Source organism: Rossellomorea sp. ABR4_004, assembly GCF_056159585.1.
This window is the reverse complement of record NZ_JBSWVM010000001.1, coordinates 2,244,778-2,360,120: the sequence shown is the minus strand read 5'-3', so window position 1 is coordinate 2,360,120 and position 115,343 is coordinate 2,244,778. Positions and strand designations below refer to the sequence as shown.

Genomic DNA, 115,343 nt, shown 5'->3' with positions numbered 1-115,343 from the left:
CACCGCGGCATGCTGATCCGCGATTACTAGCGATTCCAGCTTCATGTAGGCGAGTTGCAGCCTACAATCCGAACTGAGAACGGTTTTATGGGATTGGCTAAACCTCGCGGTCTTGCTGCCCTTTGTACCGTCCATTGTAGCACGTGTGTAGCCCAGGTCATAAGGGGCATGATGATTTGACGTCATCCCCACCTTCCTCCGGTTTGTCACCGGCAGTCATCTTAGAGTGCCCAACTGAATGCTGGCAACTAAGATCAAGGGTTGCGCTCGTTGCGGGACTTAACCCAACATCTCACGACACGAGCTGACGACAACCATGCACCACCTGTCACTCTGTCCCCCGAAGGGGAAAGCCCTATCTCTAGGGTTGTCAGAGGATGTCAAGACCTGGTAAGGTTCTTCGCGTTGCTTCGAATTAAACCACATGCTCCACCGCTTGTGCGGGCCCCCGTCAATTCCTTTGAGTTTCAGTCTTGCGACCGTACTCCCCAGGCGGAGTGCTTAATGCGTTAGCTGCAGCACTAAGGGGCGGAAACCCCCTAACACTTAGCACTCATCGTTTACGGCGTGGACTACCAGGGTATCTAATCCTGTTTGCTCCCCACGCTTTCGCGCCTCAGTGTCAGTTACAGACCAGAAAGTCGCCTTCGCCACTGGTGTTCCTCCAAATATCTACGCATTTCACCGCTACACTTGGAATTCCACTTTCCTCTTCTGCACTCAAGTCCCCCAGTTTCCAATGACCCTCCACGGTTGAGCCGTGGGCTTTCACATCAGACTTAAGGAACCACCTGCGCGCGCTTTACGCCCAATAATTCCGGACAACGCTTGCCACCTACGTATTACCGCGGCTGCTGGCACGTAGTTAGCCGTGGCTTTCTGGTTAGGTACCGTCAAGGTACCGCCCTATTCGAACGGTACTTGTTCTTCCCTAACAACAGAGTTTTACGATCCGAAAACCTTCATCACTCACGCGGCGTTGCTCCGTCAGACTTTCGTCCATTGCGGAAGATTCCCTACTGCTGCCTCCCGTAGGAGTCTGGGCCGTGTCTCAGTCCCAGTGTGGCCGATCACCCTCTCAGGTCGGCTACGCATCGTCGCCTTGGTGAGCCGTTACCTCACCAACTAGCTAATGCGCCGCGGGTCCATCTGTAAGTGATAGCTAAAAGCCACCTTTCAACATTTCCTCATGCGAGGAAATGAGTTATCCGGTATTAGCCCCGGTTTCCCGGAGTTATCCCAGTCTTACAGGCAGGTTACCCACGTGTTACTCACCCGTCCGCCGCTGACTGATGGGAGCAAGCTCCCATCAGTCCGCTCGACTTGCATGTATTAGGCACGCCGCCAGCGTTCGTCCTGAGCCAGGATCAAACTCTCCGATAAAAGTTTGAATAGCTCTTTTAAAAATAAATCTAGAATTAACGTTGACGTATTGTCTTGTTTTGTTCAGTTTTCAAGGTTCAATGTGTAAGTGCTTCTGTTTGAAGCGACCTTTATAATATATCATTTACTGCCGTTACCGTCAAGGTATTTTTATTATTTTAGAAAAGTTTTTTTCTGAAACAGTATGTAATGCCTTTCGGACAACAAATAATATTATACATACTATTGGCCGGGTTGGCAAGAGGTAAATCTAAATAAATAAACCAAAGATTAGTAAACTAACCTGAGGTTTACTTAATACGTTGCTATGACGGATCTTAAGAGGATTCACTCATAATGACTTCAAGCAAAAACTTCTGATATATAAATCTCTTTTTGCTGAGACAGATCTACGAGTTCTTCTGTTTTGTTTATTTTTACGATGGGCTTTGTATATGCGTTTTGCTTGGTATACATCACTTCTCCGTACTGGCCGGTTGATAGTCTTACTGAGGTACCTGTCCTTAGATCTCCCAGTAATTGCAAAAGGCCGTTAACGACTTTAATATCGAATTTACCAAATAAATCTTCACTGATCATATCCAGTACCTTGAAGACAGGCTGCTTGCTTCTGTATATTCTTTCTGATGTCATGGCATGAAAGACATCCGCGATTCCAACAATCTGAGAGTAAAGATGGATACGATTATCTTTCTCGGATGACGGGTATCCGGTACCATCAAATCGTTCATGATGTTGAAAGATTGCCAGTTTTGTTTCCGTTTTTAACAATGGAGTGTCTTTAACCATTTTATAACCGTTGGCTGTATGGAGCTTTACTTCTTTAAATTCACTTTCTGTTAAAGGCTGTTCTTTCGTTAATATGTGTGGACTGACCTTGGCCATTCCACAGTCTGCCAGGATACCTGCTAAGGCCAGCTGGTTCACCTGACCAGGGTTCAAGCCTAACTTCTTTCCTAACATGGCACTTATGATACCCATTGAAATCGCATGGTGAAATAGATAATCTTTTTTCGTGCAATATCGATGAAGAGAATACACATATGTATGATTCTCTTGAATCGTTTGAATCACCGGTAGCATTAACTCTCTGACCCTTGCAACATTTACAGATGTTCCTGATTGCCAGTTCATGAATTCTTTCTTAAATTCCTTGATCGTCCTTAAATAGAGATCGATGAATCCGACAGGCTCATTGATTTCTTCTTCGGCTATCTCTTTTTCAATAGAGACTGGCGCTTTATATGGATGTCCATCCACTTTTGTTTTTTCTATTATGAGCTCTGAGATATGGAATGCTTCAAGAATACTTAGATGTTCTTCTTCTATTACTGTATTCTTTAGAATGATGGGAGTGGCTGTCATTCCCATTATATCTTCTGCTACGATGCATCCTAATTGTATCTCTCCACGATGTACCTTCAACTATGAACACCTCACTTCTCACCTTTTTCTTCTAGTTTATTTTACCAAATTTAACAGGTTATAGATGATTTTTTCACAAAAAAATAAGCTGTTTCCAGTATGAGAGTCTCATCACTGGAAACAGCTTACCGTTCTTTTATTCTTCTGTATCTTCGCTAAAATCTTCAGAAGTTGTTTGATCTTCGCTATCTGGTTGTTGCATTCCTTCAGAAGTTTCAACTGGTGCTTCCGTTTCTTCTTCATCTTCTTTTTCAACCTTGGCAACGGTTGAAACAAATTCGCTTTCCTGAAGACGGATCAGTTTAACTCCTTGAGTATTTCGGCCAGTAGTGGAGATATCATTCACATCCATACGGATAAGGACACCATGTGCCGTGATGATCATTAAGTCTTCTTCACCGGTAACGGCTTTAACAGAGACCAGTTCTCCGTTACGTTCCGTTACATTACATGTTTTTAAGCCTTTACCACCACGTGTTTGAACTCTATATTCACTGGCAGGAGTACGTTTACCGTAACCATTCACCGTTACAACTAAGACATCGCTTTTCTCTTCCAGAATTTCCATTCCTACAACAATGTCATCATCACTCAGGTTAATTCCTTTTACCCCGGTAGCTGTTCTTCCCATTGAACGAACATCCGTTTCAGGGAAACGAATGAGCATACCTTTTTTCGTTCCGATGATCATATCTTTCTCTCCATCGGTCAGTTTGACGGAAATGAGCTCATCGTTTTCTCGAAGGTTAATGGCGATCAGACCGTTCGTACGGATATTGGCGAAATCTGATACAGGCGTACGTTTTGAGATCCCTTGCTTCGTAGTGAAGAATAAGTACCAGTCGTCCACGAATTCTTCCACTCGAATCATGGCGTTGATCCACTCATCTTTTTCTACCCCAAGGAGGTTGATGATCGGAAGTCCTTTAGCAGTACGGCTGAATTCAGGAATTTCATATCCCTTTGCACGGTATGCTTTTCCTTTGTTTGTGAAGAATAGAATCGTATCATGGGTTGACGTTGTCAGTAAGTGTTCAACAAAGTCTTCATCATTGGTACCCATTCCCTGGATTCCTCTTCCTCCACGCTTTTGACTGCGGTAGGTTGAGACAGGCAGGCGCTTGATGTATCCGTTATGAGTAAGGGATACGACAATGTTTTCTCTTGGAATTAAGTCTTCATCTTCAATGTTCTCAATTCCGCCCGCTACGATTTCTGACCTTCTTTCATCATTGAAGCGTTCTTTGATCTCGATAAGCTCTTCACGAATGATTTCGAGAACCTTTTCATCATCTGCCAAGATCGCTTTCAATTCTGCAATCTGCTTCAATAGTTCTTGATACTCGTCTTCAATTTTTTCACGTTCTAGACCGGTTAAACGTTGAAGACGCATATCCAGGATCGCTTGGGCTTGTTTGTCAGAAAGGGAGAAGTTCTCCATCAAGCCTTGTTTCGCAAGTTCCGTAGTTTGAGAGCCACGGATAAGTTTAATGATTTCATCAATATGATCTAAGGCGATACGCAGACCTTCTAAAATATGAGCCCTAGCTTCAGCTTTGCGCAATTCGAATTCCGTTCTACGACGAATGACGACGCGTTGATGTTGTAAGTAATGATATAGGCACTCTTTTAAATTCAATACCTTTGGCTGGCCATCAACAAGCGCCAAAAGGTTGATACCGAAGCTTGTTTGAAGAGCCGTTTGTTTGTAGAGATTATTAAGCAAGACGTTCGCATTCGCATCTTTTCTTACTTCAATTACGATACGCATACCATTACGGTCCGATTCATCACGTAAATCTGTGATGCCATCAATCTTCTTATCACGAACAAGATCGGCAATTTTCTCGATCAGTCTCGCTTTATTTACTTGATATGGAATTTGATGAACGATAATCGTTTCTTTCCCGTTGCTTTTTTGTTCAATTTCCACACGGGCACGCATCGTGATGGAACCTTTACCTGTTTCATAGGCACGACGGATCCCGCTTCTTCCTACAATTAGTCCGGCAGTAGGGAAATCAGGTCCAAAGATGAATTCCATCAGCTCTTGAATCGTAATGTCAGGATCTTTACTTAACGCAAGGATTCCATCAATGACTTCTCCAAGATTATGGGGTGGAATGTTCGTTGCCATCCCTACAGCGATACCTGAAGAACCGTTCACTAACAGGTTAGGGAAACGGGCAGGTAACACTTCCGGCTCTCTCTCTGTGCCATCATAGTTATCTTTATAATCAATTGTATCTTTATTAATATCACGAATAAGTTCCATGGAGATTTTGGACATACGTGCTTCTGTGTAACGCATGGCCGCAGCTGCGTCTCCATCAACGGAACCGAAGTTACCATGTCCGTCCACGAGCATATAACGATAGTTGAAATCCTGTGCCATACGCACCATTGTGTCATAAACAGCTGAGTCACCGTGGGGGTGATACTTACCGATTACTTCACCGACGATACGAGCTGATTTCTTGTATGCTTTATCAGCTGTCATCCCCAGGTCATTCATCGCATACAAAATACGGCGATGGACAGGTTTCAGGCCGTCACGGGCATCCGGTAGTGCACGGGAAACGATAACACTCATCGCATAATCCAGGAAAGACGAGCGCATTTCACTACTTATATTAATCTCTTTAACATTCGATCTTGGTGTTTCTGCCATAGTAAAAGGGACCTCCTTTTAAAGAAAGATTTATACCTTTCTCATTCTTTACCTTGTCCGCTATGTAAAAGACAGGATAGCACATGGTCTATCCTGTACTATTTTATTTTAGATATCCAGATTCTTAACGTAAGCTGCGTTTTCTTCAATGAAGTTACGTCTCGGCTCTACTTTGTCACCCATCAGGATATCAAAGGTTTCGTCTGCCTCGATCGCATCTTGAAGACTTACTTGCAGCAGGGTTCTTGATTCAGGATCCATTGTCGTTTCCCATAATTGCTCAGGATTCATCTCTCCAAGACCTTTGTAACGCTGGATTCCAGGTTTAGGCGTCGGGGAGATTTCTGCAAGTATACGATCCAGCTCTTTATCATTGTAGGCATACTCGATTTTCTTCCCTTGTTGTATTTTGTACAAAGGTGGTTGAGCGATGTAGATATAGCCTGCTTCAATGATGTTTCTCATGTAGCGATAGAAGAACGTCAACAATAGCGTACGAATATGGGCGCCATCGACGTCGGCATCGGTCATGATCACAATTTTATGGTATCTCGCTTTAGCCAGGTTGAAGTCTTCACCAATCCCTGTCCCAAGAGCTGTAATAATCGCACGAACCTCGTTATTTGAAAGGATCTTATCCAGACGCGCCTTCTCTACGTTAATGATTTTACCTCGTAGGGGAAGGATGGCTTGGAAGTGACGATCACGGCCTTGTTTAGCAGATCCGCCGGCTGAGTCACCCTCAACCACATAGATCTCACTGATGCTTGGGTCTTTAGAAGAACAGTCTGCTAATTTACCAGGTAAACTGGAGATTTCCAGGGCACTCTTACGACGGGTAAGCTCCCTTGCTTTTTTCGCAGCGAGTCGGGCACGTGCAGCCATCAGTCCTTTTTCCACCACTTTTCGAGCGACAACCGGGTTTTCAAGTAAGAACGTTTCCAGATGCTCTGAGAAAAGAGAATCGGTGATGGTTCTTGCTTCTGAGTTCCCCAGTTTTGTTTTCGTCTGTCCTTCGAACTGAGGATCAGGATGTTTGATCGAGATGATGGCTGTTAAGCCTTCACGGACATCTTCCCCTGAAAGGTTCGCATCGCTCTCTTTAAACACATTATTTTTTCGGGCATAGTCGTTAATGACCCTCGTTAAAGCCGTTTTAAATCCGGACTCATGGGTTCCACCTTCATGGGTATGGATGTTATTGGCGAAGGAATAAAGATTACTTGCGAAGCCGTCGTTATATTGTAGGGCGATTTCAATCGTAATCTCGTCTTTCTCGCCTTCAATGTAGATCGGATCTTCATGGATGACTTCTTTAGAACGATTAAGATGTTCAACGTAGGACTTAATTCCACCTTCATAATGGTAGTCTCTCCGCTTCCCTTCTCCACGCTTATCTTCAATACTGATTTGGATTCCTCTGTTTAAGAAAGCCAATTCGCGAATACGATTTGCAAGTGTATCATATTCGTATTCCGTCGTTTCAGTAAAGATTTCAGGATCTGGAGTGAAGTGAATGATTGTTCCCGTTTTATCCGTTTCTCCGATCACCTTAAGATCGAAGCTTGGAACACCTTTTTCAAATTTTTGATAATAGATGTTTCCATCACGATGAACATGGACTTCAAGTTCTGTGGAAAGAGCATTTACTACTGATGCCCCAACTCCGTGGAGACCTCCGGATACTTTATATCCACCGCCGCCGAACTTACCACCGGCGTGAAGGACCGTCATGATTACCTCAACGGCAGGACGTCCCATTTTCTCGTGAATACCTACAGGGATACCACGTCCATTATCTGTAACAGTAATGCTGTTATCCTCTTCGATGATGACTTCGATTTCATTACAGTAACCGGCTAACGCTTCATCGATACTGTTATCAACAATTTCCCACACCAAATGATGCAAACCTCTTCCGCTTGTTGATCCAATATACATACCAGGTCTTTTACGAACGGCCTCTAATCCTTCTAAAACCTGAATCTGATTTTCATCATAGGATTGACCTTGTTTTTGTTCCATAGCCATACTGATTCACCTACACTTTCTAACCTTCAGGGCTTTATATTTCTATTATAAATTCTCATAGTTTGAGTATTTCTTTGATCGTTTCTTTAACGTACTTGATGCGAGTGGTGAAAGATACAACTGATTAGACGTGATGACAAGAGATTTATATGAACCCTTTGCAAGATTACAAAGGTTTTTATCTTTCGTTTTTAAAAAGTGTTGAATTTCCTCTGAAAATTGAACGGTGTCTCGATCAATAATAGCGATGATTTCGTCTGTACGTACCATGACATCTTCTCCAACATGTATGTACAAGGTAACACCTCATTTCAGTCTTTTCATTGAACCGGCTTCCACTTCAAAAGTGGTCGCTTCGTTTAAGGTTTGATGATCAATCCCATCCACGTTTGTCGTCGTGACAAAGGTTTGAACTTTTCCCTGGATGGTATTTAATAAATGTGATTGTCGATAATCATCTAATTCTGACAAGACATCATCAAGAAGTAAGATGGGATATTCTTTAATTTCAGAATGAATCAGCTCAATTTCTGCAAGCTTCACAGAGAGGGCTGTTGTCCGTTGCTGCCCCTGCGATCCGAATGTTTGAACATCTCGTCCATTCACAATAAATTGAAGATCGTCCCGATGCGGCCCGACCAGGGTCACACCGCGATCAATTTCCCGTTCGCGGATACCATCAAATTTCTGCTCATATATATCTACCATTTTTGACCATTCTTGATTATCTGATACATCCAAAGACGGTTTATATACGATTTCCAAGGTTTCTAAGTTCCGTGAAATCCCGGAATGGATCGGTTTTGCCCAGCTTTCTAATAACTGAACGAACTCAAAGCGTTTTTTCGCAATTTTCACAGCCATCTCTATGAACTGTTCCGTCAAGACATCCAGCATGGTCTGGTCTTTTTGTTTTCTCGTTTGCAACTGTTTAAGATAATGATTACGTTGCTGTAATATTTTTTGATAAAGGCTGATATCATGTAAATAAACAGGAGAAACCTGGCCGATTTCCATATCAATAAAACGACGCCTTACTTGAGGGCTCCCTTTTACTAAATGGAGATCTTCAGGCGCAAACATGACAACATTCATATTGCCGACATATTGACTTAATTTAGATTGCTCAAGATGATTACTTTTCGCTTTTTTCCCCTTTTTCGAGAGGATGAGTTCCAATGGTAACGCACCGTTATATTTCTGAATCCTACCTTTTATTTTAGCATAATCCTCGTCCCAACGGATTAAATCTTTATCATTTGAGGTCCGGTGGGATTTAGCCATTGCCAGTACATAGATAGACTCCATAATATTCGTCTTTCCTTGAGCATTCTCTCCAAGAATTACGTTCACCTTATTTTCGAAATTCACGTCGATTGACTCGTAATTTCGATAGTTTCTTAATTCTAATTGTTCAATGTACATGGAAATAACACCCTTTATTATTCTCCAGCAACCACAAATATTCCTACTTCGGGAATTTCGATTGTGTCACCAATTGTGAGTTTTCTGCCTCTTCTTTGGTCTTGTTCGCCATTTATGTATACTTCATATTCACTTAAGAACCACTTCGCCATCCCGCCTGACTGAATTACTTCAGCTAGCTTCAGGAATTGTCCCAATGTGATGATTTCCGTTTCAATGGTGATCTCTTTCGCCACTAAAATCACTACTTTCCGTATAAAGTCTCTAATATCTTATTTTACTCTAAATGGAGTTAAGTCACAACTAACGAAAAATCAGCAAGGACTTGCAGAGCAATTTGTCCTTGTCATCATTGGATTTTTCATTGAACAGACGAGAGGAATTCCTTCAATTACCAGATGAAGTGTAGAAAAAGAGCCAATACCCCATGTGAAAGGCATCGGCTCTTGTCTATTCATTAGTACGTTCTAACTGGAAGAATCAACTGAAGGATCGAATCATCATGAAGTGGTTTCAGCACGAACGGTCTCATGGCCCCGGTGAAGTTCACATAGATTTCTGTCCCTTCAATGGCTTTTAACGCGTCCATCATATATTTGGCACTAAAGGAGATTTTCAGTTCTTCTCCTTCAATGGATTGACTTTGCACCTGTTCGATTACTTTCCCGATCTCCGGTGTGTTAGACGAAATCTCAATCATGCCGCCATCCAGAGTTGAAAGTTTTACTACGTTGTTTCTTCCTTCCCTGGCAAGTAGTGAGGCACGGTCTATCGCTTGTAAAAATTCTTTCGTATTCAGTGTTAGTTCTGTCTTGGTATCAGAAGGAATCAATCGACTAGTGTCAGGATAATTCCCTTCTAATAATCTTGAGAAGAATAATAGGTGTTTCGCTTTGAATAGTACTTGATTTTCTGTGATCACGATTTCAACAGGCTCTTCTGTATCATCAAGGATTTTATTCAGCTCGTTTAAGCTTTTCCCCGGAATCACAATATTGTATGAAGCATCATGATTGGTTTCAATCGGTGCCTTTCTCATTGCAAGTCGGTGACTATCTGTTGCAATACAGCTCAGTTCCCCGTTTTCAATCTGACAGTTTACACCTGTCAAGATGGGGCGTGTTTCTGAGGTGGACACTGCGAATACGGTTTGTCTGATCATCGTTTTCAGGAGATCAGTGGAAACTTTAATCCCATTCCCTTCTTCAATCTGAGGAAGATGCGGGTACTCTTCTGGATCTAAACCGTTTAAATTAAATTCTGCCTGTCCTGAACGAATAACGGTTTGGAAATGATTTTGCACTTCAATTTCCACTGTATCTTTAGGTAATTTCTTAACGATTTCACTGAAGAACTTAGCCTGAAGAACAATCCCTCCAGTTTCCATGATCTCAACAATTTCTGAACCTTCTTCTTCATTCGGAATAAAGGATTCAATTGAAATGTCTGAATCACTACCTGTTAATGTTACGCCGTCTTCCGTAGCGATGATCTTTATCCCTGTAAGAATGGGAATCGTTGTTCTTGACGTTACAGCCTTCATGACATCCTGAACACTTTGGACAAGATAGTCCCTTTGAATAACAAATTTCATGATTTATTCCTCCAATTTGCACATAATTTTATGGACTGAATCATATACTAATAATTTATTTAAAAAATAGTAATAGAAGTAGTAGGGCCTGTTGATATGTGGATAAGTGTGTGAATTCAACGTAAACACAGCCTATCCACATGTGGACAGACTGTGTGCTAGTTTGTCTTAGTTATTCACATTATCCAGTTTTTTTGTGTGTAAGATTAACTCTTTAATGACTCACGAATTTCTTTCAATTGCTGCTGAAGAAGCGCATCTGCCCCCAGTAATGTACTGATCTTCTCATGAGCATGAATGACGGTCGTGTGATCCCGGCCGCCGAACTCTTCCCCGATCTTTGGAAGGGAAGAATCCGTCATTTCCCTGGATAGATACATAGCGATCTGTCGGGGAAAAGCGATGGATTTTGTTCGTTTCTTCGCTTTAAAGTCTTCCAGCTTCACATTGAAGTGCTCACCAACGACACGTTGAATTTCCTGGATGGTAATAACCCGTGGTTTTGAGCTTGGAATGATATCTTTCAACGCTTCCGCTGCCAGATCAGCATTAATATCTTTATTTATAAGAGAAGAGTACGCAACGACCCTGATTAAAGCGCCCTCTAACTCACGAATGTTTGAATCGATTTGATTAGCTATATAAAGCATGGCTTCATTTGGAATGTCCAATCCTTCAGCCTTTGCCTTTTTTCGTAAAATAGCAATTCTCGTCTCAAGATCTGGGGGTGTAATGTCTGTAATAAGACCCCATTCAAATCGTGAGCGAAGTCTGTCTTCGAGTGTCGGAATTTCTTTCGGTGGCCGATCACTGGAAATGACAATCTGCTTGCTTTCTTCATGTAAGGTATTAAAAGTATGGAAAAATTCCTCTTGCGTTTGTTCTTTTCCTGCTAAAAATTGAATGTCATCTATTAATAAAACATCAACGTTGCGGTATTTATTGCGGAAATCGACTGCTTTATTGTCGCGAATGGAATTAATGAATTCGTTTGTGAATTTCTCAGAGGATAGATAAACCACTTTTGCAGCAGGATTATGCTCCAGTACATAATGTCCGATCGCATGCATTAAGTGAGTTTTTCCCAGTCCTACTCCACCATAAATAAACAAGGGATTATAGGCTTTTGCTGGTGCTTCGGCCACAGCTAAAGATGCTGCATGGGCGAAACGGTTGCCCGAACCGATAACAAAGGTGTCGAATGTGTATTTTGCATTCAGCATATTTTGATTGATATCCTGTTGCTCGTCGTCTTTCATCGTCTTCTTTGGCGGTAATTGAATATCAAATTCTTCCGGCTCCTGATTTTGTGGAATGATGAATTTCACGACCAATTCTTCGCCCGTAATATCATACAAAACCCCGGAGATTAATTGAGAATAGCGTCCTTCAAGCCAATCTCGTGCAAATTCATTTGGAGCTGTAATGACAAGTGTGTCACCTTGAATGGAATGCGCCTTAGTCGATTTTAACCAAGTATCAAAGCTCGGTTTACTTATCTTTTTTTCGATGCTTTCTAAGGCTTTGCTCCAAAGATCCCCGATATTCTCCAATCCTGATCCCTCCTTTTCTTAGTTTGTATAACTTCTGTACAACAATTACATGCTATAATATCCGTCAACTCTCGCTATTTTATAAAAATACAAAACAATGAATGTGGAAAATATATATAATAAGGAAAGAAAATGGTTTTTCGACAATATCCACCACTTGTGGACAACGTTTTACAAACCCTCTGAATAAGTTACCCACATGATATCCACATTTTGTGGATAAATCATTTTCGTATACAAAGTTATTAAGAGTGAAAACACAATAATCATATCAAAATATCCTTAGGGGTGCAATGCTTTTTAAATTTTATCCACAACCCTGGGCCCTTGTGGAATTATTTTGTCCACAAGCCATGAACTTGTGAAAAAGTTGTCAGTATGTGTTGTGGATAATTTAAAATGGTGTCGAATCCTATCCACAGGAAGATTTAATAGAGAAATGAGATAGTGTTTGTAGAAGTAGAGGATCAAAAAGAAATTAAGTTGATTGATAATGCGGTGTTTTATTTAAATAAAAAACTAATTGATTTTAGATTTATAAAAACATCATGTTTAGAAAGTTGATTTTTCGCTCCAGGTGCTCAACTCACGCCCCGCGGAAAGCGAGCACCTGGAGCGAAAATCAACCAGCACTCACTTGTATTAAAAAGAAAAATAATATGACTGTTGACTTTTTATGGGTACCGTCTTTATAATAGTGAGGAATGTCTTTAACTTTTATAAAGATATCCTTCAGGGAGGTGTCATAGATGAAAAGAACGTTTCAACCAAATAATCGTAAAAGAAAAAAGAACCACGGTTTCCGTGCACGTATGAGCTCTAAAAACGGACGCAATGTTTTAGCTCGTCGTCGTAGCAAAGGAAGAAAAGTATTATCTGCCTAGACCACTGAACTGACTCAGTGGTCTTTTTTTTCCTTTATCCCAAGCGAAAAGACGATTTGGCTCGTTCGTAATTTGTTTTAAGAGAAAAATTACTTATAATTTCAAATGAATGAGCCAATAATGTCGAGGATACATCAAGACAAAAATGAAAATTAGGTGTGGTCAATGCGGAAAGATCAGAGAGTGAAGAAGAATAAAGAGTTCCAGGAGATATTCAAAAAAGGAACATCCTTTGCAAACCGGCAATTCGTCTTATATCTATTAAAGAAGGAAGAGCCTCAACCATTCCGAATTGGAATCTCCGTAAGTAAGAAAATTGGAAACGCTGTTTGTCGAAACCAAATTAAACGGTATGTCAGACAGGCTTTCCTAGAATTACAAGAAGATGTTAAAGATCAGTACGATTACTTAATCATCGCCAGAAAACCGGCGGCCGAAATGAATTTCCATGAGGTGAAGGGCAGCCTCACCCATGTGCTGAAAAGAGGAAAAGTGTTGAAAAGATCCTCTAATGGAAAACATGTTAAAAAGAAGTCATAACATTTTACGATATTGACAGGTTTCGTCATCACAATCTTATGAAAAGATGTTACAATACGAGGGATTGTACTTTTTAAGTACGGAAGACCTGTTTTACATTTAACTTGAAGATATTAGTAGGGAGGAAATGAAGGGTGAAAAAGAGAATTATAGCCCTGATGGGAATCATTGGGCTAATGGCTTTACTATCAGGTTGTACGGAATACAATCAGCCTATCACACCTGAGAGTAGCGGAATATGGAATGAATATATTGTCTATCCTTTATCACAATTAATCACAATGGTAGCTGAGTTCATGAGTGGTTCTTATGGATTGGCCATTGTCATTGTTACATTGATTATTCGTTTAGCGATTCTGCCATTAATGATTAAACAAACGAAAAATTCAAAAGCCATGCAAGCTTTGCAACCGGAAATGAAAAAGCTGCGTGAGAAATATAGCTCTAAAGATGCACAAACTCAACAAAAGCTTCAACAGGAAACGATGGCTTTATTCCAAAGTCACGGAGTCAATCCGCTTGCGGGTTGTTTCCCATTGATCGTTCAAATGCCGATCTTAATTGGTTTCTACCATGCGATCGTGAGAACAGAAGAAATTAAAGCACATAATTTCCTGTGGTTTGACCTTGGTAACCCGGATCCGTACTATATTTTACCTTTAGTAGCAGGTATAACGACGTTTATCCAACAGAAATTAATGATGGCGGGTACAGCAAATCAAAATCCGCAAATGGCGATGATGCTTTACATCATGCCGGTTATGATCATCATTTTTGCGATTAACTTTCCTGCAGCCCTATCCCTTTACTGGGTAGTCGGAAATCTATTTATGATTGTTCAAACGTATTTCATTAAAGGACCTGATATCAAAGAAGCGCAAACCGCTAAAGCTGCTGGTGGGAATTCGGGAGGAAAGAAGAAGTGAGAGAAGTAGAAGCGACTGGTCAAACGGTGGAAGAAGCCATTGAATCAGCCTTGTCTCAACTGAATATCACCAAAGAAGAAGCAGAAATTGACGTCATTGATCAAGGTAAAAAAGGCTTGTTCGGATTGTTTGGTGGAAGACCAGCTGTCGTTCAAGTCAAAAAAGCGATTGATCCGGTGAATGAAGCGAAAGATTTTCTTCTATCTGTTGCCCATGAAATGGGAGTTAATGCTACCATTGAAGTGAAAAGAGATGGAAGAGATGTTGAGTTCAACATTTCCGGTGAAAAAATGGCTCTATTAATAGGAAAAAGAGGACAAACGTTGAATGCTCTTCAACATTTAACTCAACTAATTGCAAATCGGGTTTCCGATCAGTTCATCACCATCCTTTTAGATGCGGAGAACTATCGAGAAAGACGTAAGCAAACGTTAACAAACCTCGCTGAACGATTGGCAGAGAAAGCATTGCGCACAAATCGTTCCGTTTCATTAGAACCAATGCCTTCCTATGAACGAAAAGTGATTCATACAGCATTAGTTGATTCGACTACTGTTGATACACACTCAGAAGGCAGAGAACCCAATCGTTATATTGTGATTGCTCCAAAATAAATTACGAGACGATTCCTTTCGGGGGATCGTCTTTTTTTGTTCCTTCACCCTGTGGATTCTTATTTTCTTCCCGGTTTATTGTTATTCACATGTGGATAAGTTAAAATAATAGAGATGAAGTGTTGTCTGTGTGGATAACATTATTTGGTGACGAATCGAGGGTTTCCTTTCTTTAGTATTAAATAGGATTGTGATATTCTAATAATTTGGGGAAACTTTGCTCTCTACTATAATTGAATGATAAATAGATCAACTAAGAAATAAGAGAGGTGAATACAATGGAGTTTGATACAATTGCGGCTATTTCGACTCCGATGGGAGAAGGGGCGATTGCGATCGTACGATTAAGTGGTGATCAAGCCTTCGATATCGGTGATAAGGTCTTTAAGGGAATGAAAGGGAACTCTATGAAAGACTTTGCTTCTCATACCATTCATTATGGACATATTATCGATCCTGACACAGAGCAAGTGGTGGAAGAAGTCATGGTTTCTGTGATGAGGGGACCAAAAACATTCACCCGTGAAGATATTATAGAAATTAATTGCCACGGGGGACTTGTGTCGGTCAATAAAGTACTGCAGCTCGTATTGAAAAATGGAGCCCGCCTTGCAGAGCCGGGTGAATTTACGAAACGGGCGTTCTTGAACGGACGAATTGACCTATCCCAGGCGGAAGCCGTGATGGATCTTATTCGGGCAAAAACGGATCGGGCGATGAATGTAGCCCTTAATCAAATGGAGGGCCGACTTTCCAATTTGATTCGAAAGCTTCGTCAGGAAATTCTTGAAACGCTGGCTCATGTAGAAGTGAACATCGATTATCCGGAGTATGATGATGTAGAAGAAATGACGCACAACGTACTGTTGGAGAAATCCAAACACGTCCGTGACGAAATTGACAAGTTGGTCCGAACGTCAGAGCAGGGGAAAATTCTGAGAGAAGGACTTTCTACCGTGATCATCGGACGGCCAAATGTAGGGAAGTCATCTCTATTGAACAGTCTCGTTCATGAAAATAAAGCGATCGTAACGGATATCCCTGGAACAACCCGGGATGTGATTGAAGAATACGTGAATGTACGCGGGGTTCCCCTGCGTCTGGTCGATACGGCAGGGATTCGTGAAACGGAAGACATCGTCGAGCGGATCGGTGTGGAACGTTCGCGACAAGTATTGAAAGAAGCGGATTTAATTTTACTCGTACTCAACTATGCGGACCAATTGACTCCTGAGGACGAACAGCTCTTTGAAGCAGTAAGAGGAATGGACGTTATTGTCATTGTGAACAAAACGGATCTGCCTCAGAAGATTGATATAGATAAAGTACGAAAATTAGCGAAAAATCATCAGCTGGTTACAACGGCTTTACTTGAAGAACAAGGGATCGATGAGCTGGAAGAAGCCATTTCTTCTTTATTCTTTGCAGGTTCCATTGAAGCTGGGGATATGACATATGTGTCGAATAGCCGTCACATTGCGCTACTCAATCAAGCCTCCCTTGCGATTAATGAAGCCATAAATAGCGTAGAAAATGGAACTCCCATTGATATCGCTCAAATTGACTTAACGAGAACGTGGGAGCTATTAGGTGAAATCATTGGGGATAGTGTTCATGAAAGCCTGATTGATCAGCTGTTTTCTCAATTCTGCTTAGGGAAATAAATACTATTATAATTTGGACTTTACATTCAAGGTCCTACAAGGAGGAAAAAACAAACCATGCAATATGACGCAGGGCAATATGATGTCATTGTCATTGGTGCTGGCCATGCAGGAGTAGAAGCTGGACTTGCTTCGGCCCGTATGGGAGCTAAAACGTTAATGGTTACCATTAACTTGGATATGGTCGCCTTTATGCCATGTAATCCATCTGTAGGTGGGCCGGCAAAAGGGATCGTTGTAAGAGAGATAGACGCTCTTGGTGGAGAGATGGGGCGTAATATAGATAAAACACATATTCAAATGAGAATGTTGAATACAGGAAAAGGACCGGCTGTCCGGGCATTACGGGCTCAGGCGGATAAATTCCTTTATCAGCATGAAATGAAACGTACGATTGAAAATGAACCGAACATGACATTGCTTCAAGGAATGGTTGAGGAATTGATTATTGAAGATGATGAATGTAAAGGTGTCGTAACGATGACGGGTGCTGCCTACCGCGCGAAAACAGTCGTCATCACAACAGGAACATTCCTGCGGGGTGAAATCATATTAGGAGATCTGAAATATTCAAGCGGACCTAATAATCAACAACCTTCCATCAGACTTTCTGATCACCTTCATGAATTAGGCTTTGATACTGTTCGTTTTAAAACAGGGACGCCACCGCGAGTGAACAGTTCGACAATCGATTATTCGAAAACGGAAATTCAACCAGGTGATGATGTTCCCCGTGCATTCAGCTATGAAACGACGAAATATATTACCGATCAACTTCCATGTTGGTTAACGTATACGAACGAACACACTCATCAATTGATTGATGACAACCTGCATCGTTCACCAATGTATTCTGGAATGATTAAAGGAACCGGACCGCGTTACTGCCCTTCCATTGAGGATAAAGTCGTACGTTTCCATGATAAACCGCGACACCAGATTTTCTTGGAGCCGGAAGGACGAAACACACAAGAAGTCTATGTGCAGGGATTATCAACGAGTTTGCCTGAAGACGTACAACAAAAGATTCTTCAAACCATCCCGGGTCTTGAGAAAGTACAGATGATGCGTGCCGGGTATGCCATTGAGTATGATTCCATCGTACCGACACAATTATGGCCGACCCTTGAAACGAAAAAAATTAAAAATCTTTATACAGCGGGACAAATCAATGGAACGTCCGGTTATGAAGAAGCCGCTGGACAAGGTTTGATGGCGGGTATCAATGCTGCCTGCCGTGCCCTGGATAAAGAAGAGGTTATCTTAAGCCGTTCTGATGCATATATCGGGGTTTTAATCGATGACCTTGTGACAAAAGGGACGAACGAACCGTATCGTCTATTGACTTCACGCGCTGAATATCGGCTATTGCTCCGTCATGATAATGCCGATCTTCGCCTGACTGATATCGGTCATAAAATAGGATTAATCTCCGATGATCGATACGAACGGTTTACAGCGAAAAAAGAAGCGATCTCTTCAGAGAAAAAGCGCCTGGAAGGAATCCGCATCAAACCTACTGACGAAACACAGGCCGTTATCCGTGAAGCGGGCGGAAGCGAGCTGAAAGATGGGATTTTAGGAGCGGATCTTCTGAAGCGCCCTGAAATGAACTATAGTCACATTAAATCACTCGTTCCAAGCGAAATCGAATTGGATTCCGATGTAGAGGAACAGGTTGAAATCCAAGTGAAATATGAAGGCTATATTGAAAAATCCCTTCAACAGGTCGATAAAATGAAGAAGATGGAAAATAAAAGAATTCCTGAAAACATTGATTACAGTGCGATTAGCGGTTTAGCGTCTGAAGCGAGACAGAAATTAATTGAGGTTCAGCCTCTTTCTCTTGCACAAGCTTCCCGGATTTCAGGAGTGAATCCTGCAGACATCTCTATTTTACTCGTCTATATCGAGCAAGGGAAAATTGCTAAAGTATCAGGTGATCAATAGAGGCAAAGGAAGGATAATTTCATGAATGTAAATGAATTTCAATCAATGCTTGAGGAGAAGGGTATCTCCCTTTCTCCTCAACAATTAAATCAGTTTGAGCGCTATTATGAATTGTTGGTTGAATGGAATGAAAAAATGAACCTGACGGCCATCACTGAAAAGGAAGATGTGTATTTAAAGCATTTTTACGATTCAATCAGTGCAGCTTTTTATGTTGATTTCACGAAGGTGACAACTCTTTGTGATGTTGGTGCAGGAGCCGGTTTTCCGAGTATCCCTCTAAAAATATGCTACCCGCACTTACATATCTCGATTGTTGACTCGTTGAACAAGCGGATTACGTTCTTAAACCATTTATCAAATGAGTTAGGGCTTGAAAACACGAATTTCTATCATGATCGAGCTGAGACTTTTGGTAAAAACAAGGCTCACCGTGAAAAGTATGATATGGTTACAGCAAGAGCAGTAGCCAGAATGTCTGTATTAAGTGAACTTTGTTTGCCACTTGTAAAAAAGGGCGGCTTATTCGTAGCGATGAAAGCTTCAAATGTGAAAGAGGAGCTATCCAATGCGAAGAAAGCCATTGGCATGCTGGGTGGACAAACAGATAAAATGTATTCCTTCGTTTTACCGGAAGAGGAAAGCGAACGAAATATCGTGAAGATCGACAAAGTGAAAGAAACACCTAATAAATATCCCAGAAAACCTGGGACACCCAATAAATTACCGTTGGAATAATATGAAAAGCTCTCCTGCCGTGACAGTATCTATACTTTGAAAATCTCAGCACAGGCAGGAACTTGCCATATTTTAGAGAATATTACTAAAGGGAGTTTCTTAAAGGTGGTGTAGGAAGATGAAGCATCCTTTCTCTCGTTTTTTTGGCCTAGGTGAAAAGGAGCAAGATGTTGAATCTGAAGAATCAAATGTAGTGGAAGAAGATCGAGATGAAGTGAAAAAGATACCCGTCTCTCAAATCATCCCTAATCGCTTTCAACCAAGAACAGTGTTCAATGATGAGAAGATAGAAGAGTTATCCAGAACGATTCATACTCATGGTATTATCCAACCGATTGTGGTTAGACAATATGATGATGAGCAGTTTGAAATCATTGCAGGTGAACGTCGATACAGAGCCGTTCAAAAGCTTGGCTGGGACACCGTACCGGCCATTGTAAAGAATCTAAATGATACAGAAACAGCTTCTGTTGCATTAATTGAAAACTTACAAAGAGAAGAGCTCTCTCCTATAGAAGAAGCCATTGCGTATGGAAAACTGTTGGAGTTACATGATTTAACCCAAGAAGCCCTTGCTCAACGCTTAGGAAAAGGACAATCGACCGTGGCGAACAAGCTTCGTCTCCTTAAGCTTCCAGAAGAAATCCAATCAGCCTTATTAGATAAACTAATAACAGAACGCCATGCCAGGGCTTTGATTCCTCTGAAGAATGCTGAAAAGCAAATTCAGCTCCTTCAAGAAATCATTGAAAAAAGCTTGAATGTCAAACAAACCGAAGACCGGGTTGTGAAGATGCAAGAAGGAACGACTCAAAAGCCAAAACCGAAACGAAAAGCTTTCAGTAAGGATATGAGAATAGCTGTGAATACGATTCGTCAATCTCTCTCCATGGTATCAGACAGCGGAATCAATCTGGACTCTGAAGAAGAAGAGCATGAGGAATTCTATCAATTCACCATCCGTATTCCTAAAAAAAAATAGATTCGTAGTCTAAAAGTGAGAAACATCTCGGATTGGTTTCTCACTTTTTTTGTTGTCGAATCAGAGGATTTTCGATCGATTCATGACGAATGAACAGTTCATAATTACCTGTTTTTAGAAACATGAAAAATTGACAGACAATTAACAAGGAATTTTGATAGAATAGAAGAATACTGTGAAAAAATTTAGTGAATCTTAGGAAGTCAAAAGGTAGGTGACAACCTTGGGCAGAATAGTAGCCGTTACAAACCAAAAAGGTGGAGTGGGAAAGACCACAACATCCGTCAATTTGGGGGCTTGCTTAGCTTATATAGGGAAAAAGGTTTTACTGGTAGACATTGATCCTCAAGGAAACGCCACTAGTGGTGTAGGTGTGGAAAAAGGGGATGTCCAGCAGTGCATATATGATGTGCTGGTAGATGATGTGGATGTCAGAGAAACGATTAAACAATCAAAAGTTGAGAATTTATCCATTGTACCTGCAACGATTTCATTGGCGGGGGCAGAGATTGAACTTGTTCCAACTATCTCACGTGAAGTGCGTTTAAAGAAAGCATTAGAGAAAGTGAAAGACGAATTTGATTATATTATCATTGATTGTCCGCCGTCTTTAGGGTTATTGACAATCAATGCGTTAACAGCCTCAGATGCTGTCGTCATACCGGTTCAATGCGAATATTATGCTCTGGAAGGATTAAGTCAACTATTGAGTACCGTTCGTTTAGTTCAGAAGCATCTGAATCATGACCTTATGATCGATGGTGTGCTACTTACGATGCTTGATGCGAGAACCAATCTGGGAATTCAGGTCATAGAAGAAGTCAAAAAATACTTTCAAGATAAAGTGTATCGCACAATTATTCCACGTAACGTTCGTTTAAGTGAAGCGCCCAGTCATGGTGAACCGATCATCATCTATGATGCAAAGTCCAGGGGAGCAGAAGTTTATTTAGAACTAGCAAAGGAAGTGGCGGCGAATGGCTAAAGGTTTAGGAAAGGGCATCAATGCTCTCTTTACCAATATCCAAACAACTCAAAATGAAGAGTCCGTGCAAGAAGTGAGCCTGAAAGAAATACGGCCGAATCCCTATCAACCACGAAAGATCTTTGAACCGCAAGCAATTGAAGAACTGAAGGATTCGATCTTAGAACACGGTATTCTGCAACCGATCATTGTGCGTAAAACGATCAAAGGGTATGAAATTGTCGTGGGGGAACGCCGTTATCGTGCAGCTAAAGCGGCTAAATTAGAATCGGCTCCTGTCGTAGTCCGGGAATTGAATGAACAACAAATGATGGAGCTTGCCGTTTTAGAAAACCTTCAACGTGAAGATCTGACACCGATCGAAGAAGGGGCTGCTTATCAAATGCTGATGGATAAGCTAAAGCTCACACAGGAGGAATTAGCGAAAAGGTTGGGTAAGAGCAGGCCTCATATTGCCAATCACATTCGCTTACTATCCCTCCCCGCTCCTATTCAGGAACTTATTTCAGAAGGTAAGTTGACGATGGGACATGGACGTGCACTCCTTGGGTTGAAAAATAAGAAAAATTTATCAACGGTTGTCAATCGTGTCCTTAAAGAATCATTAAACGTTCGCCAATTAGAAAAAATCATTCAAGAACTAAATGAGAATGTTCCACGTGAAACAAAAAAGACAGAGCGTAAAGATGTCTTCCTTCAGGAACAGGAATCTCTTCTACGTGAACGCTTCGGGACAACGGTCACGATTAAACAATCAAAGAAAAAAGGAAAAATCGAGCTCGAATTTTTTTCGAAAGAAGACCTCGATCGTATTTTGGAATTATTGCAGTAACCATTTGGGAAAAGGACTGGCTTAAAAGGTATACATATACCAATTAAGCCAGTCCTCTTCCATATGGTACATAGAAGATACACTATTCTTTGGGAAATAATCTGCAAAAAACAGGGAAAAGAATTTTTCAGAAAGATAAGGAGAACGTCATGGTACTATTAGGAACGCTGGTAAATGGAGTATGTATTATTATTGGAACTCTCCTGGGTAAGGTCCTTCATCGCATCCCGGAAGATATGAAGGGAACTGTCATGAAAGCGATTGGGTTAGCTGTCATCGTCCTGGGGTTGCAGATGGGATTGAAAAGTGAAAACTTTCTCATTGTCATCATCAGCCTGGCTCTTGGTGCTGCATGGGGAGAGTGGATGAACCTGGAGGACAAGCTTAACTCATTGGGGAACTGGTTGGAAAAGAAGCTGGGCAGTAATAAAGAAACATCCATTTCTCAAGGTTTTGTCACAGCTACACTCATTTTTGTTATTGGAGCAATGGCAGTGATAGGAGCGTTGGATAGCGGCATCAGGGGCGATCATGATGTTCTGTTGACGAAGTCGATCATTGATGGCTTTACATCACTGATCCTAACGACGACTTTAGGAATTGGTGTCATGTTTTCGGCGATCCCTGTCGTTCTTTATCAAGGATTCATTGCTTTGTTCGCGACTCAAATTCATCAGTGGGTTCCAGAAGAACTGATGGATGCCTATATTGTAGAGATGACATCAACCGGAGGAATCATGATTTTTGCGATTGGACTCAATCTCCTCGGTGTAACGAAAATCAGAGTCGCCAATTTACTTCCCGGGATCATCGTAGTGGGATTGGTCGTAGGAATCATACACGCATTCCAGCTGTATATGTAATAAGTGAAAAGGGAGATGACCCGGAACGTATCTGGATCATCTCCCTTTTATTGTTGTAATTCTTCCCGCCATTTTTCAATACTGACGGCGTTGCGGCGCTCCACTGAATCGCCTGCCAGAACAATGGCCTCGGCAATCGTCTTGGCCATTTTCATCACAAGATTCAAACGAGTATTTTGTAACACAAAGAATTCCATAAATCCACTTACATTCACGATTCCGGTCATGTGGATCTCACCAACCTCTGGTAACTCTTTATTTACGCCGGCACCAGGTTTTAATGGTCCCTCACTTAATTGAATGGCGCCGACACTTTTTAATCGACCGAGACAGGCATCTACACCGATGATAAATGGATTGATATGTTTAGCAGCAATTTGACTGAGCTTCTCTTCCAGGTTTACTGCATGGATCGGATCATCCAACGTTCCATATACATGAAATGGTTTGATATCTTGTTCTTCTATTAACGTTCCAACTAATGGGCCTAATGAATCCCCTGTTGAACGGTCTGTTCCAATACATACGAAAACAATGGGTCTTGTACGATAATAAGTGGGAAGCATCGACGACAGTTGAACGGAAAGATCCTGTGCCGCACGCTCTTCCTGATGAAGGACTCTAAAGGGTTCAGATCTTCGTTCAAATAGTCCTTTTTTTAGATTCATCGCTTCCACTCCTTTGGATATGTTTAAAGGGAATTTTATAGTGAACATACTTTGTCGGACTGACTACCATCATCATATTTTCTAAGTATTATCAGTATACGGACGATTTCTTTTTTTCATACATCATACGGCTGGAATTTTCATAAAATAAAAATTTTCTATAAACTACAGTAATATGAGGTTATATCTACACAAGGAGAGGGAAAGTTGATAAAATAAGGAATACTTCTTATTGAACGATAAGTGGAGGTTCGGTATATATGTCGAGTACTAAAGCAGAAGTTAAAGATACTGTAGAAAAAATAAAAGATAGTGAAGCAGCTCAAAAACTTATAGATAATGAATTATGGATTGCCCTGGGATCAGGTGCGATAAAAATTGTGGCGATCATGGTCATTACCTATATCGCTCTAAGGCTGGGAAGGTCAGCCATTCGAAATGTATTCAAGGTCCGTTCCCGCTCTCCTCTTAAATTTACGGAGCGCCGGGAAGCCACGTTATCGAAACTATTAGAGAATGTTTTGACCTATGTGATTTATTTCATTAGTTTAATGACGATTTTATCGACGCTGGATATTGATGTAAAAGGGCTGATTGCCGGTGCCGGGATTGTCGGTCTGGCGGTAGGTTTCGGTGCACAAAACCTTGTTCGGGACATCATCACGGGTTTCTTTATTATATTCGAGGACCAATTTTCAGTCGGTGACTATGTTCGAATTGGTTCTGCTGAAGGTACTGTTGAAGAAATCGGCCTTCGTACGACAAAGATCAAAAGCTGGACTGGGGAATTACATATCTTCCCCAATGGTAATATTACGGAAGTAACGAATTTCTCCATTCACAACAGCATTGCGGTCGTAGATGTCAGTATTGCCTATGAAGAAAATATAGAAGAAGCAGAGAAAGTGATGCAGGAGCTTCTCCTTGCTTTACCGCAAAAATATGAAGATCTGGTGAATCCACCTGAACTGTTGGGTGTTCAAACCCTGGGAGCTTCCGATGTGGTCATTCGGATCGTGGCTGAAACGGTTCCGATGAGACATTGGTATATGGCAAGAATGATCCGTAAAGAGGTTAAACTATGCCTGGATGAGCATGGTATCGAAATTCCGTTCCCTCGTATGGTGATGTATTCACGTCAGGATCAGGAAGATATCCAACCCCGTGAAGAAAAACAAAGAAAACTTGAAAGCGAATAAGGAGGAGAAATCCAGTGGAGCCCAAAACATTTACATTAAATGATATTGTAGAAATGAAAAAGCCGCATCCATGTGGTACGAACCGCTGGAAAGTGATCCGTATGGGAATGGATATTCGCATCAAATGTGTTGGATGCGGTCACAGCGTCATGATTCCCAGAAAAGATTTTGCGAAAAAAATGAAAAAAGTCATCAGCAGCGGTGAGGAAGGATAAGTATTCTTTTTTTACCCATATTTCTTTTGGCCTAATCCATCCCATGGTTAAATTGCAAAGTGTAAGAGCATTCAGTCGGTTTCAGTCGATTGGATGCTCTTTTTAGTAAGCCGTGCCCACTTGTCTTTTCCCTCTATTATCTCTATAATTGTGAAAGGTTCGACCGTTTACTTATTTTCGATCTTACATGATTTTTAATAGATAAGAAATTAGATGAGGAGTGACCATAATGGCTTTAACAGCTGGTATTGTTGGATTACCTAACGTAGGGAAGTCCACATTATTTAATGCAATTACAAAAGCAGGTGCAGAATCTGCCAACTACCCTTTCTGTACAATTGATCCGAACGTAGGAATTGTAGAAGTTCCTGATCACCGTTTAGATAAATTAACAGAACTTGTAGAACCGAAGAAGACGGTTCCCACTGCCTTTGAATTCACGGATATCGCCGGGATTGTAAAAGGAGCGAGTAAAGGAGAAGGATTAGGGAATAAATTCTTATCTCATATTCGCCAAGTGGATGCAATCTGTCAGGTTGTGCGTTGTTTCGCGGATGATAATATCACACACGTTTCAGGTAAAGTAGATCCGATTGCGGATATTGAAGTCATCAACCTGGAATTGATATTAGCCGACCTTGAGACAGTGGATAAGCGCCTTGCCAGAGTTCAGAAAATGGCCAAGCAAAAAGATAAAGAAGCGGTATTTGAGCATGATATCCTTGTGAAAATCAAAGAAGCCCTTGAAGCAGAGCAGCCGGCTCGTACGGTTGAGTTCTCTGATGAACAAATGAAGCTTGTAAAACAGCTTCACCTTCTGACTTCAAAGCCTGTATTATATGTAGCAAACGTAAGTGAAGATGAAATTGCCGACCCTTCTGACAACGAATATGTTCAGAAAGTACGTGAATTTGCTAAAGAAGACAATGCAGAAGTAATTGTTGTCTGTGCGAAAATCGAATCTGAAATTGCTGAGCTTGATGATGAAGAAAAAGCGATGTTCCTGGAAGAGCTGGGGATTGAAGAGTCCGGTTTAGATCAGCTGATCCGCGCTACCTATTCTCTATTAGGACTGGCTACGTACTTCACAGCCGGCGTTCAAGAGGTCCGCGCCTGGACATTCCGTGAAGGAATGAAAGCTCCCCAATGTGCCGGAGTCATCCATACCGACTTCGAAAGAGGCTTCATCCGTGCCGAAACAGTTTTCTATGACGATCTAGTCGCAGCAGGAACAATGGGAGCAGCCCGCGAAGCCGGAAAAGTACGCTTAGAAGGTAAAGAATACCTCGTAAAAGACGGAGACATCATTCACTTCCGTTTTAATGTGTAATTTATCATTACAAACAATTTGTGATCATAGCTCACTTGAAAATTATATATATACGGTTTTTGATGGGAATGTATTCATGAATGTTTTAATAGAATAACGCATTAATCTATTCAGTTGATTGGAGCGGAAGGCACTCGACTCCTGCGGGAATAGTGGGACAGGTGAGACCCCACAGGCGTTTACGCCGAGGAGGCTCACCGCCCACCCCGCGGAAAGCGAGTGCCTGGAGCGGAAATCAACTCCTGCAGTCTTATACAAAATGAGAAAGACTAGAGTCCCGATTCTAGTCTTTTTTTTACGTCATATTGCAATAATCGATAACCTGTGCTATAATTTTATTTCGTGAGTAATGAACGCATTGCTCCTTGTTCTTTCATAAAGAAAGGACCGCATAGACCACGAGGAGGTGACATTCAGATGAGAAAGTACGAAGTTATGTACATTGTCCGCCCAAACATTGACGACGAGTCAAAGAAAGCAGTAGTTGAGCGTTTCGATAACGTTTTAACAACTAACGGCGCGGAAATCATCGAGTCAAAAGATTGGGGTAAACGTCGTTTAGCGTATGAAATCAACGATTTTCGTGATGGTTTCTATCAACTAGTTAAGATGAGCGCTACTTCTGATGCAGTTAACGAATTCGATCGTTTAGCTAAAATCAGCGATGATATTATCCGTCATATCGTTGTTAAAGAAGAAGAATAATCCGTACGTTTTTTAAGATATACACTTCTATCATCTGTTTCACATGAAACAGTAAACTAGAAGGAAGGGGTTGATTCTGATGATGAACCGAGTTGTATTAGTAGGGCGTTTAACCAAAGACCCTGAATTAAAATATACTCCAAGTGGAGTGGCTGTTGCTTCGTTTACACTGGCTGTCAATCGTAGTTTTACGAATCAATCAGGAGAACGGGAAGCAGATTTTATTAACTGCGTTGTATGGCGTCGCCCTGCAGAGAATGTAGCAAACTTTCTTAAAAAAGGCAGCTTAGCTGGCGTTGACGGTCGTATTCAAACACGTAATTTCGAAGGACAAGATGGACGTCGTGTGTTTATGACGGAAGTTGTAGCAGAAAGCGTTCAGTTCCTAGAGCCGCGTAGTGCGAATCAAGGCGATCGTGGAGGAAGTCCGGGCTATTCGGGTGGAGGTCAACGCGACCAAGGAAATCCGTATAGTCAGAATCAGAATCAACAGCGCAACAACAATAATAACAACAACTATACACGTGTAGATGAGGATCCATTTGCAAATGACGGTCAGCCGATCGACATTTCCGATGATGATCTGCCATTCTAAACGAACGATAATGAATCCAAACAAGACAGGAGGGGAAACAAATGGCAGGAGGACGTAGAGGTGGACGTAGACGTCGTAAGGTGTGCTACTTCACAGCAAACGGAATTACACATATCGATTTCAAAGATGTAGATCTTCTTAAGAAATTCGTATCTGAACGTGGGAAAATTCTTCCACGTCGTGTAACTGGAACGAACGCTAAGTACCAACGTAAGTTGACTCGTGCGATCAAACGCGCTCGTACAATGGCATTACTTCCATACGTTACTGGTGAATAATATCATCGGCTAAAGCAGCAGAGACTTGTCTCTGCTGCTTTTTTTATGCCGTTTTTCAAACGGTGTGTACGAGAACTCTTCCTTCAAAGCAAAGTACCCTTCGATTATCCTATCTGCCATCACTTTGTTTTTGTAAATTCCCCTATACCTATAAAGAATTCGCGGGAAATGTCGATGAATAAGTGTATATATAGATAGTTTTGGCAGGTAGAGGGGGAATTTATGTGAAAAAGAAAAACACAAGGAAACAGGTGGAACGAAAGAAGGGATTTCTTCTATCATCCATTAGAATGAAGCTTATTGTAATCATATCCATTCTATTTATGGTGTCGTTAGCTATTATTATTTCAATTACAAGCTTGCAGACCAGAATGAAAACAGAGAAAGAGGTCATTGACCAAACGCAAGGGATTGTAGGAGAGCTCAATAATTCAGTGCAACTCTTTCTTGGACAATATGAAAAGAGTATTGATCAATATTCAATTTCCAACTCGTTAAAAGATTATGCAAAAGCACAATTGCAAACAGAATCTGCTGGTGAAAATACAGAGCTGTTTGCCAATATTCAATCTGATTTTGATAATTACTTAAGCCTTTATGAGGAAGCTACTTCTATTTATTTCGCATCACCAAATAAGAAATTAAAAATCGTTCCATCCGTCTCCCTGCCAAGTGACTTTGATCCGACAAGCAGGGATTGGTATAAAAACGCTGAGGAAGCAAGGGCTGGCGTGGTTTGGAGCGAGCCTTACGTAGATACTGCAACGGAAGAATACATCATTACAGCCTCCAGAGCGATTGTTTCAGATAATAAAGTAGTAGGTGTTCTCGGTGTCGATATTAACTTGACGAAACTTACTGATCGAGTCTCAGAAATGGACATTGGGTTTAATGGCTATCCCTTCCTGATCGGACTCGATGGTACAGCCATCGTACACCCTACTAAGCGGGGGGAAGATCTGTCATCGCTACCTTTCATCAATAAAATGCTTACTTCTGAGAAGGAATCCGATACAATCCGATACGAATTGGACGGTGATGAAAAGGTATTGGTGTATAATACGGTACCCAAGACGAATTGGAAAGTGGGCTCTGCCTATAGTATGAAGGATCTTATTCAGTCATCGAAAGAAATCGAACGATTACTGATCGTGACAGCCCTCATCACCCTGCTTGTCATGTTGGTGTTAGTTGTGTTCATTTCTAATAAAATCACTAAACCAATCAAGCAGCTTCAAAAAACGGTAACCGATGTCTCTACTGGAGATTTATCCATTCAGTCTGAAATTAATTCAAAAGATGAAACAGGATTACTAGCGTCCGATTTAAACAAAATGATCGTAAATATGAAAGATACGATACAAGTCGTCCAAGAATCGATCTATAATGTCCGTGAATCGGCTGAAGGATTAAGTGCTGTTTCTGAGGAGACAAATGCTTCAAGTGAAGAGATGGCGAAGGCTGTTTCCGAAATTGCGACAGGGGCTTCTCAATCAGCAGCAGACTCTGACCGGGCTCATCACCAAACAGAGCAACTAGGAACAAGAATTAATGGAGTCTATGAAAAATCGAAGGCTATGTCTGAAATGGCTGGACAAGCTGATGTCATGAACCAGTCCGGATTAAACCAGGTAAAAGAATTAGAAAATGCCTATCATTCTTCCAGTGAATACATCTCCTCCATGGAGAAAGTCATCTTTAGTTTAGAAGCAAAGGTGAAGACGATTGAATCGGTCATGGGCACAATAACGGATATTTCTTCTCAAACGAACCTCCTTGCATTAAATGCCAGTATTGAGGCGGCCAGGGCAGGTGAACACGGCAAAGGATTTGCTGTCGTGGCGGAAGAAGTACGAAAGCTTGCGGATCAGTCAGTGAAGGCAACCGAAGAAGTAAAACGCACCATTATAGAAATTCAACAAGGCTCTCATCAAGCCGTTGACGAAATGGTGAAAACGAAAGAGACCTTTGACGTCCAAAATGAAGTGATCCAAAAGACCAATCACGTTTTTGACCAAACCTCTCAGTTAATGAAATCCATGCAAGATGAAATTGAGAGAATGTATGAGGAGGTTGGTCAAATCAATCTTGAAAAAGATGAAGTGGTCAACGTGATCCAGATGATGGCCGCCACAGCGGAACAAACGGCTGCTTCCTGCGAGGAAATGAGTGCCTCTACAGAAGAACAAGTAAGGGCAGTCCAATCGGTAACACAAGCAGCTGAACGCTTAACAGACTTGAGTCAAGAGCTTCAGTCTTCAATCGAACGGTTTAAAATTTCATAATATTTATTAGAGTGTGGTCCTGATACATTGCCATTCTTTATCTACTGCGTATACTCCTTTTAAAAGTGAGTGCATACTAGAATAGATGAAGAAAAGAAGCATGTTGAAGGGCTACTTCTTTTTTGTTCAAAATAAAGGAAAATGAAAAATAATAGTTATGGATATTCACAATTTGGCACAAGTTTGGTCGAAATTGGCACATAAAGATAGATAGAGGACATTGATGAATGCTTGTCACCTTTGGGTAAGGACCCACTAGATGAAATCTATCTCCAAAATTGATATGATAGTGCTATTGCATGTTTTTGAATTTATCGTAAGGAGCGTTTCAATTGAAAAATCCCCGTGTGTTAACGGAAGGTGCGCTTATGCTCGCCATCTTTACTGTTTTACTGTTGTTGGCTTTATATGTTCCGCTAATCGGGACCCTTGCCTTTTTTGTATTGCCCCTCCCTCTTATTCTGTTTAGTTCTAAGTATTCGTTACTGAATTCTTTTTACGTATTGATTGGATCATTAGGATTATCCTTCTTGTTTGGAGGGCTCATTGCGCTGCCTGTTGCCTTCATGGTTGCGACGACCGGGGTAGTGATTGGCTGGTGCGTGAAAGCGAAAGTAGATAAAATGAGGCTGTTTATGGCGTCAAGTCTTACACTTGTCATCAATATTGTCATTGGTTTTGTTTTCTCTATCCTACTTTTCGATGTTAATATTATAGAAGATAGCTTAACTGAATCGAAGGCCGCTTATTATTCCTTATTTGAGAAGCTTGGTCAGGAACCGGATAAGAGATTGGTCGAAAGTCTGGAGAGCTCCATTGATCTCATTCAGACCTTGATGCCTACCTTGTTCCTGGGAATTGCTGTCGTAATGGCCCTGTTGTTTATGCTGATCAATTTTCCCATCATGAAGCGTTTAGGGAGAGATGTACCCGTATTTAAACCATTTAGAGAATGGAAGCTCCCTAAGAGTATCCTTTGGTATTACTTACTTACCTTAGTCCTATCCATGATTCTGCAGCCGGAAAAAGGAACGTATGCCTATACGGCCCTTCTTAATGTTCTGTATGTATTGCAAACATTGATGGCGGTACAGGGCTTGTCTTTCCTCTATTTCTTCGCTCATATAAAAGGATGGTCAAAAGGAATTTTGGTATTAATTACAATCATTTCGATTCCTCTTCTTTATCTCGTGCGAATTTTAGGTATAATTGACTTAGGATTTGATCTAAGACAACGCCTACAACGCAAGTCATAGAAATTTAAGGTCCAGGAGCTGAAATCATGCCATCTTATTTTAATAAGCGAATGATCCGCTACCCATTGTACGGTCTTGCTATATTAACAGCTCTATTGTTAGTATCGGTTTCCTTTTACCAATGGATCATTTCGTTAATAGGGTTGATTGTCTTTGGAATCGTGTATTTTCTCGCTTTCTATTTTGAGAAGAGATCGCACGAAGAAACAGAGGAGTATATCTCCACTTTATCCTATCGTGTAAAGCGTGTAGGGGAAGAGGCGTTAATGGAGATGCCCATTGGGATCATGCTGATCAATGACGAATATTACATAGAATGGACGAATCCTTTTCTGGCCTCTTGTTTTAATGAAGATACAGTCGTTGGAAGATCCTTATACGATGTGGCAGAATCTCTAGTTCCATTAATCAAGCAGGAAGTAGATTCAGAAATTGTGACGATTAATGAGAGAAAGTATCATGTCGTATTGAAGCTCAAAGAAAAGCTTCTCTATTTCTTTGACGTCACGGAACAAAAAGAAATAGAAAAACAATATCATGATGAACGCACGAATATTGGAATCATCTTTCTGGATAACTATGATGAATTAACGCAAGGGATGGACGATCAAACAAGAAGCAGCTTAAATAGTTTAGTGACATCCATTCTGAATAAGTGGGCAAAAGAATATGGCGTATTCTTAAAGCGGGTCTCTTCTGAGAGGTTCATCGCCGTCATTAATGAGAAGATCCTTCAAGTGTTGGAGAAGGAAAAGTTCGGTATATTGGATGATGTCCGGGATACCACAGCCAAGCAAAATGTACCCTTGACCTTAAGTATTGGTGTAGGAACTGGGGTTTCTTCCCTGCCTGAACTGGGTACCCTTGCCCAATCAAGCCTGGATCTCGCCTTAGGTCGTGGAGGAGATCAGGTGGCCATTAAGCAAACCAATGGAAAGGTTAAATTCTACGGTGGAAAAACCAATCCAATGGAAAAACGAACCCGGGTACGTGCAAGAGTCATTTCCCATGCACTTAAGGAAATCATGCTCGAAAGTGACAAGGTCATCATCATGGGTCATAAACATCCCGACATGGATGCCATTGGAGCTGCCATCGGCATTCGTAAAGTGGCTCAAATGAATCAGCGTGAAGGATACGTCGTCCTAAACTTTAATGAAATCGACAATGGTGTGAAGCGATTGATGAAGGAGATAAAAGTAAATTCAGATCTTCATTCCCGATTCATCACCCCTGAGGAAGCACTCGAAATGGCGACAGAGGATACGCTGCTCGTGGTCGTCGATACCCATAAGCCTTCCCTGGTCATTGAAGAAAGGCTTCTAAATAAAATGGATAAAGTCGTTGTGATCGATCATCATCGACGTGGCGAAGACTTTATCAAAAACCCATTGCTTGTTTATATGGAGCCGTATGCTTCCTCAACAGCAGAACTTGTGACGGAGCTGTTGGAATATCAGCCTAAACATGAAAAAATTACGATGCTTGAAGCCACTTCCCTGCTAGCGGGAATCATTGTGGATACGAAAAGCTTTACACTTCGAACGGGATCGAGGACCTTCGATGCCGCTTCCTATTTAAGGGCACAAGGGGCAGATACCGTATTAGTCCAAAAGTTTCTGAAAGAGGATGTCGATACCTATATAAAACGTTCAAGGTTAATCGAATCGGTTAAATTTTTCCGTGAAGGCGTTGCGATTGCAAAAGCAGAGGATGATGTCATTTATGATCCCGTTCTTATTGCACAGGCAGCGGATACGTTATTGACCATGGATGAAGTGATTGCTTCCTTCGTCATCTCTAAGCGGGATCCGGAAACAATCGGGATCAGTGCCCGTTCTCTAGGTGATGTGAACGTACAAATCATTATGGAAAACTTAAACGGTGGAGGTCATTTAACCAACGCCGCTACTCAAATAAAGCAGGCATCTGTACTAGAAGCTGAAGAACAGCTGAAGGAAGCATTAAATGATTATTTTGAAGGGAGAAAAGAGATATGAAAGTCATTTTCTTAAAAGATGTTAAAGGTAAAGGGAAAAAAGGAGAAGTGAAAAACGTAGCAGATGGCTATGCACATAACTTCTTATTAAAAAAAGGCTTGGCCGTTGAAGCAACAAATGCAAACATGGGTCAGTTGGAGGGTCAAAAGAAGAAAGAAGAGCAACTGGCTCAGGAAGAATTGGAAGAAGCAAAACGATTAAAAGCGACGTTAGAAGAAATCACGGTTGAAATGAAAGCAAAATCCGGTGAAGGTGGCCGTTTATTCGGTTCCATCACAAGCAAGCAAATTGCAGATGGGTTAAAAAAAGCACATGACATCAAAATCGATAAACGTAAAATTGAAATGAACGATGCCATTCGTGCCCTAGGCTATACGAATGTCCCTGTGAAGCTTCATACGGATGTTTCAGCAACTTTAAAAGTACATGTAACAGAAGAGTAAGATTTTTTCAGAGAAAATATACGAAATTTGGTAACTTCATTTTGAGAAAAACATGTTAAAATGAATATAGCTTGATAAAAAATGTGATCTGGATACTATCCCGATCACATTTTTTCTGTAGGACTAAATTCTTATTTTTATATAGATTAAGGTGTTAACTTTGACGCAGGCAGCAGATGCCTTTAGACGTCTGTTGCCCCTTCGCAGTTTGAATTGGAGGTTATGCATAGATGAATGAAGTGTTCCAGGATCGGATTCCACCTCAGAATATTGAGGCAGAACAAGCGGTATTAGGAGCTATTTTCCTAGAGCCCAGCGCATTAACGACCACATCAGAAATATTGATTCCAGAGGATTTTTATCGTCATTCTCATCAAAAAATATACAATGTCATGCTGAATTTGGGAGACGGGGGAAAAGCCGTCGACTTAATTACAGTGACAGAGGAGCTTGCTGCAGCGAAAGAGCTTGAAGATGTTGGCGGGGTCGCTTATTTAAGTGAGCTTGCAGCCTCAGTTCCGACGGCTGCGAATATTGAATATTACGCAAAGATTGTGGAAGAAAAATCATTACTGAGACGATTGATCCGTACAGCGACGGATATTGCTTCTGACGGCTATGCCCGCGAGGATGAAGTCGACAGCCTTCTAAGTGAAGCGGAAAAAAACATCATGGAAGTCGCACAGCGAAAAAATGCCGGTGCCTTCCATAATATTAAAGATGTCCTTGTCAGAACCTATGACAACATTGAAACCTTAACAAATCGTAAAGGTGATGTAACAGGGATTTCAACGGGGTTTGCTGACCTTGACCATATGACGGCCGGTTTCCAGCGAAATGACTTGATCATTGTAGGAGCCCGACCTTCCATGGGTAAAACAGCCTTCGCCCTGAATATCGCTCAAAACGTAGCCGTTAAAGCGAAAGAAAACGTCGCGATCTTCTCCCTGGAGATGGGTGCTGAGCAGCTCGTCATGCGTATGTTGTGTGCAGAAGGCAATATTAATGCCCAAAACCTTCGAACAGGTGATTTAACCGACGAAGACTGGAGAAAGCTTACGATGGCAATGGGAAGCCTCTCGAATGCCGGGATCTATATCGATGATACGCCAGGTATCAAAGTGGGGGAAATTCGTTCTAAATGCCGACGTCTCGCTCAGGAGCATGGGCTTGGTATGATCCTCATCGACTACTTGCAGCTCATTCAGGGGAGCGGCCGTTCAGGAGAAAACCGTCAGCAGGAGGTTTCTGAAATCTCCCGTTCCCTTAAAGGACTGGCACGTGAGCTTGAAGTACCGGTCATTGCCTTATCCCAGCTCTCCCGTGGTGTGGAGCAGCGTCAGGATAAGCGTCCGATGATGTCTGATATACGTGAATCAGGAAGTATCGAGCAGGATGCGGATATCGTAGCCTTCTTATACCGTGAAGATTACTATGACAAAGAAGCGGAAAACAAAAACATTATCGAAATCATCATTGCCAAGCAACGTAACGGCCCGGTTGGAAACGTGTCCCTTGCGTTTGTGAAGGAATACAATAAATTCGTGAATCTGGAGCGGCGATTTGACGACGCTCCGGCTTAATAGAAAAAATCCAAGCCCTGCTGATGCAGATGCTTGGATTTTTTTATTTTTATAGAATGGTTGCATGCTGATGGGCATGAAGCCTTGTGAAGATACCGTCCTCTCTCGAGAGCAGTTCTTCATGAGTACCATCTTCAGCAATTCCGTTTTCGGTGACGACCAGAATGCGGTCAGCCTTACGGATCGTCGCCAATCGGTGGGCAATGACAAGTGTGGTCCGATCTTTTGCCAATTCATTTAAAGCTTCTTGAATGATCGCTTCCGTTTCCGTATCCAGAGCCGAGGTGGCTTCATCCAGAATCAAGATTCGTGGATTCTTCAGGAACATACGGGCAATGGATAGGCGCTGCTTTTGACCACCAGACAGCTTCAGACCTCTTTCCCCAATTTGAGTATCATATCCTTCTGGAAGAGAGGCAATAAGATCGGTCAGATGAGCACGTCTTGTTGCTTCTTCAATCTCTTCCTGTGTAGCATCAAGTTTTCCATAGGCGATATTTTCCCGAAGAGTTCCGGTGAACAAGAATACATCCTGCTGAACAATGCCTATTTGAGCACGCAGGGATTCCTTCGTCATCTCCCTGATATCGATGCCATCAATGGTGATGGCTCCTTCTTCAATATCATAGAAGCGTGGAATCAAGGAGCAGATCGTTGTTTTCCCTGCACCCGACGGTCCGACAAACGCCACGGTCTGTCCTGATTGAATGGTAAAGGATAAATCCTTTAGAATAGGGCGGTTCGACTCATAACCAAACGTAACGTCGTCAAAAGAAATATCACCACGTAGAGTGGGTACTTCTATGGCATGTGGACGGTTTTCAATATCAGGTTCCATATCCATTAGTTCAGTGAAGCGTTTGAAGCCGGCCATTCCCTTAGGATATAACTCAAGGAGGGCTGATATCTTGTCGATCGGTTTAAACAGGACATTGATATAAAGAATAAAGGCAACAAGTTCTCCATAAGAGAGAACTCCGGAAAAGCTTAACCAGGCTCCGTATACGAGAATGATCAAGGTCATCAATCGAGTCGTAATGTAGATACCGGATAAATTCACGCTCATTACGTTATACGCTTTCAGCTTGGATTTGCGGAAGAATTGATTATTTTCATTGAATCGTTCCATTTCATAGGATTCGTTTGTAAAAGACTGAACCACTCTCGCTCCGGAAACGCTGTCTTCAACGCGGCTGTTTACATCGGCGATATTTCCGTACATTTTTGTCCAGGCTGCATTCATTTTTATATTCGAATACGAAATAAGCCACACAAGAAATGGAACAATAATAATAGCAACAAGGGCAAGTTCCATATTAATTGTGAGCATGATCCAAAACGCACCAATGAAGGTCATGACCGCGATGAACAAATCTTCAGGTCCGTGATGGGCAAGTTCCCCTATGTCCATCAGATCGTTTGTCACACGACTCATAATATGACCCGTTTTCGTGTTATCAAAGAAGCGGAAGGATTGTCGTTGAACATGGTGAAACAATTCCCGTCTCATATCTGTTTCGATATTAATCCCGAGCTTATGTCCCCAATAGTTCACAACGAATTGCATACTCGAACTTAGTAGATAAAGAACTAGCAGACCGGCAGAAACCGCCAATATGGTACTCCAGTTTCCCTCAGGCAAGAGGGAGTCGATAAACCATGATACCGCCATGGGAAAACCTAATTCTAAAAGTCCAACCAACACGGCACAGGCAAAATCAATGTAAAAAAGCCGCCGATGAGGCCGGTAATAGCTGAAAAAACGTTTAATCATCACATCGTCACCTCAGTATTTAATTGTATGTAAAATTCAAAATGCTTATTTTAGATTAGCAAAAGTTTCTACATTGCGCTATCATAACCTGATGATACTCCCACAATTTTTTATTTATCTTAAGATTCTTAAAGTAGTGGATTATCACAGCGTAAAGTATGCATTTATACGAACATAAATATAATTACCTATATAAACGTTCGTGTTTTCATTGACTTTCTTTTTTAGTGTTGATAAAATGAGTTTGTTTGATAAAAGAGGGAATACTAATTCCCGTCGGAGGTGCTCAATATGTCTTCAGTAGTAGTAGTAGGTACGCAATGGGGAGACGAAGGAAAAGGAAAGATCACTGACTTCCTTTCTGAACATGCAGAAGTAATCGCGCGTTACCAAGGTGGGAACAACGCGGGTCATACGATTAAGTTTGACGGAGAAACATATAAATTACACTTAATTCCATCAGGTATTTTCTATAACGAAAAAACATCCGTAATCGGAAATGGGATGGTTGTCGATCCTAAAGCTCTTGTGAAAGAGTTAAAATATCTTCATGATCGCGATGTGAAAACAGACAACCTAAGAATCAGCAACCGTGCTCACGTGATTCTTCCTTATCACTTAAAATTGGATGAAATCGACGAAGAGCGTAAAGGTGCCAATAAAATCGGTACAACGAAAAAAGGAATCGGCCCTGCTTATATGGATAAAGCGGCACGTGTCGGCATCCGTATCGCAGATCTTTTGGATCGTCAATCTTTTGAAGAAAAGCTTGCTCGTAACCTTGAAGAAAAAAACCGCCTTTTTGAAAAATTCTATGAAACAGAAGGCTTCAACATTGAAGATATCTTAAATGAGTACTATGAATATGGTCAACAAATTAAGCACTATGTTGTGGACACATCCGTTGTATTGAACGATGCCATCGATAACGGTCGCCGTGTTTTATTTGAAGGGGCTCAAGGGGTAATGCTTGATATCGATCAAGGTACATATCCATTTGTTACTTCTTCTAACCCGGTAGCTGGTGGAGTAACAATCGGTTCTGGAGTAGGCCCGACAAAAATCAACCACGTAGTTGGAGTATCAAAAGCATACACAACCCGTGTTGGGGACGGACCTTTCCCGACGGAACTCAAGAACGAAATCGGAGACAAAATCCGTGAAGTAGGACGTGAGTACGGAACGACGACTGGCCGCCCTCGCCGTGTCGGCTGGTTTGACAGCGTAGTTGTACGTCATGCCCGTCGTGTTAGTGGTTTAACAGATCTTTCTCTAAATTCGATCGATGTATTAACTGGAATCGAGAATTTAAAAATATGTGTAGCGTACAAATACAAAGGTGAAGTCATGGAAGAATTCCCTGCTAACCTGAACATTCTGGCTGAATGTGAACCAGTGTACGAAGAGCTTCCAGGATGGACAGAAGACATTACAGAATGTAAAACGTTAACGGATCTGCCAGAGAACGCACGTCACTACTTAGAGCGCGTATCTCAATTAACTGGTATCCCTCTTTCCATCTTCTCAGTTGGTCCGGACCGCTCTCAAACAAATGTAGTTCGCAGCGTGTGGAGCCCGAATTAATCAATATAAAAAAACTCTCAGCCATCTAGAGGCTGAGAGTTTTTTATTGATTTAATTGTTCGTACACTCTGTCATGACATACGACATACAGAACGTCATCAGCATGCAGTTCCCGGTTCATGGCATCGGTGAAATCCATATTATCATTTACAGCGAGCAGAATAGCTCCCTTTTCCAGCAGCTCTTCAGAAGCCTGCTTGATGGTTTTCCAACTCTCTTTAACACTGAATTCGTGAATATTATTGCCGTATCGTTTACTGAGTAACTGTCTGAACAAATTGGTCGTTCCAGGATGAAGTGTTGCTTTTGCCATCAATAAAGAAACGGAATCATTGGACAAGATAAAGTCCTCAACGGCAATATGCTGGAATTTAGGAATGTGACGGTCCTCTGACACTTCCACGATCGTATGGACTTCTTTCTGATGAGTCTTCGATAAACCTTCAACGGCCGACGCAATCAATAATGTTTTTCCATCGATAAGGGAAGGGTCTTCAATCTTTGAATCCGAGAAGATCGCTACACGCTTCGCCTCGAAGATATTGGCTTTCAGTAATACATTCTCATCTGATGGATCGCCTTGAATGAAATGAACCTGCTCATGCTCAATGGGTGTGATGGAAAGCATGTCAATGAGGACGATTTCAGCGTCCGGCACATGAACAAGAATTTCTTCAATGGCTCTCTCCGTTTTCTTCGACCAATTGATATAGATATAATGATCTTCATATGTATACACTAACTTTCCCTCCCTCTTGAATTTCTGAAATGTAGTAATAGAATCAACGGTTTTACTGATCAACACCCCAATTATCCCGATTCCAAAGATAAACAGGAAGATTCCCAATAATCTTCCTCCCACCGAAACGGGAAAATAATCTCCATATCCGACAGTGGTCAAGGTCGTCATCGTCCACCAGAACCCATCAAAAAGCGTAGGAAATGTTTCAGGCTCCAAAAAATGGCTGCCAAAGGTTCCAAACAGGACAATAATCAGGGATAATAGAAGAATGAAACCGAAGTCCATCTTCGTGATCTGTTTCCAAAGCCTTTGAAATATTATCATACATACCCTCCTTACGAAAAAAATCATAGTTCAATAATACCAATGAATCCCTGGGAAATGAAACCTTTTCCACAATGGTTCGTATATTTATAGAAATCATATCCTTCCAATCAGGAGGCTGGTGTCGACAAATGAAACAACCCGAACTGGAATACCGTTTACGAAAAGGCAATGATACGTATGAAGCGATCTATCACTACCCTGATATCGAATTAGAACAAATCCTGGCAAGAAGGGAATGTGAATTTTTTGTAAAAGAAGGTGTGACGTATCGTCAGCTTTCTTCAGCGATTGAAGGGAATCAATTTATACTATATGTAGAAACGTATGAAGAAGAACCTGTTACGGATCCCCTGTTTCCACCTGAAGGATTGGTACTGGAGATTCGCGAACTGAATCCACGGAGAAACCACCCGATTTTAAAAATAGAACACCATGATTATCATCTCGATATTCTAAGTGTCATCGGTTCTGTTTATTATTATATTGAGGGGGCTGAATGGGAGCGTGATTCTGCTGAAATCGATGAGGATCGCTATGTGTATATATTATATGTAAAAGCAACGGGCTATAAGCTAGAGGAGGAAAGCCAATGAACAAAACGAAAAAAATGATGGCAGGTGTCGCAGCATCCGTAATGGCGATATCTGTGACCGGCTGCGGAAATCAGGACCTGCCTCCTGAACCGACTGATGTTGACTGTGACGACTGGGATTGGGATGACGAAAGCGGCACGTATTATTGTGATGACGACCGCTCATCTAATTTCGGCTACTATTACTTCGCCGGAAGAATGTTTAAAAACAAATCCAGCCTGAAAAATTACTCGAGCTATAAATCCTACTCCAAGAGCTACAAATCAGGAATCGGAAGTGGCTCCAAAGGCGGATTTGGAGGATAATATGACAGCCTCTCACCGTGAAAAAAGAAACTCGTTCTATCAGAGTATTCCGGAGTTTTGGCATGATTTGTATGACATGGAGTACTCGTTATTAGATATTAAGATGGAATCACATGACACGATTTCAGCAATTCATGAAGCATCCCGAAGAGTGTACACCATTTATCAAAAAAGTGCGGATCTGCTTCGTGAACTGGAGGATGCGACTCTTCTGGAGCTGGGTTTTCCCAAGGAATCTCTTGCCTATATAAAATTTAAGTCCATTGCTCAAGAGTGCATTGTTGGTCGCTTTGATTTCGTTGTAAGTGATGGGGAAATGAAACTATTAGAATTCAATAGCGACACCCCCACCTTTATCAAAGAGCTTTACCATGTGAATGAAAAGGTTTGTCAGTATTTCGGGTGTTCAAATCCTAATAAGGGATTCGAGACGGGATTAGCGAAAGAGCTAAAGCGGGCACTCTTATCTTCCTGGAACTCTTTGCAACGGGAAGGCGAACCTAAGATCGTCTTCACCTCTCACCAGGATCACGAAGAGGACCACCTGACAACAAAATATCTACAAAAGCTTTCAGGTGTGCCGTCTGAATACGTGAGTCTGGATCAACTGCAGATTCGAGAGGATGGTCTTTATACGACTCAAGGGGAGCGGATCGATGTATTGTACCGTCCTACGTATCCTATCGAACATCTCATTGATGATAGGGACCCTCATACAGAAGAACATGTAGGCTTGGACCTGATGGAAATGGTATTGGAAAAAAAGCTTGCCATCTTGAATCCTCCCTCCGCTTTTTTACTCCAGTCTAAAGGAGTTCAAGCACTCATATGGGGCCTTCATGAAGCATGTAGTGCCTTCTATACAGATGAGGAACACCAATGGATCGAACGATACTTTCTTCCAACTTACTTAGATTCTGATCGATTCGAGAAGAATGGGACCACCTATGTTCAAAAGCCTGCATTTGGCCGTGAAGGAGATACGGTCAAGATCATTGAAGCGACAGGCAGGATCCTTTTAGAAGATAAAAAAGAAACCTATAAGCAAACCCTGCCAGTATTCCAACAATTTATCCCTCTGCCTGTTGCTGCGATTAAGACGGATGAAGGAATAAAGGATGCAAGCTTGATGGTAGGCAGTTTCATTATTAATGGCACGGCCGGTGCAATCGGAATACGGGCTGGTAACGCCATCACCGATAACGAATCATACTTTCTGCCTGTAGGGTTACAGGAGAAATAAAAAGGAGAGAAACTCATGCAAATCATAACAAGTGAAGCACTACTCAGCTTTCTGGCTCACGTCGGAACGGGCCTTGGACTGATGATCCTCGGAATCACCGTTTTCGCCTTTACCACCAAATTCTCAGAAGCTACCTTAATCAGGGAAGGAAACATTGCCGTAGCCCTCAAACTATGGGGAAAAGCCATCGGACTCGCCATCGTCATCTACACCGTCTGGGCTAACAGCCTGAATCTGCTTGACGCCTTTATCTGGGGACTTATCGGTATCGCGACTCAAGTCATCGCCTACTGGATCATTGAGTACGTATTAACACCTAAGACGAATTTAGCGAAGAAAGTGGAAGAAGGCAATATCGCCATTGGATTCAGCCTTTTCTCAGCTGCGATTGTAGTGGGATTGGTAGTGGCTGCTAGTTTGACTTATTAAGGGTTAATTGAAATGAAGGGCCTGCTGCTGGAGCGTTGTGTTGGTGCTCTGGTGGCGGTTATTTGTTTGGTGAATTCCAGATGTTTTAGGAGTGAATGCAGTTTTGAAAATAAGAGTTAGGTTTTTGAAAAAAAACCTCTCTCGCATCAATTTATTGGTAAGTTGTCTGTGAAGGCTATCGTGGGAAAGGAAAAGGACGTGTCTACTCTTTGCCGTCTAAACAAAAAGAGCTTTGAGAAAAGCTTCATATCGGAAATCCCTCTAAATTATTCCCCAAGAAATAATTTTCGACAATAAATCCAAAAAAACTATTGCCCTCGACATTCATACTGTGATAATATTAATTTCGTTGTCATGAAAGCGGCTTTGATCAAGCTTGCTATTCGTGTTTATATATATACTTAGAGCCATTAGCTCAGTTGGTAGAGCATCTGACTTTTAATCAGAGGGTCGAAGGTTCGAATCCTTCATGGCTCACCATTTTTTCTCTCTACATGGCCCATTGGTCAAGCGGTTAAGACACCGCCCTTTCACGGCGGTAACACGGGTTCGAATCCCGTATGGGTCATTTTTATTTTCTCGAAGTGATAAATAGTGTTGCTTTAAGGGAATATTATGCTAGTGTAAGTTGATAGCTAGCTATTGTGATAGAGCAAAGTAATGAAAGTTATTTTGCTAAAGCAAAAAACTCTGGTCCGGTAGTTCAGTTGGTTAGAATGCCTGCCTGTCACGCAGGAGGTCGCGGGTTCGAGTCCCGTCCGGACCGCCATTTACATATTTAGATTTTTAAAACGATATGGCTCAGTAGCTCAGTTGGTAGAGCAATGGACTGAAAATCCATGTGTCGGCGGTTCGATTCCGTCCTGAGCCATCTTACAAAAAGTGCTGCGACGACTTTGACTCTCGTAGTACTTTTTTATTTGTCTTTGTAACACTATTGTAACAAAATATATTAAAATCCCTCTAATTTTTACCATCATTGTTTCAACGGCTCATCCACCTTTAGACCCACGCAATTCCCACTGTGACGGTAAAAACACCATTGAAGCGCTTTCTTTGTTCTCTAATCAATTATACAGTTGTATTACAATCTTGATTCTGTGTCCCGGATTTCGTCGAATTATGGTAAATTAGTAAAGTACGAATTTTATAGAATTTTACTAAATTAGGCTTAATGAACTACCGTAACTGGGATTTTTGCTTTAGTTTATAGGAGGCAATTCAATGAGTTTTGGAGAGAAATTAACACCCATTTTAGAAAAATATAAAAAACTTAATATTCGACATAGATCTAATCAATTTGTAAAAAGAGTAGGGATGACAACTCTCGCTCTTACGACACTAACTTTTTCATCTGCGGCAGCAAGTACTGGAACGGATGAAAATCTTCAAACCATCTATCATGTATATATGGGTAGTGAGTATGTAGGGGCAGTTACTAATCAGGAAGAAGTAGAAGCTGTTTTGGATGAGAAACTGTCTGAGGCTAAGAAGGAATACACGGATTTTCAGGTTGATTTTACTCATGATGTAACATACATACCTGAGAATGTGTTTTCTGCTGTGAAAACAAACAATCAAAAGGTAATTGAGAATGTAAATAATTCAGTATCAGTTGAAGCAAATGCTTTTGCTTTAGTTGTGAACAATAAACCGGTTGCTTATGTTAAAGATGAAAAGGCTGCTGAAGAAGCTTTAAAGTCTTTTAAGCTCAACTATGTTTCAGAAGATGAGCTAAAGGAATTGAAAGCGCGAAAAAATGACTCTTCATCATCTTCTCTACCCGCTTTAAAGGAAAATGAAACACGTTTATTAGAAGTTTCTTTTAAAGAAGAGGTTGAGATGAAGAAAGCGCAAGTGGAGCCGGAAGAAATGATGTCTTCGAAGGAAGCTGCAGATCTCCTGAAAAAAGGTGTGCTAGAGGAGAAAAAGTATAAGGTTCAAGAAGGTGATGCACTGAGCGCGATTGCAGAAGAGCATCAGTTAACTACCGGGAAGCTGCTGGAGTTAAATTCAGAACTGAAAGAAGACGATGCACTGAAAGTCGGTTCCGAGTTGAATGTGACCGTCTATGAACCTCTTGTCCATGTACTTGTTAAGAAAGAAGCAAACAAGATCGAAAAGATTGCCTATGAGAAAGAAGTAGTAGAAGACTCTTCTATGAATAAAGGCGATACGAAAGTGAAGCAGGAAGGTCAAGAAGGTGAGAAATCCGTTACGTTTGAAACGACAGAAGTGAACGGTTCTCAAATCGAGAAAAATGTAAAAGAAGAGAAGAAACTAAAGGATCCAGTGAAATATATTGTCATTAAAGGAACAAAAGCTACTCCATCCAGGGGATCTGGAAACTTTGCATGGCCGACAAATGGCGGTTATATTTCCTCTAAACAAGGACCAAGATGGGGTAAAGTTCATAAAGGGATCGACATTGCGCGACCAGATAATCCTACAATTAAATCCGTTGATAACGGAAGAGTCGTTTCTGCAGGTTGGGACGATGGCGGTTATGGAAATAAAGTGGTGATCGATCATGGAAATGGATATAAAACGATTTATGCTCATTTAGATTCCATTTCAGTTTCTGCCGGTCAAACGGTGGAAAGAGGACAAAAAATCGGAATCATGGGTACAACTGGTGAATCTACCGGTGTTCACTTGCATATCGAAGTTTACAAAAATGGATCGCTTATCAATCCATTAGATGTATTGTAATTGTATATAGGTATTCAATCATGGGACTGACACAATCATTTTATTTGTCAGTCCCCTTTGTTATATTTAGATTGTAGTCAAAAAGAAATGAAATAAAGGTTATGATAGAGTTAAAGATGAATTAATATGGAGATAGTGATAAATTTAAAGGAAGAATCCTATACTAATCACAACTTTATATGATACATTACTTTTTTCTAAAGGAGATCAATTGACATGGAAAAGAAAATATTAGTCGTTGACGATGAGAAACCAATTGCAGATATACTACAGTTTAATTTAAAAAAAGAAGGCTATGAAGTACATTGTGCGTATGATGGAGATGAAGCCGTCAAGATGGCGGAAGAAATCAAGCCTGATCTTGTCCTTCTTGATATTATGCTTCCGAATCGTGATGGAATGGAAGTGTGCCGTGAGATCAGGAAGAAGTATGAAATGCCTATCATTATGCTGACAGCGAAAGACTCTGAAATTGATAAGGTTCTGGGGTTAGAACTGGGTGCTGATGATTATGTAACGAAACCTTTTAGTACACGTGAATTGATTGCCCGTGTGAAAGCTAATTTGCGACGCCATCAGCAAGGGGCACAGCAAAATGCGGAAGATGAGAATAATGAAATCACGGTTGGTTCTTTAACGATTCATCCTGATGCGTACGTTGTTTCGAAAAGAGGGGAAACGATTGAGCTGACACATCGTGAGTTTGAGCTTCTTCATTATTTAGCGAAGCATATTGGACAAGTGATGACCCGTGAACATTTGCTTCAAACTGTTTGGGGCTATGATTACTACGGAGATGTACGTACGGTCGATGTTACCGTCAGACGTCTTCGTGAGAAAATTGAAGATAATCCAAGTCACCCTACCTGGATCGTAACACGTAGAGGAGTCGGCTATTATTTACGAAATCCTGAACAGGAGTAATTTGTAATGAAGAAAGTTGGTTTAACCCGTTCCATCCATCTGAAATTCGTTTTGATTTATGTTCTGCTCATTCTTCTCGCCATGCAGATTATTGGGGTTTATTTTGTGAGGGCCCTAGAAGAGAAGCTTGTCGATAACTTCCAGACGTCTATTAAAAATAGAGTGGAATTATTAGAGTATACAATTCGTGAAGAAATAGTTAAGAAACGCAGTGAAGATGATCCCACACTCGAAGAGGATATCGGGAGAGTATTAGATGATAGTAAAACATCTGATATTTCCGAAATTCGAGTGATTAATGATAGAAGTAAAATTATTGGCACCTCAGATCCCAATAATCAGGGTTTAGTTGGTCAGGTTAGTGGGGAGAAAGAGGTTAAAAGAGCCCTCGCTGTTGGCTTAGGTCATGAGGATATCTATCTTGATGATCAAACGAAAGATCGAATTTGGGTGTATACAGCACCAATAACTTCAAATGAAGAAGTCATTGGTGCTATTTATCTTGTCGGTGAAATTGAATCGGTTTATGACCAAATGAGTGAAATCAACAAGATTTTTACGAATGGTACCCTCATTGCCTTGGTCATCACAGCGATATTGGGTGTCTTATTGGCTCAAACCGTAACAAGACCGATATCTGATATGAGAAAACAAGCACTCGCTATGGCAAAAGGAAACTTTTCCAGGAAAGTAAAGGTCTACGGGTACGATGAAATAGGTCAGCTTGCGATCACATTCAATAATTTGACGAAACGTCTACAAGAAGCCCAAGCTACGACGGAGGGCGAGCGAAGAAAGCTTTCTTCCGTGCTTTCCTATATGACGGATGGTGTCATTGCAACAGATCGAAAAGGACGGGTCATTCTGATTAATGATCCTGCAGCGGATATGCTGAATGTTTCACGTGAAACAGTCGTTTCCCAACCCATTGTATCCTTACTGGGATTGGATGAGGAATACACGTTTGATGACCTATCCAATGAACAGGATTCAATCATTTTAGATTACAGTACGAAAGAAAAACCGTATATCTTACGGGCGAATTTCTCCATTATTCAAAAAGAGACCGGGTTTGTGAACGGTCTAATTACGGTGTTACATGATATTACGGAGCAGGAGAAAATTGATTTAGAGAGACGGGAATTTGTTGCAAATGTATCCCACGAACTTCGCACGCCGCTTACAACGATGAGGAGCTACTTAGAAGCGCTGGCTGAAGGGGCATGGCAAGATGAAAACATCGCACCTCAATTTCTTGATGTTACTCAAAATGAGACAGAGAGAATGATTCGGTTAGTAAATGATCTTCTTCAATTATCAAAAATGGATAGTAAAGACTATCGTTTTAATAAAGATTGGGTTGATTTCATTCTCTTTTTCCATAAAATCATTGATCGATTTGAAATGACCAAGAATGTAAATGTGACCTTTAACCGTTTCTTACCAGACAAAGCAATGTTTGTGGAAGTGGATCAGGATAAAATCACACAGGTTTTGGATAACATCATTTCAAACGCCTTGAAATATTCACCAGAGGGCGGAACCATTACATTTAAAGCGATAGAAAAGAACGGATATATTGAAATCAGTGTATCAGATCAAGGGTTAGGGATACCGAAAGAAAATCTGGAGAAAATCTTTGAGCGCTTCTATCGTGTCGATAAAGCCAGAACAAGACAAATGGGCGGAACAGGACTTGGCCTTGCCATAGCAAAAGAGATGATTTCAGCACATGGTGGTGACGTATGGGCGACAAGTACTGAAGGGAAAGGAACCACCATCACATTCACTCTCCCATATGATTCCACTCAAGAGGATGATTGGTCATGAATTATGAAAAAATCAAATCGATAATCCTAACGCTGCTCGTATGCATCAGTATATTTCTTACCTTCAACCTTTGGACGTATCAACCAGGGTACGATACGATCAATAGCGATGAAGCTTACGATGTATCTGTGGGAGATAAGATACCTGAGAATGAACTGAACAGCGTTCTAATCAAACCATTTAAACTTTTCTATCATTCAGGAAATAGGACAGTCGGGACTTCGGATGAATTCGAAATCAATAAGGTTATTGAACAATTAAGGACCTGGACATTATTTGATATGAAAGATCTATCAAGAGAGTATAATATGTCAGAAATCAAATCTGTTATTCACGGAGAGAAAAAGGTCGAAATTGTTTTCCCGGACAATGTTCCACTTTCTATTTATAGTCAAGTGTTAAAATTAGAGGATAAAAACACCCTGAACGGTTCATTTAACCGAATCATTATCGACCTGAATCATAACGGTTCAGATACAGGTTCCGTATATTTTGTTTTATATGAAGCAGGAGAAAAGAAATTTTATGAAAGCCGGGTAGACCGTGCCAGCTTAGAAGCTTTCGAAAAGAGCTTTGTTCAAAAAGCCGTTTATAATTTTGATAAATATGTAGAACAGCCCTTAAATAATAAAAAAACGATCTTTCTGCCCGAAAACCCGGAGGATTATATCAGCTATAGATATTATTCGGACCTTGACTCCCCCGAAGAGTATGTACAGGCACTGTTTAGTGATCCTAATAGTGTAGATAAGGGATTTACTGAGTATGGCGAAAAATACACAAATGTATATAGTTTATTAAAAACGAATAAAGAACATAACACGTTGTCCTATGTAAATCCATCCGAAGAAAAAAATGGAGGATCATCTGCCACACAGCTGCTTCAAAAAAGCATGGAATTTGTAAATGATCATGGTGGCTGGACCGATCAATATCAATTTTTCTCGATCAGCCCTCTTGAGAATAAAATTGTATACCGGCTGTTTATGCAAAACTATCCTGTTTTTAATGAAAATGGGATGGCTGAAATTTCTCAAATTCTGGGTGAAGAAACAATCAACGAATACAATCGTCCGTACTTTACATTGGATTATGATTTATCGTTTGAAAGTGTAGATGAGGTTCAATTGCCTTCTGGAGCAACCGTATTATATCTTTTGGCAAAGGATGATACGATCAATCTTGAGTACGTAGAAGATGTTATTGTCGGATATAAGATGACAAGAGATTCGAATGAATCAAATAGAAAATTCCTAGTATTTGAACCTTCCTGGTATTATAAATACGATGGTAATTGGTTACGCCTACCTTTGGAAGAACAGGAGGGGCTTGGAATTGGACTGGAGTAAAACGAAGAGCATTTTTATTATTGTCTTTCTCATTTTAGACATCTTTTTAATGTCGTTGTTCATCAACAAAGTTTCTGAAAGTAATCCAGAAACGTTAAGTCAAGTTTCTTTTGAAGAACAATTAAAGACGGATAAAATTGACTACCCAAAAAATCTTTCAAAGGAATCGATAAAAGAAGCCTATATTAGTGCAAAAACAAAAATGTTCACCGAGAAGGAAATCGAAAAGTTGAAAAATCAAGATGTCAGTGTCGTTACGGATAATACGATTCATTCAACGTTAAAAGAACCATATTCCATAAGTGAAAAGTTTTCACCTGATGAATTAACCGATTTTATGAAAAATCAGGTCGTAGGCGGTGAAAAGTACAGCTTCTGGAAATATAATAAAGATGAACAAACGATTATTTATTATCAGACGTATAAGGACAGACAGATTTTTAACAATTCAAATGGTAAAGTGATTCTTGTCTTAAATAAAGAAAGTGAGATTGTCTCATACAAGCAAACATTGCTTGAGGGGTTAGAAGAATTAAGCGGGGAAAAGAAAAGCCTGCTTACTTCACTGCAAGCTCTTCAAGTTTTGTGGACAAATCACAAGATAAGCTCGGGCAGTACGATCAAAACACCTGAACTAGGATACTATACCTTCTTATCGCGTGAAGAATCCCAAGTCCTGGCTCCGACCTGGCATTTTGTTGTTGAATCAGGAGACAAAAAAGAAGACCTATTTATTAATGCAGTTGAAGGACAGATTTTCGAAGTCACCAAACCAGAAAAAGAAACATTGGAGTGAGAGATATGACCATGCATTTTAGTGTGCTTGCCAGTGGCAGTACAGGAAATGCGATATTTGTGGAGACGGAAGAGCATTCCTTTCTTGTTGATGCAGGATTGAGCGGGAAACAGATGGAAGGACTGTTCAGTCAGATTGATCGAAAGATAGAAGATTTATCGGGTATTCTTGTTACCCACGAGCATAGTGATCATATCAAGGGGATCGGTGTACTTGCGAGAAAGTACAAGCTCCCTATCTACGCCAACGATAAGACATGGAATGCCATGGACGGGTTAGTAGGGAAAATAGATACGGAACAGAAGTTTTCGTTTGATATGGAAACAGCCAAGCACTTTGGTGGACTGAGCATTGAGTCCTTCGGGGTTTCACATGATGCGGCAGAGCCGATGTTCTATATTTTCCACCAGGGAGAGAAGAAACTTGTTCTGGTAACGGACACGGGATATGTAAGTGATCGGATGAAAGGGATCATTTCCAATGCCGATGCGTATGTATTTGAAAGTAATCATGATGTGGGGATGCTCCGAATGTGCCGGTATCCGTGGAATATAAAGCGTCGGATTCTTGGTGATTATGGACACGTTTCCAATGAGGATGCGGCCATTGCCATGAGTGAAGTGATGGGAGATAAGACGAAAGGAATTTATCTAGCCCATCTCAGCCTCGACAATAATATGAAAGATCTAGCCAGAATGAGTGTGACACAAACACTCGAGACAAAAGGAATAGTAGTAGGAGAACAAATTGACCTGTTTGATACGGACCCTAAAGTACCAACACCTTTAGTTGCCATTTAAACCGATTCAAATGTTTACGATTTTTCTTTTGAAGGTATGAAAAAGGTGAGGGCAGATGTCTTCACCTTTTTTTGTCTTCGAAGCAAACCACCTCCACTTTAGGGTTTACATATCTATCAACTTTATGAAATTCCTTCCCTTTTTTCATTATTTTTTAATTTAACCTGACTATAATCATGCTTGTAAAGATAAAATAACAAAAGGAATAGAACGTAGAAAGGATGAAGTTATATGGGATATTATGATTCGGATCATAATTCTGAAAGCCGGAGCAGGCAAAAGGGCAATCGTGGAGGAATGTTCCTTGCCGGGTTATTGGGAGCCGTACTTGGAGCCATCTTGGTCATTGTGGCGATTCCTCAGTTAACCAACTTTGACATCTTACCATATTCAATTCAACCCGACGAGGATTTGAAAGAGACGGATGATGCGTATCATAATGGTGCCACTCAAAATGTTTCTGTCGATGTGACAACGGATGTGACGAAAGCCGTAGAGAAAGCTGGAGACTCTGTTGTAGGAATCACGAATATCCAATCTCAAAGCTTCTGGGGACAGGGTGAAGGACAAACTCAGGATCAACAGGCGGGTACAGGATCCGGGGTTATGTATAAGAAAGAAGGCAATAAAGTTTATATTGTGACCAATAATCACGTGGTGGAAGGTGCAGATCAGCTGGAAGTGACGCTTGCTGACGGAACCAAGGTACCTGCTGAAATGCGTGGTGCGGATATTTGGACAGACCTGGCTGTAATCGAAATCGATGGAAGTAAAATCGAGAAAGATGACATTGCGGAGTTTGGAAATTCAGACAAGCTAAAAGCGGGAGAACCTGTTATTGCGATTGGTAACCCGCTTGGGCTGCAATTTTCCGGTTCCGTCACACAGGGGGTCGTTTCAGGTGTAGAGAGAACGATTCCGGTCGATATTAACCAGGATGGAATGGAAGATTGGAATGCAGAGGTTCTGCAAACCGATGCAGCTATCAATCCGGGAAACAGTGGTGGAGCCCTCATTAATATTTCCGGACAGTTAATCGGTATCAACTCCATGAAAATCGCACAGAGTGCAGTAGAAGGAATCGGACTTGCCATCCCGATTAACTATGCTCAGCCGATTATTGAAGACCTTGAGCAGTACGGTGAGGTCAAGCGTCCTGCCATGGGTGTGACACTTGAAGATGTGAATAAAATTTCTGCCTATCATCAGCAGGAAACATTGAAGCTCCCGAAAGAAATCAATTATGGTGTCATGATCAGACAAACCGTTCCCAATTCTCCAGCTTCACAGGCAGGCTTACAAGAGCTGGATGTAATTACGGAGCTTGACGGAGAGAAAATTGAAAATGTCATTGAGTTAAGAAAGCATCTTTATAACAAGAAAGATGTGAACGATCAGATGAAAGTCACACTCTATCGAAACGGTGAAAAGAAAGAAGTAACCATGAAACTTACCGACGAGTCAAGATTATAGGATGTGGATAAGCAAAAAGCAGGAAGGCAAAGCGCCCTTTCCTGCTTTTTCTTTACATGATATGATAACTGTGGATAAGTATATACTCTAAAATTAGACCAAAGATTAGGAGGAACTGACATGATTTACTGCTGCTTAGAGCATGTAGAATTAGCCATGGATATTGTCGTAGATGAGCATGAGGTAGCGCCTCAACTGACTGAGCTTTCTGAAGAAAAGAAGTTATCCACAACATGTGAATATTGTGGGAATAACGCAATATATATAGTGGCGAACTAATATTCTCATACGATATGTGGAATGAGTTTGTGGATATGTGGATAAAGTCTGTGGATAACGTGTTTGTAAATTGTTTGTAAAGTGAGTGTGGATAGTGAATATCACCATTGTAACGGTTGGTAAATTAAAAGAGAAATATTTAAAGCAAGGAATAGGAGAATATGTAAAGCGTTTAGGTGCTTATGCAAAGATAGAAATCGTCGAGCTTGCCGACGAAAAAGCTCCGGAAGTGTTGAGCGAATCTGAAATGGAGCAAGTGAAAAATAAAGAAGGCGAACGGATCTTAGCTAAGATCTCTCCTGATCACCATGTCATCGCCCTGGCGATCCAAGGGAAGATGCGCTCATCGGAAGATCTCGCCGATAATCTGGACAAGCTTGCTACGTACGGGAAAAGCAAAGTGGCATTTGTTATCGGTGGGTCACTTGGATTGAGTGAAGATGTGATCAAGCGATCCAATGAGACCCTTTCTTTTTCAAAGATGACTTTCCCCCATCAATTGATGCGATTGATCCTGGTGGAGCAAATTTATCGGGCATTTCGTATTAATCGGGGTGAACCGTATCATAAATGAATGTAGTTGTAAGCCAAATGCCTCTCCTACTTGTTGGGGAGGCAACAATATAATAATTTTTCCAGGGGCAAATAAAAATGAGAAGGAAGGTATTATTGTTTAAGTGAAAAGAAAATAGTTTGACAAATAAAAAAATTCTTTTAGACTAAAAGTAGTTCTTTCCTCAAATTCTTCTTAACTTAACTACTCCGTGATTCTTTATCTGCTTTTTAATTTCTCCCATTGAAACCACATTAAGCTTCTTTTTTCCTCTAGATTTTACACTCATTCATTTTAAAAAATCTGTCCCAAATCCCAATAAATAAATAATGGAGATGATTCGTTCTTGGCATCGATTATGTATGCTATTAAATGCCCCGGTTGTGAACGTTCTGCTTTTGTAGATGATTATTACAAAACTAATGAGAAGTACATCTTTTGTATGATGTGCGGTTATTATTACACCAAAACAATAGAAAAATATATCGAAAACTCTATTAAGTACAAGGAAGAGGAATGTAAAGGATACGGTATGTTTGTATTGGAAAATAAAGATGGAAGTTGCGAAAAGGTGATTTTGAACGATAGTCTAACAGTTGCTCAATTGGAAGAGTTAAAGGCATCACTTATGGAGGGGGATGTTAACCAGGAGAAAAGCTATTTGATTTCTTTTGAAAACGGAGTATTTACCATCCTATTTGGAACCCCCCCTGAAAATTTTCATTTATCATTTGAGGAGTATAGGAAAAAGATGATTGCCAAGTATGGAGTTCCTGAATATGGTTTTATGGTTCCAATTGAGGGGTAGATAAAGGTCTTTTCAAAAATTTAATAGTAGAAGAAATGGAGGAAAGAACGGTTTTCATTTAGTCTAACTTATAATTTTTTTGATGAATTGGCTAAAGTTTGCTGTAAAGGCACGATTATTAAGGAGGATTTCTTTGGGATTCGAAGAAGAGTACCAGGCTTTTATGAATGCTCACTTTCAGGAAAGAAACGGTGAACGGTTGAGGCGTTTACAAGAAGGTCACAATCAGGCTGAAAAGTTGTTTTTGAAGCAAGTCTGGTGGCCTTCATTTTATCATTTTCGGTATCTTCATCCAGAGTTTGAAATCAATGATTTTAAGGATGGAAAACGGTATTTAGATTTTGCTTACATTCGTCCAGCCATCCGGATTTGCTTTGAGGTCGACGGGTATGGCCCTCACTTAAGGAATATAAGCAGATGGCAATTTTCCGACAGTCTGGAACGTCAAAACCAGTTGATGATTGACGGTTGGACTGTAATCAGCTTTTCTTATGACCAAGTTAAAGAAAAACCTCGTCGATGTCAGCAGGTTGTTCAGCAAGTGATTGGCCGATGGCTAGGTGATGAGCTGGATCAGACTACTCTATCCTTTGCTGAAAAGGAAGTGCTTCGGCTAGCAATTCGACAAGGAAAAGCTATATCCCCTATAGAAGTTGAGAAGTATATGAAGTTAAGTGACAAGACGGTAAAAAAATTACTTACTCAATTAGTTGATAAAAAGATGTTGATTCCCTCATCTGGGATCAAGAGAATCCGCTCTTATCGCTTGGGGAATCAAATTAAACACCCAATCTGATAAATAGACGGAAAAATTCCGCATAATTAGTAACTAGAATTGAAAATAGCTTAAATAGACGGAGGAATGCCGTCTATAGACTCAAAAAACGTGAAAATGTGGAATTGTACTTTGCATAATCGGAAAAATTCCTCTTAAATACCTCTAAAAAGAGCTTCAACCTGTATTTAACTTGAGAAACTCCGCTTAATTTACATCCGCTGGTTAACTCAATGATGGACATGAATTCTTATTTATAAAGAAGTGAGAAATGGGTTTTTCAATAATTTAATCATACTTCCATTGTCACAATAAGCGTTAACTGTTTCTCCTCATCCCATACAAAATAAATAAGGATTCAAAAAAAGAGAGAGGAGCATTATTTAGCTCCTCTCTCTTTTTTACTTAGACATAGAAAAGCCTTCCTCATCTTTCACTGCATCAGCATACTCATCAAGCAGAGCACGAACTTCATCGGTGGATTCTGATTCCATCAGACGATTTCTCAACTCACTTGCTCCACGGAATCCTCGAACGTAGATCTTAAAGAAGCGGCGAAGCGGTTTGAATTGCCGCGGTTCGAGTTCTTCAGAGTATTTATCATGAAGATCGAGCTGCAGTCGCAGGAGATCGAGCAGTTCCTGGCTGGTATGCTCTCTCTTCTCTTTTTCGAAAGCGAATGGGTTATGGAAGATCCCCCGTCCGATCATAATGCCATCCACGCCATATTTCTCCGCGAGTTCAAGTCCCTTCTGGCGGTCAGGAATGTCTCCGTTGATCGTTAGAAATGTATGAGGGGCAATTTCATCACGAAGTTTCTTGATCTCCGGAATCAATTCCCAGTGAGCATCTACGTCACTCATTTCCTTTTTGGTACGGAGGTGAATGGACAGATTAACAATATCCTGTTCCAACAGGTGCTTCAGCCAGTCGTGCCATTCCTCCACTTTAGTATAACCAAGACGGGTCTTCACACTGACGGGAAGTCCTCCCGCTTTGGCTGCCTGGATGATTTCCGCTGCTACATCCGGGCGGCGGATCAGGCCGGAGCCTTTCCCGTTTGCTGCGACATTGTGCACAGGGCAGCCCATATTGATATCAATTCCGCGAAAGCCCATTTTAGCCACACCGATACTCGTTTCACGGAAATATTCGGGCTTGTCCCCCCAAATATGGGCGACGATCGGCTGTTCATCTGCAGTGAACGTAAGACGCCCGCGTACGCTGTCTTTTCCTTTCGGATGGCAGTAGCTTTCCGTATTCGTAAACTCTGTAAAAAACACATCAGGTCTCGCCGCTTCACTCACGACATGACGGAAAACGACATCGGTCACGGCTTCCATCGGTGCGAGAACAAAAAACGGCCGAGGCAACTCATGCCAAAAATTATCTTTCATAATATATTTAAACCCTTTCCTTAAGGAAAACATGTTCCCAAAATTAAAAAGTAAAGTCCTTCAGTTTTATCCATTCCCAGTTAGACTGGATTTCAACCAGTATATACTTTAATAGTAAAAAGAGAAAAGTGCAAGGGGATGATTCGTCGTGTTTCTTCATGACTAAAAGAAATGGAATTAAAGAAAGAAGAAAAAAGGGTCGTTTGCCTAGCAAGCTAACGCTACGCACACTGGGGACTGGCCATTTTTGCTGAAAAAAACCATACTATGTAAGTGAAAATTTCACTCATTATCTGTAAAAAATTGCTATAATAATTCTTAAGGCTGCAGGGAAATCCTGCATATTGAATGACAGTAAAGGGGAGCGGCTAATGTCTGAATACAATGAAAACCCGTTAATGAAGAATGATGAAAAGAAACCAAAGATCAAGGTGGAAAGAAAAGAAGGGGAACCGACTTCCGCATTTAAAGGGGCAAGTTGGGCAGCTTTGGTAATAGGTCTTTCCGCTTACCTGATCGGCCTGTTCAATGCAGGAATGGAATTGAATGAGAAGGGGTATTACTTTGCAGTGTTGGTATTCGGACTGTATGCAGCTGTATCCCTGCAAAAAGCGGTAAGGGACAAGGAAGAGGATATCCCTGTTTCGGGCATCTATTACGGGCTCAGTTGGTTTGCGGTGATTGTAGCCATTTCCTTGATGGCGATCGGACTTTATAATGCGGGTAGTATCATCTTAAGCGAAAAAGGATTTTATGGTATGTCATTTGTTCTTAGCCTATTTGCTGCTATCACCATTCAGAAAAATATCCGGGATACGCAGGTGGCCAGGGAAAGAGATTAATAATAAAAGGGAAGGGTTGTACTGTTAACAGTACAACCCTTAGTCATTATAAATACCCCGAACCGTTCCATATAAAGGACGGTTCTTTCAAAAAATTTATAGGAGATCATAATGCTAACCATTCGACAAATTCACCCAAAAGACTTTCCGTTTGGAAAAAAAGTGTTTTATACCTATACATCTCAGAAATATTATCATCTACATAGTGAAAAAACAGAAAATGGCTGGAGTTTTTCTTTAAAGGAAGAAACGTTTGAAACACCTTTTGTAAAAGAGTTAGAGGAAGAAATTTTTGAACCTTATAAAGAAGGATCTGAAGTCTATTTGGCAGAATGGGATGGAGAAGAAGCTGCCATTATGGTGATTCAGGAAATGGGATGGAATCATACTTTGTTGATTCATGATTTGTATGTCCAATCCCGATTTCAACGACTTGGAATTGGTAATAGCTTAATCGCGGCAGCGAAGAAAAGAGCCGATGAATTGAGTGTCAGGTCCATCATGTTGGAAACGCAGACTTCCAATTACCCTGCTGTACAGTTTTACTTGAGAAATGACTTTGACATGATTGGTTTCAATACCATTTCCTATTCAAATGATGATGTCAAGAACAAGGAAGTGCGCATTGAAATGGCCTATCTTCCGGAAGACCGCAAATAGATTGGACTGAGTGTAAAAAATAGTACGATCCGTTTAATGTGATCAGGTTCCCCCAGGGGCTTTAGATGATGGACGTAGGAAGAGATTCCTATGTCCATGTTTTTATTTACTAGGTTACCAAGTCTTTGAAAACGGACTTTGCACTTTTTTAAAAGCTCTAAATAGTATATAATTATCAGATAATGGTAGATATTTTGATCACTAAATCAGTATAATAGATTGTGGTATGGTTATAACAGAACAGGTGAGTTCCAGGGTGGCGCCTTGCTTTAAGTGAGACCGGGCATGAGCGCTTACTCTTTTCTGAAAATATAAAGAGTAAGGAAGGTTATCATGAGCAGCATACAGAAAAAAACAGACGTTATTTTAATTGGTGCCGGAGTCATGAGCGCGACTTTGGGATCTTTGCTGAAAGAGTTAGCACCGGAATGGGAAATCAAAGTGTTTGAGAAACTCGCAAGTGCAGGTGAAGAAAGCTCGAATGAATGGAATAATGCGGGGACTGGGCATGCTGCATTATGCGAGCTCAACTATACGTCCGAGAAATCTGATGGATCGATAGATATAAGTAAAGCGACTAAAATCAATGAGCAGTTCCAGCTTTCAAGACAGTTTTGGTCTTATCTTGTAAACAAAGATTTGATAGGTAATCCGCAAGACTTTATCATGCCTATACCTCATATGAGTATGGTGCAAGGGGAAAAAAATGTAGCGTTTTTGAAAAAACGATTGGAAGCGCTGTCAAGTAATCCCTTGTTTCAAGGGATGGAATTTTCCGATGACCCTGAAAAACTGAAGGAGTGGATTCCGCTCATCATGGAAGGCCGTACATCGAATGAACCGATAGCGGCAACGAAAATCGACTCCGGGACGGACGTCAACTTCGGGGCTTTAACACGAATGATGTTTGATCATTTAACGAGGCAAAATGTCGAGATAAACTACAAGCATAGTGTGAAGGATATTAAACGTACCAGTGACGGATCTTGGGAAGTCAAGGTGCATAATATCGACAGCGGTAAAATCGAACATCACACGGCAAAGTTTGTCTTTATCGGCGGTGGAGGCGGAAGTCTTCCTCTACTTCAAAAAACCGGTATCCCTGAATCAAAACATATTGGAGGATTCCCGGTAAGCGGACTGTTTATGGTATGTAACAATCCGGAAGTAGTAGCGCAGCATCATGCCAAAGTATATGGTAAAGCCAAGGTGGGGGCTCCCCCGATGTCCGTTCCGCATCTTGATACACGATATATCGATAACAAAAAGTCGTTACTGTTTGGACCGTTTGCAGGATTTTCGCCCAAGTTCTTAAAAACGGGATCAAATATGGATTTAATCGGTTCCGTCAAACCGAATAACGTCCTCACGATGCTCGCGGCAGGCGCCAAAGAGATGTCGTTGACCAAATATCTGATCCAGCAAGTGTTGTTGTCGAATGAAAAGCGCATGGAAGAGCTTCGGGAGTTTATTCCTAACGCCAAAAGCGAGGATTGGGATATCGTAGTGGCCGGCCAGCGTGTTCAGGTGATCAAGGATACTGAGGCAGGCGGGAAAGGAACTCTTCAATTCGGTACAGAAGTAGTCAGTTCCGCTGATGGATCGGTAGCAGCATTGCTTGGTGCTTCACCAGGTGCTTCCACTGCTGTTCACGTTATGCTTGAGGTCTTTGGTAAATGCTTCCCGCAGCATATGAATGAGTGGGAGCCGAAACTGAAGGAAATGATTCCTTCTTATGGTGTGTCACTAGTGGATAACCCGGAGCTGTTTAAAGAAATTCATACTTCAACAGCAGAGACGCTTGGTCTAAATGGGAAAGAGCTAGCTTATAGTTAATGCCGTGCAAACTTAAAATATATTTGAAATAAACCCAAGCCCATGGTTTGGGTTTATTTCGTGTAATCTACCAGAATTCCATCCGTACATAGAAAAGCTTAAAAATAGCACGAAATGTTTAACACCAAACAATGATTCTATAAGGGGTCGTTTGAGCAGGTATACTCATCGTGGCGGGCCCATAGATCACGATCAGATTCCGGTTGCCAGGGTACTTTGAAAAGGATTGTCCGTTGGTTAATACCATTTGAGTAAAGGGGGATAGATTTAATCTTAGCATGCCATCGCTGCTCTCCAACTGTGAGTTGAAATAATCAACTTTTACATTTTGAGATGTGCTTTCCTTTACCATGACAAGTGCACGATATTGTGGTGGATAAATAAGAGGAACAGGAGCGTTCCCATCATAATATCCGGTTACCCTATCCCCTACAGCCACCATTACATGGTCCACAAAATAGGTGGTTGGTGACACGACAAAATTCACCGAACCACCTGCTCCATCTTCTACAGATATTAATTTATAACAGCCTTCCCCTTCTCCATTTTGCCCTGTCATAAAATCACTGATCATGGTGATGGTACCGTAAAAAGACATGAATTTTACCATGAAAATTCTCCATTCATATTTGATTTGAATGGTCCGGTATTGAAGTTATGCTTTCCCTGCAAAACTACGGACAAGCCGAAGAAAAACAGATGACCCTCAACACAATATAGTTTTATCACAACGAGATTATCACACATAGTGAAAAAATAATTACTTTCTTCTTTTGTAAAGATTTCATGAAGAAAGCCCTTTAATAGAGGGTTTTCCGATAGCATCTAAGAATGTATACCTCTAAACAGATTTCTTCAAAGGGGTGTCAAACATGAAGTGGAATGCTGCTATTCGAAAGCCTTATCTTATGAGAGTATGGGAAAATTATCCGAAAACTTGGAAATTTATGATCGATATAGGGATTTTAGTAAAGTACAAAACATTGAATATAAAAAAGCTGCCTAAAACGTTAACACTGCCCAGTTCCACGATTCTCTATATAGATTCTGAAGAAAATCGGGGAAGGGCACTCCTGATCAGCAATGGGGTGACCCAAAAAAGGCTCGATCGATTCTGGTCCATGGCTGTGAAGATAATGAATCCCGACCTGGTCATCGATGTAGGCGTGAATTATGGGGAGTGTATCTTCTCTACTCAGTATCCACCCGGGACCAGGATAATAGGCGTGGAGGCGAACAGCCGTTTAATACCTTTTATTGAACAATCTAAAGAAGCACATCCTAACCGGTCACAAATAGCCATCTACAATGCGATTGCCTCGGATAAAGACAATGAAGAAACGGTTTTTTTTGTTGATAGGCATTGGTCTGGTACCTCTTCAGCCACGTATGAACCTTCTCATAAGTTAATAGATAAGGTACCTGTCCAGTCCATCACCATTGATACCCTTTGTCATGATCAAACCTATGAAACAGTCCTCTTTAAAGTGGATGTTGAGGGATATGAAGCGTTTGTCTTAAAAGGGATGACTAACCTTTTCAAAACAAGTAAGTCAATCCTTGGATTCATTGAATTCAATAGTGAATACCTTGAAAAGCTGGGTATCAGTGTAGATGAGTTTCTCCTGATTCTACAAACGTACTTTACGATCTTCGTATATAAGGAAGACCATAGTTTGGTAAAGGCAGCCCATTACAACTACATGGACCTGAAAAATTTGTTTGGAACGGATTATATTCATACTGATTTTTTATTGGTGAGTGATGAATCCTTTATCGAACGACTGCATATAAGCTATGTGTAAAGCTCCACCTCATCCCGGGGTAGATTTTTTTATTCTCGATAGTGGATGATCAGGTCAGAAAATAGAAATTCGTCTCACATAGAGACGGATTTCTTATGATACCATTCATAAAACGTACCCGCTTCCTCTTTTGAAACACCAAACAACAAACTCTCATGAGTCGGATTTGCCCGATTCGAGAACATGATGGTAGCCACTCCGAACTTACGATCAAGCCAGGCATGTTTCACAGTCACCTGCTCGATCCGGTCACGATGGGTGACGAAGGTTTCGTTCAACCAGCCTCCCTTTCGAATTTGGACGGTTTGATCATGGCGGGTGTAGCTTGTAAACCAGTAATCAAGGATTCGGAGGAGGATGGATACTCCAAAGACAATCCCCGCGATCCAAATCCATTCCCTCTTAAAGATCCATAGGCCCACTACAGCAGCAATCGTCAAATAATACGGTTGGAAAAGCTTCAGCCAAAGGACCTTTAGTGGGAAGCGTTCCATCTCCTCTTTGATCGGGTAGTGGGGAAGGATGGTGTGCAGCATATCATAAGCTTCACGTTTTGGCATGAAAGGATATAAAGAACTTATTTCCTCTTTTTCACCTTCAGAGGAGCCGGCACTGATCAACTTGATCGAAACAAGCCCCAGTATCCTTTTCACAATGGATTGTTCCACTCTGACAGCCTGTACTTTATTCTTTGGAATCGAATAGCTGACCTCATTCCCAATTCCTTTTTTAATATAAATCCGTTCCTCGTCATCACTAATGACATAGTTTCCATACTTCATATACGTTTTGACAAAGCCAATGAAGATGGACAGGATCATGGCAGCAAGAAAAAGGACGATCAGGATCCACACGTGATCGAGCAAGTAGTGCCAGGCACTTTCTGCTGATTCTTCGATGGAAAAGAAATCGGCCAGATTGAAATAGATGGCACTCAGTAATGGGAAGATCGCCAGGAAACTGAGTGACGTGAAGGATGCTTTAATCAGATCTTTCCTGGTCGCTCGAAAGTGTACTGTGTGTTCCGGCTTTTTACCATCTTCTGATACATCTTTGTTTTGCTTCTGTTCGAGATAAGATAAAATGCGAACTTTCTCTCCTTGTGTGATGACGGGAAATTCAAATCGGGCATTTTCTCCACTCGTCCCTGTCTCCATGGTTAAAGAAGTTAATCCAAACCAGCGATGAATGAAGGTGGTATTGGATCTATGGCTGTGGATCCGATCCCAGGAGAACGTTTTTTGCTTTTTAACGAACATCCCTTCTCTAAAGAGGATGGTTTTATTACTTAATTCATAGCGGTTGAAGGTCCACTTGGCAAAGATGGATAGTACAGATACCGCTGTTGCAGCCAGCAGGGTGTAGCGGCCCCATATCACCCACCCGGCTGTTGAATTCGCTTTAAGTAGGAACAGGAGGATATAGAACCCGAATAGGCCCTTCGCGGTCGATACTAATTCCACGATGATATAGGCTGGGTGATATCGTTTGGCAGTTTGGATCATGCTCCCATTTCTCCTTCCTTTGGATCTTTATCCCGAATCTTTGCGAAGGTGGCAATTTCTGCTTTCAATATCTTCGCTACATTTGCCGGTATGGCAGGTATTTTGTGACTGGAGGTCGTAGTTCCGATTTCAAGGTCATAAAGGTCATAGCGACGCATGATGGGCCCCTGTTCTGTGCGGACGTATTCCACTTTCTCCATGGGTATTAGGATATGCTGCTGCTGAAACTTCCCGAATTTCAACTGAACGAATTCCTGATCTACCTGATAGCGCCAGGTTCTTTGCAGGTAAGTGGGTTCAATGAAGATAGAAATTATGGAAGAGACAATGAAAAGCCCTCCAAGAATGTAAAGAACGATTCCGATCCAGTCGTACCAATCGAATCGGTCACTGCATATCATCAGGGCTCCTATGATGAGCAGTGTTGTTGTATGTCCGATCGTGTTGGATATTCGCCAAACTTTAGTGGCTTTTATTGATATGGTTTGTGTTGGTTCAGTTATGTTTATGTACATTTTTTCACCTCTGACTTAAAATACGTGTTTAATATAAGAAAAGTTTCAGAACCTGGAAAGTAATAGTTGTGAAATAGGTTTCATTTTACAAAAATTGTGATAATTAATTAATAGTTCGTATTATTCATTGATAAATAATATATCGAATAGGTAAAAAGGATTACTTGCATATACTAAAAATAAACAGATTCTATCATTCTGACAAAATTTCATCCATGTTATAGTTAAAAAGATTGGAAAATTTTATGAAGAGTAATCAATTGAGGTGAAGGTCCTTGTCTTTATATTTTTACTACGGGTTGTTAAGGGAAAAACGTGAGCAACTTCAAAGGCTTCAGGCGTGTCAGAGCAAACTTCAAGGCAACAAACAGGAATTTTCAAGTTATCGGGAATCCATTACAAATCCTGAATTATCTGCATTCACATGGCAAGGGACGCTTGCAAATAAATTTGATGAAATAAGGGTTGAAGGAATGCTTCATTACTTTACAGATATTGAAAATAACCAGTTTAGTGAAGTGTTCTCTATGCTGAGCAGTAAGATGCAAACTATAAGAAGTGAAATCCAGGCGATTGAACAGACCATTCATAGGTTGGAATCTGAAGCTGAAGCAACAGTTGAATAGAAAGAAAAGTAAGTGGGAGGTAGCTTGTATGGGTAATGAAATCAGAGTAGTGCAAGGTGAGATAGACCACCACCTTTCAAAAATTAAGTCCTCTGCAGAATCTCTTCAACCGGATGTACCTAGTAACATTGGACATGAAAATCGCCTGGAAGTGGTAACAAAATTGAACGAGTTGAACCAAAGCATGGAACAGATGGTACAGAGTTATAAAGAATTGCTTATGCGAAATGAAGAATTGACACGACAGGCTGTCCAGGATATGGCGGATGCCGATCAGGAACTGTCTTCACATATCAAAGCCAGGTAAGGAGAGAAGTTGGGATGAAAACACTGGATGTCATGTCTCTGGATTCAGGAATAGAACAAGTGCTTCAAAAGTTAACCCAGCAAAAAGAGCAGATGATCGAAGTCGAATCAGCCATAAATGACTTTATTTCTCAAGATGCCTCTTTCAAAGGAAAAGGGGGTCAATCGATACGGTCTTTTTATCAGGATTCTCATCAATCCTTTCTGGGGTTCTATCAGCAAATGGTGACAACATATGAATCTACCCTGAAAGCCATTAAAAATGAATTACAAGGGTTGGAGCCAGCCCAAAATGGATATATACAGGAAAGCTTTTTACAGAATGACATGGAAAACGGATTAAATCGGGGAAGAGATGTGGTCATGGACTTAACAAGTGAGTCCAATGAAACGATTCAAAGTGTTCAAGATATCGTCTCATTACCAAGATTACAGGATGATTCTTTCCTTCAGCAGGTTCACGTTGCGAGGCAGCAAAAAGATCAAACCGTCGAAAAACTTCACCAGTTTGATCAAAGTCAATCCGCCAACCTGGAGCCCATTCAACAGGACGTCCACACCATGAACCAATACATCCACCAAATCCAGGGTCTTTTCTCCAACGGGAAAATTTCGATCGATACGTATCAGCCCAACAGCTGTTACAACCCTCAATATGAGTCCGATAGCGGGTCGACAAACCCTTATTTAGAGCTGACCAACAATCCCCGATTTGTCGAGAATGGGGTTGAAGCGGCTGATACGGTGAATGGATTGCAACCGGAATGGGATCCTACGCCGACACTAGGGATCAATTTTGATCAGTGGCGAGAGCAGCCGATTAACGCGGCGACGAATTTGGGTATTGCGACTGCTGCCGGGTATGGGGCGGCGAAAGGTGTGAATCTAGCCAGAAAAGGTTTTGGTGTGACGAAAAGCAGTTATACTACAGCACAGGGTAAGGATAGGGTGAGGGTAAAGGTAGATAGACCGGAATTATACAATGTGAAGAAAAGAACCTATTCAGGTACGAATGCCACAAACTATACAAAGCTCTATAAATTTGTCGATCCCATGACCAGTGTCAAAGAGTCATTTAAGTGGGCTGGAAACAGAATCGGTTACATCGGTGTGGGAACAACTGTTGTTGGTGATATCATCCACGGGGTTCAGCATAAACAGTCTGGTAGTGAAATTGCTGGAAATGTAACAGGAGATGTCGTGGTGGCAGGAGCATCCATTTGGGGTGCCGCCTATGCAGGAGCACAGGCAGGTGCCTATGCAGGAACATTAGGTGGTCCAGTTGGTGTAGCGGTAGGTGCAGTTGCAGGGGCTGTAGGAGGGATAGTGGTTACCACCTTATTAAGTGATTTAAAGCTTATGGATGTTGATGGTGATGGCGAGAGTGATTCAATTGGAGATGCAATTAAAAAAGGTACAACAGGGCTTATTGATAAAGTCGGCTCATGGTTTAGTTAAAAAGTTTAAGTGAAAAATTATAAGAGGTGGCAGTGTTGAACAAACATCGAGATATAGACCCAATAACATTATCTTATCTGAACTTACAAAGACCATTGGATAATAGAAGAAATATCATTGCTTTTTTCATCTTTTTTTTAGATATTATAGGGTTACTTCCTATATTGGGGGAACCCTTCTCGTTTGCTTTTTTCTGGCCGGCGATCATTCCGGTGGGCTTATTACATGTTTGGGCGATACTGTATGTAGTGGAACCCTATAAATTTGAGAAATCATATCACCTGTTTTTTGGCGTATACGGAGTGGTGAATACCTATATATATTTTTTGGTTATACAAAAATTTTTATATGTGAATATTGGTGTTGTTAGCAGGGTTCCTTTTATTGCGGGTCTGGTATTGATGCTGGGATTGTTAGTATCCTTTCAAATATTTAATCACAAAATGCTGTATTCCGGTTCATATGCGAAGCTGCAAAAGAAAGGTACTAAGATGAAACTATCACCAATTATAACCACTTCAAGCATAGGCTATGTAGTAGCTCAAATTCTCATTTCTTCTTTCATGACGGAATCTGTTTTTATCATTATCATTATTACAGGAGTATCAATTTTGTCATTACTGACCGCTTTCTTTTCAACGTCGCTGCACCGATACTATTTTATCCGAAAAAATGAACATATAGTAAAAAAAGTATATCCTCAATTTGGTGTACCAAAAAGACTTAGAAAAAATGGTTAATTTGAATTATAGATTGTTATATTTGGAGGGATGACTAACATGTTCTTAAAAAAGAAAGAAACAAAAGAAAACCGTTTTTGCATCGCCATTTTCACAGAAAAAGAAATGAGTGATGAAGATTATGACTACCAATCAAACAAAATCTTGGATGCAACAGAAGAATATGTGGTGGTTGTGACAGAGATTGAACCGCAAAATGAAATGGTCGAGGAGTTAAAGAATGCTTTTCCTGACACTAAAATAGAAGTGCCAAGTTACGGCGTCTACAAGTTTGACTCTGAAAAATTAGATGAAGAAACAAAAAAGATGGAGAAGAGGAACAAGTGGAAAAAGTTCTTTAACAACATCCATCCTGATGAGTACCTTATCGTTGAACATAAAGTAATGTACGATATCAAACAGGTTTTATATTATACGACAGATATTAACAAGGTCATATCATATATTCATGAAAATAAAAAAACAGGTTAAAGGGAACACAAATGAAAAAACAGAGTGAAGTCTCAACCTTTTACCTGCAGAATTTACAATGCCCCATAGAAAACAGAAGAAACGTAATTGGTTTTTTAGTAATAAGCATGGACTTCTTAGGTTTATTGCCGCTTCTGAGTATTCCCTTTTTTGCCCCGTTATTTTGGGCCGCTCTTATTCCGATAATATGTATCCATATTTGTGCTCTTTTATATATAATTGCCCCTTATAAATTCGAAAAGTCTTATTACTTGTATCTTGGTGTCTTTGGAATTGTAAATACGTTTGTGTATTTTCTGGTGATTCAGAAGTTCTTATATAGGCATGTTGGCGTTGAAGGTAGCAGTTATTTTGTAATAGGGATACTATTAATGTTTTTGCTACTGGTTTCAATACAAATTATTAACGCAAAAATGCTATGTTCAGGTACATATACTAAACTTCAAAATGGAGAATCAAAGTTTAATGTATCTTTAATAATAGCCGCTTCAAGTTTTGGATATATTATTGCGCAATTTCTGATGTCGTATCTGGTTACTGATTCTGCCTATATGATTGCTATGATCACAGCTTACTCTGTCGCATCCATCTTACCAGCTTATTTATCGACTTATATTCATCGGTTTATATACATTCAAAACAATTATGAAAAAGTCATAAACAGTTATCCTGATTTCGGAAAACCGAAAACATCGAGGAAATTCGGTTAAGGCATTGGTTTATAAAGGGGGATTACAATTGTCGAATTGGATAGTGACCAGCAAGGACTTATATTTACTGGTAAAGATGTTAGGCGGGAAAGTACTGATAGGAATAACAAACCCATTTCCTCATTATCAAGAAGATGATGAACTGGAAAAGGAATGGGAAAGTATGTTCAAGAAGCTCAATAAGATGGGGCTTGTGGATTATATCCAAGGAGAATTAAAATTCGAGGGTCAATTTATTGAAGCCATGTGGGTTCTGGCAAGAAGCAATTTGGTTGCAGAAATCGTAACAGATCATCAGGAACAAAGTATTTTTTACTTTAGTGATGACCGGGTCATTGAATGCCTGAAAGAGAGTGAGATGAGCTTTAAGGTGATTCAGCACCCGGCACCTAACCATACAATGAAACAAATCATTTTTCCCCGGATGCTGATGGGAATCGAAGATCGAGCTGTTCGAGTGGGTGATCCACTGTACATTATCCCGAGGGAATATCTTAGTTACTGTGAACATCGGGCCATTTTTAATGTAAACCAGGTAGCGATTAATAATAATATGGATTCTGATTGTTTACTAGTAAAGCAGTTTAATAAATCAATACAAAGAAAGATTCATACTAATCGATTAATGATGTTCTACAGAGATAAAAATGAATGGAATATTGAAGGTGTTCATGTTCTATCATCCCCCTCTTATAATTGGACGTTAAGAATGATGAGTAAAAACGGTATCGAATGGTTAGAAGCTAAACAAGCAACGGGCGATAAATTAGTAAGGGAGATTGTCGGGGTATTGGAGAGAGTAAAGGAAAATCATCTAGTGAAATAAAATCTCTCCCTTTTAGCGGTATGGGGCTTTCATTGCCTTGTATATCAAAATGGAGTAAAGAATAAATTTCACGAGCATGTTCATAATAACCGTGAAGACAGGAGGTGTGGACATGCCAAATCAAAATGATAACAAATTCAAAAAAATCCAATCTGAGAGCTTCAAACAAGGGAAGACTCAGGAAGAATACGCTGCCGAGCTTGAAATGAACAAGATGAAAAGCCAAAAAAGGAAGTAACCTCGGTCTACATAAAAGAGCCATCCCGGCTTTTAACGGGATGGCTCTTTCTATTAGAGCGATGCTTTGATCACTTTTTTATAATACAGAACCGATAATACACCAAAGATTGAATACAGAATTGTATATAACCCCATTACAATTATCATCGGCGTCCAAACCTCGGCACCGAACAGGAACCATCCGGATTGAACCGCGAAGTAACTGTGCAGCAGACCGATGAGGAGAGGGATTCCGAAGCTGAAAAGCTGCTTGGCTTGAATGCCTCTCAACAAGTCACCTTGAGTGAAGCCCAGTTTTCTTAAAATCGTATAGTTCGGTTTCTCATCTTCACTTTCGTCCATTTGCTTAAAGTACAGGATGCATCCGGATGTGATCAGGAAGGTGAGACCAAGGAACCCAACGATGAACATGATGAGTCCGATATTTTGTTTCTGTTCTGCTTTCATATCATATTGGGAATCGTTTGCCCATCCTTCGTCGAGGCTTAACTCATGAAAGAGGTCGTTTGCTTTCAAGATATCTTTTTCTTGTTCAATCGTCACCCCGATGTAGAGAGAGGATTCCTTCTGTATAGCAGGATCTAAATCATTCTTCAGGCGTTTGAATACATTGTCATCAACGATCACAACAGGTGATCCACCTGCTGTGAAATACCATGAAATCGGGTATTCATCCCTCATTCCCAAGTACTTAAGCTTGGTGACCTCCGTCTTTCCTTTCAGTTCCGTCACCCCTGAATCATGTAACGGAATGACCTTTTGAAGTAAGTCGCTATATCCTGTAAAGACCGTTTCGTCTTCTTTTACATCGACGCCTTCAACGTCTTTCTCGCTGATGACCGAGTTCGGCATGGCATCCAATGAACCGTTCAGTTCGCCAAATTCAGAGTCTGTAATGCCTTTCAGGTTGACCAACACTTCAACGACTTCGATTTCTTCCTTCTTGAATTCGATGCCATTGTCCAGTAGGGCATCTTTAAAGTGTTGGAAGTCTTGTGTATTTGTAAATGAAAAATCCGTAGGAACATTATTTTGTGCTGTTTTTTCAGCCGAGTAATAGCCGATATAGCTTAAGGACAATAAAGCGATAGCAAGTGCCGACACGGTCGTGATGATTGTCAATAGTAAGGCATTGGATTTCATCCTGAACATGATGGATGAAAGGGATAGCACCTCATTGATGTTCAAGTATCCATCTTTCCTTTTTCGGATGAGGTTGAAAATAAAGCTGACGGACCCTTTATAAAAAAGATACGTTCCTAGAATGACTGAACCGAGTATAACCAGCATGGCTCCAAACAGCTGAGGCATGGTCGTGAAGTCCCCGCCAAACAATTTGGAAGATACGTAGTACCCGGAGGCAACGAGGATCATCCCACAGATCCCGATGATAATCTCAAACTTGGACATCTTTTTCACTTTGGTTTCCGTCGATGAACGTACCCTGAACAGAGATAATATACTTTGCCTTTTAATAAATACAAAGTTCATCAGCATGATCAGCAGGTAGATCGCGCAGAAGACAATGATGGTCTGGATAAGTGCATGGGTTGAGAAGTGGAGTGTGGCGATTGCCTCGACTCCGGTTATTTTGAATAAGATCATGATGATCAATTTTGAGAAAGAGAATCCGATCAAGATGCCGAGTAACAACGACCCGAAATAAAGGATGAAGTTCTCCACGGTCAAAATACGAAAGATTTTATTTTTTGTCATTCCGATTAACTGAAATAATCCGATTTCTTTACTTCTTCTTTTAATGAAGAGGGTATTGGCATATAAAAGAAAAATAGAGACGATTGCGACAAGTAAAACAGAAGCCGCACGAACCGCTGCGCCGCCTTTGATGGATCCCTTTGTTGCATCCATGGATGGATCATACTGCAGGGTCACAAAGGCGAAATAAAGCGCGACACTAAAGACCAGAGCAAATACATAAAGGTAATAATTCTTGAGGTTTTTCTTGAGATTTCTGAAAATAAGGGTATTAATGTTCATTCTGCACCCCGCCGAGCACCCCTTGGGTTTTCATGATGTCCTTGAAGAAGTGCTGTCTTTCCTGTTCGCCTTTATTTAATTGAGTATAAATTTGCCCGTCCTTGATGAAAATCACCCGACTGCAGTAGCTTGCTGCCACGGGATCATGCGTTACCATGACGATCGTCGCTTTCAGCTTGTGATTTAACTCACTCAGCTTATTTAAGAGATCAGAGGCCGACTTTGAGTCGAGAGCACCCGTCGGTTCATCTGCGAAAATGATGCTTGGCTCATGGATGAAAGCCCGTGCTGCTGATGTACGCTGTTTCTGGCCGCCTGAGATTTCGTTCGGATACTTATCTTTCAGTTCAAGAATCCCAAGCTCTGAAGCAAGGTCGTTGAACTTTTGGTCCGCTTCCTTTTTGGGTGTCTTGGTAATGGATAAAGGCAGAAGAATGTTCTCCTTCACCGTCAATGTGTCGAGCAGATTGTAATCCTGAAAGATAAAGCCCAGGTGATTCTTCCGGAATTCGGCGAGCTGCTTTTCTTTCATCATCGTCATTTCATTGCTCTCGATCTTTATCGAACCTTCACTCACTTTGTCGATGGAGGAAAGAACATTTAAGAGAGTGGTTTTTCCAGAACCCGATGCCCCCATGATACTCACGAATTCTCCTTTTTGGATCGACAGGTCGATTCCCTTTAAGACTTCCTGCTTATTGAATTTATTTCCGTAGCTTTTATGAAGTTTTGTTGCTTCTAATATCGTCATCGTGAAAAACTCCTTTGATTTGATACCCTTATTATAAAAAGCAGGAAGATTCTTTTCCTTTTATTGTTCGAACAAAACAGAAAAGCATGTGACATTTTTGTCACACGCCTGTAAGTTGGACGAAATCATTCTTCTGGGGAAAGGTAAGGGTGACCAGGGTCCCTTCGCCTCGTTTAGATGTAACATCTATCGAAATCAGTAAAGGTTCTGAAACTCTTTTGGTTAAATATAATCCCATTCCGGTAGATGCGTGATCATTGTGCTCGATGGTCGAGGTGAAGCCTTTGTCAAAGATCCTCGGCAGGTCCTTGGGATCTATGCCTCTCCCGAAATCCTGGATTGTGACGACAGCTTTCCCGCCATGCTCTTCACTTTTAATAATTATATCCGATGAAGCACTATATTTTACGGCATTGGTTAAAAGCTGTCTGATCATAAAAGCAAGCCATTTTGCATCGCTCAGCACTTCTGTGATATCCAGTTGAATGTCAAATCCAATTCCCTTTTGAATACACCAGGATTGCAGCGTTTTTATTTCCTGATATATAACGGTCTCAAGATCGGTTTTCTCGATATATAAATCATTTTCCATAATCGACATCCGTTTCTGATGGAGCTGTTGATCCAGCAGAAGGTGGATCCGCAGCCATTCGTATTTTATTGGTGCCTTTAAAGATTGGTTCTCTAAACGCTCAATCATCAAATGCATGGCAGTCAGTGGGGTTTTCACTTCATGGATCCAGGACAGGAGGTCATCCTTTTCCTGTTCGAGCAGCATCCGATTTTCAGATGCTGCCTTCCTCAGAAGGTTCGCCTGCTCCGATAAACTATCCGAAACGATTTCTTCAAATGGAGTATCGGGGGCATCCACTCCTGTAATATTGAGATTATGATCCCATTCTTTCAGTCGTTTAAAGAAACGGGTTTCCTTCTGATAACGAATGAAAACGAAGACGATGAAAAAGAGCAGCGATAGGAACACCATATAAAGGATCGGTTGTAGGGGGATGGCCGTATCGATATAGGCAACAAAGATCCATAACAGGTGAAGAGCGGTAAAGAACACTATCCAGCTTTTTCGTTCCCATAAGTATGTACGGATCATGGTGCATCCTCTTCAATGGCCATATACCCTTGCCCCACTTTGGTTTCAATGAAGCGGCCCAATTCAATCTCTTCAAGCCGTTTCCGAAGGCGGTTCACATTGACGGTCAACGTGTTATCGCTGATGAACCGTTTATCATCCCAGAGGCTATTAATCAACGCATCCCTGCTGACAATCTTATTTTTCTGCTCAATTAGGAGCTTTAAGATGTACATTTCATTCTTCGTCAATTCGATGGCTCCCCGTTCATTGGTTACGGTGTTACGCTCATAATCAACCGTTGCCCCGCACCAGGTCTTGATGCTCACCTGTTCGGTGTTATAGTTATAAACTCTCCTAAGGGTCGCTTGAACCTTTGCAATCAGTACATCAAAATGAAAGGGCTTCTGGATGAAGTCATCTGCCCCAAGCTGCATGGACATGACCATATCCGTCGGGTGATCACGAGAGGACAGGAACAGGATCGGCACATTGGAGTGTGTACGGATCATCCGGCACCAGTGGAAGCCGTCGAATTTAGGCAATTGAATATCAATGATCACAAGATCCGGTTTCACTTCGGTGAACTCCTGCATCACGTGGTTGAAGTCCGTGATTCCATATACATCATAGGACCACTGGGAAAGTCGCTCCTTGATTTCGTTATATAGGGTTGTGTCATCTTCGATTAGTAATAATTTCAATTTAGTCACCACACAATCTTGCTGTTTACATAAATTGTATAGGAAATTGAATAGGTTTTCCATATGACTCAAGAAAGGAACTGTTTTATTTAGAAGTATTTTGATTATTTTAACAAAATATGGGTATTTAACTCCTAAAAGCAATTTACCAAATTGCATAAGAAAGGAATTAAATCATGAAGAAACTTCTATGGTTATCAGTAATAATACCGGTATTGTTAAGTGGATGTGGGGAAGTGCAGATTTCGATTAATAAGGACCAGGAAGTGGAGTCCAAAGAGCCGGTCAGTAATAAGAATGATAATGAGAAAGTAGAACTAATGAATGATGGCTCGGAAAGTGAGGAGGTGACAGATGTCGATAAGCAAAAGGCTATCCTTCAATTCATTAACGAGGATATCTATAAGGTGGCAGAATATGAAGTCGTCGCCTTTCAGTCACTGGCATCGGTTTCTGGTGTCAACTATACGGATGATCCAACCGTCTACAATGAGCTGACAAGAAACACCATTCCAGCCTACGAGAAAGCCTTGAAAGAAGCGAAGGGAATTGAGGCGGAGATTCCTGAGCTTGAGGTAATGACGGACCGGATCGTGACGGCGACTCAGACCTTTTACGATGCACTCATTCTCGAAAAAAAGGCAATTGAAGATCAGGATGAAGACTTGATTAATCAATCCAATGCTAAAATGGAGGAATATTACAAACTGGTGGAGGCTTACCATTCGGATATGCAACTTCTCGCAGAAGAATATGGTGTGACGTATGACTTGAATGAACCGAAACAAAATGTAGAGGAATTATAAGAAATTAAAAAATGAACAGATATTCTTTTAAGATCATTCACTACGCTAAGATCCTTACTCTTGAATAAAGAGTAAGGATCTTTATGTTAACGAATGCACCTTTTATAAAATTTTGTTTTTTAAAAAGAAACGGTTTAAAAAAGTAAAAATAAGGATATATAGTAAGTACTTGTAACTAATGGGTCGGATTCTTCAATATGCAACCACCTATCAATGTAATTAATGGAGAGTCTTAAGTCTTTGTTTTAGCACTATTTTCCTAATTGAATCAAGCGTCTCTTATAACAAATGACCTGAAAGTGTTTATTCCTGTAGTTATAAAGTTTCCTTTTCACTGTAAAAATTGTGTTTATATGTATGTTTATAATAGTATGATATTGGAAGTGTGGAAACAATTGTAATAAAAAGGATTTTGATGAAAGAATACGGGTTACATAGTTTACAAGGTTCATGTTTCTTATTTGGGTACTCTGATTTGATATAGATGATTACCACCAACAATTTCAATTAAGGGAGAGGAATTACATGTCAGGAATTATTCGTGTTACCCCAGCAGAATTGATTAGTATGTCGAACCGATACACAAGTGAAAGCAGCCAGGTAGGAGAGCAGATTTCACGTCTGGATAATATGATTTCTGAGCTTGAAGGTATGTGGGAAGGTGAATCAAGCCGCGCGTTTGGAGAGCAATATCAAACTTTGCGCCCTTCATTCCTGCAAATGCAGCAACTGCTTGAAGACATCTCAATGCAATTGACTAGCACTGCTAAGTCTCTTGAAGATGCAGATGCTCAAATTGCCAATCAAATTCGCGGATAAGTTTATCCCCAACCATTTTAAACATGAAGGAGCGCTTATCATTATGTGGCGCTCCTTCCTTATGAGGTGAAACCCGACATGTATATAGAAATTACCATCGATTTAGGACATTACGAGGAGAAGAGCTTCGATCTTAGATTATCAAACTACCATACTGTTAAAAAACTGATCGATCTTGTGTGGCAGTCTCAGAAACTTACAACCGATCCCAGAGAGGGTTGTTGGATCCGTGTTGTAAATAAACAAAAAGTGGTTCCCGGTCATGCAAGGCTGATCGATGCTGGAATTCATTCTGGAGATCGAATTGAAATACTATAAAGGAGACCAATAGAATGTCACAAAAAAGTGGATCATACTTAGAAGAAAAGCTCGAAGCCATTGTACATAAAAAAGAAAATAAAATGACATTTATCTTTCAAAAAGAAAAGATAAAGTTGGATCATATTGAGGAAATTCACTTCCTGAAGAACATTAACCCATCCATACAAAGAGAAATCACGATGGAAAATGATGAATTGTGCATCGTGAATACCATACCTGACTCCTTCTCTTTTTATCCCCAATTAAAAGCGAATGAGAAAGAAAGGTTGATGTCTGCCTATCAACTGGTACAGAACGTACGAAACCATACCTTATCACGTCTCCATCTCATTATTTGCCCGGAAAATATTGTATTCGATCAAGGCCTGACTCCCCACTTTATTCATTATGGCGTTAAGGAGAGTCTTCCCCCTTACGAAAAAGAGGCAGATTTGTTGTTAAAGCAGACTAAAGCTACTGTCGCAGCTATTGTAGATCAGCAGCATACATTTGATGATTACTTTAAGTTCAGTGAAACGCTAAAATTGTCGTCAATGACCAAGGATATCTTGGAAGCCGAAAGCATCGAACGTGTCGGAGAAGTGTTGAATCATTCAATAAAAGAGGCAAAAAAGTCTGATTCCCTCCTTATGACTGTGAGTAAGAAAAAGTGGAAACTCAATCGTTATGTACTGTTCGGAATATCTTTGCTTTTAGTACCGGCAATTATTTACTCTATCTATTCTTTATTCTTTATGTTCCCTAAGCAGGAGAGGGTAGTAGCAGCTCAAGAGAGTTTTCTCCTGAATAAGTATAGCGATGTGGTGACTGAACTACAATCTTATGAGGTTGAAGAAATTCCGAAGGTCACTCAATATCAACTCGCCCTCTCTTATATCATTAACGAATCCTTAACAGAAGACCAAAAAGAGAATGTACAAAATACTGTCTCTCTTCAATCTGATCCACTTTATTATGAGTATTGGATCAATATCGGAAGAGGAAAGGCTGAGGAAGCGTTAGAAGCAGCCAGGTTCTTAGAAGACCGGGATTTAATTCTGTTTGGGCTTCTTAAGTACCGAGAGCAAGTCAAGGCAGACGGAGATCTTGATAGCGAGGAAAGACAGCAGGAATTAGATGAGATTGAAAGTGAAATAGCTGAATACGAGGAAGAAATGAAAGCGTTGGAAGACGAACAGCCATCACAACCGGCACAAACAACGGAAGAACCGCAAGAGAATGAGGAAAAAAAGACACCTGAACAAAAACCGGCAGAGACTGATGGAGAGAGTTCCACCCCTCCAACTCAGCCTGATAAGAAGGAATCCTGACAAATAAACTAACTGGGGAGGTGAGCATATGTATGCCCTTTGGGTTTTTCACGATCATTACTATCAGTCAATCATGATTGAGGATGAAAATAAAAAAATTACATTAGGTCCACGATTGGAAGATTCAATCAGGATTCTTTCGCTGCCATCGTCAGCCGAGGCCATTTTCGTAGAGCACTCCGGCGATACTTTCAAGCTATATCAAGACGGGAAAGAAGAAAGGATTCTTAAACCAGGCAGCAAAGAATCTTTGCTTGCAGGTGATAAAGAACTGCACATAATGGTCACGCCTTTACCAATAAAGTCTCAAATCTATTATGTCGGTCATAAAGAAGAAATCAGTATATCTACTGAACAACCGGACGCAACCATTTATTATGAGAAAAAGGATCTCATTCACACTTGCCATTGGTATAAAAATGAGAATGGTGAATGGGTAATGGATGCTGATGAGGCGTCTTCGCTTTATCTAAACGGGCACCTGGTCAATGGGAAACAAGCGCTTAAGGTTGGAGACATTTTATTTTCTCCTTTTTTAACTATTACCCTATTAGAAGATGATTTAATCGAGATACATAGTATCGATGACTATCAAACTGAATTAATGGCATCTATACGTCCTACATCAGAAATGCAGAAGAAATACCCTAATTATCGCCGTACGCCACGCATGATTTATGATCTTCCTGATGAAAAGGTTCAATTGTCCTTTCCAAGTCAGGAATCGAGTGATACAAATCGCAGTTTATGGTTGATCATTCTTCCCCCATTGATGATGTTAATCGTCATGGCCATTGTGGCGCTCGTGATTCCACGTGGAATTTTCATTATTATCTCGATGGTGATGTTTACAACCACTTTAGTAACGTCAACCGTCCAATTTTTTAAAGATAAGAGCAATAGAAAGAAATTCAAGGAACGAAGGAAACGGATCTATACTCATTATTTAGAGAGTAAGAGAAAAGAACTTCAGGAGCTTGCCGAGAAACAGGCAGATGTTCTGCAATTTCACTTTCCTGCCTTTGAAAGAATGAAGTATCTGACAGAGCAGCTTTCCGATCGTCTTTGGGAAAGGACCCTTGAAAGTCCGGACTTCCTCCAGTTTCGGTTAGGAAGTGGGAAAGTACCTGCAAGCTACAGTATTTCAGTGAATTCTTCCGATATGTCAAATCGTGAAATGGATGAGTTATTGGAAGAGTCCCAGAAGTTAGAAATGGTTTATCGTGAGATTGAACAATTACCCGTGACAGCGGATCTTCATAAAGGGGCAATAGGTTTGATCGGTAAGGAATCCGTCTATAAAAATGAGATTCACCAGCTGATCGGGCAATTGGCGTTCTTCCATAGTTACCATGATGTAAGGTTTGTCTATATCTTTCAGGAGGAAGAGTATACGGATTGGGAGTGGATGAAGTGGTTACCACACTTTCAATTACCACAGTCCTTTGCTAAAGGGTTCATTTATAACGAGAAAACCAGGGATCAAATCCTTTCTTCCATATATGAGGTCCTTCGAGAAAGAGATATTGAAGAAGACTCAGATAAAGTACGTTTTTCACCACATTACGTTTTTATCATAACCAATCATCAGCTGATTTCAGACCATGTGATACTGCAGTATTTAGAAGGGGAATACGCTCATTTAGGAATGTCCGTCATTTTTGCTGCAGAGGCGAAAGAGAGCTTGTCTGACAATATCCACACTCTCGTTCGTTATATCAATGACAAGCAAGGGGACATTCTGATTCAAAATAAAAAAGCGGTTAAGATTCCATTCGAAATGGATGAATACAAGCATGAGGGCAATGAGCAGTATGCAAGGACATTGAGGACTCTTAATCATCAAATCGGAATGACAAACTCCATTCCTTCAAGTGTTTCTTTTCTGGACATGCTTAAGGTGAGGGATGTTGATCAGCTTCCTATTCAAGAGAACTGGCTATCCAGAGAATCAGCTAAATCCCTAGCTGTTCCCGTTGGTCTGAAAGGAAAAGAAGATATTGTCGAGCTGAATTTGCACGAGAAGGCACATGGTCCCCATGGATTACTTGCCGGAACAACCGGTTCAGGAAAGAGTGAATTTTTACAAACGTATATTCTTTCTTTAGCGGTTCATTTCCATCCTCACGAAGTAGCATTTCTATTAATCGACTACAAGGGTGGAGGAATGGCCCAGCCATTCAAGAATATCCCGCATTTATTAGGGACGATAACCAATATTGAAGGAAGTAAGAACTTCAGTACGAGGGCACTTGCTTCAATCAAGAGTGAATTGAAACGCAGGCAGCGCTTATTCGATCGTTACGAAGTGAATCATATCAATGACTATACACGTCTTTACAAGCAAGGCAAAACGGAAGACCCCCTTCCTCATTTATTCTTAATATCAGATGAGTTTGCTGAACTTAAGAGTGAAGAGCCGGAATTCATTAAAGAACTTGTAAGTGCAGCCCGTATCGGTCGTAGCCTGGGAGTTCATCTTATCCTTGCTACTCAGAAGCCCGGAGGAGTCATCGATAATCAGATATGGAGTAATGCCCGTTTCCGCGTCGCTCTTAAAGTACAGAACACGGAAGACAGCCGTGAAATCCTTAAAAATGGGGACGCAGCCTCGCTGACCGTAACAGGGAGAGGGTATTTACAGGTCGGGAATAATGAGGTGTATGACCTGTTTCAATCTGCATGGAGTGGAGCTCCCTATCAGGAGGAATCCTATGAATCAGAGGATGAAGTTGCGATTGTTACTGATTTAGGGCTTATTCCGTTATCGGAAGTTTCGACTAATCCGAGCCACCAGAAAGAAATGGTCAGTGAAATTGACGCTGTTGTCGATCGAATTGAAGCTTTACAGGATCAGATGAAGTTAGAGAAGCTTTCCAGCCCATGGCTCCCCCCTCTTTCAAATCGCATCTACCGTACTTCATTTGCACAGAGAGAGGAGAATAAGATCTTACTTTCCATGATTGATGAACCTGAGAAACAGAGTCAGACCCCGTACCATTATGAAGTAATTGAGGACGGGAATGTCGGAGTCTTTGGTTCTTCAGGATATGGGAAGACTCAAACGCTAATCACTTTATTGATGGGGATGGCCACTCAGTTTACACCTGAGGAAGTTCATTATTATCTTCTTGATTTTGGGAACGGTGGCTTACTGCCTTTAAAGCAGCTTCCGCATACTGCAGACTATTTTCTCATCGATGAAGAAAGAAAGATCGAGAAATTCATCGGCATCCTGGATGATGAATTAGCCCGCAGAAAGCAGCTCTTCCAAAAGCAGGAAGTAAGCTCGATTAAAATGTATAACACCATAAGTGAAGAAAAACTGCCTCTTCTATTTGTAACAATTGACAATTTCGATTTGGTTAAAGAAGAGATGCAAGAGCTTGAAACGCAAATTAATCAATTTGCAAGGGATGGTCAGTCATTGGGAGTGTATATGTATTTTACAGCTACCCGGGTAAATTCAGTCCGTCAGTCGCTAATGAATAATTTAAAGACAAAAATCGTTCACTATCTGATGGATAGCTCAGAGGCTTATACGATGCTTGGGCGACTACCATTCAGCCCGGAAGCCATTCCAGGTAGAGCGATTGTTAAGAAAGATACAGCTTTCTTTTCTCAAGTATTCCTTCCAACAGAAGGGAAGGACGATTATGAGCAGATGAATCTCCTAAAGGATGAAATTCAATTATTGAAAGAAAAGTATAAAGGACTAATGTCACCTGATCCGGTACCTATGCTCCCGACAGAGTTGACGATGGTCAACTTTACCCAATATACAGATTCAGGCAGGAAAGAAGGGCTGCTGCCGGTCGGCTTAGACGAAGAATTAGTTAAGCCGGTGTACGTAAACTTTAAAAAGACGAAGCATTGTCTTGTATTGGGACAGGCTCAAAAAGGAAAAACAAACGTCCTGAAGGTTTTAGCCAATACGGCGTTATTGCAGGATAGTGAGCATATAGCGATATTCGACTCCATTGACAGGGGACTTTCAAATTTAATGAAAGAAGAAAAAGTAGTCTATATGGAGAACAAAGAGCATATCACTATGTGGCTTAATAGAGTAGAAGAATTATTTAGTTTAAGAGAAGAGCAATATAATCTATCTATTCAAAAGGGTAGTGCACTTCCATCCTTCTCACCTGTCATTCTCATCGTAGATGGATATGCAAGGTTCCTTCAGAATTTGGATGCACTGCTTCAAGACCGAATGGTTAAATGTATGAAAAATTATAGTCATTTAGGGTTCTGTATGATTGTTTCCGGAAACAACAGTGAATTAACAAAGGGCTACGACACTTTAACAGTCGAGGTGAAGCAGGTTCGCCAGGCTCTTGTCTTGATGAAAAAATCTGAACAAACCTTGTTCACGCTCAGCTATGATCGAAGAGAACCAGAAATACAACCAGGATTTGGTTATTATGTAGAAAACGGTAAAGAAACTAAAATTCAAATACCACTTATGGTAACGGAAAGGAAAGTACACGCATGACAGAGAAAGTAAGCCTATTTAAACTCTTATTAGCGGTCATGATGATTCTTGCCACTCCACTTCTTTTCTTCCGGTCAGTTGGGGAAAATCCTCTGAAAGTAAAAGAAAACGCTACTCAATCCATCGCCATTGTGAACGAAGATGCCGGAACAGAATTGGATGGAGAGACGTTGGCATTTGGAGGGGATGTTACGTCCATTCTGGAGGATCAATCATCCTTTGAATGGACAGTTGTAGGCAGAAGTGCAGGAGAAAACGGTCTTCAAAGCTCTAAATATGATGCCGTCGTGTATATACCTTCGGACTTCTCTGACAAAGTGATGACATATGATGAGGAAAGACCAGTAAAAACAAATCTGAATTATAAAGTTCAAACGCAACTGAATGCCGTAAACAAAGAAAAAGTCCTTTTAGAGATTGAAAAGGCTACTAAAAGAGTGAATAACAAGATGTCCTCACTCTATTGGAATTATGTATCGGCAGACATGGAGAATATTCGTGCCGAATTCGATGAAATCCTACAAAAAGAGCAGGCTTTCCAAGAAACGATGCTATCATTCTATAAACCAAGCTCGAAAGATTTGGCCGGCCAAATCCAACAACAGACCTCGATGCTGTCAAATCTGCAAAACTCGATTCAGCAGGCAGACAGCCGTGCACCACAGCAGCAAAACACGCTGTCATCGTTTGAACAAAGCCTTTCCAGTTTTGTTGAATATGTCAATCAGTATAGAGACTATCAGGATAATCAAAAGCAATTACTCGCTGATATTCAATCACAATCGGTTGAAATGATCAACGCGTCAACTGAAAACCAGCAGCCAAGATATTTGAAAGCAAAATCGCTATTCTCTGAACAAAGTCAATCCCTTGCTGCAGGAATGACCCAACTAAATAATAATATGGAAACGAACCAGACGGTGTTTACAGATTTACAAGAACGCAGGTTTGAAGAAGTAGGGAGGCAGGTAGAAGATTTTTACTCATTCCAGGAACGGGTGTTAAACTTCTATCAGCAATTGCAGGACACTACGACTTTGAATAACCTGCAAGGAAATATTTTTGAACTTAACAACAAGTTGGCAGAAGGAGACGGAGAAATTTTTAATCCACCCGCTCCACCTGAAATTCCTGAGCCACCAAAAGACGGAGAGGAACCTGGCCCTCAACAGGTCATCATCTCCTCCCAAGAAGGTGAGCCAGGGCCGGGAGAACCAAGCGATCCTCCTCCTGCACCACCGAATTTAGACCCGGAAATAAATGAACTGACAGCCATTTCAACAGAAATCGATGCGTTGAAAGAAACACTGACCAATTTAACAGAACCAACACCTGAAGCTATAACCGAGGCAGTGACCAATATTCAAACAATCAATGATCGCATCCTGCAGGTTCGAACGCAGCTGCAAGGAAAAAATAATAGTTCAGAAAACCCTCTGCAGGCTGAAGTGGATAGACTGTTGGGAGAAGTATCAAGACTTCTTGAAGATAATCAGACATTAATTGATAAAATAGACGAATTGACCAAGCAGGTTGAAGCTCTTACAACTGAAAATCAAGAACTTAAAGATCAGGTTACGACATTGACTGATACGAATGAAGCTCTGATTAACCAATTGGAGATGTTCTCTGACAATATTTCGAATATCGTTGCCGAAATCGAGGATAAAGAAAGCTCCATCCTGAACTCAGCCGCTTTGTCTGAAAATAGAAGAAACACTCTTTATGGTTATTTTTCTCGGGGGATTAATAACTATAAGCTCATGGATCTTCTACACTATTACTCTTACCTGGATCGATATGAAGCGACTCTTAACGGTATGTTAACGGAGAATGGAGTAAAAGCGGCCGTTCTTCAGGATGAAGAGTTGAAGAATGAGATCAATGAGATTCTGAAAGTAAGTCAGTCTGAACAAGCGGAGTGGGAGCAGTTAAATACAGGGCTGCCGAATACAGAGGATGCTCTTAACGCGCTTCAAGACTCATTTACCGTGTTTGCAGCAGAATACAACCAAACGCTTGATGACCAGCAATCTCAGCTTACAGAGAGCCTGAATGCGATCAATCAAGAAGCGACAACCGTATTAAATCGTATACAACAGCCGGATCAAGCGGCTCCAACTCCGGTATCAGGGGCAACAGGTCCGGATTTAGTTGGGAACCAGAAGCAAATTGGAAGTGAAATTAAGTCTATCCATTCCTTCCTGGATACAGTGAGTGAAAGCCAAAATACAATCGTGTCCTATACAAATGAGCTCCAATCGAATGTATCCAATGTTCAAAGCGATGCGGATACACTGAATAATAAGTGGGCGACAAATGTAGCCTCCACTCAATTAATACGCGATGATGTGTTTAGTGTACTGGGGAATGCGTTCGTTGACGGACAATCCAATGGGTATGTGTATGATTTCTTGACAAATCCTCTTAATGTAAATGGAGATGTCCCGGAAGAAAAGAAAGCAAGTGCCCTGCCACCTGTTGTGATTTTATTTATTATCTTGTTGTCCAGTTTACTTATTGGATACACAAGCTATTACTTCCAAAATGCTCCCCTTTGGATACAAGGGGTGATATTCCTACTTTTAAATCTCATTGTAGGATTTGTTATTAGCCTTTATGGCTTGGACATTTATCCGCTGGTTGAATCCCGTTCAGTTGAATGGACGATCTTTACCATCCTCCTTCTATTAGCAGGATCAGGATTAATCCGTGTTGCTTTTGTCACGCACAGGTTATTGGGTTGGTTTGTCTCTGTAGGACTGGTAGCACTGTTCGTGACCCCATTATTGGCATTAACAACACCTAACTTTACATTTAAAGACCCGATGTCGACCGTTTATATGTCTATACAATATGGATCAGACTCTTTGTTTAATCAAGCTGTCATTGTACTTGGGTTGATCGTTATCGGCTTAACCATCGTGCAGGTGTTAGTAGACAAACGCTCTCATAAAACATCTGATGAGGGTACGGAAGCGTATGAGGGGTAAAATACTGATTCAATTGATATTAATCGGGGGCATTGTGAGCATGTTTGTGCCCCCTATTTCTGCCAATACAAACATTAATGATTTAACCCCGAATGACTATCAAAACAATGATTTCAAAAAGAATACTGACCTCATCCATGACCAGACGCTCACAAATGAAAAAATAAAAATCCCTGAAGAACAAAAAAGCTTAACATTTGAAGGGACTTCCAATAACAGATTGAATGATCTCACTGATAAGTTATTTAAAAGTGAAGAAAAAGATACAAATACCATTAAAGCAAAAGCAGAAAGCCTGAAACTGTTTAGTCAATCCGAATCAGCAAGATTAGGGAGTCTTGAGGAAGGAAGTCAGAATGGTTCTTCCCTCCCTATATTAATTGCTGTATTAGTAGGGATTTGTGTGTTGCTTCTCATCACTGTTATTGTCATTTGGAGTCGATCGGCTCAAGGAAGCAAAGGTTGAAATTATAATAAAGAGGAACCCGTACTAGTGCGGGTTCCTCTTTTACCTTCCCATCTCACTCATCAACGCATGGATCTTTCCCTCTGAATCCTGAAATAACACCCTCCATGTCTTCCTCACCCTTTGTAGAGGCTCCCCGATCGTGGACCATCATTGACAAGGAGATAGCGTCCTTCCTCAACGCTGAAGCAGCCATTGTTTATCTTGTAAAATGCTTTTCCATTTGTGAATGTCTTGATGGAGAGCGTTCCTTCCCCGTCCCAATGGAATTGGTTACTCTTAGCCTGCAGGATGTATCGTTTATTACTATTATACTAAATAATGGAATCTGCTTCGTATGCAAGTTTATTGACGGGAGAGAACCATTTCTAGATAATATGTTTATATGATTAAACATTTAATCTTTAATGACAAGGATGATCTATATGAAAGCAATGACCATAAAACAATATGGGAAAACGATTCCTTTGGAGCTTACCGACCTTCCGATTCCTGAAATGGGTGAACAAGATGTTTTAGTGGAGGTTCACGCAGCGAGTATCAACCCGATTGACTTCAAGATAAGGGATGGCAAGGTGAAAATGCTGTTGAGCTACAAGATGCCATTGGTGTTGGGGAATGATTTCTCCGGTAAGGTGATTCAAACAGGTTCCAAGGTGAGTAAGTTTCAAATCGGGGATGAAGTGTACGGCAGGCCACGGAAGAATCGGATCGGTACGTTCGCTGAGTACCTTTCTGTCCATGAAGATGACGTTTCATTGAAACCGGAAAACCTTACGTATGAGGAAGCGGCGTCCCTTCCTCTGGTGGGTCTAACCACATGGCAGGCATTCCATGAAGTCCTTCAGCTGAAACCCCACCAGAAGATTCTTATCCACGCCGGAGCAGGGGGAGTCGGGACATTTGCCATTCAGCTTGCAAAGGAAATGGGCGCGTATGTGGCCACTACCGCAAGTGAAAAGGGCTTTGATTTAGTTTCCTCTCTCGGAGCAGATAGAGTGGTCAACTATAAGGAAGAGCAATTTGAAGAGATTCTAAACGGATATGATGCTGTGTTTGATACACTAGGCGGCGATTCCCTCAATCGTTCGTTCCGTATACTCAAGCCTCATGGAAAAATCGTGTCTGTTTCTGCAGTGCCAAACCGCAGATTTGCCGTAGAACACAATTTTGGGTTCATAAAACGTCTCTTATTTTCTATAGTTAGCAGAAATATTAGTGCTCTTGAAAAGAAGTTTAACGTAGATTATCACTTCTTATTTATGAAGCCCAGCGGGGAACAGCTGACGAAAATCAAACATCTTGTCGAAAAAGGGAGTATTCGCCCTGTGATAGACAGGGTGTACTCTCTTGAAGAGGCTCAGGAAGCCGTCCAGTACGTCGAAACGGGCAGAGCTAAGGGTAAGGTAGTCATTCAGGTGAAGAAGCCAAAATGACGCAATCTAACGAAATGAAACCTATGAAAGACTTCGGCATGTTGAATGTCGAGGTTTTTTTCGGTTATTTGTTCAATTTATTTGGTAATCTTAATCCTCTTTCATACCTGATAATTTTTATTTTCATATCTCTACTAGTAGATATTTCATTTTAGCTACATATCATTTATCACCATTTCCAATAAAAATAGATAGATTCCTAGCTTCATAAAATAGTAGAATCTGCACAATTCCAAGTAATAATATGTAAAAAAATCAAAGTTTACAAAAATGTATACTTGTAAACAAAAACGTATACAATTGTGTACAAAAATGTATACATGTACACAAGTAGGTATACAAGTTGATATGTAAGGATGTGTACAAAAAGCGTATACAACGATACAAAAATGTATACAACTCTCCTCTTTCTTAACATCAACATTCGATAGAAAAGTAGGATTGACCGGAGAAGAGAAATTGTATACTCTGAGAGTAAGAGTTGAAATTTTTTGACAAATGATTACTCATGAATGAAAGGATGATTTTAATGACGAATTCACGAATTGCAGCCATTGACGTTGGTAATGATTCTCTTAAAGGTATTTTTGGAAAGATGGACGGTGAGGTGAATATTCCGAACGTCATTGCAAGGGATATTGAAGATCGTCCAATTATCGGAATCGAAGAGCTGGATACACAAGACCCACTAGACGGCATACATATTCGTGTCCACTCCCCTACTCTGAAAGATAACAATGCGATTTATCGTGTAGGGAATCTGGCGACGAAGAGCAATAACTCCACTGAACTGGATCCGGGGAGCAGCAAATCGGAAGAAGATCAAACACTGATCATGCTATTTGCTTCTATTGCTCTTGATGCAGCACGCAACGACTCTGATTTCAAAAAGAATAATAAGGTAATAGAAGCAAACTATACATTGGGTACGGGTCTTCCCCTTCGCGAAGTAAAGGAAGGAAAAGATGTCGGGTACCGTTCAAGATTATTAGGTTCCGTACACCAAGTAGAGTTCCTGGTAACCCCCCGCTATCAAGGCATCAAAGTGAATATTAAATTTGATGAAGTAAAGGTATACCCTGAAGGATTCGCAGCATTCATCAACCTTGTAATGGATAACAATCTGAACATCATTAATAAAGACCTTATTGATAAGCGTATCTTAATTCAAGATATCGGTGGGTTATCGACGGATATCGCGGTCATTAAGGATCGAAAAGTAGACGATGATAAAGCCCAAGGATTTAACCTTGGTGTTTCTGAATCTCTAGAATGGATCCGTGAGGAAATCCGCTCAAGACATGGTATCGAGCTCGACAGTCGCCGTGATGTGGTAGAAATCATCACGAAGAAAAATGATCGCAATCATATTATGGTTAAAGGAAGTCGTACAAGCGTACACGACATCGTTGACCGTATTATGCTTGAACTTGCTAAGAAGCAATACCGTCACCTTCGCAATATGTGGCAAAAGAATTCTCAAACGGAAATCTGCTACTTCATTGGTGGAGGCTCAAGCGTCCTGAAAGAGTATATCAAGACGCTTAATAACAATCTTGACGGGTATAATATCGACTTCTTTGAAGATGAGAAGGAAAGCATTTGGATGATGGCCAATGCTTATTACAAGCTGATTGCTGACTTCTCAAGAAAGACCCAAAAACAACAAACCCAGAAAGAAGAACAAAAATTAGCGAAAACCAAATAGGGTGATGGTATGAATGGAAAAGGGATGTCGAGGGGACAACCGATTACGTTTCGAATTCCTTCAGATACACCTGATCATGTATTAAAGCATTTACAAAAGCTAAAGGAAACGGAAAAACGAAATTTCTCCAGTAAAATTGCAGAGCTTGTATTAAATGGAGTAAATGATACGATTTCCAAACAGAGAGAAGCCATTACGATCCCCCTTCCGAAGGGATTGGATAAATCCCAGCGTGACTGGTTGAAGCATGAACACTCAGAAGCGCTGTTGGGGAGTATCGTGTACCAACTGCTTTCAAACCCGGTTCGTACAGCCTCTCTTCTAGCTTCCTTAAGCAGCAATTCATTGGATATTGATGAAGCGCTCTATCTTCAGGAAGAATCTGCAGCAAGTCACGATTCATCTAGGGAGTGGTCCCTAGAGCAAGTGATGGAGGATGGACCGGATGAAGATGCAACAGATGAGCGTTCTTACTCGACTGACGAAGAATTGGACAACTTTGACTGGGACAGTGCCATGAAGCCCCAGGAAACCGTTGAAGAAGAACCTAAAGAAGAAACGATGGAAGATCTCTTAGGCGATTTTCTTTCTCAAATGAATAAATAGGAAAAGAACCAGAAGCAAAGCTGAAAAGCGTGATGCCTCTGGTTCTTTTTTTTTGCAAAGGTTTTTCATGAGATTCATTTCCTCCCTTCCACGATAAAAATCACATTCTGTCTTGGATTTCAACCCGATTCCTCCTTTAGAAACTGTAATCAATTTGTCTTATTTGAATTATTTTTTCTCCAAAAAACCTTACAAGCCATATACCTGTAAGAGAGAAATGTTACAGATTGAAAAATACATATTAAAACATGTATAAAAAATGGCAGTTTATTTCAAATGATTCCCATGACCTGGTTTACGGTGGGTACAAAAGGAGGTAAACACCGATTAAACCGAATAAACTTGCACACAGTCATTGGCTACACCAATTAAGAGGAGAGATTCGATGAGTATTCAAAAAAGCAACGATAGCTCAAGTCTCGCAGAAGTAATTGATAGAATCCTGGATAAAGGAATAGTCATTGATGCATTTGCCAGAGTTTCCTTAGTGGGAATAGAAATTCTTACAATAGAAGCGCGAGTCGTCATTGCAAGTGTAGATACATGGTTACGATATGCAGAGGCAGTTGGGCTTTTAAGAGACGAAGTTCAAGAAGAAGGGTTAGCGAAGCAGGAAAATGAAAGAGGAACAGCGTTTAGCATTTAAACAAGTAAATAAAATATAGTTTTACTATTTTGGTAGAAAAGAGGATGAATATGGCAGAAACAAAAAGCAGTCAACAAGTAGAGGAAACGAATAGCACTGAAGAAACCGAAGAGCAAACAGCTGAAAACAGACAATCCATGAATTATGCGATTATCGGAGGAGTAGTCGGAGCTGGTATCGGATTACTTTCAAATCCTGGTACAGGTAAGAAAGTAGTGGACAGTTTAGGGAAGTCAGAAGTGATGAAAGCCGCTAGTAAAGAACTGAGAAGATCAGCACAGGAATTCCTGACAGAGCAAGCCATTATTACCTTGAGACAATCGGCTACCGGTTATATGAGCAGGCTGGAAGGCGGCAGGCTTGCACCTAAGAAGAAAAAAGAAGAGGTATCGGAAATCACTGAATCCAAGGCTGATAACAGTGAAAATTCATCAAATCAATCAGAAGAATTAGAAGTAATCAAAGAAGAAAACAAGAATTTAAACGAGCGTTTAGAACGTATCGAAGAAATGCTGAACAGCTTAGTGGAGTCTAAGAAATAATCGCATCCCTGAAGGGGGCATTACATGAGTAAGCCAGTGAAAAAAGTAGTTGGCAAAATGGCTAAAAAAGCATACGATCACGCCCCGGAGCCCGTAAAAGAAAAAGTGAAAGATACGATAAAAACGAAGGCGAAAGAAACATTTGTGAACAGTGTTGAAGGCGGTATCCAATCAAAGGCAGGCGAAGCATCTAAGAAGTTAGAGCAGGCAAAAGAGAAAAATGCGGCTAATGTTCATACCAAAGCTGAAGAAGCTAAGGAAAAAGTCCAGGATGTCCTGCTTTCCGTACGGGAAAAGCTAGGAAATGCAAAAGAAGCAGGAGAAGAATTTCAAAAGAAAGTCTCTTCATCAAATGATAAAAAGACAAAAATGAAAGGCGTAGGAAATATTAAAGGAGCAAGTGACATTAAGAGCTCCTTTAATATAAAAAGTTCTACAGAAATAAAATCATCGAAAGATATTAAGACCATCTGTTCTTAAACACCGGAAGGAGAATAACAATTGGCTATTCAAAAGAGTAATAATAGTTCGAGTTTAGCAGAAGTAATCGACCGGATTCTCGACAAAGGTATCGTCATTGATGCATTTGCAAGGGTATCTGTCGTTGGGATTGAAATTTTAACGGTTGAAGCAAGGGTCGTCATTGCCAGCGTAGATACATGGTTACGTTATGCAGAAGCAGTTGGCCTTCTAAGAGACGATGTCGAAGAAAATGGTCTTGCTACTCAGCAGAATGAAAGAAGCTCCCAGTTTAGTATCTAAGTAGGGGCAGAACAAAAAAGAAAGTGAGAAGGGGTCCTTTATTGGTACCCCTCCCCCTTTCATAACAGTAGGAGTAGGAGGCGGCTATGGTTATCAAAGAGATTATGAATAATGTTACCGATTTCTTCAATGAACATGTAGCTCCAGTCCATAAGATTACGTCGGTGGAATTGACAGAAGATGAAGGCTGGAAGCTGCAAGTCGAGGTAATTGAAGAAAAAGAATATATGAAGAAATATGCTAAGGACGAAATGCTGGGAACATATGATGTCCTTCTCAATAAAGAAAAGGAAGTCACGTCATTTAAACGACGGGATATTCGTTACAGAAGTGCCATCGGACAGGAAATGTAGTGGATGAGCGAGTAGGAGGGAATTGTAAGTGACGGTCTTAACAAAACGGATCAAAAAGGATAGCAGGGCATTAATACAAGACGATGAAACGAAAGAATTGCTTTCGCGCTCATTGCAATACCTTAAAGCTGGATATCCTGTACATTTTACAGGTCCTTCCGGAGCCGGAAAAACGTCTCTTGCTCTGGCACTTGCCAAGAAGAGAAAAAGGCCGGTGATGCTCATGCACGGAAATCATGAACTGAATAATAAAGACTTAATCGGTGATTTCACAGGTTATACGAGTAAAAAAGTGGTCGATCAATATGTTCGATCCGTTTACAAAAAGGATGAAAGTGTCACCGAGACATGGAGAGACGGTCGTTTACTGGAAGCAGTAAAGAATGGCTATACCCTTGTATACGATGAATTTACACGGTCACAGCCGACAACGAATAATATCTTTCTATCCATTTTAGAAGAAGGAATCATTCCTTTATATGGATCGAAACTAACGGAACCTTTTATTCGCGTACACCCGGAATTTGCCATCATATTTACTAGTAATCCTGCAGAATACGCAGGGGTTTATCAAACACAGGATGCTCTCCTGGATCGGTTGATCACCATCAACATAGATTACAAGGGAGCAGAACAAGAGGCAATGATTGTATCGGAAAAAGCAAACTTGGTTATGAGTGAAGCAAGAGCGATTACAACACTTGTCTCTACATTACGTGATCAATGTACAAACGAAATGAACGGACCGAGCTTGCGTGCTTCCTTAATGATCTCGAGGCTCGCCATTGAATCAGACATCCCCATAGACGGTAAGGATTCAGACTTTCAACGTCTATGTGTTGATATAGTAGCACACAGTGTAAGCCGATGTATCGATGGAGAAAACCCACAAGAAAAAGCAGAAAAATTGATTATAGATGCATGCAAACATATGAAGATATCTGAGGAATAAAGGAGAGTTTCATGATGAGTCAGGAAGAAATGGGAATCTATATATTTTGTGCCATCCAGACAGAAGAAGACGATCAATTTGGTTCCATTGAAATTGAAGGTGAGGAACGCGAGACGTTCACGATCAGATATAAGGATGCGGCTATGGTAGCGGCAGAAGTACCGATGAAAATCTATCATCCTAAGAAGCAGAATTTACTCATGCACCAAGGTGCCGTATCACGGGTGATGGATCAAAAAGATACGGTCATCCCAATCAGCTTCGGGAATGTCTTTAAATCAAGAGACGATGTGCAGGCTCTTCTAGAAAACCTTTATCCTCAGTTCGAAACCCTTTTCCCGGCCATTAAAGGGAAAATCGAGCTGGGCTTAAAGGTTATCGGTAAAAAGGAATGGCTGGAAGCGATGGTTAAAGATAACCCTCAGGTAGAAAAAATGGCATCAGCCGTTAAAGGGAAATCTGAATCTGCCGCTTATTATGACCGCATTCAACTTGGAGGAATGGCTCAGAAGCTATTTACTTCCCTTCAAAATGAGGTGAAGCAGGAAGTCTATGCCCCCCTTGAGGAAACAGCCGTATCAGCAAAGGCAAATGACCCTTCAAGTGAGAAAATGCTTCTCAACGCTTCTTTCTTAATTGATCGGGACCAGGAAGAAGTCTTCGATCAAAAGGTGAACGAAGCCCATGAAAAGTGGAAGGATAAGGTCGAATTTAACTACACTGGCCCATGGCCGGCTTACAATTTTGTCAACATACGCTTGAAGGTTGAGGAAGGCTGATGATTCATAAATTGGTGAGTGCACCAATTAATTTAGTCATTAAAGTCGGCGAAAAGATCAAAGAAGAAGCAGACAAAGAATTATACGACCTTCCTACCATTCAACAAAAGTTGATTCAGCTTCAAATGATGTATGAATTAGATGAAATTCCTGAGGAAGCATTCCAGGAAAAAGAAGATGAGTTACTGGCACGATATGAAATTGCGAAACAGATGGAAATGGAGCAATGGGAAGAACTAACGAAAAAGAAATAAGGGTGATCAGATGAGCGATTTACTTTATTTATACGGCTTAATCCCAACAAAAGAAGCAAATGAAAAAGCCCTTCCCTCCATGAAAGGATTCGATGGAGAAGGTGAACTATATACGATTGAAATCGGCGAAGTGACAGCAATTGTCTGTGATCTGCCTCCGAATGAATATTCAGAAGAAACCATTAAGGACAAAGTCGATAACGACATGGACTGGCTTCAGGAAAAGGCGTTTCATCATCACGAAACCGTACTGATGGTTTCAAAGATGTATACCATCATTCCCCTGAAGTTCTGTACATTATACAAGAACGAGGATAGCCTTAAGTCCACGATTGAAGGTAATCGAAATAAGCTTGAGACGACATTCAAACAGCTGGATGGCAACGAAGAATGGAACGTCAAAATCTACTGTGACGATAAGCTGCTGAAGAAGCAGGTAAGCAAAAGCAACCCGTCTATCGAAGCCAAAAGAAAAGAAATCAGTGAATTACCAAAGGGCAGGCAGTTCTTTGAAAAGAAAAAAATCGATCAGCTGATTGATCGGGAACTTGAAAACGAAAAGAATCGACTCTGTGAAGAGGTTCATGAAAAGCTGAAGGAACATTCCCTCCATGGAAATATCAAAAAAAATTGGAGTAAGGATGTCACAGGCAGACAAGAACATATGGCTTGGAATAGTGTGTTTCTCCTTCCAGTATCCAATGTTGATGAATTTGTAGAGGAAATTAAGCAATACGAAGAAGAACTGGGACACGCTGGTTGGAAAATTGAAGCATCCGGCCCTTGGCCACCCTATCATTTTTCTAGTTTTTCTTAATCATAAAACAAGGAATGAGAAATATGACAGTAAGAGAATCGATCGAGAACAAAGATATAGCCCTTATAGATATTTTAGATGTCATTCTCGACAAAGGTGTGGCGATAAAGGGAGATTTGATTATATCCATTGCAGGTGTCGATCTCGTGTATCTGGATTTGAGAGTGCTCATTTCCTCAGTTGAGACATTGGTTCAACACAAGCAAGGAACGCGTAAAACGGTAACGTCCGATCAATTCGATCAAGAAAGGGAGGGATTGATTCATGCAACAGGCCAGCGGGACAAATGGGCGAATTAATTTCGACCCGGAAAAAGCAGAACAAGGACTGGCGCAGCTTGTATTGACCGTTGTAGAACTATTAAGGCAAATCGTCGAGAGACATGCCATGCGGCGTGTCGAAGGCGGTACTTTAACGGATGAACAAGTGGAGAATCTGGGCATTGCCCTTATGAATCTCGAAGAAAAAATGGAAGAGTTAAAAGAGGTATTTGGTCTTGATGCAGAAGACTTGAATATAGACCTTGGTCCTTTAGGGAGCTTAATGTAAGGCCGATTAGGGAGGTTACATGATGGGAATGGAGCATCCGGTACAATCCAACACAATTGTGGATGTATTAGAAAAGATATTAGATAAAGGTGTGGTCGTAGCAGGAGATATTACGGTGGGAATTGCCGATGTCGAGCTGCTTACGATTAAAATCCGCTTAATCGTTGCTTCCGTAGATAAAGCGAAAGAGATAGGCATGGACTGGTGGGAAAATGACCCTTACTTAAGTTCCAAAGCCGCAGATAACAACACGAAAGCACTTGAAGAGGAAAATAAGAAATTACAGGAACGATTGGAATCACTTGAAAAGAAACTGGATACAAACCGTCTTAACCAGGCGGAAACAAACTAATTGGAGGTTTTACCGATGGCAGAAAAAAATACGCAAAACACGACAGTTGAGAATCAGGGACAGGAAAAGAATTCAACAAACGAGAACAAAACAAGAAGAAGCGGCCCTATTAAGAGAACCGTAGCTGGAAGTCTGTTGGGAGCAACTGTAGGATACCTGGCAACACCTGAAAACGGAAAGAAACTTTTAGATCGTATCGATCAAGAGAAAATCAAAAGTAAAAGCCTGGACTTCGGGAAAGCAGCAAAAGAAAGATCCAGAAAAGCTGCTGTGTCACTAAAATCATCAACAGCCAACCTGTTTAAGCGTGATAAAGATGAGGAAGCATCGGAAGACACGGAGACTGCCGTAAATTCAACTGAAACGAACAGTTCTGAAGAAGAGTCGAACCAGGACTATGACGCCCTTAAACAAGAAAATGAGGAACTTCAGAACCGCTTGCAGCAATTAGAAGAGAAAATGAATCAAATTGCCGCGACTCGTGAAGATGGAAGTGATGACGAGGAAGACGAGGATGATGAAGAAACCACTTCTAGAAAGAAAGCTTCTAAAAAGTCTAAAGAAGAAGCGACAGATGAAGAAGATGATGAAGAAGAAGACGAAGACACGAATGAAGATGAAAACGAAGAAGACGATGATGATAGCGAAGATGAGGAAGAAGCATCAAGCAAGAAGAAATCAAACGGTAAGTCAGGTTCAAAGGGTAAGAAGCGTTCTACCCGCAAGACTAGCGCTAAAAGTAAAAAATCTGCTAAAAAAGATGATGATAAAGACGAAGATCAAGAAGAAGATACAACACTCTCTACAGAAGACGATACAGTAGCTTAACGTAAAAGGAGATGTGAAAATGAGTTTAGAATCAGGTACAGGGAAGGATAGCATCTTGGAATTTTTTGTACAAGCATCAAACAAGCATGACTTTTCATTAGACATCACGTTAAACGTCAAAGGAGCCGTCATAACGGGTACTCTCGTGTCCGCAAAGGAATACTTCGACTCATTAAGTGAAACCTTTGAGGATGGCAGTGAAGTGGCCCAGAAGCTAAGTGAAGAGCTTGCCAGGGCAGGGGAGTCCGTTGATGAAAACCAAAGCGCTGAAGCCCATTTCATCCACTTGAAGAACACTAAGGTGTACTGTGGCGACAGCAAGCCAACCCCTTCCAAAGGGAAAATCATGTGGCGTGGTAAATTAAGTGAGGTAGACGGATTTTTCTTAGGGAAGATTTCGGAATCGAAGAGTAGTAAATAATATAAGTCTAAAAAGCAACTGAGCTGTAGTTCAGTTGCTTTTTTAAATTTGTAATTAATAGAAATAATTATTTCCCGGGGAGGAAAGGACTTTTTTCGACAAAAAACTCCTTTCAAATTTATTGGAAAGGAGTAGATGTGATTGACCTAGTTACACAAGGATGATCCATAGCAGTAAAGTGAATACAAGAGCCGTTAAACCCTGAACCAGCGTAGCTGCAGTTTGCGCCTTATAAGCATCTGTGACTTTCATTCCGCTGAATTGGGTTACAACCCAGAAATAACTGTCATTGACATGACTGACTGTCATGGCTCCTGCACCAATGGCCATAACGACTAAAGCAAGAGGCACGGCTCCATCAATCCCCATTTGTGGAAGTAGTGGAGCTATCAGGGATGAAGTAATGACAAGTGCGGCGGTAGAAGATCCCTGAGCCGATTTTAATAGAGCTGCAACAATAAATGGAATGAGCAAGACCATTGCACCGGAAAGCAATCCCCCGTCGGCGATTCCTTGAATCAATTCAGCAACGGGAGTCGCCTTGATAACGGAACCGAATGCTCCTCCTGCGCCAGTGATTAATAGAATATTGGTTGCATCTTTCATACCTTGAGTTACCCAGCCATTCAAGGTTTCTTCATTCCATTTCGGCATGAGGGCAAACGCAGACAGGACACCAATAAGCAAAGCAACTACAGGGGAACCGATGAATAAGAGAACATCCGCTGCTCCGCCTTTCCATTGAAAGAAGCTGACGACTGAACCTGCACCAATCAATAGGATGGGAAGTATTATCGGAGCAAAGGATTTGAACGTTGAAGGAAGTTCCCCAAAGGATTTGACAATCTCATCATAATCCAGATCAAGTCCTTCTTCGCCTTCGATTTCAATTTTACTTGCGACCTTAATGGCCCAAAGATAACCTGCTAGAATAGTAGGAATGGCTACAATCAACCCGATTAAAATAATGGTTCCTAAGTAGTCGCTGGCACCGATGTTTCCAGCTGCGGCAATAGGACCTGGGGTGGGCGGTACAAGAGTATGGGTGGCATATAACCCCGTTGCCAGTGCAACAGACATGGAAGCTAAGGCTACTTTTGCACGCTTTGCCAAAGCTTTTTTTAAGCTTGAGAGAATGACGTATCCGGAATCGCAGAAGACAGGGATACTCACAATGGCACCGATTAAAGACATGGCAAGTTGAGGTCTCTTTTCTCCAACTAAACGCAGAACCACTTCTGCCATCCTGAGAGCTGCACCTGATTTCTCTAGAATCGTCCCGATAATAGTACCGGCAACGATGACGATACCAATATACCCCATTAACCCTCCAAACCCGCCATTGACTGCTTCTACGACCGTATTCAATGGTAAGCCTGCAAATATACCAACCAAGAATGCGGCAAATAATAACGATAGAAAAGGCTGAAGCTTTAATTTTGCCGTTGTGAAAATGATAAATCCTACCCCTGATACAATGACTGTAAATAACCAGATTCCTGACATAAAATTTTCCCCCTTTATCTTTCTCCCTTTGCTACGTGTAAAATTCGTGCGATGTTCCTTGTTTCATGGTAGAGCAGTTCTTCAGCCCGACTGATGCTCTCAGCAAGGGCAATTGGGCCAATGGCAATGGAATGACAGCTGGTAAAGTCTTCGTATAAAGTTTGATAACCTTCTCCTAAGCTCCCTGCAATAAGTGATACTGGGGTTTGATGCTGTTTTGCGATGGTTGCAATATAGGAGGGAAGTTTACCAAACGATGTTTGATGATCACTTTGTCCTTCACCGGTGAGAATCCAATCAGCCTCCCGAATGGCAGTTGAAAGGTTGGACGCTTCAGCAACAAGCTTTGCTCCGGATTCGATTGTTCCGTTTAAATGCATAAACGCAAAGCCCAGTCCTCCTGCTGCTCCGGCCCCCATTGCGTCCCGGAAATTGATTCCTTTTTCATCTTGAAGTAATTGACTAAAGTGAAATAGCTGGTGATCAAGCGCCTTCACCTGTTCCTTAGTGGCTCCTTTTTGGGGACCAAATACAGAAGAGGCTCCTGTTTCTCCGCATAAAGGGTTCTCCACATCTGAAGCAATGTGAAAGGTGCAGTCTTTTACAAGGGGATGAAGGGTACTCCAATCCACTTTAGAAATAATCTCCAGATCCTTTCCGAATGACCCGACTGAATTACCTTCTTCGTCATAGAAGGTAACCCCGAGAGATTGAAGCATACCGAATCCTCCATCATTCGTTGAGCTCCCGCCAAGGGCAATAATGAAGCTTCGATGGCCTTCCTCTATGGCTGATGCAATGACTTCCCCAATCCCATACGACGTTGTGTGGTAGGGATTGCGTTTTTCAATCGGCACCATTGGTAAGCCTGCGATGGAAGCTATTTCAATAATAGCTGTCTTTTGATCCCCTAACACACCGTACTCAGTGTGAACTTTTTCTCCTAAGGGACCGGTTGCGATCGTTTTTACTTTTTTTCCTCCCGTTGCGTAAATTAAGGTTTCAAGCGTTCCTTCGCCACCATCGGCCATGGGGATGACGTTCGTTTTAAAGCTCGAAGATTCATCTAGAAAGGCTTTTTCCATAATGGTTCCAACCTCGAGTGAGCTTAAACTTCCTTTAAATGAATCGGGGGCAATAAGAATATTCATAGCGGCTCCTTTTTTCAGAAAATATAATCTATTCTTTCATTTAACCAATTTAGGTAAGCGGTTACAATGTGGATTCATCTAAACAATTCTCCATAAAATGAAAAAAGATTGTGCATGTGCACAATCATATTTTATAACTCTTTATTCAACTCCTGGATAATTAGGAAAAACCGAAGTAATATGGCGTCATCAAATTGCCGTGGGTTTAGACTTGTCAGTTCCTCGACACTTTCAAGCCTGTACAGGAGGGTGTTTCGGTGAATATGTAATGAGTTCGCCGTTTCTTTCATGTTTAATTGGCAATCGAACAATCGTTGTAGTGTATGTCGCAAAGTGCCACTCAATTGAAGAATTCGTTCATTATAACGGTTCATAAATTCCTTACGTACATCAATTGGGATTTGCTTTATGAAATCCATGATCCCCCATTGCTGGATATGAATATAGTCGGTGAACTGTGGAAAGCGTTCCTGTAATTCTAGGGAGTTGTGTGCTTCCAAATAAGATTTTCTGTACCCGCTAACTCCTGAATATACATTGCCTACAGCCGTTTTCACCTTGACATACTTTTCCTGTAAATGGTGTTGCAAACGCTTTGCCAGAATTATCGCCTCTTCGTCAGTGGAGCAAATACTTGAAGGGATTCCTATGACGCAGTGGGAGTCCGTGATGAAGGATTGAAAGTGCACCTTTGGTAATCGAAGCTTTATTCTCCTTAATAGCTCTTCTTTGACCATTGGTAAAGGAAGGTTGGTTGTTGAGTGAGCGAATAAATCGTCAAACTGAATCAACAATATTTGAACGTTTTGGCTCGTTTCAAGATGTAAGTAGTGATGAGCAAATGCTTCATTTTTTCTTTCATCAAAATAATGGGGGTGTACCAAATCTAATAACCAATTATCCATTAATGTTTTTTGATGCTGCAATTGATTGTGGAAATGAACCTGTTGAATCATGACTTCAACGGTGATTTTCACGATTTTCACAAACTGATCTAATTCATGTGGAGAGCCTGTCACTCCAACGACGCCGATCATGTCTCCCAGGAACTCAATAGGTAGGTTGATGCCTTCTTTCGAACCATGATACTTACCTAAGTCGTGCTCAGAAATGATTAATGGTCTTTTTTGTTTGAGGACATACAGAGCCCCTTCATGTACCTGATTCATACGTGTAGAATCAGTGCTGGCAACAATCACGCCGGACTCGTTCATGATATTAATATTAGTACTTACGATGGTTTTTAATTTTGAGATGATTGGATAAGCTAATTCTTCTGTTATATGCATGTGAAACACCTCGTCATTCGTCTTGACTTTATTCTAGCATATGTTTTCATTCTGCATTTTCGGGTATAGATTACTATACAAAGGAGGTTACCTGCATGAAACGTTTAATTGGAAGACTGATCAAATGGGGACCTATTATTTACCCGTTTTATAAGAAGTATCGGAATAAAAGAAGACATAAGAAATCTGTAACGTATTAAGAGGGCAGCCAACATTGGCTGTTTTTTTTATATCTTTAAGGACAAATGAAAAACCCCTGGAATCCAGGGGTTTTAGTGTTTTTAATGAGAAGTTCTTCTCATACCTCTAAGCAGTAAGCTTAACAGGAATACAAAGATGATCGCTCCGAGTAGTGCTGGTATGATGGCGATCCCTGCAAGTGATGGTCCGAAGCTACCTAAAAGCTCTCCACCGATCCATGCACCGATAATACCGGCGATAATGTTTCCGATGATTCCACCAGGAACGTTTTTACCTAATATAAGACCAGCTAACCAACCGATGATTCCACCTACGATTAAGTACAAAATAATCCCCATTTTTTTAACCTCCATGTAATGTTTTTTGTGATGTGTTGTTACTGATTTAATTCCCTTTTATTGTGGAATTAAAACCTAATAGGTCGTTACTTGGAAGATTTTTTGTAAGATATACATGATATATTTAAAGGCAGGCAGTTTATCCTGATATTCCTCATATTTAACGGTGTAGGTGCCATCTTCGTTGTTCCAGATACGGTTAAAATACTGATCAATATCTGACATGGTTTTGCTGTCGGTTGGGGCCACAATCTTTATGTTTTCTTCTAAGTTATAATCATCTAAGTTTCTGGATGTGTAATTACTGGATCCTCCGATGACAGTACTCTCGTTTGCCCCTTTTATATAAATGAACTTCGTATGGTATTGTTCTTTATTGGTGTTGTACCAGCGAATCGTAATATGGTCATTGTCTAAGTTGTGCAGCTCTGATGCGATTGGCAGGTTGGGTAACCCTATCTTTTCTTGACCGAAGGCATTCTGATTAGGGTCAAGTACTAATCGTACTTCTACTTCCCGATCAGCAGCATCTTCTATGGCATCGATAATGTCCCGATCTGCAAGATAGAACATCCCAATCCATACTTCTTCCCCTTTATTTGCTTTATTCATAGCATTTACGACACTTGTTTGAACCTTCTTCTCTGTCAGGATTTGTGCTTTGACGGAAGTTTCTGTAGAAGGAAGCTTTTTAATAGACTGATCTAAGTCTTCCTCGGTAGGAAATGCCTCTATGTTCCCCCCTGAAAATGCAGCCACTGCCTTTTCGGCTTTCACCATGTCCTTGAGAATGTCCCCTTTGACTTTGAATCCTATATTAGAGTGGAAACCGCTGGCGTCATGGGGGTTAGCGGAGAGAATTAGTCCCTCTTTCTCGGTAATGACAACTTTTCGGTGATTTGCCTTTACATTTAATAGCTTCAAATACGATCGCATGGTTACCTTGGGTGCAGATGAAGCCATGGGGTTGGGGAGCCAACCATAGCCATCCTGACCGAACCAGCCTAAGGCGGTCCTCCACACCCCTGAGTATAAGATATTGGGATCTCTGAGGCGGTTTAGATCGGTATAAACGACTTCAGCCCCGAGGTCTTCCAAAGGTTCCAATTGTTCAGCGGTATGTGATCCATAGGTGGTGTTGACCACGTCACTGATGAAGACCACCTTCAGATCAGGCTTCTTTTTCATCTGTTGTTGAATCGTTTTCGTTAATTTTTCACTGATTTCAGGGTAATCACGATCCCCTTTTGTGTAACCATTCACTAAAAATAAGTCCAGAATAAGAAAATCTTCTGCTTCTTCTATCGTTTGATAGACTTCATCAAAGATCGAATGGTCATATTGCTCTTTCCCGTCTTTCTGGTATGTAAGGTCGTATAAGAACTCAACATCTTTCTCCGGTATGGTATAGGTGTTGCCGGCGTAGGATATCCCCGGAGGTAACGGCTTTACCCGGTGGTAAAACATGACGACGGTAAGGATCAGTATAATGATCCCTCCGATCCACCAGCTTTTCTTCTTATACCACTTATTCTTTGTTTTCAATTGAATTCCCCTGTTCTACTGTTTTTTTCTTACTATACCCTTAATGGTAGTGGAGGAATCCATGATGGCTAAGATGAGCACTGTTTTTTTACAAAAAATAAGGTCCATGCAGATATACTGCCTGGACCAGATCTTATTGATGGTTGATTCTCTTGCGGTATAGGAATAATAGAATAAGGGATAGCGTCATTAATCCGATCAGAACAAGGAATGTATTCTGAAAGGAACTTACCGGGAAATCTGCTCCGCCCATCTCGACAATGATTCCTCCCAGAACAGAACCAGATGCACTGCCTACGAAGTGGGTAAGCTGTTTCATGCCAATTCCTGAAGCAATCAGCTCTTTACTCATGACACGGGATACTTCGTTGGTCGAGCTTGATGATAGACTTGAGAAGCCAAAGCTCGTAAACATATAAGCCAGCATAATCATGTATTCGCTGTGGGGTGATAAGATATAAAAGATGACGGTTGAGATGATCAGAAGGATATGTGCAAGGAACATTACCCTCATATTTCCATATCGGTCAATCAGTCTTCCGACATAAATGGCTGCCACTGCGGACAGCATCGCACCCGGAAAGATAATGAATCCGACGGCTGTCGGGTTTTTACCAAATACATGCTGAAGCATAAGAGGCATGACGATTAGAATCGCAAAGTGAGTGGCGAAACCCAGGAAACTCATATATAAAATCTGACGGTATCCTTTGTCCCGTATCAAACTGGGTTGAATAAAAGGTAGTTCGATCTTATGGATCCGAATCCACAATCCTCCAAAGAATACAACGGCACCTGCGAAATAATACCAGTGGAAAGTTGAAATGAACAGTAGAAAGAACGTAATTCCGATTCCGGTTAAAAGGCCACCCCATATATCAAAGTACCCTTTCCTGGTCGTCTCATCCGGCAGGAAGCGATATAGGACAGGAATCATTCCAAGGACACATAACGTGATGAGAAATAAATAGTTCCAACTTAAATAATCGGTGATCACGCCACCTACGACAGGCCCTAATCCAAAGCCCAGGGAAGAAGCTGAAGCAATCATAGCCAATGCCCGGCCGCGTCTTGCCAGCGGGACAAAACGTCCGGCAAACACCATGGATAGGCCTGGGATGGCTGCGGCACCTGCCGCTTGGAATAAACGGGAGAGCAATAGCCATGTAAAGGTATGAGCAAAGAAACCTATGAACGATGCCAGTCCGAAGATGGAAATGCCCAGGATAAGCAGCCTCCTGATCGGAATGTAGTCTGCCAGGCGCGTATATGTAATGGTGCAAATGGCGAGTACGATGGAATATCCAGATACGATCCAGGCTCCTTCAGAAGGGGCTAAAGTGAAATCCTTTAAGACATTGGGAAGTGCTACATTAAACATGGTGGTATTCATGACAACCAGCCAGACGGTTAAGCTCAAGAACAGAATCGTCTTTGTATAGGAAGGAGATGCCTGTGCATGTGGTTCTGCAATCATTGTGACCACCTCCATAAGATATTTAGATACTCGAAGTAATATATCATAAAAAGCGTGGATGTGAAATGAATTCGCTTATGTGTGAAAAAGTTTAATTAATATAAAATGGTCTATTATATAAGAAGAATGAAAGAGGAGGTTACGTATGTCCAATCTCAATATAAAGGCTTTTGTGTTCGATGCGTATGGAACACTTTTCGATGTTCATTCCGTCATTGAAAAGTGTAATGAACTCTTTCCTGATAAAGGGGAGGAAATCAGTCAGGTGTGGCGCCAGAAGCAGCTGGAGTATAGTTTTTTACGTCAATTAATGGGTACGTATACGACTTTTTTTACAATAACGGAGGATGCGCTCCATTATGCGGCTAAGCAAGCAGGAGTTGACCTAACTGAAGGAAAAGTGAAGGAATTGCTGGAGGCTTACCTGGAATTAGACCACTATGAAGAAGTAGGGAGTGTATTGCAAGAACTGAAACCTTATCAAAAAGCTATCTTTTCCAATGGTTCACTGGACATGCTTTCACCTCTGGTTGAGCAATCTTCCTTTGGACATTTACTGGATGAGGTTTTGACAGTTGATGAAGTGAAACAGTTTAAACCGACCCCGATGTCTTACCAGCTCGTTCTTGAAAAGCTTGGGGTCAGAAGAGAAGAAGTACTGTTTATGTCTTCTAACCCATGGGACATTGCAGGAGCGACGAACTTTGGATTCTATACGGCTTGGATCAACCGTCAGGATAAAGTGATGGATGAATTAGGGGTCAAACCACACTTTGAATACAGGGATTTAACCGGAATTCTGGAACATAAGAGTTAAGGAAAGGGGCGGACGATTCAGCCCCTCCTTTTTTTTGTGCAAATGGATGGACTACTGTGCTTTTACCGACAATATTTTTTTCTACATGAAGTTTCGAGTGTTATCAACTTCAATAATCTTCCCCCTCCCTTTGTTCTAGAATTCATTGTATAGTACAGATAGATTCATAGACTAAGAATTCATTGATAATAGATGACTAGTTTCATTTTTTTGTAGGAATATCGGCTTTGTATATCGAAATCTACTACGTAAATAAAAGGGAGGATGAACATGCCTGAAAAGTTGATTCCTGTATCTGGCGTAGAAGTGGACTCTAAAACGAAATGCAAACATTATCGAACCCAAAAAGATATCATCGCGATTAAATTTAAGTGCTGTAACACGTACTATCCTTGTCATACATGTCATGACGAAGTGGCAGATCATGATCCAATCCTTTGGTCAAAGAACGAGTGGAATACGAAAGCGGTTCTTTGTGGTGAATGCAAAAACGAGTTAACCATTTTACAATATATGAATTGCCAATCGGTCTGTCCTCATTGTCGGGCCTCCTTCAACCCGGGGTGTCAGAATCATTATCATCTTTACTTTGAAGGATGAACATTGATGAAAGATCTTAACCGATAAGTGTTTCACGTGAAACGAAAGAGGTGTAGAAATGGAACTAGCGACGTTTGCCGGGGGCTGTTTCTGGTGTATGGTCGAGCCTTTTGATAAGCAGGAAGGAATTGAGCGTATTGTCTCCGGCTATACAGGAGGTAATTCCGCAAACCCGACATATAAAGAAGTGACTTCCGGGGAAACAGGACACTATGAAGCGGTACAAATCACGTTTGATCCTAATCAGTACCCATATGAGAAACTGTTGGATCTATACTGGAAGCAAATTGATCCGACTGATTCAGGGGGACAGTTTAAAGATCGGGGTGACTCCTATCGTACAGCCATTTTTTATCATAACGATAATCAAAAAAAGCTTGCGGAAGATTCAAAACGAGAGTTGGAGCAGAGTGGTGTTTTCACAAAACCTGTGGTGACGAAGATTCTCCCAGCAAGCGAGTTTTATCCTGCTGAAGATCATCATCAGGATTTTTATAAGGAAAATGCCTTCCGATACGCTTTATATAAGCGTGGATCCGGGCGGGAAGATTTTTTGAAAAAGCATTGGCCAAAAGATCGATCCCATTTAAAGGAACAGCTGACCGAAATGCAATACTTCGTTACCCAGGAAAATGGAACAGAGCCACCTTATGAAAACGAGTATTGGGATAACACGGAAGAAGGTTTATACGTTGATATCGTTTCGGGAGAACCATTGTTCACTTCCAAAGATCAGTATGATAGTGGGTGCGGCTGGCCCAGCTTTACAAAGCCTGTCATGGATGCGAGCGTCAAAGAGCAATATGATCTCTCTCATCGTTCTACAAGAGTAGAAGTAAGAAGCAGGGAAGCTGATTCTCATCTCGGGCATGTGTTCACAGATGGCCCCGGCCCTAAAGGTCTTCGGTATTGCATCAATTCTGCTTCTTTACGATTTATTCCCAAGGATAAGTTAGAAGAAGAAGGGTACGAAGATTTTTTAATTTTGTTTAAAGGCAGATAAAAAGACATGGCAGCACAGGAGCCGCCATGTCTTTTTTATCTTTCTATCTTCTCTTCAACTTTTCCCCAAAGATTTTCAATACCTTGTACACGCTTAATAGATGTAATGGTTCCTTGGTGTAGGCCTTCATGCCAGTTTGCAAAGGAAAGAACTTCACCTAATGTGGTAAACGTAGTATGTTCACCAAGAACAAACGGCTTGTCTCCTGATTCATCCAAGCGACCGGAGAATGCTTCTTTCATTCTTTGCGGTTGTGCCTTCAATTTCTCACGAAGTTCCTTCAGTGTGGGAGGTGTGAGTGTATTCCAGGTGTCTGGACTCGTATTGAAGCCAAATAGCTCCCCATATTCAGGTGGAAGTGTTTTACGGTCGTTTTCCCCTACAAACGAGAATAACAGGTTTTCCTGAGAAAGCAGGATATGTCCTAAATTCCATCGGATTGAATTTCTGAAGCCGGGAGGCATTTCATCCGCCTGCTTTTCTGTTGTCGCATCGAGAGCAGCCAGTGTGCGAAGTCGTATGAATTCCATTTGTTGAAACAACATTTGTTCTTGCATCATATAATCCTCCTATTCAATTTCTCTATAACGTATTCGAGGTTGGGAGTGAGATTCCTCTACGAAAAGATGAACGGATCAGGAGAAATAAGAAAAGAATAACCTGACGCAGTGTTCCTGCCGGTTATTCTTCAATCAATCAGCTAGTCGTTACTAGTCTTGTGGTCGGTTTTTCTTCGTATTCGCTTGCCCGGTTGTAAACTCCACTAATTCAGAACTTGTTCGATTTTGTTTAGCATTCGTATTACTTTGAGCATTACGGTTACCTTTTTTAGTACGTCCCATTCAGAATCCCTCCCAAAATAGTAACTCAAGCATTTATAGTTTGAGACATAATCGAGGAAATATTCTTCTATGTATTGCGACAAAATATGTCAAATACTTTTAGGATCCGGTTTATTTCCCAGGCTATATTCGACAAAAAACTAATGATTCTTTTCAAAGGTCTGTCCCTCAATCGGTCACTTCAAATTTTGTAAGAGGTTTCTTTGCAGGTCCTTCAATTACTTCCCCATCAATGGAGAAGCGTGATCCGTGACAAGGGCAGTCCCATGTATGGTCTCCGTGGTTCCATTCGGTTTCACAGCCGAGATGGGTACAGGTGGTGTCTACGACGTGCAGATTTCCTGTTTCATCCCGGTATCCTCCACAGCGTCGACCGTTCAGGTTCACGACGTCGCCCTCGCCTTTTTGTAGCTCCTGTACCTTTTTAGTTGGAATTTGAAGCTTTCCTTTAATGAGTTGTCCCGCTACATTTACGTTCTCTTTGAAGAAATGTTTGATGCTTGGATCTGCGACAAAACGGGAAGGAGTATATACGTCAGCATAAATATGGTGATTTCCTAAAATTTGTTCAGATAGAATTTGCCCTGCCAGAGTACCTGACGTCATTCCCCATTTATTAAAACCGGTCGCTACAAAAATGGCAGGGTGCTTTTCCGTTAATGTCCCGATGTATGGTACTTTATCTAATGTGATCAGGTCCTGGGCAGACCATCTGTATGGGATTTCTTCAATACCCACAACTTCTTCCCCGAATTCCTTTAAAGCCTCATAGTGATCCATTGTATCTTTTCCTTGCCCCGTTTTATGTTTATCACCACCGATTAATATGAGTTTTTCCCCATTTTCCCCATCTTCATAACGGAGGGAACGGGTAGGATCTTCTGCACTTAAGTACATGCCTCCAGGATAATCCTTTCTCGCTTTTACTCCGAGGATGTACGAGCGTTCAGCATACATCTTTGTGAAATAAAAACCCATTCCATCATAAAAAGGAAAGTGAGAGCAGATGACAACATGCTCGCTATCCAGATGATACCCATCTGCAGTCACAACTTGAGTGGAGTCTCCTTCGTTAATGGTTTTAGCAGCAGTTCCTTCAAATATTTGACCGCCAAGTCCCGTATAAGAATCAATCAAGGCTTTAAGATATTTTAAAGGGTGAAACTGTGCCTGGTCTTTCATTACGACTGCGTTTTTAATGGATAGATCGATTGGGAGTTTTTCGATGAGCTCTCCCTGAATCTCCAACTTCTGATACGCCTCGTACTCCTTCTCGATTTTTGTAGCATATTGATCAGTAGTCGCGTAAACATACGAGTCCTCTTCTGTAAAATGACAATCGATATTTTCGCTGGAAATCGTATCTTTAATAAACTGAAGAGCCTTTGACTGAGACAGATAATATTTCTTTGCAAACTCTTCTCCAAAATGCTGGATGAGCTCATCATAAATCAATCCGTGTTGAGCGGAAATCTTAGCCGTTGTATGCCCTGTTGTTCCGTTCAATAAGTGATCAGCCTCAATGAGAGCCACTTTTTTCCCGCCTTTAGCTAACAAGTAGGCAGTGGTGATGCCTGCTAACCCGCCGCCAACAACGGTCACGTCCACTTTTATGTTTTTATCAAGCTTCTTAAATAGGGGGAGTTTAGTCGTTTCCCTCCAATAGGGCTCCGGTGTTTCAGAGAAAGCATGTTGGTGTTGTGTGTCCATATGAACGCTCCTTTATCTTTCTATTCCTTACCATTCTTTCCTGAAATATAGAAAAAATAAGTCCGAAATAGGAAAAAAAGAGACTGGCTCCCATAATGGGTCAGTCTCTTAAAGGACATTTATTATGAATGTTCAAGAACAAAACCATATTTCTCAGCAGAATCAACGGTCTGTTTTAATAGCATAGAGATGGTCACAGGGCCCACTCCGCCTGGTACAGGGGTAATCGCGCTCGCTTTTTCATAGCATGCCTCATAGTCTATGTCTCCGACGTTCCCTTTGTTATAGCCCGCATCAAGAACGACAGCACCTTCTTTTAACCAGTCTCCTTGAATGAAGTTAGCTTTACCGACTGCTGCCACTACGATATCTGCAGTAGAGAGAATGTCCGGCAGGTTCTCTGTATAGGAATGACAGGTCGTTACCGTTGCGTTTCGATTCAACAGCATCATGGAAACAGGCTTTCCTAGAATCGGACTTCTTCCTACTACGACAGCGTGTTTACCTTCAAGGGACACACCGTAGTAATCGATGATGCTCATGATTGCAGCAGGTGTGCACGAAGGATATTCACCAAACCCTAATGAATTCTGTCCGAACCCGTGGCTCGTGACGCCATCAACGTCTTTTTCAATGGAGATCGCTTCAAAGGCAGCACGTTCATCAATATGATGAGGTACAGGATGCTGCAAGAGAATCCCATGAACGGAAGGATCTTGATTAAGCTCCTGGATCACGTCCAACAGTTCATTCGTTGTCGTTTCCTTGGGAAGATGAATTCTTCTTGATTCCATCCCGATCTTCGCGCAGGCATTGCCCTTCATCTTGACATACGTAGCAGAAGATGGATCATCTCCAACGAGCACCGTAGCGAGACATGGGGTAATCCCATTTTCCTTTAATACAGCGACTCTCGACTTTAGGCTTTCTTTTACCTCAGATGCAACAAGTTTCCCGTCTAATACTAGTGGTTCCACTGCAATCCCTCCTGATTATAGTAAAAGAAGACAAGGGTATCCCCCTTGCCTCCTGCCCAGGCGAACGGCTAATGGCTCATGATTTATAAGATTCGCAGCTCCCTTGTGGTTGATTCCACATTTTCGCCAGTCACTGCTCTATTTATTTTCAATTTGATTATAACACGAATATAAAATAAATTTCTAGTATAAATGTTCGTGTTTTTGTGGGAGTACATCAAAAGGCTGATAATCTGCTACTTCTAATTTTCTATTCCCCATGACCCCTTATAGACGATTTGTCGAAGGGAGATATTTCATAAACTGTAAGCAACAAGAGTTAGGAAAGGGGAAATAATGATGTTGAATAATAAAGTAGTCATGATAACGGGAGCTTCAAAAGGGTTGGGCAGGGCCCTTGCCGTACAATGTGCCAAGGAAGGGGCAAAGCTTGCGATCTGTGCAAGAACGAGTGGACCGCTTCAGGAGGCTGAGAAAGAATTGAAGGAATTAGGGGCAGAGGTGGTAGCTTTGGAAGCCGATGTTTCTGATTCCAGGGATGTAGACCGTTTTGTTTCTGTAACGGAGGAAGTATTGGGGGGAGTCGATGTTCTTTTTAACAATGCATCCGTATTTGGCCCTGGTCCGCGCTTGCTGGCTGATTACTCTGAAGAAGATTTTCTTGAGGTGCTAAGAATCAATGCATTGAACCCATTTTTAGTAACAAAAAGAGTCCTCCCAGGAATGATCAGCCGGGGGAAAGGTACAATCATAAACCTAACGTCAGAAGCGGGTAAAACAGGCTTTGCGGAGTGGGGGGCATATGGAATTTCAAAATTTGCCGTCGAAGGATTGACTCAAACATGGGCCGATGAGCTGAGTGATACAGGGATACGGGTGAATATGGTCGATCCGGGGGAAATGGATACGGATATGCACGATAAGGCTGTCCCGGGATGTGATTATCCACTTGCGAATCCTCACGATCACCTTGACGTCTTTTTGTATCTGGCTTCCGACGCTTCAGAAAACGAGAATGGGAATCGGTTTGAAGCACAGGAATTTCAGTGGAATCGAGGCGGGGAGAATGAATGAGTTGGCTAAGACTTTTGATATCCCTTCCCATTTAAACGCATCGACCCCCATTGAGTTACTAGGATTCCAAAGAGACGAAGTGAAACTAATGGTGTTGAACCGGGAGACCGGGAAATGTGATCATACCCAATTCAGGCACCTACCCGAATTTTTAAATAAGGGGGATGTACTTGTTTTAAACAACAGCCGGACCATTCCTGCCTCTCTTAAGGGGAAGCAAGGAAACAGGTATTTCGAAGTTCGTTTATCCAGAAAAGTAGATGATAACTGTTGGGATGCGCTTATTATAGGAGACTTCCATCAAGCAGGGGAACCGATTTGTTTTTCAGAGGAAGTCCGTGCCAGCATGATTGGTGAAGGAAGTGAAAAGCCATTGGTAAAATTGAAATTTAACAGGAGTGGCGTCGAGCTTTTTGATTTTATTTACAGAAACGGAGAACCGATCCGTTACGAATATATTGATTCACCATGGCCACTTGATTGCTACCAAACCGTATATGGATCAGTCCCTGGGTCTGTGGAAATGACATCGGCCGGAAGGGCCTTTTCATGGAAGTTGATACAATCCTTGAAAAAGAAAGGAATTGAAATCGCGTTCATACAACTTCACGCAGGCTTGAGCTATTACGGGGATGATCGCTGGCCGACACCGAAAAATCACCCGGAAAAATACCATGTAGGTTCAGGGACAGTGGACCAAATCCTCAGGGCAAAGAATAGTGGTAAGCGGGTCATTGCAGTGGGCACTACAGTCGTTCGTGCCCTTGAAACCATCATGACGCAATACGGACAGCTAAAGCCTTCTGAAGGGGTAACAAACTTATATGTTTCCGGAGATACCCCTCTCAAACTTGTAGATGGTCTCATTACGGGTCTGCATGAACCGGAAGCGAGCCATCTGGATCTCTTAAAAGCTTTTATTTCGGAGGGGAAATTAATGAACGCTTATCAGACTGCTCTGTTAAAAAACTATAAATGGCATGAGTTTGGTGATATGAATGTAATTTTGTAAGGAGAATGGATATGAGACTTCATCATATTGGGATGAACGTAGAGAGTTTAGTGCGGTCGAAGGAATTCTATCAATCTTACTTTGGGTTTGAAGAGGAAACGTATTTCGAATGGGGAAGTGAGAAAATCCTATTTGTGAAAAAGAATGATTGTCGGTTGGAGCTCATTGAGGAGTCTGGGGAGGATAACGGCTCTAAGCGGACATTTCTTCATATTGCCTTGGCAGTCATTGATTTGGAGACGGAGGTTGGTCAATTAAAGGAGAAAGGGTTAGTACCCGTTGAGGGCCCAGTTGTACTTGAAAATGGCTGGAAAGTGGTCTTTTATTTTGGACCTGACGGGGAAATCGTTGAGTTGGTTGAAGGGTAAATAGAGCTTGAATTATTTCAACTAATCAACAGAAATGTAAAAAAATAAAAAGAGAGGTTCACGCCCTCTCTATTTCTCTTACAACAAACGTTTTAAAAGGTTTTTTCTAACTAAATCGTTTGAGAAGTTACTGTAAGTCCAGTAACTGAACATAACGTAAAAGCATAGATTTCAGCAGGATCTTCTAGATTATTGACCAGGTATACAATACAATCTTTCACACTGATGACAAATAAAGGTGGGAGCGCTGTCGTTACTCCTTTAATGCTTAACATGATCTCAAGACCGAACCTGGCTGTAGCCGCAAGCTCTTCACCGATTCCATTTGCACATCCAGAACAATCACAGTGCTGCTTACAGGAATCAGATTTTTCTCTAGCCCGTTGAAGTAAAAATTCAAAAATATCAGGGGTATTACCTGAGTCTGTGGCACTGATCCCAGCTACATCACATAATTGAACGGTCGTACTTGGTATAACGGAAGGTTGATCTGCGTCTTTAAATCTTACAATGGAGCAATCATTTACATCTGTAATAACTTGGTCTTCTGTAGGATTTGCCAACGTTGAAGGTACTGAGAAATAAAGGTCTATTTGCTTGTCCACTGGATCGACGATGGTAGATTGGAATTCCTCCACGTCCTCCAATAACCCGCAAAGACAGTCTAAACAGTCACAACACCCTTTTTTACAAAGGTCCTTCTTTTTAAAACATTTCTTATCGCATTGATCATCTCGATCATGCTCATTACATTTTGGACATATTGGTTGAAAAAGCGGAAATGGAATTTGGATACTATCACCACACTTTACGTTTACTGTAACCCCATCCACATCAACTGGGGTAGAAATGGATTGACTGTTATCAAGTGGGGATGTGTTTGTATGACCCTCATTTGTTTGATTGCCGTTTGTTTGATCACCATGTTCTTGATCTTGAGTTTGTGCTCCTTGAGCTTGTAGTTGGTCATGTCCCTGATTCTGAGACTGATCTCCTTGTGTCTGACCTTGGTCTCCATGAGCTTGAGACTGCTGCTGCTGTTGGTCGCCCTGAGTCTGGTCGAGGTCCTGATCACCAAACCCTTGAGACTGCTGCTGTAGCTGGTCGCCCTGAGTCTGGTCGAGGTCCTGATCACCAAACCCTTGAGATTGCTGCTGTAGCTGGTCGCCCTGAGTCTGGTCGAGGTCTTGATCGCCAAACCCTTGGGATTGTTCCTGTTGTTGATCGCCTTGAGTCTGGTCGAGGTCTTGATCGCCGAATCCTTGGGATTGCTCCTGTAGTTGGTCGCCCTGGGTTTGCCCCATTTCCTGGTCACCAAATTCTTGCTCTAAGTTGCCTTGACTTTGAGTAGCTTTTTGCTCAATACATTTTGAATGATTTTGTTTAGTAGTGTGGCTATTACATCTGCAAAATTCGATTACTGCATCACATCGTAAACAGTTATTTTTATTGTCTTTGTTTTTACTGCCCAATAATATCACCTCTCTTATTTCATCCTATGAAAGGGAGTAAAGGTTGTTATGGACATATATACAGTAAACTACTAAAAAATCTATTAAAAAGTATTACTTACAAAAATTTTCTGAATTTAAATAGGCAACTACCTTTTTTAATTGAATGTCATAGAGTTAATCAATTTCTCTGCATATAGTAAGGAGAATAAATAATCATAAAAGGTGTGAATGTATGAATAACAATGAGTCTAAACAGTACGACGTCCAATTCAATCAATTCTCATCTACTAAACAGATTACTAATGAATCTACTTTTAATTCAACGGAGTTAAAACAACTTCTAAAACAGCAAAAAAATGAATTAAAGCAAAAATTAAGGGAACAAAAAATGGAGTTGAAGCAAAAACTCAGCGGAGTAGTAAATAATCAAAATGAAGTGACTCAAGATGAGAATAACCCTGAATCATTAACCGAATTTAAACAAGAACTAGACCATAAGCTTAAATCGGATTTAAATGAAATGTCTGATAAGTTGCAAGAAGATTTAGGGGAAATGGAAACCGCTCTATCAAACAAATTAAAAGAAATTGATAAAGCTTTTAGAGAAGGGTTTAAGAGTCCTATTAAAGAAGATATAAGTAATCATTAATGATTTCAGCTGGTAAGAATAGAAGACGAGTGGTTAACTCTATCGTTAGGTAGTTTATTCATCTTTCAATATATGTTAATAAGAGTGCATTGAGTGACCATTCAGTAAGCACTCCTTTATTTATCCCCACCAACCCCATAGGTTTTATGAAATTTTTTTGTTTCTTATTCTGTGATACATTTATCCGGGTAATAAATGAAATGACTATGGTGTAGGAAGGGATTTTCATGAATAGAGAATTTGTATTACGTTGGTCGTTCTTCTTTACAGGACTCCTTGTACTTGCATTCGGCATAAGCTTGACGATCAAAGGGAAAGACCTTGGAATCGGACCTTGGGATGTATTTCATTATGGACTCTTTAAGCAGCTTGGACTGACGATTGGTACGTGGTCCATCATTGCCGGCTTTGTCATCTTGTTCGTGACGGGGATTGGAACGAAGTCATTCCCTAAAGTTGGAGCCTTTATTAATATGTTGTTAATTGGTATTTTCATAGATTTATTTAATTATGTCCTTCCCGATCCTCAATCGTTAGTGGCACAGTCGATTGTGTTTGCAATTGGGATTGTGGTAATCGGGTACGGTATCGGACTATATGTGTCAGCTGACTTGGGGGCGGGCCCCCGCGACAGCCTGATGCTCCTCGTAGTTGAAAAGACGGGATGGAAAGTACAGTGGGTACGGAATGGAATGGAGATCGTTGTGTTCTTATTCGGCTGGTTACTTGGTGGTCCTGTCGGGATCGGGACGGTCATTATCGCACTGGGGCTCGGTTCCATCGTCGGATTCTCATTACCTCAAAGTAAAAAGCTTCTTCACTTTTTCCTTATGAGACAAATGACAAAAAGAGACAATCCTTTGGCAAGCTAAGGGTTGTTTTTTTGTTTAAAAAAGGTTTTTTACCCGATATTAAAGAAGTATGAAGAGAGCTCTGCAGACGGGGGATGTTGTGATTGGAAAATGTACTGGATGATTACTTTAGTAGGAAAGAACCATTTAAGAAATGAAAGAGCTGGTAGACTACTGTTATCTCTGTCAGAAGCCTCTTTATTGTTTAGACGGTTTCTTTAACGGTGTGCAAAAGGAGAATGGAAAATGCTGTTGTTTTGAATGCGATGAACAAAATCAAAAAGGGGAGAAAAAGGATGGGGCATGAGTATTCAGATAAAATCATCACTCTGTTAAAAAAGCATCAAAATAGTGAAAATCGAGAAGCCATGGAAGCGTATATGAGGAATCAATTTCAGTTCTTTGGTATTAGGACCCCGGAACGTACTGCTTTATTACGGGACTTTCTGAAGGAATACGGTAAACCTCAGGTTGAAGAATTGCCTGACATTGTACGTTGTCTTTGGTCTGAACCGCAAAGGGAGTGTCAGTATATCGCTCTTTCCCTTCTGGACAAACGATCCAGGTATTTAACGAAAGACCATCTGCCATTTTTAGAAGAATTAATTGTAAATAAATCCTGGTGGGATACCATCGATCATATTGCTCCCAATCATGTAGGGAAAATCTATCAAACGGAAGAAGATGACACATACTTAGAGAAATGGATTCATTCAGATCATATGTGGTTGAATCGAATCTCTATTTTGCATCAATTGAAATATAAAGGAAAAACAGATCAGGATCGTTTGTTCAGGTACATATTATTGCATAATGAATCGAAAGAATTTTTTATTCAGAAGGCAATCGGCTGGGCGCTCCGGGAGTATTCCAAAAC

113 protein-coding genes, 4 tRNA genes, 1 rRNA gene and 1 riboswitch (2 of these 119 only partly in view) are annotated in these 115,343 nt (G+C 41.0%); of the genes, 87 read left to right on the top strand and 31 right to left on the bottom strand.

Annotated elements, in window-relative coordinates; all coding sequences use genetic code 11:
* The 9 genes from ACXAF2_RS11905 to dnaA all read right to left on the bottom strand — a co-directional run.
* Positions 1–1,383 (bottom strand): 16S ribosomal RNA (locus tag ACXAF2_RS11905) (it extends 169 nt beyond the left edge of the window).
* 342 nt (positions 1,384–1,725) lie between these two features.
* Entirely contained in the window at positions 1,726–2,808 is a 1,083-nt protein-coding gene (locus tag ACXAF2_RS11900) for an HD-GYP domain-containing protein (RefSeq protein ID WP_475138912.1), read from the bottom strand.
* A 136-nt stretch (positions 2,809–2,944) separates the two neighbouring features.
* Positions 2,945–5,479 carry a DNA gyrase subunit A gene (gene gyrA, locus ACXAF2_RS11895; protein WP_475138911.1) on the bottom strand — a complete coding sequence of 845 codons (2,535 nt, stop codon included), beginning with the start codon at positions 5,477–5,479 and terminating at the stop codon, positions 2,945–2,947.
* Between the two features lie 108 nt (positions 5,480–5,587).
* Positions 5,588–7,504 (bottom strand): DNA topoisomerase (ATP-hydrolyzing) subunit B, encoded by a 1,917-nt coding sequence (gyrB, locus tag ACXAF2_RS11890; protein WP_475139182.1) that lies wholly within the window; start codon positions 7,502–7,504, stop codon positions 5,588–5,590.
* Positions 7,505–7,555: 51 nt separating this feature from the next.
* The gene (gene remB / locus ACXAF2_RS11885; RefSeq protein ID WP_475138909.1) at positions 7,556–7,807 is read right to left on the bottom strand and encodes an extracellular matrix regulator RemB; all 252 of its coding nucleotides are present in this window, start codon (positions 7,805–7,807) and stop codon (positions 7,556–7,558) included.
* 9 nt (positions 7,808–7,816) lie between these two features.
* Positions 7,817–8,935: a DNA replication/repair protein RecF gene (recF, locus tag ACXAF2_RS11880; RefSeq protein WP_475138907.1), complete on the bottom strand. Its 1,119-nt coding sequence runs from the start codon at positions 8,933–8,935 to the stop codon at positions 7,817–7,819.
* Between the two features lie 17 nt (positions 8,936–8,952).
* Positions 8,953–9,171, bottom strand: coding sequence for a S4 domain-containing protein YaaA (gene yaaA / locus ACXAF2_RS11875; RefSeq protein ID WP_475138905.1), 219 nt, complete (start codon positions 9,169–9,171; stop codon positions 8,953–8,955).
* Positions 9,172–9,392: 221 nt separating this feature from the next.
* A complete protein-coding gene (dnaN, locus tag ACXAF2_RS11870) occupies positions 9,393–10,529 on the bottom strand; it encodes a DNA polymerase III subunit beta (protein ID WP_044340279.1) in 1,137 nt (378 codons plus the stop codon).
* 206 nt (positions 10,530–10,735) lie between these two features.
* A complete protein-coding gene (dnaA, locus tag ACXAF2_RS11865; protein WP_475138903.1) occupies positions 10,736–12,082 on the bottom strand; it encodes a chromosomal replication initiator protein DnaA in 1,347 nt (448 codons plus the stop codon).
* A 749-nt stretch (positions 12,083–12,831) separates the two neighbouring features.
* Here dnaA and rpmH point away from each other — a divergent pair.
* From rpmH to ACXAF2_RS11810, 11 genes are all read left to right on the top strand, one after another.
* The gene (rpmH, locus tag ACXAF2_RS11860) at positions 12,832–12,966 is read left to right on the top strand and encodes a 50S ribosomal protein L34 (RefSeq protein WP_034764748.1); all 135 of its coding nucleotides are present in this window, start codon (positions 12,832–12,834) and stop codon (positions 12,964–12,966) included.
* A 165-nt stretch (positions 12,967–13,131) separates the two neighbouring features.
* A complete protein-coding gene (gene rnpA, locus ACXAF2_RS11855) occupies positions 13,132–13,506 on the top strand; it encodes a ribonuclease P protein component (RefSeq protein WP_148970544.1) in 375 nt (124 codons plus the stop codon).
* A gap of 134 nt (positions 13,507–13,640) precedes the next feature.
* On the top strand, positions 13,641–14,432 hold the full coding sequence (spoIIIJ, locus tag ACXAF2_RS11850; RefSeq protein WP_475138901.1) for a YidC family membrane integrase SpoIIIJ: 792 nt from the start codon (positions 13,641–13,643) through the stop codon (positions 14,430–14,432).
* A complete protein-coding gene (gene jag, locus ACXAF2_RS11845; RefSeq protein ID WP_475138899.1) occupies positions 14,429–15,046 on the top strand; it encodes an RNA-binding cell elongation regulator Jag/EloR in 618 nt (205 codons plus the stop codon). The genes spoIIIJ and jag overlap by 4 nt, the downstream gene beginning before the upstream one ends.
* 278 nt (positions 15,047–15,324) lie before the next feature.
* Complete coding sequence (mnmE, locus tag ACXAF2_RS11840) at positions 15,325–16,710, top strand: tRNA uridine-5-carboxymethylaminomethyl(34) synthesis GTPase MnmE (protein WP_475138897.1); 1,386 nt, start codon at positions 15,325–15,327, stop codon at positions 16,708–16,710.
* A gap of 57 nt (positions 16,711–16,767) precedes the next feature.
* Positions 16,768–18,660 carry a tRNA uridine-5-carboxymethylaminomethyl(34) synthesis enzyme MnmG gene (mnmG, locus tag ACXAF2_RS11835; protein WP_475138894.1) on the top strand — a complete coding sequence of 631 codons (1,893 nt, stop codon included), beginning with the start codon at positions 16,768–16,770 and terminating at the stop codon, positions 18,658–18,660.
* 21 nt (positions 18,661–18,681) lie between these two features.
* A complete protein-coding gene (gene rsmG, locus ACXAF2_RS11830) occupies positions 18,682–19,398 on the top strand; it encodes a 16S rRNA (guanine(527)-N(7))-methyltransferase RsmG (RefSeq protein ID WP_475138892.1) in 717 nt (238 codons plus the stop codon).
* 118 nt (positions 19,399–19,516) lie between these two features.
* A complete protein-coding gene (gene noc / locus ACXAF2_RS11825) occupies positions 19,517–20,380 on the top strand; it encodes a nucleoid occlusion protein (RefSeq protein WP_149154947.1) in 864 nt (287 codons plus the stop codon).
* Between the two features lie 223 nt (positions 20,381–20,603).
* The gene (locus ACXAF2_RS11820) at positions 20,604–21,365 is read left to right on the top strand and encodes a ParA family protein (RefSeq protein ID WP_148970551.1); all 762 of its coding nucleotides are present in this window, start codon (positions 20,604–20,606) and stop codon (positions 21,363–21,365) included.
* Complete coding sequence (locus ACXAF2_RS11815) at positions 21,358–22,197, top strand: ParB/RepB/Spo0J family partition protein (RefSeq protein WP_475138890.1); 840 nt, start codon at positions 21,358–21,360, stop codon at positions 22,195–22,197. The genes ACXAF2_RS11820 and ACXAF2_RS11815 overlap by 8 nt, the downstream gene beginning before the upstream one ends.
* 149 nt (positions 22,198–22,346) lie before the next feature.
* Entirely contained in the window at positions 22,347–23,060 is a 714-nt protein-coding gene (locus tag ACXAF2_RS11810) for a DUF554 domain-containing protein (protein WP_475138888.1), read from the top strand.
* A gap of 47 nt (positions 23,061–23,107) precedes the next feature.
* Here the strand turns inward: ACXAF2_RS11810 and yyaC are convergent, their stop codons facing one another.
* Entirely contained in the window at positions 23,108–23,728 is a 621-nt protein-coding gene (gene yyaC, locus ACXAF2_RS11805; protein ID WP_475138886.1) for a spore protease YyaC, read from the bottom strand.
* Positions 23,729–23,988: 260 nt separating this feature from the next.
* Here yyaC and ACXAF2_RS11800 point away from each other — a divergent pair, with 260 nt between their 5' ends.
* The 11 genes from ACXAF2_RS11800 to dnaB all read left to right on the top strand — a co-directional run bounded on the left by ACXAF2_RS11800 (position 23,989) and on the right by dnaB (position 35,617).
* Positions 23,989–24,927, top strand: coding sequence for a mechanosensitive ion channel family protein (locus tag ACXAF2_RS11800; RefSeq protein ID WP_475138884.1), 939 nt, complete (start codon positions 23,989–23,991; stop codon positions 24,925–24,927).
* Between the two features lie 14 nt (positions 24,928–24,941).
* The gene (locus tag ACXAF2_RS11795; RefSeq protein ID WP_148996231.1) at positions 24,942–25,142 is read left to right on the top strand and encodes a DUF951 domain-containing protein; all 201 of its coding nucleotides are present in this window, start codon (positions 24,942–24,944) and stop codon (positions 25,140–25,142) included.
* 229 nt (positions 25,143–25,371) lie between these two features.
* On the top strand, positions 25,372–26,472 hold the full coding sequence (ychF, locus tag ACXAF2_RS11790) for a redox-regulated ATPase YchF (RefSeq protein ID WP_397553597.1): 1,101 nt from the start codon (positions 25,372–25,374) through the stop codon (positions 26,470–26,472).
* 417 nt (positions 26,473–26,889) lie between these two features.
* Positions 26,890–27,177, top strand: a complete 288-nt coding sequence (gene rpsF, locus ACXAF2_RS11785) for a 30S ribosomal protein S6 (RefSeq protein ID WP_034764776.1) — start codon at positions 26,890–26,892, stop codon at positions 27,175–27,177.
* 79 nt (positions 27,178–27,256) lie between these two features.
* Positions 27,257–27,772: a single-stranded DNA-binding protein gene (gene ssb / locus ACXAF2_RS11780; RefSeq protein WP_034764778.1), complete on the top strand. Its 516-nt coding sequence runs from the start codon at positions 27,257–27,259 to the stop codon at positions 27,770–27,772.
* 41 nt (positions 27,773–27,813) lie between these two features.
* Positions 27,814–28,050, top strand: a complete 237-nt coding sequence (gene rpsR, locus ACXAF2_RS11775; protein ID WP_034764780.1) for a 30S ribosomal protein S18 — start codon at positions 27,814–27,816, stop codon at positions 28,048–28,050.
* 224 nt (positions 28,051–28,274) lie between these two features.
* Complete coding sequence (locus ACXAF2_RS11770) at positions 28,275–30,335, top strand: methyl-accepting chemotaxis protein (RefSeq protein ID WP_475138881.1); 2,061 nt, start codon at positions 28,275–28,277, stop codon at positions 30,333–30,335.
* A 332-nt stretch (positions 30,336–30,667) separates the two neighbouring features.
* The gene (locus ACXAF2_RS11765; protein WP_475138879.1) at positions 30,668–31,591 is read left to right on the top strand and encodes a YybS family protein; all 924 of its coding nucleotides are present in this window, start codon (positions 30,668–30,670) and stop codon (positions 31,589–31,591) included.
* A 26-nt stretch (positions 31,592–31,617) separates the two neighbouring features.
* Positions 31,618–33,591 (top strand): DHH family phosphoesterase, encoded by a 1,974-nt coding sequence (locus ACXAF2_RS11760; protein WP_475138877.1) that lies wholly within the window; start codon positions 31,618–31,620, stop codon positions 33,589–33,591.
* Positions 33,588–34,034 (top strand): 50S ribosomal protein L9, encoded by a 447-nt coding sequence (gene rplI / locus ACXAF2_RS11755; protein WP_148970560.1) that lies wholly within the window; start codon positions 33,588–33,590, stop codon positions 34,032–34,034. The genes ACXAF2_RS11760 and rplI overlap by 4 nt, the downstream gene beginning before the upstream one ends.
* 230 nt (positions 34,035–34,264) lie before the next feature.
* Positions 34,265–35,617 (top strand): replicative DNA helicase, encoded by a 1,353-nt coding sequence (gene dnaB / locus ACXAF2_RS11750; protein ID WP_148996236.1) that lies wholly within the window; start codon positions 34,265–34,267, stop codon positions 35,615–35,617.
* A 49-nt stretch (positions 35,618–35,666) separates the two neighbouring features.
* On the opposite strand, the gene ACXAF2_RS11745 is transcribed toward dnaB, so the two are convergent.
* Positions 35,667–37,391 carry an ABC transporter ATP-binding protein gene (locus ACXAF2_RS11745; RefSeq protein ID WP_475138875.1) on the bottom strand — a complete coding sequence of 575 codons (1,725 nt, stop codon included), beginning with the start codon at positions 37,389–37,391 and terminating at the stop codon, positions 35,667–35,669.
* Positions 37,392–37,682: 291 nt separating this feature from the next.
* Between ACXAF2_RS11745 and ACXAF2_RS11740 the strand changes: the two genes are divergently transcribed.
* A complete protein-coding gene (locus tag ACXAF2_RS11740) occupies positions 37,683–38,975 on the top strand; it encodes an adenylosuccinate synthase (protein WP_475138873.1) in 1,293 nt (430 codons plus the stop codon).
* A 43-nt stretch (positions 38,976–39,018) separates the two neighbouring features.
* Here ACXAF2_RS11740 and ACXAF2_RS11735 read toward each other — a convergent pair whose 3' ends face one another.
* Positions 39,019–40,041: an ion channel gene (locus tag ACXAF2_RS11735; protein WP_475138871.1), complete on the bottom strand. Its 1,023-nt coding sequence runs from the start codon at positions 40,039–40,041 to the stop codon at positions 39,019–39,021.
* Between the two features lie 131 nt (positions 40,042–40,172).
* Here ACXAF2_RS11735 and ACXAF2_RS11730 point away from each other — a divergent pair, with 131 nt between their 5' ends.
* The 19 genes from ACXAF2_RS11730 (at position 40,173) to ACXAF2_RS11640 (ending at position 54,934) form a co-directional block, all read left to right on the top strand.
* Positions 40,173–40,637: a hypothetical protein gene (locus ACXAF2_RS11730; RefSeq protein WP_475138869.1), complete on the top strand. Its 465-nt coding sequence runs from the start codon at positions 40,173–40,175 to the stop codon at positions 40,635–40,637.
* Positions 40,634–40,942, top strand: coding sequence for a hypothetical protein (locus ACXAF2_RS11725; protein ID WP_475138867.1), 309 nt, complete (start codon positions 40,634–40,636; stop codon positions 40,940–40,942). The genes ACXAF2_RS11730 and ACXAF2_RS11725 overlap by 4 nt, the downstream gene beginning before the upstream one ends.
* 1 nt (position 40,943) lies before the next feature.
* Complete coding sequence (locus ACXAF2_RS11720; protein WP_475138865.1) at positions 40,944–42,185, top strand: glutathionylspermidine synthase family protein; 1,242 nt, start codon at positions 40,944–40,946, stop codon at positions 42,183–42,185.
* A gap of 15 nt (positions 42,186–42,200) precedes the next feature.
* Complete coding sequence (locus tag ACXAF2_RS11715; RefSeq protein ID WP_148970568.1) at positions 42,201–42,614, top strand: DUF350 domain-containing protein; 414 nt, start codon at positions 42,201–42,203, stop codon at positions 42,612–42,614.
* A 404-nt stretch (positions 42,615–43,018) separates the two neighbouring features.
* Positions 43,019–43,094, top strand: a tRNA-Lys gene (locus ACXAF2_RS11710).
* A 16-nt stretch (positions 43,095–43,110) separates the two neighbouring features.
* Positions 43,111–43,182, top strand: a tRNA-Glu gene (locus tag ACXAF2_RS11705).
* Positions 43,183–43,306: 124 nt separating this feature from the next.
* Positions 43,307–43,383, top strand: a tRNA-Asp gene (locus ACXAF2_RS11700).
* A gap of 29 nt (positions 43,384–43,412) precedes the next feature.
* A tRNA-Phe gene (locus ACXAF2_RS11695) sits at positions 43,413–43,485 on the top strand.
* Between the two features lie 353 nt (positions 43,486–43,838).
* A complete protein-coding gene (locus tag ACXAF2_RS11690) occupies positions 43,839–45,326 on the top strand; it encodes a peptidoglycan DD-metalloendopeptidase family protein (protein ID WP_475138863.1) in 1,488 nt (495 codons plus the stop codon).
* A gap of 216 nt (positions 45,327–45,542) precedes the next feature.
* Positions 45,543–46,250: a response regulator YycF gene (gene yycF / locus ACXAF2_RS11685; RefSeq protein ID WP_113969391.1), complete on the top strand. Its 708-nt coding sequence runs from the start codon at positions 45,543–45,545 to the stop codon at positions 46,248–46,250.
* 6 nt (positions 46,251–46,256) lie between these two features.
* Positions 46,257–48,080 carry a cell wall metabolism sensor histidine kinase WalK gene (walK, locus tag ACXAF2_RS11680; protein ID WP_475138861.1) on the top strand — a complete coding sequence of 608 codons (1,824 nt, stop codon included), beginning with the start codon at positions 46,257–46,259 and terminating at the stop codon, positions 48,078–48,080.
* A complete protein-coding gene (locus ACXAF2_RS11675; RefSeq protein ID WP_475138859.1) occupies positions 48,077–49,429 on the top strand; it encodes a YycH family regulatory protein in 1,353 nt (450 codons plus the stop codon). The genes walK and ACXAF2_RS11675 overlap by 4 nt, the downstream gene beginning before the upstream one ends.
* On the top strand, positions 49,416–50,225 hold the full coding sequence (locus ACXAF2_RS11670) for a two-component system regulatory protein YycI (RefSeq protein WP_475138857.1): 810 nt from the start codon (positions 49,416–49,418) through the stop codon (positions 50,223–50,225). The genes ACXAF2_RS11675 and ACXAF2_RS11670 overlap by 14 nt, the downstream gene beginning before the upstream one ends.
* Before the next feature lie 5 nt (positions 50,226–50,230).
* Positions 50,231–51,025: an MBL fold metallo-hydrolase gene (locus ACXAF2_RS11665; RefSeq protein WP_475138855.1), complete on the top strand. Its 795-nt coding sequence runs from the start codon at positions 50,231–50,233 to the stop codon at positions 51,023–51,025.
* 231 nt (positions 51,026–51,256) lie between these two features.
* Positions 51,257–52,498, top strand: a complete 1,242-nt coding sequence (locus ACXAF2_RS11660; RefSeq protein WP_475138853.1) for a S1C family serine protease — start codon at positions 51,257–51,259, stop codon at positions 52,496–52,498.
* 120 nt (positions 52,499–52,618) lie between these two features.
* Positions 52,619–52,777, top strand: a complete 159-nt coding sequence (locus ACXAF2_RS11655; RefSeq protein ID WP_113969385.1) for a CxxH/CxxC protein — start codon at positions 52,619–52,621, stop codon at positions 52,775–52,777.
* A gap of 94 nt (positions 52,778–52,871) precedes the next feature.
* Positions 52,872–53,351, top strand: coding sequence for a 23S rRNA (pseudouridine(1915)-N(3))-methyltransferase RlmH (rlmH, locus tag ACXAF2_RS11650; protein ID WP_475138851.1), 480 nt, complete (start codon positions 52,872–52,874; stop codon positions 53,349–53,351).
* A 325-nt stretch (positions 53,352–53,676) separates the two neighbouring features.
* Positions 53,677–54,138, top strand: coding sequence for a hypothetical protein (locus ACXAF2_RS11645; RefSeq protein WP_475138849.1), 462 nt, complete (start codon positions 53,677–53,679; stop codon positions 54,136–54,138).
* Positions 54,139–54,271: 133 nt separating this feature from the next.
* Complete coding sequence (locus ACXAF2_RS11640) at positions 54,272–54,934, top strand: DNA-binding response regulator (protein ID WP_475138847.1); 663 nt, start codon at positions 54,272–54,274, stop codon at positions 54,932–54,934.
* Between the two features lie 380 nt (positions 54,935–55,314).
* Here ACXAF2_RS11640 and ACXAF2_RS11635 read toward each other — a convergent pair whose 3' ends face one another.
* Positions 55,315–56,310, bottom strand: a complete 996-nt coding sequence (locus tag ACXAF2_RS11635) for a tRNA dihydrouridine synthase (RefSeq protein ID WP_475138845.1) — start codon at positions 56,308–56,310, stop codon at positions 55,315–55,317.
* A gap of 371 nt (positions 56,311–56,681) precedes the next feature.
* Here ACXAF2_RS11635 and yiaA point away from each other — a divergent pair, with 371 nt between their 5' ends.
* The 3 genes from yiaA to ACXAF2_RS11620 all read left to right on the top strand — a co-directional run bounded on the left by yiaA (position 56,682) and on the right by ACXAF2_RS11620 (position 59,648).
* Positions 56,682–57,152, top strand: coding sequence for an inner membrane protein YiaA (yiaA, locus tag ACXAF2_RS11630; protein WP_475138843.1), 471 nt, complete (start codon positions 56,682–56,684; stop codon positions 57,150–57,152).
* Between the two features lie 111 nt (positions 57,153–57,263).
* Positions 57,264–57,812 (top strand): GNAT family N-acetyltransferase, encoded by a 549-nt coding sequence (locus ACXAF2_RS11625; protein WP_475138841.1) that lies wholly within the window; start codon positions 57,264–57,266, stop codon positions 57,810–57,812.
* A 333-nt stretch (positions 57,813–58,145) separates the two neighbouring features.
* Entirely contained in the window at positions 58,146–59,648 is a 1,503-nt protein-coding gene (locus tag ACXAF2_RS11620) for a malate:quinone oxidoreductase (protein WP_475138839.1), read from the top strand.
* Positions 59,649–59,766: 118 nt separating this feature from the next.
* Here ACXAF2_RS11620 and ACXAF2_RS11615 read toward each other — a convergent pair whose 3' ends face one another.
* Positions 59,767–60,258 carry a hypothetical protein gene (locus ACXAF2_RS11615; protein WP_475138837.1) on the bottom strand — a complete coding sequence of 164 codons (492 nt, stop codon included), beginning with the start codon at positions 60,256–60,258 and terminating at the stop codon, positions 59,767–59,769.
* A gap of 262 nt (positions 60,259–60,520) precedes the next feature.
* Here ACXAF2_RS11615 and ACXAF2_RS11610 point away from each other — a divergent pair, with 262 nt between their 5' ends.
* Positions 60,521–61,453 (top strand): FkbM family methyltransferase, encoded by a 933-nt coding sequence (locus ACXAF2_RS11610; RefSeq protein ID WP_475138835.1) that lies wholly within the window; start codon positions 60,521–60,523, stop codon positions 61,451–61,453.
* A gap of 74 nt (positions 61,454–61,527) precedes the next feature.
* On the opposite strand, the gene ACXAF2_RS11605 is transcribed toward ACXAF2_RS11610, so the two are convergent.
* Together ACXAF2_RS11605 and ACXAF2_RS11600 are read right to left on the bottom strand one after the other, a co-directional pair.
* The gene (locus ACXAF2_RS11605) at positions 61,528–62,958 is read right to left on the bottom strand and encodes a PH domain-containing protein (RefSeq protein WP_475138833.1); all 1,431 of its coding nucleotides are present in this window, start codon (positions 62,956–62,958) and stop codon (positions 61,528–61,530) included.
* A complete protein-coding gene (locus tag ACXAF2_RS11600) occupies positions 62,955–63,473 on the bottom strand; it encodes a PH domain-containing protein (protein WP_475138831.1) in 519 nt (172 codons plus the stop codon). The genes ACXAF2_RS11605 and ACXAF2_RS11600 overlap by 4 nt, the downstream gene beginning before the upstream one ends.
* A 275-nt stretch (positions 63,474–63,748) precedes the next feature.
* Here ACXAF2_RS11600 and ACXAF2_RS11595 point away from each other — a divergent pair, with 275 nt between their 5' ends.
* The 8 genes from ACXAF2_RS11595 (at position 63,749) to ACXAF2_RS11560 (ending at position 68,848) form a co-directional block, all read left to right on the top strand.
* The gene (locus ACXAF2_RS11595; RefSeq protein WP_475138829.1) at positions 63,749–64,099 is read left to right on the top strand and encodes a YwqH-like family protein; all 351 of its coding nucleotides are present in this window, start codon (positions 63,749–63,751) and stop codon (positions 64,097–64,099) included.
* Between the two features lie 28 nt (positions 64,100–64,127).
* Positions 64,128–64,406 (top strand): YwqI/YxiC family protein, encoded by a 279-nt coding sequence (locus ACXAF2_RS11590; protein WP_324746062.1) that lies wholly within the window; start codon positions 64,128–64,130, stop codon positions 64,404–64,406.
* 14 nt (positions 64,407–64,420) lie between these two features.
* Entirely contained in the window at positions 64,421–65,863 is a 1,443-nt protein-coding gene (locus tag ACXAF2_RS11585) for a ribonuclease YeeF family protein (protein ID WP_475138827.1), read from the top strand.
* Positions 65,864–65,898: 35 nt separating this feature from the next.
* On the top strand, positions 65,899–66,603 hold the full coding sequence (locus tag ACXAF2_RS11580; RefSeq protein ID WP_475138826.1) for a hypothetical protein: 705 nt from the start codon (positions 65,899–65,901) through the stop codon (positions 66,601–66,603).
* A gap of 39 nt (positions 66,604–66,642) precedes the next feature.
* Positions 66,643–67,074: a hypothetical protein gene (locus ACXAF2_RS11575; protein ID WP_475138824.1), complete on the top strand. Its 432-nt coding sequence runs from the start codon at positions 66,643–66,645 to the stop codon at positions 67,072–67,074.
* An 11-nt stretch (positions 67,075–67,085) separates the two neighbouring features.
* Entirely contained in the window at positions 67,086–67,784 is a 699-nt protein-coding gene (locus tag ACXAF2_RS11570) for a hypothetical protein (protein WP_475138823.1), read from the top strand.
* Between the two features lie 28 nt (positions 67,785–67,812).
* On the top strand, positions 67,813–68,610 hold the full coding sequence (locus ACXAF2_RS11565) for a hypothetical protein (RefSeq protein ID WP_315635237.1): 798 nt from the start codon (positions 67,813–67,815) through the stop codon (positions 68,608–68,610).
* 112 nt (positions 68,611–68,722) lie between these two features.
* The gene (locus ACXAF2_RS11560) at positions 68,723–68,848 is read left to right on the top strand and encodes a hypothetical protein (protein WP_262481649.1); all 126 of its coding nucleotides are present in this window, start codon (positions 68,723–68,725) and stop codon (positions 68,846–68,848) included.
* Between the two features lie 53 nt (positions 68,849–68,901).
* Here ACXAF2_RS11560 and ACXAF2_RS11555 read toward each other — a convergent pair whose 3' ends face one another.
* The 4 genes from ACXAF2_RS11555 to ACXAF2_RS11540 all read right to left on the bottom strand — a co-directional run bounded on the left by ACXAF2_RS11555 (position 68,902) and on the right by ACXAF2_RS11540 (position 73,387).
* Positions 68,902–70,848, bottom strand: a complete 1,947-nt coding sequence (locus ACXAF2_RS11555; protein ID WP_475138821.1) for an FtsX-like permease family protein — start codon at positions 70,846–70,848, stop codon at positions 68,902–68,904.
* Positions 70,838–71,599, bottom strand: coding sequence for an ABC transporter ATP-binding protein (locus tag ACXAF2_RS11550; RefSeq protein WP_475138820.1), 762 nt, complete (start codon positions 71,597–71,599; stop codon positions 70,838–70,840). The genes ACXAF2_RS11555 and ACXAF2_RS11550 overlap by 11 nt, the downstream gene beginning before the upstream one ends.
* 100 nt (positions 71,600–71,699) lie before the next feature.
* Positions 71,700–72,704 (bottom strand): sensor histidine kinase, encoded by a 1,005-nt coding sequence (locus tag ACXAF2_RS11545; protein ID WP_475138818.1) that lies wholly within the window; start codon positions 72,702–72,704, stop codon positions 71,700–71,702.
* A complete protein-coding gene (locus tag ACXAF2_RS11540; protein WP_475138817.1) occupies positions 72,701–73,387 on the bottom strand; it encodes a response regulator in 687 nt (228 codons plus the stop codon). The genes ACXAF2_RS11545 and ACXAF2_RS11540 overlap by 4 nt, the downstream gene beginning before the upstream one ends.
* Before the next feature lie 176 nt (positions 73,388–73,563).
* Here ACXAF2_RS11540 and ACXAF2_RS11535 point away from each other — a divergent pair, with 176 nt between their 5' ends.
* From ACXAF2_RS11535 to gvpU, 24 genes are all read left to right on the top strand, one after another.
* The gene (locus ACXAF2_RS11535) at positions 73,564–74,193 is read left to right on the top strand and encodes a hypothetical protein (RefSeq protein ID WP_475138815.1); all 630 of its coding nucleotides are present in this window, start codon (positions 73,564–73,566) and stop codon (positions 74,191–74,193) included.
* Between the two features lie 525 nt (positions 74,194–74,718).
* Complete coding sequence (locus tag ACXAF2_RS11530; RefSeq protein ID WP_034764875.1) at positions 74,719–75,012, top strand: WXG100 family type VII secretion target; 294 nt, start codon at positions 74,719–74,721, stop codon at positions 75,010–75,012.
* Between the two features lie 78 nt (positions 75,013–75,090).
* Positions 75,091–75,330: an ESX secretion system protein YukD gene (gene yukD, locus ACXAF2_RS11525; protein WP_148970598.1), complete on the top strand. Its 240-nt coding sequence runs from the start codon at positions 75,091–75,093 to the stop codon at positions 75,328–75,330.
* A 14-nt stretch (positions 75,331–75,344) separates the two neighbouring features.
* A complete protein-coding gene (gene essB, locus ACXAF2_RS11520) occupies positions 75,345–76,643 on the top strand; it encodes a type VII secretion protein EssB (RefSeq protein WP_475138813.1) in 1,299 nt (432 codons plus the stop codon).
* A gap of 28 nt (positions 76,644–76,671) precedes the next feature.
* The gene (essC, locus tag ACXAF2_RS11515; protein WP_475138811.1) at positions 76,672–81,138 is read left to right on the top strand and encodes a type VII secretion protein EssC; all 4,467 of its coding nucleotides are present in this window, start codon (positions 76,672–76,674) and stop codon (positions 81,136–81,138) included.
* A complete protein-coding gene (esaA, locus tag ACXAF2_RS11510; RefSeq protein ID WP_475138810.1) occupies positions 81,135–84,131 on the top strand; it encodes a type VII secretion protein EsaA in 2,997 nt (998 codons plus the stop codon). Before essC ends, esaA begins: the two co-directional genes overlap by 4 nt.
* Positions 84,121–84,597 (top strand): type VII secretion protein EssA, encoded by a 477-nt coding sequence (gene essA, locus ACXAF2_RS11505; RefSeq protein WP_475138808.1) that lies wholly within the window; start codon positions 84,121–84,123, stop codon positions 84,595–84,597. The genes esaA and essA overlap by 11 nt, the downstream gene beginning before the upstream one ends.
* Positions 84,598–85,022: 425 nt before the next feature.
* Positions 85,023–86,033 (top strand): NADP-dependent oxidoreductase, encoded by a 1,011-nt coding sequence (locus ACXAF2_RS11500; protein ID WP_475138807.1) that lies wholly within the window; start codon positions 85,023–85,025, stop codon positions 86,031–86,033.
* A gap of 529 nt (positions 86,034–86,562) precedes the next feature.
* On the top strand, positions 86,563–87,741 hold the full coding sequence (locus tag ACXAF2_RS11495) for a ParM/StbA family protein (protein ID WP_149154896.1): 1,179 nt from the start codon (positions 86,563–86,565) through the stop codon (positions 87,739–87,741).
* A gap of 9 nt (positions 87,742–87,750) precedes the next feature.
* Positions 87,751–88,347 (top strand): hypothetical protein, encoded by a 597-nt coding sequence (locus ACXAF2_RS11490; protein ID WP_475138805.1) that lies wholly within the window; start codon positions 87,751–87,753, stop codon positions 88,345–88,347.
* 385 nt (positions 88,348–88,732) lie between these two features.
* Positions 88,733–88,993, top strand: coding sequence for a gas vesicle structural protein GvpA (gene gvpA / locus ACXAF2_RS11485; RefSeq protein WP_060674023.1), 261 nt, complete (start codon positions 88,733–88,735; stop codon positions 88,991–88,993).
* Between the two features lie 50 nt (positions 88,994–89,043).
* Positions 89,044–89,535, top strand: coding sequence for a GvpT/GvpP family gas vesicle accessory protein (gvpT, locus tag ACXAF2_RS11480; protein WP_475138803.1), 492 nt, complete (start codon positions 89,044–89,046; stop codon positions 89,533–89,535).
* A gap of 24 nt (positions 89,536–89,559) precedes the next feature.
* Entirely contained in the window at positions 89,560–90,015 is a 456-nt protein-coding gene (gene gvpQ, locus ACXAF2_RS11475; protein ID WP_475138802.1) for a gas vesicle protein GvpQ, read from the top strand.
* Positions 90,016–90,036: 21 nt separating this feature from the next.
* Positions 90,037–90,297: a gas vesicle protein GvpJ gene (gene gvpJ / locus ACXAF2_RS11470; RefSeq protein WP_034764908.1), complete on the top strand. Its 261-nt coding sequence runs from the start codon at positions 90,037–90,039 to the stop codon at positions 90,295–90,297.
* A gap of 86 nt (positions 90,298–90,383) precedes the next feature.
* Positions 90,384–90,650, top strand: coding sequence for a gas vesicle protein GvpO (gene gvpO, locus ACXAF2_RS11465; RefSeq protein ID WP_149154892.1), 267 nt, complete (start codon positions 90,384–90,386; stop codon positions 90,648–90,650).
* A gap of 28 nt (positions 90,651–90,678) precedes the next feature.
* Complete coding sequence (gene gvpN, locus ACXAF2_RS11460; RefSeq protein ID WP_475138800.1) at positions 90,679–91,602, top strand: gas vesicle protein GvpN; 924 nt, start codon at positions 90,679–90,681, stop codon at positions 91,600–91,602.
* Between the two features lie 11 nt (positions 91,603–91,613).
* Positions 91,614–92,381, top strand: a complete 768-nt coding sequence (locus tag ACXAF2_RS11455) for a GvpL/GvpF family gas vesicle protein (protein ID WP_475138798.1) — start codon at positions 91,614–91,616, stop codon at positions 92,379–92,381.
* Positions 92,381–92,635 carry a gas vesicle protein GvpG gene (locus ACXAF2_RS11450; protein WP_475138797.1) on the top strand — a complete coding sequence of 85 codons (255 nt, stop codon included), beginning with the start codon at positions 92,381–92,383 and terminating at the stop codon, positions 92,633–92,635. Before ACXAF2_RS11455 ends, ACXAF2_RS11450 begins: the two co-directional genes overlap by 1 nt.
* Positions 92,636–92,645: 10 nt before the next feature.
* Positions 92,646–93,452: a GvpL/GvpF family gas vesicle protein gene (locus ACXAF2_RS11445; RefSeq protein WP_475138795.1), complete on the top strand. Its 807-nt coding sequence runs from the start codon at positions 92,646–92,648 to the stop codon at positions 93,450–93,452.
* A 23-nt stretch (positions 93,453–93,475) separates the two neighbouring features.
* Positions 93,476–93,751 (top strand): gas vesicle protein, encoded by a 276-nt coding sequence (locus tag ACXAF2_RS11440; RefSeq protein WP_034764922.1) that lies wholly within the window; start codon positions 93,476–93,478, stop codon positions 93,749–93,751.
* Positions 93,717–94,001, top strand: a complete 285-nt coding sequence (locus tag ACXAF2_RS11435) for a gas vesicle protein K (RefSeq protein ID WP_034764925.1) — start codon at positions 93,717–93,719, stop codon at positions 93,999–94,001. Before ACXAF2_RS11440 ends, ACXAF2_RS11435 begins: the two co-directional genes overlap by 35 nt.
* 22 nt (positions 94,002–94,023) lie before the next feature.
* Entirely contained in the window at positions 94,024–94,353 is a 330-nt protein-coding gene (locus ACXAF2_RS11430) for a gas vesicle protein (protein WP_148996483.1), read from the top strand.
* 15 nt (positions 94,354–94,368) lie between these two features.
* Entirely contained in the window at positions 94,369–95,181 is an 813-nt protein-coding gene (gvpT, locus tag ACXAF2_RS11425) for a GvpT/GvpP family gas vesicle accessory protein (RefSeq protein ID WP_475138793.1), read from the top strand.
* 19 nt (positions 95,182–95,200) lie between these two features.
* On the top strand, positions 95,201–95,602 hold the full coding sequence (gene gvpU, locus ACXAF2_RS11420; protein WP_475138792.1) for a gas vesicle accessory protein GvpU: 402 nt from the start codon (positions 95,201–95,203) through the stop codon (positions 95,600–95,602).
* Positions 95,603–95,752: 150 nt separating this feature from the next.
* Here gvpU and ACXAF2_RS11415 read toward each other — a convergent pair whose 3' ends face one another.
* From ACXAF2_RS11415 to ACXAF2_RS11390, 6 genes are all read right to left on the bottom strand, one after another.
* On the bottom strand, positions 95,753–97,108 hold the full coding sequence (locus ACXAF2_RS11415) for a GntP family permease (RefSeq protein WP_475138790.1): 1,356 nt from the start codon (positions 97,106–97,108) through the stop codon (positions 95,753–95,755).
* A gap of 14 nt (positions 97,109–97,122) precedes the next feature.
* Positions 97,123–98,259, bottom strand: coding sequence for a glycerate kinase (locus tag ACXAF2_RS11410; RefSeq protein WP_475138789.1), 1,137 nt, complete (start codon positions 98,257–98,259; stop codon positions 97,123–97,125).
* A gap of 131 nt (positions 98,260–98,390) precedes the next feature.
* A complete protein-coding gene (locus ACXAF2_RS11405) occupies positions 98,391–99,548 on the bottom strand; it encodes a CdaR family transcriptional regulator (protein WP_475138787.1) in 1,158 nt (385 codons plus the stop codon).
* Positions 99,549–99,829: 281 nt separating this feature from the next.
* Entirely contained in the window at positions 99,830–100,087 is a 258-nt protein-coding gene (locus ACXAF2_RS11400; RefSeq protein ID WP_034764945.1) for a GlsB/YeaQ/YmgE family stress response membrane protein, read from the bottom strand.
* A gap of 75 nt (positions 100,088–100,162) precedes the next feature.
* The gene (locus tag ACXAF2_RS11395) at positions 100,163–101,632 is read right to left on the bottom strand and encodes a phospholipase D family protein (RefSeq protein WP_475138785.1); all 1,470 of its coding nucleotides are present in this window, start codon (positions 101,630–101,632) and stop codon (positions 100,163–100,165) included.
* A gap of 133 nt (positions 101,633–101,765) precedes the next feature.
* The gene (locus ACXAF2_RS11390) at positions 101,766–103,109 is read right to left on the bottom strand and encodes an MFS transporter (protein WP_475138783.1); all 1,344 of its coding nucleotides are present in this window, start codon (positions 103,107–103,109) and stop codon (positions 101,766–101,768) included.
* A 145-nt stretch (positions 103,110–103,254) separates the two neighbouring features.
* Here ACXAF2_RS11390 and ACXAF2_RS11385 point away from each other — a divergent pair, with 145 nt between their 5' ends.
* The 3 genes from ACXAF2_RS11385 to msrB all read left to right on the top strand — a co-directional run bounded on the left by ACXAF2_RS11385 (position 103,255) and on the right by msrB (position 105,529).
* Positions 103,255–103,926, top strand: a complete 672-nt coding sequence (locus tag ACXAF2_RS11385; protein WP_475138781.1) for a haloacid dehalogenase type II — start codon at positions 103,255–103,257, stop codon at positions 103,924–103,926.
* A 270-nt stretch (positions 103,927–104,196) separates the two neighbouring features.
* Complete coding sequence (locus tag ACXAF2_RS11380) at positions 104,197–104,526, top strand: CHY zinc finger protein (RefSeq protein ID WP_475138779.1); 330 nt, start codon at positions 104,197–104,199, stop codon at positions 104,524–104,526.
* Between the two features lie 58 nt (positions 104,527–104,584).
* Positions 104,585–105,529, top strand: coding sequence for a peptide-methionine (R)-S-oxide reductase MsrB (gene msrB, locus ACXAF2_RS11375; RefSeq protein ID WP_475138777.1), 945 nt, complete (start codon positions 104,585–104,587; stop codon positions 105,527–105,529).
* A 35-nt stretch (positions 105,530–105,564) separates the two neighbouring features.
* On the opposite strand, the gene ACXAF2_RS11370 is transcribed toward msrB, so the two are convergent.
* The 4 genes from ACXAF2_RS11370 to ACXAF2_RS11355 form a co-directional block, all read right to left on the bottom strand.
* A complete protein-coding gene (locus ACXAF2_RS11370; protein ID WP_475138776.1) occupies positions 105,565–106,086 on the bottom strand; it encodes a DinB family protein in 522 nt (173 codons plus the stop codon).
* Between the two features lie 153 nt (positions 106,087–106,239).
* Positions 106,240–106,371, bottom strand: a complete 132-nt coding sequence (locus ACXAF2_RS11365) for a hypothetical protein (protein ID WP_262372000.1) — start codon at positions 106,369–106,371, stop codon at positions 106,240–106,242.
* A 168-nt stretch (positions 106,372–106,539) separates the two neighbouring features.
* On the bottom strand, positions 106,540–108,081 hold the full coding sequence (locus ACXAF2_RS11360; protein WP_475138774.1) for an FAD-dependent oxidoreductase: 1,542 nt from the start codon (positions 108,079–108,081) through the stop codon (positions 106,540–106,542).
* 122 nt (positions 108,082–108,203) lie between these two features.
* Positions 108,204–109,058 carry a bifunctional 5,10-methylenetetrahydrofolate dehydrogenase/5,10-methenyltetrahydrofolate cyclohydrolase gene (locus ACXAF2_RS11355; protein ID WP_475138773.1) on the bottom strand — a complete coding sequence of 285 codons (855 nt, stop codon included), beginning with the start codon at positions 109,056–109,058 and terminating at the stop codon, positions 108,204–108,206.
* 47 nt (positions 109,059–109,105) lie between these two features.
* Positions 109,106–109,202, bottom strand: a riboswitch (ZMP/ZTP riboswitch).
* A gap of 195 nt (positions 109,203–109,397) precedes the next feature.
* Here ACXAF2_RS11355 and ACXAF2_RS11350 point away from each other — a divergent pair.
* Genes ACXAF2_RS11350 through ACXAF2_RS11340 form a run of 3 tightly spaced genes read left to right on the top strand, consistent with a single transcriptional unit; the run spans position 109,398 to position 111,512 of the window.
* A complete protein-coding gene (locus tag ACXAF2_RS11350) occupies positions 109,398–110,132 on the top strand; it encodes an SDR family NAD(P)-dependent oxidoreductase (protein WP_475138771.1) in 735 nt (244 codons plus the stop codon).
* Positions 110,125–111,144, top strand: a complete 1,020-nt coding sequence (locus ACXAF2_RS11345) for an S-adenosylmethionine:tRNA ribosyltransferase-isomerase (protein ID WP_475139181.1) — start codon at positions 110,125–110,127, stop codon at positions 111,142–111,144. The genes ACXAF2_RS11350 and ACXAF2_RS11345 overlap by 8 nt, the downstream gene beginning before the upstream one ends.
* 11 nt (positions 111,145–111,155) lie before the next feature.
* Positions 111,156–111,512: a VOC family protein gene (locus ACXAF2_RS11340; protein ID WP_475138770.1), complete on the top strand. Its 357-nt coding sequence runs from the start codon at positions 111,156–111,158 to the stop codon at positions 111,510–111,512.
* A gap of 110 nt (positions 111,513–111,622) precedes the next feature.
* On the opposite strand, the gene ACXAF2_RS11335 is transcribed toward ACXAF2_RS11340, so the two are convergent.
* Complete coding sequence (locus ACXAF2_RS11335) at positions 111,623–112,816, bottom strand: hypothetical protein (protein ID WP_475138768.1); 1,194 nt, start codon at positions 112,814–112,816, stop codon at positions 111,623–111,625.
* A 382-nt stretch (positions 112,817–113,198) separates the two neighbouring features.
* Between ACXAF2_RS11335 and ACXAF2_RS11330 the strand changes: the two genes are divergently transcribed.
* The 3 genes from ACXAF2_RS11330 to ACXAF2_RS11320 form a co-directional block, all read left to right on the top strand.
* Complete coding sequence (locus tag ACXAF2_RS11330) at positions 113,199–113,615, top strand: hypothetical protein (protein WP_475138766.1); 417 nt, start codon at positions 113,199–113,201, stop codon at positions 113,613–113,615.
* Positions 113,616–113,842: 227 nt separating this feature from the next.
* Positions 113,843–114,487 carry a YczE/YyaS/YitT family protein gene (locus tag ACXAF2_RS11325; protein WP_475138765.1) on the top strand — a complete coding sequence of 215 codons (645 nt, stop codon included), beginning with the start codon at positions 113,843–113,845 and terminating at the stop codon, positions 114,485–114,487.
* A gap of 275 nt (positions 114,488–114,762) precedes the next feature.
* Positions 114,763–115,343, top strand: partial view of a DNA alkylation repair protein gene (locus tag ACXAF2_RS11320; RefSeq protein ID WP_475138763.1) — the 5' portion only. The gene runs 118 nt beyond the window's last position; 581 of the gene's 699 nt are visible here — the first part of the coding sequence; the start codon lies at positions 114,763–114,765; the stop codon falls past the right edge of the window.

Coding starts and splice junctions, on each gene's coding strand:
- gyrA (WP_475138911.1), bottom strand. CDS start 5,479: ATGGCAGAAACACCAAGATCGAATGTTAAAGAGATTAATATAAGTAGT.
- gyrB (WP_475139182.1), bottom strand. CDS start 7,504: ATGGAACAAAAACAAGGTCAATCCTATGATGAAAATCAGATTCAGGTT.
- recF (WP_475138907.1), bottom strand. CDS start 8,935: ATGTACATTGAACAATTAGAATTAAGAAACTATCGAAATTACGAGTCA.
- dnaN (WP_044340279.1), bottom strand. CDS start 10,529: ATGAAATTTGTTATTCAAAGGGACTATCTTGTCCAAAGTGTTCAGGAT.
- rpmH (WP_034764748.1), top strand. CDS start 12,832: ATGAAAAGAACGTTTCAACCAAATAATCGTAAAAGAAAAAAGAACCAC.
- rnpA (WP_148970544.1), top strand. CDS start 13,132: ATGCGGAAAGATCAGAGAGTGAAGAAGAATAAAGAGTTCCAGGAGATA.
- mnmE (WP_475138897.1), top strand. CDS start 15,325: ATGGAGTTTGATACAATTGCGGCTATTTCGACTCCGATGGGAGAAGGG.
- mnmG (WP_475138894.1), top strand. CDS start 16,768: ATGCAATATGACGCAGGGCAATATGATGTCATTGTCATTGGTGCTGGC.
- rsmG (WP_475138892.1), top strand. CDS start 18,682: ATGAATGTAAATGAATTTCAATCAATGCTTGAGGAGAAGGGTATCTCC.
- noc (WP_149154947.1), top strand. CDS start 19,517: ATGAAGCATCCTTTCTCTCGTTTTTTTGGCCTAGGTGAAAAGGAGCAA.
- ACXAF2_RS11815 (WP_475138890.1), top strand. CDS start 21,358: ATGGCTAAAGGTTTAGGAAAGGGCATCAATGCTCTCTTTACCAATATC.
- ACXAF2_RS11810 (WP_475138888.1), top strand. CDS start 22,347: ATGGTACTATTAGGAACGCTGGTAAATGGAGTATGTATTATTATTGGA.
- yyaC (WP_475138886.1), bottom strand. CDS start 23,728: ATGAATCTAAAAAAAGGACTATTTGAACGAAGATCTGAACCCTTTAGA.
- ACXAF2_RS11800 (WP_475138884.1), top strand. CDS start 23,989: ATGTCGAGTACTAAAGCAGAAGTTAAAGATACTGTAGAAAAAATAAAA.
- ychF (WP_397553597.1), top strand. CDS start 25,372: ATGGCTTTAACAGCTGGTATTGTTGGATTACCTAACGTAGGGAAGTCC.
- rpsF (WP_034764776.1), top strand. CDS start 26,890: ATGAGAAAGTACGAAGTTATGTACATTGTCCGCCCAAACATTGACGAC.
- ssb (WP_034764778.1), top strand. CDS start 27,257: ATGATGAACCGAGTTGTATTAGTAGGGCGTTTAACCAAAGACCCTGAA.
- rpsR (WP_034764780.1), top strand. CDS start 27,814: ATGGCAGGAGGACGTAGAGGTGGACGTAGACGTCGTAAGGTGTGCTAC.
- ACXAF2_RS11760 (WP_475138877.1), top strand. CDS start 31,618: ATGCCATCTTATTTTAATAAGCGAATGATCCGCTACCCATTGTACGGT.
- rplI (WP_148970560.1), top strand. CDS start 33,588: ATGAAAGTCATTTTCTTAAAAGATGTTAAAGGTAAAGGGAAAAAAGGA.
- dnaB (WP_148996236.1), top strand. CDS start 34,265: ATGAATGAAGTGTTCCAGGATCGGATTCCACCTCAGAATATTGAGGCA.
- ACXAF2_RS11745 (WP_475138875.1), bottom strand. CDS start 37,391: ATGATTAAACGTTTTTTCAGCTATTACCGGCCTCATCGGCGGCTTTTT.
- ACXAF2_RS11740 (WP_475138873.1), top strand. CDS start 37,683: ATGTCTTCAGTAGTAGTAGTAGGTACGCAATGGGGAGACGAAGGAAAA.
- ACXAF2_RS11735 (WP_475138871.1), bottom strand. CDS start 40,041: ATGATAATATTTCAAAGGCTTTGGAAACAGATCACGAAGATGGACTTC.
- ACXAF2_RS11730 (WP_475138869.1), top strand. CDS start 40,173: ATGAAACAACCCGAACTGGAATACCGTTTACGAAAAGGCAATGATACG.
- ACXAF2_RS11725 (WP_475138867.1), top strand. CDS start 40,634: ATGAACAAAACGAAAAAAATGATGGCAGGTGTCGCAGCATCCGTAATG.
- ACXAF2_RS11720 (WP_475138865.1), top strand. CDS start 40,944: ATGACAGCCTCTCACCGTGAAAAAAGAAACTCGTTCTATCAGAGTATT.
- ACXAF2_RS11715 (WP_148970568.1), top strand. CDS start 42,201: ATGCAAATCATAACAAGTGAAGCACTACTCAGCTTTCTGGCTCACGTC.
- ACXAF2_RS11690 (WP_475138863.1), top strand. CDS start 43,839: ATGAGTTTTGGAGAGAAATTAACACCCATTTTAGAAAAATATAAAAAA.
- yycF (WP_113969391.1), top strand. CDS start 45,543: ATGGAAAAGAAAATATTAGTCGTTGACGATGAGAAACCAATTGCAGAT.
- walK (WP_475138861.1), top strand. CDS start 46,257: ATGAAGAAAGTTGGTTTAACCCGTTCCATCCATCTGAAATTCGTTTTG.
- ACXAF2_RS11675 (WP_475138859.1), top strand. CDS start 48,077: ATGAATTATGAAAAAATCAAATCGATAATCCTAACGCTGCTCGTATGC.
- ACXAF2_RS11665 (WP_475138855.1), top strand. CDS start 50,231: ATGACCATGCATTTTAGTGTGCTTGCCAGTGGCAGTACAGGAAATGCG.
- ACXAF2_RS11660 (WP_475138853.1), top strand. CDS start 51,257: ATGGGATATTATGATTCGGATCATAATTCTGAAAGCCGGAGCAGGCAA.
- ACXAF2_RS11655 (WP_113969385.1), top strand. CDS start 52,619: ATGATTTACTGCTGCTTAGAGCATGTAGAATTAGCCATGGATATTGTC.
- ACXAF2_RS11635 (WP_475138845.1), bottom strand. CDS start 56,310: ATGAAAGATAATTTTTGGCATGAGTTGCCTCGGCCGTTTTTTGTTCTC.
- yiaA (WP_475138843.1), top strand. CDS start 56,682: ATGTCTGAATACAATGAAAACCCGTTAATGAAGAATGATGAAAAGAAA.
- ACXAF2_RS11625 (WP_475138841.1), top strand. CDS start 57,264: ATGCTAACCATTCGACAAATTCACCCAAAAGACTTTCCGTTTGGAAAA.
- ACXAF2_RS11620 (WP_475138839.1), top strand. CDS start 58,146: ATGAGCAGCATACAGAAAAAAACAGACGTTATTTTAATTGGTGCCGGA.
- ACXAF2_RS11615 (WP_475138837.1), bottom strand. CDS start 60,258: ATGGTAAAATTCATGTCTTTTTACGGTACCATCACCATGATCAGTGAT.
- ACXAF2_RS11610 (WP_475138835.1), top strand. CDS start 60,521: ATGAAGTGGAATGCTGCTATTCGAAAGCCTTATCTTATGAGAGTATGG.
- ACXAF2_RS11605 (WP_475138833.1), bottom strand. CDS start 62,958: ATGATCCAAACTGCCAAACGATATCACCCAGCCTATATCATCGTGGAA.
- ACXAF2_RS11600 (WP_475138831.1), bottom strand. CDS start 63,473: ATGTACATAAACATAACTGAACCAACACAAACCATATCAATAAAAGCC.
- ACXAF2_RS11590 (WP_324746062.1), top strand. CDS start 64,128: ATGGGTAATGAAATCAGAGTAGTGCAAGGTGAGATAGACCACCACCTT.
- ACXAF2_RS11585 (WP_475138827.1), top strand. CDS start 64,421: ATGAAAACACTGGATGTCATGTCTCTGGATTCAGGAATAGAACAAGTG.
- ACXAF2_RS11575 (WP_475138824.1), top strand. CDS start 66,643: ATGTTCTTAAAAAAGAAAGAAACAAAAGAAAACCGTTTTTGCATCGCC.
- ACXAF2_RS11570 (WP_475138823.1), top strand. CDS start 67,086: ATGAAAAAACAGAGTGAAGTCTCAACCTTTTACCTGCAGAATTTACAA.
- ACXAF2_RS11560 (WP_262481649.1), top strand. CDS start 68,723: ATGCCAAATCAAAATGATAACAAATTCAAAAAAATCCAATCTGAGAGC.
- ACXAF2_RS11555 (WP_475138821.1), bottom strand. CDS start 70,848: ATGAACATTAATACCCTTATTTTCAGAAATCTCAAGAAAAACCTCAAG.
- ACXAF2_RS11550 (WP_475138820.1), bottom strand. CDS start 71,599: ATGACGATATTAGAAGCAACAAAACTTCATAAAAGCTACGGAAATAAA.
- ACXAF2_RS11545 (WP_475138818.1), bottom strand. CDS start 72,704: ATGATCCGTACATACTTATGGGAACGAAAAAGCTGGATAGTGTTCTTT.
- ACXAF2_RS11535 (WP_475138815.1), top strand. CDS start 73,564: ATGAAGAAACTTCTATGGTTATCAGTAATAATACCGGTATTGTTAAGT.
- ACXAF2_RS11530 (WP_034764875.1), top strand. CDS start 74,719: ATGTCAGGAATTATTCGTGTTACCCCAGCAGAATTGATTAGTATGTCG.
- yukD (WP_148970598.1), top strand. CDS start 75,091: ATGTATATAGAAATTACCATCGATTTAGGACATTACGAGGAGAAGAGC.
- essB (WP_475138813.1), top strand. CDS start 75,345: ATGTCACAAAAAAGTGGATCATACTTAGAAGAAAAGCTCGAAGCCATT.
- essC (WP_475138811.1), top strand. CDS start 76,672: ATGTATGCCCTTTGGGTTTTTCACGATCATTACTATCAGTCAATCATG.
- esaA (WP_475138810.1), top strand. CDS start 81,135: ATGACAGAGAAAGTAAGCCTATTTAAACTCTTATTAGCGGTCATGATG.
- essA (WP_475138808.1), top strand. CDS start 84,121: ATGAGGGGTAAAATACTGATTCAATTGATATTAATCGGGGGCATTGTG.
- ACXAF2_RS11500 (WP_475138807.1), top strand. CDS start 85,023: ATGAAAGCAATGACCATAAAACAATATGGGAAAACGATTCCTTTGGAG.
- ACXAF2_RS11495 (WP_149154896.1), top strand. CDS start 86,563: ATGACGAATTCACGAATTGCAGCCATTGACGTTGGTAATGATTCTCTT.
- ACXAF2_RS11490 (WP_475138805.1), top strand. CDS start 87,751: ATGAATGGAAAAGGGATGTCGAGGGGACAACCGATTACGTTTCGAATT.
- gvpA (WP_060674023.1), top strand. CDS start 88,733: ATGAGTATTCAAAAAAGCAACGATAGCTCAAGTCTCGCAGAAGTAATT.
- gvpT (WP_475138803.1), top strand. CDS start 89,044: ATGGCAGAAACAAAAAGCAGTCAACAAGTAGAGGAAACGAATAGCACT.
- gvpQ (WP_475138802.1), top strand. CDS start 89,560: ATGAGTAAGCCAGTGAAAAAAGTAGTTGGCAAAATGGCTAAAAAAGCA.
- gvpO (WP_149154892.1), top strand. CDS start 90,384: ATGGTTATCAAAGAGATTATGAATAATGTTACCGATTTCTTCAATGAA.
- ACXAF2_RS11455 (WP_475138798.1), top strand. CDS start 91,614: ATGATGAGTCAGGAAGAAATGGGAATCTATATATTTTGTGCCATCCAG.
- ACXAF2_RS11450 (WP_475138797.1), top strand. CDS start 92,381: ATGATTCATAAATTGGTGAGTGCACCAATTAATTTAGTCATTAAAGTC.
- ACXAF2_RS11445 (WP_475138795.1), top strand. CDS start 92,646: ATGAGCGATTTACTTTATTTATACGGCTTAATCCCAACAAAAGAAGCA.
- ACXAF2_RS11440 (WP_034764922.1), top strand. CDS start 93,476: ATGACAGTAAGAGAATCGATCGAGAACAAAGATATAGCCCTTATAGAT.
- ACXAF2_RS11435 (WP_034764925.1), top strand. CDS start 93,717: ATGCAACAGGCCAGCGGGACAAATGGGCGAATTAATTTCGACCCGGAA.
- ACXAF2_RS11430 (WP_148996483.1), top strand. CDS start 94,024: ATGGGAATGGAGCATCCGGTACAATCCAACACAATTGTGGATGTATTA.
- gvpT (WP_475138793.1), top strand. CDS start 94,369: ATGGCAGAAAAAAATACGCAAAACACGACAGTTGAGAATCAGGGACAG.
- gvpU (WP_475138792.1), top strand. CDS start 95,201: ATGAGTTTAGAATCAGGTACAGGGAAGGATAGCATCTTGGAATTTTTT.
- ACXAF2_RS11415 (WP_475138790.1), bottom strand. CDS start 97,108: ATGTCAGGAATCTGGTTATTTACAGTCATTGTATCAGGGGTAGGATTT.
- ACXAF2_RS11410 (WP_475138789.1), bottom strand. CDS start 98,259: ATGAATATTCTTATTGCCCCCGATTCATTTAAAGGAAGTTTAAGCTCA.
- ACXAF2_RS11405 (WP_475138787.1), bottom strand. CDS start 99,548: ATGCATATAACAGAAGAATTAGCTTATCCAATCATCTCAAAATTAAAA.
- ACXAF2_RS11400 (WP_034764945.1), bottom strand. CDS start 100,087: ATGGGGATTATTTTGTACTTAATCGTAGGTGGAATCATCGGTTGGTTA.
- ACXAF2_RS11390 (WP_475138783.1), bottom strand. CDS start 103,109: ATGATTGCAGAACCACATGCACAGGCATCTCCTTCCTATACAAAGACG.
- ACXAF2_RS11385 (WP_475138781.1), top strand. CDS start 103,255: ATGTCCAATCTCAATATAAAGGCTTTTGTGTTCGATGCGTATGGAACA.
- ACXAF2_RS11380 (WP_475138779.1), top strand. CDS start 104,197: ATGCCTGAAAAGTTGATTCCTGTATCTGGCGTAGAAGTGGACTCTAAA.
- msrB (WP_475138777.1), top strand. CDS start 104,585: ATGGAACTAGCGACGTTTGCCGGGGGCTGTTTCTGGTGTATGGTCGAG.
- ACXAF2_RS11370 (WP_475138776.1), bottom strand. CDS start 106,086: ATGCAAGAACAAATGTTGTTTCAACAAATGGAATTCATACGACTTCGC.
- ACXAF2_RS11365 (WP_262372000.1), bottom strand. CDS start 106,371: ATGGGACGTACTAAAAAAGGTAACCGTAATGCTCAAAGTAATACGAAT.
- ACXAF2_RS11360 (WP_475138774.1), bottom strand. CDS start 108,081: ATGGACACACAACACCAACATGCTTTCTCTGAAACACCGGAGCCCTAT.
- ACXAF2_RS11350 (WP_475138771.1), top strand. CDS start 109,398: ATGTTGAATAATAAAGTAGTCATGATAACGGGAGCTTCAAAAGGGTTG.
- ACXAF2_RS11345 (WP_475139181.1), top strand. CDS start 110,125: ATGAATGAGTTGGCTAAGACTTTTGATATCCCTTCCCATTTAAACGCA.
- ACXAF2_RS11340 (WP_475138770.1), top strand. CDS start 111,156: ATGAGACTTCATCATATTGGGATGAACGTAGAGAGTTTAGTGCGGTCG.
- ACXAF2_RS11335 (WP_475138768.1), bottom strand. CDS start 112,816: ATGGGGCAAACCCAGGGCGACCAACTACAGGAGCAATCCCAAGGATTC.
- ACXAF2_RS11330 (WP_475138766.1), top strand. CDS start 113,199: ATGAATAACAATGAGTCTAAACAGTACGACGTCCAATTCAATCAATTC.
- ACXAF2_RS11325 (WP_475138765.1), top strand. CDS start 113,843: ATGAATAGAGAATTTGTATTACGTTGGTCGTTCTTCTTTACAGGACTC.